This window comes from Kribbella sp. NPDC048837 (assembly GCF_055586945.1).
The window spans coordinates 1-111741 of the sequence record NZ_JBVJHF010000009.1 but is presented as its reverse complement, the minus strand read 5'-3'; the positions used below and the strand labels follow the sequence as shown (position 1 = coordinate 111741).

At 69.2% G+C, this 111741-nt stretch carries 111 protein-coding genes and 1 tRNA gene (1 of these 112 only partly in view); 37 read left to right on the top strand and 75 right to left on the bottom strand.

Going from position 1 to position 111741, the window contains the following annotated elements; all coding sequences use genetic code 11:
- From ACZ6O0_RS35200 to ACZ6O0_RS35185, 4 genes are all read left to right on the top strand, one after another.
- Positions 1-259 carry the 3' portion of a DUF6319 family protein gene (locus ACZ6O0_RS35200; protein ID WP_465769364.1) on the top strand. 185 nt of this gene lie to the left of the window's left edge, so the window shows 259 of its 444 coding nt (coding positions 186-444); the start codon falls outside the window, past its left edge; the stop codon is at positions 257-259.
- A 529-nt stretch (positions 260-788) separates the two neighbouring features.
- Positions 789-1325: a DUF6817 domain-containing protein gene (locus ACZ6O0_RS35195; protein ID WP_465769363.1), complete on the top strand. Its 537-nt coding sequence runs from the start codon at positions 789-791 to the stop codon at positions 1323-1325.
- 40 nt (positions 1326-1365) lie between these two features.
- On the top strand, positions 1366-2292 hold the full coding sequence (locus ACZ6O0_RS35190) for an alpha/beta fold hydrolase (RefSeq protein ID WP_465769362.1): 927 nt from the start codon (positions 1366-1368) through the stop codon (positions 2290-2292).
- Between the two features lie 328 nt (positions 2293-2620).
- Positions 2621-3028 (top strand): hypothetical protein, encoded by a 408-nt coding sequence (locus ACZ6O0_RS35185; RefSeq protein WP_465769361.1) that lies wholly within the window; start codon positions 2621-2623, stop codon positions 3026-3028.
- A gap of 492 nt (positions 3029-3520) precedes the next feature.
- On the opposite strand, the gene ACZ6O0_RS35180 is transcribed toward ACZ6O0_RS35185, so the two are convergent.
- The 7 genes from ACZ6O0_RS35180 to ACZ6O0_RS35150 form a co-directional block, all read right to left on the bottom strand.
- Complete coding sequence (locus ACZ6O0_RS35180) at positions 3521-4243, bottom strand: PIG-L deacetylase family protein (protein WP_465769360.1); 723 nt, start codon at positions 4241-4243, stop codon at positions 3521-3523.
- 125 nt (positions 4244-4368) lie between these two features.
- Positions 4369-5667: a D-arabinono-1,4-lactone oxidase gene (locus ACZ6O0_RS35175; protein WP_465769359.1), complete on the bottom strand. Its 1299-nt coding sequence runs from the start codon at positions 5665-5667 to the stop codon at positions 4369-4371.
- 376 nt (positions 5668-6043) lie between these two features.
- Positions 6044-7198, bottom strand: coding sequence for an amino acid deaminase/aldolase (locus tag ACZ6O0_RS35170; RefSeq protein WP_465769358.1), 1155 nt, complete (start codon positions 7196-7198; stop codon positions 6044-6046).
- A 368-nt stretch (positions 7199-7566) separates the two neighbouring features.
- The gene (locus ACZ6O0_RS35165; RefSeq protein ID WP_465769357.1) at positions 7567-8211 is read right to left on the bottom strand and encodes a hypothetical protein; all 645 of its coding nucleotides are present in this window, start codon (positions 8209-8211) and stop codon (positions 7567-7569) included.
- A 128-nt stretch (positions 8212-8339) separates the two neighbouring features.
- On the bottom strand, positions 8340-9626 hold the full coding sequence (locus ACZ6O0_RS35160) for a M15 family metallopeptidase (protein ID WP_465769356.1): 1287 nt from the start codon (positions 9624-9626) through the stop codon (positions 8340-8342).
- Between the two features lie 172 nt (positions 9627-9798).
- Positions 9799-10899 (bottom strand): succinyldiaminopimelate transaminase, encoded by a 1101-nt coding sequence (gene dapC / locus ACZ6O0_RS35155; protein ID WP_465769734.1) that lies wholly within the window; start codon positions 10897-10899, stop codon positions 9799-9801.
- A 15-nt stretch (positions 10900-10914) separates the two neighbouring features.
- Positions 10915-11385 carry a MarR family winged helix-turn-helix transcriptional regulator gene (locus ACZ6O0_RS35150; RefSeq protein ID WP_465769355.1) on the bottom strand — a complete coding sequence of 157 codons (471 nt, stop codon included), beginning with the start codon at positions 11383-11385 and terminating at the stop codon, positions 10915-10917.
- Between the two features lie 86 nt (positions 11386-11471).
- Here ACZ6O0_RS35150 and ACZ6O0_RS35145 point away from each other — a divergent pair, with 86 nt between their 5' ends.
- The gene (locus ACZ6O0_RS35145; protein WP_465769354.1) at positions 11472-11849 is read left to right on the top strand and encodes a DoxX family protein; all 378 of its coding nucleotides are present in this window, start codon (positions 11472-11474) and stop codon (positions 11847-11849) included.
- On the opposite strand, the gene ACZ6O0_RS35140 is transcribed toward ACZ6O0_RS35145, so the two are convergent.
- Entirely contained in the window at positions 11846-12235 is a 390-nt protein-coding gene (locus ACZ6O0_RS35140; protein ID WP_465769353.1) for an amidohydrolase family protein, read from the bottom strand. The genes ACZ6O0_RS35145 and ACZ6O0_RS35140 overlap by 4 nt on opposite strands.
- Before the next feature lie 59 nt (positions 12236-12294).
- Positions 12295-12522, bottom strand: a complete 228-nt coding sequence (locus ACZ6O0_RS35135) for a hypothetical protein (protein WP_465769352.1) — start codon at positions 12520-12522, stop codon at positions 12295-12297.
- Between the two features lie 29 nt (positions 12523-12551).
- On the opposite strand from ACZ6O0_RS35135, the gene ACZ6O0_RS35130 reads away from it, so the two are divergent.
- The 3 genes from ACZ6O0_RS35130 to ACZ6O0_RS35120 are packed head-to-tail and all read left to right on the top strand — an operon-like array spanning position 12552 to position 14998.
- The gene (locus ACZ6O0_RS35130; RefSeq protein WP_465769351.1) at positions 12552-12833 is read left to right on the top strand and encodes a hypothetical protein; all 282 of its coding nucleotides are present in this window, start codon (positions 12552-12554) and stop codon (positions 12831-12833) included.
- Between the two features lie 3 nt (positions 12834-12836).
- A complete protein-coding gene (locus ACZ6O0_RS35125) occupies positions 12837-13913 on the top strand; it encodes an FAD-dependent oxidoreductase (protein WP_465769350.1) in 1077 nt (358 codons plus the stop codon).
- A gap of 2 nt (positions 13914-13915) precedes the next feature.
- Positions 13916-14998: an amidohydrolase family protein gene (locus ACZ6O0_RS35120; protein ID WP_465769349.1), complete on the top strand. Its 1083-nt coding sequence runs from the start codon at positions 13916-13918 to the stop codon at positions 14996-14998.
- 147 nt (positions 14999-15145) lie between these two features.
- Here ACZ6O0_RS35120 and ACZ6O0_RS35115 read toward each other — a convergent pair whose 3' ends face one another.
- The 6 genes from ACZ6O0_RS35115 to ACZ6O0_RS35090 form a co-directional block, all read right to left on the bottom strand.
- Positions 15146-15484, bottom strand: a complete 339-nt coding sequence (locus ACZ6O0_RS35115) for a GroES family chaperonin (protein ID WP_465769348.1) — start codon at positions 15482-15484, stop codon at positions 15146-15148.
- A complete protein-coding gene (locus tag ACZ6O0_RS35110) occupies positions 15481-15744 on the bottom strand; it encodes a DUF3618 domain-containing protein (RefSeq protein ID WP_465769347.1) in 264 nt (87 codons plus the stop codon). The genes ACZ6O0_RS35115 and ACZ6O0_RS35110 overlap by 4 nt, the downstream gene beginning before the upstream one ends.
- A 77-nt stretch (positions 15745-15821) precedes the next feature.
- Positions 15822-16865, bottom strand: coding sequence for a glucose 1-dehydrogenase (locus tag ACZ6O0_RS35105; RefSeq protein ID WP_465769346.1), 1044 nt, complete (start codon positions 16863-16865; stop codon positions 15822-15824).
- A 4-nt stretch (positions 16866-16869) separates the two neighbouring features.
- Complete coding sequence (locus ACZ6O0_RS35100; protein WP_465769345.1) at positions 16870-17712, bottom strand: transglutaminase family protein; 843 nt, start codon at positions 17710-17712, stop codon at positions 16870-16872.
- Entirely contained in the window at positions 17709-18653 is a 945-nt protein-coding gene (locus tag ACZ6O0_RS35095; RefSeq protein WP_465769344.1) for an alpha-E domain-containing protein, read from the bottom strand. Before ACZ6O0_RS35095 ends, ACZ6O0_RS35100 begins: the two co-directional genes overlap by 4 nt.
- A 16-nt stretch (positions 18654-18669) precedes the next feature.
- Entirely contained in the window at positions 18670-20268 is a 1599-nt protein-coding gene (locus ACZ6O0_RS35090) for a circularly permuted type 2 ATP-grasp protein (protein WP_465769343.1), read from the bottom strand.
- Between the two features lie 104 nt (positions 20269-20372).
- Between ACZ6O0_RS35090 and bcp the strand changes: the two genes are divergently transcribed.
- The 3 genes from bcp (at position 20373) to ACZ6O0_RS35075 (ending at position 22948) form a co-directional block, all read left to right on the top strand.
- Positions 20373-20840, top strand: a complete 468-nt coding sequence (gene bcp, locus ACZ6O0_RS35085) for a thioredoxin-dependent thiol peroxidase (RefSeq protein WP_465769342.1) — start codon at positions 20373-20375, stop codon at positions 20838-20840.
- Positions 20841-21210: 370 nt separating this feature from the next.
- Positions 21211-22815, top strand: coding sequence for a substrate-binding domain-containing protein (locus ACZ6O0_RS35080; protein ID WP_465769341.1), 1605 nt, complete (start codon positions 21211-21213; stop codon positions 22813-22815).
- 52 nt (positions 22816-22867) lie between these two features.
- Positions 22868-22948 (top strand) — tRNA-Leu (locus tag ACZ6O0_RS35075).
- Positions 22949-22966: 18 nt separating this feature from the next.
- Here ACZ6O0_RS35075 and ACZ6O0_RS35070 read toward each other — a convergent pair.
- From ACZ6O0_RS35070 to ACZ6O0_RS35055, 4 genes are read right to left on the bottom strand one after another with little or no spacing between them, the layout of a single operon-like run.
- Positions 22967-23554 (bottom strand): hypothetical protein, encoded by a 588-nt coding sequence (locus ACZ6O0_RS35070; RefSeq protein WP_465769340.1) that lies wholly within the window; start codon positions 23552-23554, stop codon positions 22967-22969.
- 4 nt (positions 23555-23558) lie between these two features.
- The gene (gene rdgB / locus ACZ6O0_RS35065) at positions 23559-24164 is read right to left on the bottom strand and encodes an RdgB/HAM1 family non-canonical purine NTP pyrophosphatase (RefSeq protein ID WP_465769339.1); all 606 of its coding nucleotides are present in this window, start codon (positions 24162-24164) and stop codon (positions 23559-23561) included.
- Positions 24161-24877 carry a ribonuclease PH gene (gene rph / locus ACZ6O0_RS35060; protein WP_465769338.1) on the bottom strand — a complete coding sequence of 239 codons (717 nt, stop codon included), beginning with the start codon at positions 24875-24877 and terminating at the stop codon, positions 24161-24163. The genes rdgB and rph overlap by 4 nt, the downstream gene beginning before the upstream one ends.
- A 10-nt stretch (positions 24878-24887) precedes the next feature.
- Positions 24888-25802 (bottom strand): SGNH/GDSL hydrolase family protein, encoded by a 915-nt coding sequence (locus tag ACZ6O0_RS35055; RefSeq protein WP_465769337.1) that lies wholly within the window; start codon positions 25800-25802, stop codon positions 24888-24890.
- Positions 25803-25915: 113 nt separating this feature from the next.
- Between ACZ6O0_RS35055 and ACZ6O0_RS35050 the strand changes: the two genes are divergently transcribed.
- Both ACZ6O0_RS35050 and ACZ6O0_RS35045 read left to right on the top strand, forming a co-directional pair.
- Positions 25916-27088, top strand: coding sequence for a Gfo/Idh/MocA family protein (locus ACZ6O0_RS35050; RefSeq protein WP_465769336.1), 1173 nt, complete (start codon positions 25916-25918; stop codon positions 27086-27088).
- A gap of 162 nt (positions 27089-27250) precedes the next feature.
- Entirely contained in the window at positions 27251-28099 is an 849-nt protein-coding gene (locus ACZ6O0_RS35045) for an SAM hydroxide adenosyltransferase (protein ID WP_465769335.1), read from the top strand.
- A gap of 6 nt (positions 28100-28105) precedes the next feature.
- On the opposite strand, the gene ACZ6O0_RS35040 is transcribed toward ACZ6O0_RS35045, so the two are convergent.
- The 6 genes from ACZ6O0_RS35040 to murI form a co-directional block, all read right to left on the bottom strand.
- Complete coding sequence (locus ACZ6O0_RS35040) at positions 28106-31645, bottom strand: PQQ-dependent sugar dehydrogenase (RefSeq protein ID WP_465769334.1); 3540 nt, start codon at positions 31643-31645, stop codon at positions 28106-28108.
- Positions 31646-31748: 103 nt separating this feature from the next.
- Entirely contained in the window at positions 31749-32348 is a 600-nt protein-coding gene (locus tag ACZ6O0_RS35035) for an acyl-CoA-like ligand-binding transcription factor (protein ID WP_465769333.1), read from the bottom strand.
- Positions 32345-33862 carry a DHA2 family efflux MFS transporter permease subunit gene (locus ACZ6O0_RS35030; protein WP_465769332.1) on the bottom strand — a complete coding sequence of 506 codons (1518 nt, stop codon included), beginning with the start codon at positions 33860-33862 and terminating at the stop codon, positions 32345-32347. The genes ACZ6O0_RS35035 and ACZ6O0_RS35030 overlap by 4 nt, the downstream gene beginning before the upstream one ends.
- A gap of 84 nt (positions 33863-33946) precedes the next feature.
- Complete coding sequence (locus tag ACZ6O0_RS35025) at positions 33947-34786, bottom strand: alpha/beta fold hydrolase (protein WP_465769331.1); 840 nt, start codon at positions 34784-34786, stop codon at positions 33947-33949.
- Complete coding sequence (locus ACZ6O0_RS35020) at positions 34767-35513, bottom strand: MBL fold metallo-hydrolase (RefSeq protein WP_465769330.1); 747 nt, start codon at positions 35511-35513, stop codon at positions 34767-34769. The genes ACZ6O0_RS35025 and ACZ6O0_RS35020 overlap by 20 nt, the downstream gene beginning before the upstream one ends.
- Positions 35514-35603: 90 nt before the next feature.
- Positions 35604-36407: a glutamate racemase gene (murI, locus tag ACZ6O0_RS35015; RefSeq protein ID WP_465769329.1), complete on the bottom strand. Its 804-nt coding sequence runs from the start codon at positions 36405-36407 to the stop codon at positions 35604-35606.
- Between the two features lie 167 nt (positions 36408-36574).
- Between murI and ACZ6O0_RS35010 the strand changes: the two genes are divergently transcribed.
- The gene (locus ACZ6O0_RS35010; protein ID WP_465769328.1) at positions 36575-36922 is read left to right on the top strand and encodes a hypothetical protein; all 348 of its coding nucleotides are present in this window, start codon (positions 36575-36577) and stop codon (positions 36920-36922) included.
- A 98-nt stretch (positions 36923-37020) separates the two neighbouring features.
- On the opposite strand, the gene ACZ6O0_RS35005 is transcribed toward ACZ6O0_RS35010, so the two are convergent.
- The 7 genes from ACZ6O0_RS35005 to clpS all read right to left on the bottom strand — a co-directional run bounded on the left by ACZ6O0_RS35005 (position 37021) and on the right by clpS (position 43696).
- Positions 37021-37968 (bottom strand): PLP-dependent cysteine synthase family protein, encoded by a 948-nt coding sequence (locus ACZ6O0_RS35005; RefSeq protein WP_465769327.1) that lies wholly within the window; start codon positions 37966-37968, stop codon positions 37021-37023.
- Between the two features lie 15 nt (positions 37969-37983).
- Complete coding sequence (locus tag ACZ6O0_RS35000) at positions 37984-38262, bottom strand: MoaD/ThiS family protein (RefSeq protein WP_465769326.1); 279 nt, start codon at positions 38260-38262, stop codon at positions 37984-37986.
- A 1-nt stretch (position 38263) separates the two neighbouring features.
- Complete coding sequence (locus tag ACZ6O0_RS34995; RefSeq protein WP_465769325.1) at positions 38264-38719, bottom strand: M67 family metallopeptidase; 456 nt, start codon at positions 38717-38719, stop codon at positions 38264-38266.
- 72 nt (positions 38720-38791) lie between these two features.
- Positions 38792-39769 carry an aldo/keto reductase gene (locus tag ACZ6O0_RS34990; protein WP_465769324.1) on the bottom strand — a complete coding sequence of 326 codons (978 nt, stop codon included), beginning with the start codon at positions 39767-39769 and terminating at the stop codon, positions 38792-38794.
- Positions 39770-39779: 10 nt separating this feature from the next.
- Positions 39780-42860, bottom strand: coding sequence for an isoleucine--tRNA ligase (gene ileS / locus ACZ6O0_RS34985; protein WP_465769323.1), 3081 nt, complete (start codon positions 42858-42860; stop codon positions 39780-39782).
- A complete protein-coding gene (locus ACZ6O0_RS34980) occupies positions 42861-43412 on the bottom strand; it encodes a DUF2017 domain-containing protein (RefSeq protein ID WP_465769322.1) in 552 nt (183 codons plus the stop codon). It lies immediately after the preceding gene.
- Positions 43409-43696 (bottom strand): ATP-dependent Clp protease adapter ClpS, encoded by a 288-nt coding sequence (gene clpS, locus ACZ6O0_RS34975; RefSeq protein WP_328523368.1) that lies wholly within the window; start codon positions 43694-43696, stop codon positions 43409-43411. Before clpS ends, ACZ6O0_RS34980 begins: the two co-directional genes overlap by 4 nt.
- Positions 43697-43790: 94 nt before the next feature.
- On the opposite strand from clpS, the gene ACZ6O0_RS34970 reads away from it, so the two are divergent.
- Together ACZ6O0_RS34970 and ACZ6O0_RS34965 are read left to right on the top strand one after the other, a co-directional pair.
- On the top strand, positions 43791-45080 hold the full coding sequence (locus ACZ6O0_RS34970; protein ID WP_465769733.1) for a nicotinate phosphoribosyltransferase: 1290 nt from the start codon (positions 43791-43793) through the stop codon (positions 45078-45080).
- Complete coding sequence (locus ACZ6O0_RS34965) at positions 45077-45535, top strand: MarR family winged helix-turn-helix transcriptional regulator (RefSeq protein WP_465769321.1); 459 nt, start codon at positions 45077-45079, stop codon at positions 45533-45535. Before ACZ6O0_RS34970 ends, ACZ6O0_RS34965 begins: the two co-directional genes overlap by 4 nt.
- Positions 45536-45544: 9 nt before the next feature.
- Here ACZ6O0_RS34965 and ACZ6O0_RS34960 read toward each other — a convergent pair whose 3' ends face one another.
- The 4 genes from ACZ6O0_RS34960 to ACZ6O0_RS34945 form a co-directional block, all read right to left on the bottom strand.
- Entirely contained in the window at positions 45545-46252 is a 708-nt protein-coding gene (locus ACZ6O0_RS34960) for a hypothetical protein (RefSeq protein WP_465769320.1), read from the bottom strand.
- A gap of 112 nt (positions 46253-46364) precedes the next feature.
- Positions 46365-47678 carry a 4-aminobutyrate--2-oxoglutarate transaminase gene (gene gabT / locus ACZ6O0_RS34955; RefSeq protein WP_465769319.1) on the bottom strand — a complete coding sequence of 438 codons (1314 nt, stop codon included), beginning with the start codon at positions 47676-47678 and terminating at the stop codon, positions 46365-46367.
- On the bottom strand, positions 47675-48484 hold the full coding sequence (locus ACZ6O0_RS34950) for an ABC transporter permease (protein ID WP_465769318.1): 810 nt from the start codon (positions 48482-48484) through the stop codon (positions 47675-47677). The genes gabT and ACZ6O0_RS34950 overlap by 4 nt, the downstream gene beginning before the upstream one ends.
- Complete coding sequence (locus ACZ6O0_RS34945; protein ID WP_465769317.1) at positions 48484-49332, bottom strand: ABC transporter permease; 849 nt, start codon at positions 49330-49332, stop codon at positions 48484-48486. The genes ACZ6O0_RS34950 and ACZ6O0_RS34945 overlap by 1 nt, the downstream gene beginning before the upstream one ends.
- A 104-nt stretch (positions 49333-49436) precedes the next feature.
- On the opposite strand from ACZ6O0_RS34945, the gene ACZ6O0_RS34940 reads away from it, so the two are divergent.
- A complete protein-coding gene (locus ACZ6O0_RS34940; protein ID WP_465769316.1) occupies positions 49437-50633 on the top strand; it encodes an RNA-guided endonuclease InsQ/TnpB family protein in 1197 nt (398 codons plus the stop codon).
- 35 nt (positions 50634-50668) lie between these two features.
- On the opposite strand, the gene ACZ6O0_RS34935 is transcribed toward ACZ6O0_RS34940, so the two are convergent.
- The 3 genes from ACZ6O0_RS34935 to ACZ6O0_RS34925 all read right to left on the bottom strand — a co-directional run bounded on the left by ACZ6O0_RS34935 (position 50669) and on the right by ACZ6O0_RS34925 (position 54458).
- Entirely contained in the window at positions 50669-51880 is a 1212-nt protein-coding gene (locus ACZ6O0_RS34935) for an ABC transporter substrate-binding protein (RefSeq protein WP_465769315.1), read from the bottom strand.
- A gap of 68 nt (positions 51881-51948) precedes the next feature.
- Positions 51949-53025, bottom strand: a complete 1077-nt coding sequence (locus ACZ6O0_RS34930) for an ABC transporter ATP-binding protein (RefSeq protein WP_465769314.1) — start codon at positions 53023-53025, stop codon at positions 51949-51951.
- Positions 53022-54458: an aminobutyraldehyde dehydrogenase gene (locus ACZ6O0_RS34925; protein ID WP_465769313.1), complete on the bottom strand. Its 1437-nt coding sequence runs from the start codon at positions 54456-54458 to the stop codon at positions 53022-53024. Before ACZ6O0_RS34925 ends, ACZ6O0_RS34930 begins: the two co-directional genes overlap by 4 nt.
- Before the next feature lie 133 nt (positions 54459-54591).
- Here ACZ6O0_RS34925 and ACZ6O0_RS34920 point away from each other — a divergent pair, with 133 nt between their 5' ends.
- Positions 54592-55338 carry a FadR/GntR family transcriptional regulator gene (locus ACZ6O0_RS34920; protein WP_465769312.1) on the top strand — a complete coding sequence of 249 codons (747 nt, stop codon included), beginning with the start codon at positions 54592-54594 and terminating at the stop codon, positions 55336-55338.
- On the top strand, positions 55335-56039 hold the full coding sequence (locus ACZ6O0_RS34915) for a cache domain-containing protein (RefSeq protein WP_465769311.1): 705 nt from the start codon (positions 55335-55337) through the stop codon (positions 56037-56039). The genes ACZ6O0_RS34920 and ACZ6O0_RS34915 overlap by 4 nt, the downstream gene beginning before the upstream one ends.
- Here ACZ6O0_RS34915 and ACZ6O0_RS34910 read toward each other — a convergent pair.
- Positions 56032-57264: a D-arabinono-1,4-lactone oxidase gene (locus tag ACZ6O0_RS34910; protein WP_465769310.1), complete on the bottom strand. Its 1233-nt coding sequence runs from the start codon at positions 57262-57264 to the stop codon at positions 56032-56034. The two genes, ACZ6O0_RS34915 and ACZ6O0_RS34910, sit on opposite strands and share 8 nt — an antisense overlap.
- Positions 57265-57359: 95 nt before the next feature.
- Here ACZ6O0_RS34910 and ACZ6O0_RS34905 point away from each other — a divergent pair, with 95 nt between their 5' ends.
- Both ACZ6O0_RS34905 and ACZ6O0_RS34900 read left to right on the top strand, forming a co-directional pair.
- The gene (locus tag ACZ6O0_RS34905; protein WP_465769309.1) at positions 57360-57503 is read left to right on the top strand and encodes a hypothetical protein; all 144 of its coding nucleotides are present in this window, start codon (positions 57360-57362) and stop codon (positions 57501-57503) included.
- A 37-nt stretch (positions 57504-57540) separates the two neighbouring features.
- Entirely contained in the window at positions 57541-58539 is a 999-nt protein-coding gene (locus ACZ6O0_RS34900; RefSeq protein ID WP_465769308.1) for a YdcF family protein, read from the top strand.
- Here the strand turns inward: ACZ6O0_RS34900 and ACZ6O0_RS34895 are convergent.
- The 4 genes from ACZ6O0_RS34895 to ACZ6O0_RS34880 form a co-directional block, all read right to left on the bottom strand.
- Positions 58536-59300: a sulfite exporter TauE/SafE family protein gene (locus ACZ6O0_RS34895; RefSeq protein WP_465769307.1), complete on the bottom strand. Its 765-nt coding sequence runs from the start codon at positions 59298-59300 to the stop codon at positions 58536-58538. The two genes, ACZ6O0_RS34900 and ACZ6O0_RS34895, sit on opposite strands and share 4 nt — an antisense overlap.
- Before the next feature lie 119 nt (positions 59301-59419).
- The gene (locus ACZ6O0_RS34890) at positions 59420-59941 is read right to left on the bottom strand and encodes an MFS transporter (RefSeq protein WP_465769306.1); all 522 of its coding nucleotides are present in this window, start codon (positions 59939-59941) and stop codon (positions 59420-59422) included.
- On the bottom strand, positions 59938-60672 hold the full coding sequence (locus tag ACZ6O0_RS34885) for an MFS transporter (protein ID WP_465769305.1): 735 nt from the start codon (positions 60670-60672) through the stop codon (positions 59938-59940). The genes ACZ6O0_RS34890 and ACZ6O0_RS34885 overlap by 4 nt, the downstream gene beginning before the upstream one ends.
- Before the next feature lie 161 nt (positions 60673-60833).
- On the bottom strand, positions 60834-62375 hold the full coding sequence (locus ACZ6O0_RS34880) for a WD40 repeat domain-containing protein (protein ID WP_465769304.1): 1542 nt from the start codon (positions 62373-62375) through the stop codon (positions 60834-60836).
- A 145-nt stretch (positions 62376-62520) separates the two neighbouring features.
- On the opposite strand from ACZ6O0_RS34880, the gene ACZ6O0_RS34875 reads away from it, so the two are divergent.
- Complete coding sequence (locus ACZ6O0_RS34875) at positions 62521-63300, top strand: SDR family NAD(P)-dependent oxidoreductase (RefSeq protein WP_465769303.1); 780 nt, start codon at positions 62521-62523, stop codon at positions 63298-63300.
- An 82-nt stretch (positions 63301-63382) separates the two neighbouring features.
- Positions 63383-63961 (top strand): isochorismatase family protein, encoded by a 579-nt coding sequence (locus ACZ6O0_RS34870; RefSeq protein ID WP_465769302.1) that lies wholly within the window; start codon positions 63383-63385, stop codon positions 63959-63961.
- On the opposite strand, the gene ACZ6O0_RS34865 is transcribed toward ACZ6O0_RS34870, so the two are convergent.
- The 6 genes from ACZ6O0_RS34865 to ACZ6O0_RS34840 all read right to left on the bottom strand — a co-directional run bounded on the left by ACZ6O0_RS34865 (position 63954) and on the right by ACZ6O0_RS34840 (position 69785).
- Positions 63954-65486 carry an AbgT family transporter gene (locus tag ACZ6O0_RS34865; protein ID WP_465769301.1) on the bottom strand — a complete coding sequence of 511 codons (1533 nt, stop codon included), beginning with the start codon at positions 65484-65486 and terminating at the stop codon, positions 63954-63956. The two genes, ACZ6O0_RS34870 and ACZ6O0_RS34865, sit on opposite strands and share 8 nt — an antisense overlap.
- Positions 65483-65734, bottom strand: a complete 252-nt coding sequence (locus ACZ6O0_RS34860) for a hypothetical protein (RefSeq protein ID WP_465769300.1) — start codon at positions 65732-65734, stop codon at positions 65483-65485. The genes ACZ6O0_RS34865 and ACZ6O0_RS34860 overlap by 4 nt, the downstream gene beginning before the upstream one ends.
- Before the next feature lie 10 nt (positions 65735-65744).
- Positions 65745-66296, bottom strand: a complete 552-nt coding sequence (locus tag ACZ6O0_RS34855; protein WP_465769299.1) for a CE1 family esterase — start codon at positions 66294-66296, stop codon at positions 65745-65747.
- A gap of 89 nt (positions 66297-66385) precedes the next feature.
- The gene (locus ACZ6O0_RS34850; protein ID WP_465769298.1) at positions 66386-67114 is read right to left on the bottom strand and encodes a creatininase family protein; all 729 of its coding nucleotides are present in this window, start codon (positions 67112-67114) and stop codon (positions 66386-66388) included.
- Positions 67115-67173: 59 nt separating this feature from the next.
- On the bottom strand, positions 67174-67575 hold the full coding sequence (locus ACZ6O0_RS34845; protein ID WP_465769297.1) for a FadR/GntR family transcriptional regulator: 402 nt from the start codon (positions 67573-67575) through the stop codon (positions 67174-67176).
- A gap of 365 nt (positions 67576-67940) precedes the next feature.
- A complete protein-coding gene (locus tag ACZ6O0_RS34840; protein WP_465769296.1) occupies positions 67941-69785 on the bottom strand; it encodes a bifunctional metallophosphatase/5'-nucleotidase in 1845 nt (614 codons plus the stop codon).
- Positions 69786-69899: 114 nt separating this feature from the next.
- On the opposite strand from ACZ6O0_RS34840, the gene ACZ6O0_RS34835 reads away from it, so the two are divergent.
- Positions 69900-70703, top strand: coding sequence for a polysaccharide deacetylase family protein (locus tag ACZ6O0_RS34835; RefSeq protein ID WP_465769295.1), 804 nt, complete (start codon positions 69900-69902; stop codon positions 70701-70703).
- Positions 70704-70707: 4 nt separating this feature from the next.
- On the opposite strand, the gene ACZ6O0_RS34830 is transcribed toward ACZ6O0_RS34835, so the two are convergent.
- Positions 70708-71328 (bottom strand): hypothetical protein, encoded by a 621-nt coding sequence (locus ACZ6O0_RS34830; protein WP_465769294.1) that lies wholly within the window; start codon positions 71326-71328, stop codon positions 70708-70710.
- Positions 71329-71365: 37 nt separating this feature from the next.
- On the bottom strand, positions 71366-72559 hold the full coding sequence (locus tag ACZ6O0_RS34825) for a homogentisate 1,2-dioxygenase domain-containing protein (RefSeq protein WP_465769293.1): 1194 nt from the start codon (positions 72557-72559) through the stop codon (positions 71366-71368).
- 74 nt (positions 72560-72633) lie between these two features.
- On the opposite strand from ACZ6O0_RS34825, the gene ACZ6O0_RS34820 reads away from it, so the two are divergent.
- The 3 genes from ACZ6O0_RS34820 to ACZ6O0_RS34810 all read left to right on the top strand — a co-directional run bounded on the left by ACZ6O0_RS34820 (position 72634) and on the right by ACZ6O0_RS34810 (position 78641).
- Entirely contained in the window at positions 72634-73488 is an 855-nt protein-coding gene (locus ACZ6O0_RS34820; protein WP_465769292.1) for a hypothetical protein, read from the top strand.
- Positions 73473-74699: a fumarylacetoacetase gene (fahA, locus tag ACZ6O0_RS34815; RefSeq protein ID WP_465769291.1), complete on the top strand. Its 1227-nt coding sequence runs from the start codon at positions 73473-73475 to the stop codon at positions 74697-74699. The genes ACZ6O0_RS34820 and fahA overlap by 16 nt, the downstream gene beginning before the upstream one ends.
- Positions 74700-74888: 189 nt before the next feature.
- The gene (locus tag ACZ6O0_RS34810; RefSeq protein WP_465769290.1) at positions 74889-78641 is read left to right on the top strand and encodes an endo-alpha-N-acetylgalactosaminidase family protein; all 3753 of its coding nucleotides are present in this window, start codon (positions 74889-74891) and stop codon (positions 78639-78641) included.
- A 52-nt stretch (positions 78642-78693) separates the two neighbouring features.
- On the opposite strand, the gene ACZ6O0_RS34805 is transcribed toward ACZ6O0_RS34810, so the two are convergent.
- The 7 genes from ACZ6O0_RS34805 to hppD all read right to left on the bottom strand — a co-directional run bounded on the left by ACZ6O0_RS34805 (position 78694) and on the right by hppD (position 85262).
- Positions 78694-79107, bottom strand: a complete 414-nt coding sequence (locus ACZ6O0_RS34805) for a hypothetical protein (RefSeq protein WP_465769289.1) — start codon at positions 79105-79107, stop codon at positions 78694-78696.
- 73 nt (positions 79108-79180) lie between these two features.
- Positions 79181-80434 (bottom strand): HAMP domain-containing sensor histidine kinase, encoded by a 1254-nt coding sequence (locus ACZ6O0_RS34800; RefSeq protein WP_465769288.1) that lies wholly within the window; start codon positions 80432-80434, stop codon positions 79181-79183.
- 3 nt (positions 80435-80437) lie between these two features.
- Positions 80438-81103, bottom strand: coding sequence for a two-component system response regulator CseB (gene cseB, locus ACZ6O0_RS34795; RefSeq protein ID WP_465769287.1), 666 nt, complete (start codon positions 81101-81103; stop codon positions 80438-80440).
- Between the two features lie 49 nt (positions 81104-81152).
- The gene (locus ACZ6O0_RS34790) at positions 81153-81785 is read right to left on the bottom strand and encodes a hypothetical protein (RefSeq protein ID WP_465769286.1); all 633 of its coding nucleotides are present in this window, start codon (positions 81783-81785) and stop codon (positions 81153-81155) included.
- A 139-nt stretch (positions 81786-81924) separates the two neighbouring features.
- A complete protein-coding gene (locus tag ACZ6O0_RS34785) occupies positions 81925-83301 on the bottom strand; it encodes an FAD-binding oxidoreductase (protein WP_465769285.1) in 1377 nt (458 codons plus the stop codon).
- A 98-nt stretch (positions 83302-83399) separates the two neighbouring features.
- Positions 83400-83873 (bottom strand): hypothetical protein, encoded by a 474-nt coding sequence (locus ACZ6O0_RS34780; protein ID WP_465769284.1) that lies wholly within the window; start codon positions 83871-83873, stop codon positions 83400-83402.
- A gap of 186 nt (positions 83874-84059) precedes the next feature.
- On the bottom strand, positions 84060-85262 hold the full coding sequence (hppD, locus tag ACZ6O0_RS34775) for a 4-hydroxyphenylpyruvate dioxygenase (protein ID WP_465769283.1): 1203 nt from the start codon (positions 85260-85262) through the stop codon (positions 84060-84062).
- Positions 85263-85410: 148 nt separating this feature from the next.
- Here hppD and ACZ6O0_RS34770 point away from each other — a divergent pair, with 148 nt between their 5' ends.
- Entirely contained in the window at positions 85411-85881 is a 471-nt protein-coding gene (locus tag ACZ6O0_RS34770; protein ID WP_465769282.1) for an Lrp/AsnC family transcriptional regulator, read from the top strand.
- Here ACZ6O0_RS34770 and ACZ6O0_RS34765 read toward each other — a convergent pair.
- The gene (locus ACZ6O0_RS34765; protein WP_132150562.1) at positions 85878-86522 is read right to left on the bottom strand and encodes an IclR family transcriptional regulator; all 645 of its coding nucleotides are present in this window, start codon (positions 86520-86522) and stop codon (positions 85878-85880) included. The genes ACZ6O0_RS34770 and ACZ6O0_RS34765 overlap by 4 nt on opposite strands.
- A 55-nt stretch (positions 86523-86577) precedes the next feature.
- Here ACZ6O0_RS34765 and ACZ6O0_RS34760 point away from each other — a divergent pair, with 55 nt between their 5' ends.
- Entirely contained in the window at positions 86578-87330 is a 753-nt protein-coding gene (locus ACZ6O0_RS34760) for a hypothetical protein (RefSeq protein ID WP_465769281.1), read from the top strand.
- A gap of 7 nt (positions 87331-87337) precedes the next feature.
- On the opposite strand, the gene ACZ6O0_RS34755 is transcribed toward ACZ6O0_RS34760, so the two are convergent.
- Together ACZ6O0_RS34755 and ACZ6O0_RS34750 are read right to left on the bottom strand one after the other, a co-directional pair.
- The gene (locus ACZ6O0_RS34755) at positions 87338-88570 is read right to left on the bottom strand and encodes an MFS transporter (protein WP_465769280.1); all 1233 of its coding nucleotides are present in this window, start codon (positions 88568-88570) and stop codon (positions 87338-87340) included.
- Between the two features lie 29 nt (positions 88571-88599).
- Complete coding sequence (locus ACZ6O0_RS34750) at positions 88600-89361, bottom strand: phytanoyl-CoA dioxygenase family protein (protein WP_465769279.1); 762 nt, start codon at positions 89359-89361, stop codon at positions 88600-88602.
- 118 nt (positions 89362-89479) lie between these two features.
- Here ACZ6O0_RS34750 and ACZ6O0_RS34745 point away from each other — a divergent pair, with 118 nt between their 5' ends.
- Entirely contained in the window at positions 89480-90124 is a 645-nt protein-coding gene (locus ACZ6O0_RS34745; RefSeq protein ID WP_465769278.1) for a helix-turn-helix domain-containing protein, read from the top strand.
- Between the two features lie 14 nt (positions 90125-90138).
- Positions 90139-90684, top strand: a complete 546-nt coding sequence (locus ACZ6O0_RS34740) for an NUDIX hydrolase family protein (RefSeq protein ID WP_465769277.1) — start codon at positions 90139-90141, stop codon at positions 90682-90684.
- 1 nt (position 90685) lies between these two features.
- On the opposite strand, the gene ACZ6O0_RS34735 is transcribed toward ACZ6O0_RS34740, so the two are convergent.
- From ACZ6O0_RS34735 to ACZ6O0_RS34725, 3 genes are all read right to left on the bottom strand, one after another.
- Positions 90686-90811 (bottom strand): hypothetical protein, encoded by a 126-nt coding sequence (locus ACZ6O0_RS34735; protein ID WP_465769276.1) that lies wholly within the window; start codon positions 90809-90811, stop codon positions 90686-90688.
- 191 nt (positions 90812-91002) lie between these two features.
- Positions 91003-94341 carry a CARDB domain-containing protein gene (locus ACZ6O0_RS34730; protein ID WP_465769275.1) on the bottom strand — a complete coding sequence of 1113 codons (3339 nt, stop codon included), beginning with the start codon at positions 94339-94341 and terminating at the stop codon, positions 91003-91005.
- A gap of 156 nt (positions 94342-94497) precedes the next feature.
- Positions 94498-96300, bottom strand: a complete 1803-nt coding sequence (locus ACZ6O0_RS34725) for a DEAD/DEAH box helicase (protein WP_465769274.1) — start codon at positions 96298-96300, stop codon at positions 94498-94500.
- Positions 96301-96439: 139 nt separating this feature from the next.
- Here ACZ6O0_RS34725 and ACZ6O0_RS34720 point away from each other — a divergent pair, with 139 nt between their 5' ends.
- Positions 96440-96706, top strand: a complete 267-nt coding sequence (locus tag ACZ6O0_RS34720; RefSeq protein WP_465769273.1) for a DUF3039 domain-containing protein — start codon at positions 96440-96442, stop codon at positions 96704-96706.
- A 36-nt stretch (positions 96707-96742) separates the two neighbouring features.
- Here the strand turns inward: ACZ6O0_RS34720 and ACZ6O0_RS34715 are convergent, their stop codons facing one another.
- The 6 genes from ACZ6O0_RS34715 to ACZ6O0_RS34690 all read right to left on the bottom strand — a co-directional run bounded on the left by ACZ6O0_RS34715 (position 96743) and on the right by ACZ6O0_RS34690 (position 103373).
- Positions 96743-97300, bottom strand: coding sequence for a YqgE/AlgH family protein (locus ACZ6O0_RS34715; RefSeq protein WP_465769272.1), 558 nt, complete (start codon positions 97298-97300; stop codon positions 96743-96745).
- Positions 97301-97307: 7 nt separating this feature from the next.
- Positions 97308-97685, bottom strand: a complete 378-nt coding sequence (locus ACZ6O0_RS34710; RefSeq protein WP_465769271.1) for a VanZ family protein — start codon at positions 97683-97685, stop codon at positions 97308-97310.
- A 22-nt stretch (positions 97686-97707) separates the two neighbouring features.
- Positions 97708-99138: an NAD-dependent malic enzyme gene (locus ACZ6O0_RS34705; protein WP_465769270.1), complete on the bottom strand. Its 1431-nt coding sequence runs from the start codon at positions 99136-99138 to the stop codon at positions 97708-97710.
- A gap of 296 nt (positions 99139-99434) precedes the next feature.
- Complete coding sequence (locus ACZ6O0_RS34700; protein ID WP_465769269.1) at positions 99435-100583, bottom strand: CaiB/BaiF CoA transferase family protein; 1149 nt, start codon at positions 100581-100583, stop codon at positions 99435-99437.
- A gap of 46 nt (positions 100584-100629) precedes the next feature.
- Complete coding sequence (locus ACZ6O0_RS34695) at positions 100630-101553, bottom strand: alpha/beta fold hydrolase (RefSeq protein ID WP_465769268.1); 924 nt, start codon at positions 101551-101553, stop codon at positions 100630-100632.
- Positions 101550-103373, bottom strand: a complete 1824-nt coding sequence (locus ACZ6O0_RS34690; protein ID WP_465769267.1) for a hypothetical protein — start codon at positions 103371-103373, stop codon at positions 101550-101552. Before ACZ6O0_RS34690 ends, ACZ6O0_RS34695 begins: the two co-directional genes overlap by 4 nt.
- A gap of 74 nt (positions 103374-103447) precedes the next feature.
- On the opposite strand from ACZ6O0_RS34690, the gene ACZ6O0_RS34685 reads away from it, so the two are divergent.
- Positions 103448-104200 carry a MerR family transcriptional regulator gene (locus ACZ6O0_RS34685; protein ID WP_465769266.1) on the top strand — a complete coding sequence of 251 codons (753 nt, stop codon included), beginning with the start codon at positions 103448-103450 and terminating at the stop codon, positions 104198-104200.
- Between the two features lie 76 nt (positions 104201-104276).
- Here the strand turns inward: ACZ6O0_RS34685 and ACZ6O0_RS34680 are convergent, their stop codons facing one another.
- Positions 104277-104534, bottom strand: a complete 258-nt coding sequence (locus tag ACZ6O0_RS34680; protein WP_465769265.1) for a hypothetical protein — start codon at positions 104532-104534, stop codon at positions 104277-104279.
- 367 nt (positions 104535-104901) lie between these two features.
- Between ACZ6O0_RS34680 and ACZ6O0_RS34675 the strand changes: the two genes are divergently transcribed.
- Positions 104902-105123 (top strand): hypothetical protein, encoded by a 222-nt coding sequence (locus ACZ6O0_RS34675; protein WP_465769264.1) that lies wholly within the window; start codon positions 104902-104904, stop codon positions 105121-105123.
- A gap of 87 nt (positions 105124-105210) precedes the next feature.
- Here the strand turns inward: ACZ6O0_RS34675 and ACZ6O0_RS34670 are convergent, their stop codons facing one another.
- Genes ACZ6O0_RS34670 through ACZ6O0_RS34660 form a run of 3 tightly spaced genes read right to left on the bottom strand, consistent with a single transcriptional unit; the run spans position 105211 to position 108216 of the window.
- Entirely contained in the window at positions 105211-105393 is a 183-nt protein-coding gene (locus ACZ6O0_RS34670; protein ID WP_465769263.1) for a hypothetical protein, read from the bottom strand.
- Positions 105390-106706 carry a hypothetical protein gene (locus tag ACZ6O0_RS34665; protein ID WP_465769262.1) on the bottom strand — a complete coding sequence of 439 codons (1317 nt, stop codon included), beginning with the start codon at positions 106704-106706 and terminating at the stop codon, positions 105390-105392. Before ACZ6O0_RS34665 ends, ACZ6O0_RS34670 begins: the two co-directional genes overlap by 4 nt.
- Before the next feature lie 52 nt (positions 106707-106758).
- Positions 106759-108216: a flavin-containing monooxygenase gene (locus ACZ6O0_RS34660; RefSeq protein WP_465769261.1), complete on the bottom strand. Its 1458-nt coding sequence runs from the start codon at positions 108214-108216 to the stop codon at positions 106759-106761.
- Positions 108217-108285: 69 nt separating this feature from the next.
- Here ACZ6O0_RS34660 and ACZ6O0_RS34655 point away from each other — a divergent pair, with 69 nt between their 5' ends.
- The 3 genes from ACZ6O0_RS34655 (at position 108286) to ACZ6O0_RS34645 (ending at position 111433) form a co-directional block, all read left to right on the top strand.
- Complete coding sequence (locus tag ACZ6O0_RS34655; protein ID WP_465769260.1) at positions 108286-108972, top strand: TetR/AcrR family transcriptional regulator; 687 nt, start codon at positions 108286-108288, stop codon at positions 108970-108972.
- Positions 108950-109420: an HIT family protein gene (locus ACZ6O0_RS34650; protein ID WP_465769259.1), complete on the top strand. Its 471-nt coding sequence runs from the start codon at positions 108950-108952 to the stop codon at positions 109418-109420. The genes ACZ6O0_RS34655 and ACZ6O0_RS34650 overlap by 23 nt, the downstream gene beginning before the upstream one ends.
- Positions 109421-109546: 126 nt before the next feature.
- Entirely contained in the window at positions 109547-111433 is a 1887-nt protein-coding gene (locus ACZ6O0_RS34645) for an HNH endonuclease signature motif containing protein (RefSeq protein WP_465769258.1), read from the top strand.
- The last annotated feature ends 308 nt before the right edge of the window (positions 111434-111741 follow it).

Below are 111741 nucleotides of genomic sequence, written 5' to 3'. Positions count from 1 at the left end.
CGAGCTGACCCTCACCGTCACCGGCACCGCCGACGGCGAATGGCACGCCGAGCTCAAGCAGGGCTCCACCTACCTGGCCCGCAACCTCGCCGTCGCAGCCGCCGCCGTCTCCCGCGCCGCGAAGGAACTCCACGAGGACCTCTCCACCCCCATCGACGAGGTCATCGAAGCCGCCCGCGAACAGCAGGCCGCCAAGGTAGCCGCCCTCGAAGCCGAACTAGAAGCCGCCCGCAAGGCCCTCGCCGACCTCGCGGACTGACCCGCCGCCCCCTCAAGCCACACGCACCCCGGCCGAGCGTCTCGCCACGCCCCGGGGTGCGTGGCCCCACCCCAGCACCGGCCCACGACCTCAATCACAAGCGCCTTCCCCGCCTGCCTGACTTCCTCAACCACACTTGCCTCCCCCGCCTGCCTGACCTCCTCAACCACACCTGCCTCCCCCGCCTGCCTGACCTCCTCAACCACACCTGCCTCCCCCGCCTGCCCGGTCGCCTCGACCCCAGCTGCTGACGTTTGGTGGTTCCCACCCGTCCAGCCGGCGGATCGCGTGGGCACCACCCGCACGAGGGTGGGAAGCACCAAACGGCAGCTACCCGCACCCACCACCAAACGCAGCGGCAGCGGCACCCCCGCCCCACGGCCGCCACCCCTTACCACGCCCGAAGTACAGCTGGAAATGTGACGAACCCGCCGCGCCGGATCGCTGGGCGTGGGCATGCCCCAAGCCGTACCGTGTTTCTCTGGGCCGATCCCACCGGGCCCTGACCGCTCCGAACCGAAGGGGTCAGATGAGTACTTTCCAGGACATGGGATCGCTGCTGCTGGTGCGCGGTGCCGACGAACTCGAGCACGCGGGCGGGAGCCTGTACGTGCACCTCCACCGCGTCGCCAAGCGCCTGACCTCCCTCGGCGCCTCCGACACCCTCGCCCTGGCCGGCCTCGCGCACGCGGCGTACGGGACCGACGGCTTCCCGACCCACCTGTTCGACTGGCAGACCGAGCGCCCGGTGCTGGAGTCCGTCATCGGCACCGAGGCCGAGCTGATCGTCTACCGCTACGGCTCCTGCGAACGCGAGACCACCTGGCGCGACCTCGCCGAGCACCACACCGTCACCGACCGCTTCACCGGTACGTCGGAGGAGCTGAGCACCGCGGACCTCCGCGACTTCATCGACCTCACGATCGTCAACGAACTCGACGTCCTGGATCACGCCCCCGCCCTGGCCCCGAAGCTCCGCCCTTTCCTCCAGGAACAGATCCCCCGCTGGCAATCGCTCGCCTCCCCCGCCGTCCTCACCGAATCCCAACGCACCCTCCAGCCGTAACGCCAGAAGCCGAGCTTGAGGCGACGGTCAGACTTGGGGCGTGAAACGGTTCCTGCGCCGGGTGTTGCTGAGCATCCTCGGTCTCTGGCTGATCGTCACGGCCGCATCACTCGGGTACAACGCCTTCACCAGCGGAACCGCCGCACGACCCCCAGGCCTCAAGTTCGTCCAGACCGGTGACATCAAGACGCGCTACGACACCTGGGGTACGACGGGCACACCGATCGTGCTCGTCCATGGCGCCGTGGAATCGGTCGACACCTGGTCCCGTCTCGCACCCCTGCTCGCGACCAACCACCGGGTCTACGCCTACGACATCACCGGCTACGGCTACAGCGAACGCAAAGCGCCGTACACCGTCGAACACCTCGGCGCCCAACTCCTGGCGTTCCTCGACGCCATGCACCTCGGCGGTCCCGGCCAACCGCGCCCGATCCTCGTCGGTCACTCCCTGGGCGCCGGCATCGCCGCGGAGGCCACGCTCGAGGCACCGACCCGCATCGGCGGAATCATGTTCCTCGACGGCGACGGTCTGCCGTTGCCCGGCGGTGATTCCGGCGTACGGCGGGTTGTCGTTCCGCCGTACCGCACGACGCTGCTCCGCCTCGTCCTCGGCTCGGACTGGCTGATCCGCAAGATCTACAACAACACGTGCGCGCCCAACTGCCCCGCGCCGGACGTCGACCAGTGGACGCGCCCCTTCCGCCAACCCGGCGCGGAGAAGGCGATCTGGCAAATGACCGCCCACGGCATCCCCGCGGTCTCCCCCGAACGCCTGTCCCAACTCCGCGACCTCCCCATCCCCAAGTCGGTCGTCTTCGGCGCCCTGGACACCAACGGCGGCAACCCCACCGAAACCGCCACCCGCATCGGCGCCCCCACCCCCACCCTCATCCCCAACGCCAACCACCTAACCCCCATCTCCAACCCCACCGAAGTAGCCACCGCCATCAACGCCTTCCGCTAACCCCCAGCCGCACGGCGGCGTCGACGATCCGCTCCTCGAGGCAGTCCGAGCCACGGCAGCCTGGCCGCCGCCGCGGGTGCCGAGGCTGAACCCGCCGTCCTCGCCACGCGCGAGGCATCACGACGTACGAGAGGCCGAGCAGGCACGCCGGACCCGACGTGTGCCACACGCGCGGTGAGCGGAGGTGCAGGCACCCTCGCGCAGATCTCGAGCCGCCGTCCGCATGACCCGCGGGATCTCGTCCTGACCTCCAGGCGCCGCACCGGATGACGGCGGAGCTCGGCTGGGGTTTCTGGAAATCGGGGGTGGGGCGACGGATGATCGGGATATGGCCCGTTATGAAGTGGTTGCTCGCGCGAGGACTGACCGACGACTGTCCGAATCCGACTATCTCGAGCTCGCGATGAAGTCGTGGGCCCTGGACAAAGGCATGCGGTTCCAGCGGGTCGAGGATCTCCCCGACGGAACCGTCGCGATCGTGCTGCAGCACAAGATGGCGGCGCGCAAACACGACGAGGCCTGCGGCATGGCGAACCGAAGCCTCGCCCAACTCGGCTTCCCAGCCTCCCAGGTCCAGCAGATAGACCTCCACCGCCTCTCCCGCAAGGGCCGCACCCTGGTCCGCTCCTGGAACACCCGCCAAGACCCACCCGGCACCGCCGGCGACCGCGAACCCCGCCGCCCCAACCCCACACCCCCACACCTCAACGCAGCCCTAGACCTCCCCCAGGACTGACACCCCCTCACCCGCGGCTCGTGGGCGCGCGAGCTGACCCATCCCGCACGCGCGCGGGCTAACCCGTCCCGCCGCTTCACTCATCCGCGGTGTGGGGGTGTGAGGGCCAACCCGACCGGCAAGTGCACTTACCCGCGGTGCGCGGATGTCAGCGCCAGCCCCACCGGCAGCACCGCGCACACCCACGGGAGTGCGGGTAAGGGCCAACCTGACCGGCAGCCTCACCGACCCGCGGCATGTGGGCCGGTGCCAGCCCGACCGGCAGCGTCACTCACCCCCGCATGTGGGCCGATGCCAGCCAGCAGCGCCACTCACCTGCGGCCGTCGGCGAGCGCTAGCTGACGGGCGGTGCACTCGCCCGTGGGCTGCTAACGCGACCGGCGGGTGTGCTTGCCCGCGGGCTGTGGGTGGGTTGCGCGACTGACAGTCGGGTCGCCGCGGGGAACAGGTCCCGCTCGGTTTCCGACCAGCGGCCGTAGTCGGTGGAGTGGGTTAGGGGGTGAAGACTTCGAAGCGGGTGGCGTACTTGGTGCCCAGGAGGGTGCCGGCGGGGCGGGAGACGCCTTCGAGGAATTCTTCGGGGTCGAAGTTGGGCCAGTCGAGGCCGTCTATGTAGGCCTTGTGGGCTTTGAGGGACTTGATGCCGATGTCGAAGGTTTCGGTGGTGTCGGCGGCGTGGCGGGCCCGGGGTGAGCCGGCGGCCCAGACCTGGCGGACTCCGTTCCAGCGTTCGCCGGCCTCCGAGAAGATCCACCGGTTGGCGGCGTCGCGGACGGCGTCGAGGGTGGCGCGGCCGGTGTTGATGTGATCGGCCTGGTTGAGGAGTACGTCGCCGTCCCAGCTGTCGCGGAAGTTGTTGGTGATCACGATCTCCGGCTGATGCCGGCGGATCACCTCGGTGATGACGCGGCGGAGCGCGACGCCGTACTCGATGGTGCCGTCCGGCTGGCCGAGGAACTCGACCGACGAGACGCCGACGATCCGCGCGGACTCGATCTGCTCGGCTTCGCGCAGCGGACCGCATTCTTGTGGTGCGACACCGTCGATCCCTGCCTCGCCGGAGGTGAGCAGGCAGTACACGACCTCTTTCCCCTGCCCGGTCCATCGCGCGACCGCCGCGGCCGACCCGAACTCCAGGTCGTCCGGATGCGCGACCACCGCCAGTGCTTTGTGCCAGTCCTCGACAACCGGTTCGAGCCTCTCCGCAGCATTCATTCCCGCAGGCTAGCCTGCACCACACCACCCCGGAAGTACCTTTGCCCAAAGGGGCCATCCGCCGACGGACGTGGGGGCGGAGGGGTCAGCCGAAGACCCGATGGGGTGGTGCGAGGCCTGGAGGGTTAGCCGAAGACTTGGCGGGTGTAGGGGTTTTGGAAGGTTTGGTGGGGGTCCAGGCGGTTGCGAACTGCTAGGTAGTCGTCGAAGTGGGGGTAGCGGGTGCGGAGGTCCTGGGCGGTGAGGGTGTGGAGTTTGCCCCAGTGGGGGCGGCCGTTGTAGTCGGCAACGATGCGTTCGAAGGCGCGGAAGTACGGGTCGTGGGGTAGGCGGTGGTACTGGTGGATCGCGATGTAGGCGGTGTCTCGGCCGAAGGCGGTGGAGAGCCAGATGTCGTCGGGGGCGGCGACTCGGACCTCGATCGGGAACGGGATACGCGAGCCTGAGGTGTCAATCCAGTCGCGGAGGCGGTGGATGACGTCGACCACGTGTTCGCGCGGTACGGCGTACTCCGATTCGCGGAAGATCACGTTGCGTTCGGAACAGAAGACCTTGTACGACGAATCGACGTACTCGCGGGCAGACAGGGCGCGGGAGGCGATCCGGTTGATTCGTGGGACCAGGGTGGGGCGGCGGACCGCGATCCGGTTGGTGAGCTCGAAGACCTTGTTGGACAGGAGTTCGTCGTCGACCCAGCCGCGGACCCGGCCGACCGGGGACGCGCCGACGCCCGGCGCGACACGGTTGTTGCGTTTGGTCAGCGCGATGTCGGTGTGCGGGAACCAGTAGAACTCGAAGTGATCGTTGCCATCGGCAAGCTCGTCGAAGCCGGTCAGGACTTCGCTCAGCGGGAGTGGCATCTCCTGGGCGCGGAGGAGGAAGGCGGGGACGCACTGCAGGGTGAGCGAGCTGATCACGCCGAGCGCGCCGACGGAGATGCGGGCTGCGCCGAAGACGTCCGGGTTCTCTTCTGCTGAGCAGTGCAGGATCGAGCCGTCGGCGGTGACGAGGTCGAGCGCGACGACCTGGGTGGCGAGGCCGCCGAGGCGCGCGCCGGTGCCGTGGGTGCCGGTGGAGATCGCGCCGGAGATGGTCTGTTTGTCGATGTCGCCGAGGTTCGCCATCGCGAGGTCGAAGGCGGCGAGGCCGGCGTTGAGTTTGCGCAGGCCGGTGCCCGCGCCGACGGTCACCCGGCCGGAATCCTTGTCCGCGTGGATGATCGAGGACAGGCCATCCATCCGGATCATCACCTGCTCGGGCACGGAGCAGCCGGTGAACGAGTGGCCGGAGCCGACCGCCTTGAGCTTCTTGCCCTGCTCGGCCGCGGACTTCACCACCGCCGCGAGCTCGTCGGCCGAGGTCGGACGCAGGATCTCCACGCCGGTCGCCGACTCCGTACCGGCCCAGTTCCGCCAGGTATTCATCCCATCCTCCCGTCGCCCCGCCCGAAGACAAGATCACTCAACCACCCACCGCCCCGGAAGGCCGCGAGGTCACTCACGCAGGTGCTCATCCTGTCGCGCCGACCGATGGCAAGGTAACTCGACCAGGTGCTCAGCCCGTCCTGGCGGGAGGTGGCGAAGTCGCTCACCCAGCTACTCAGCCCGTCGCGTGTGAAGGTGGCGCGGTCGCTCAGCCCGGCGCGGCGGGAGGCGACGCGGGCGCTCAGGCTCCCGCGCCGCCCGGTGACGAGGGCAGTCGGGCAGGCGCTCAGCCTCGCCCGGTGGGAGGTGGCGCGGGCGCTCAGGCTGGTGCTCAGGCCGTTGGGGCGGGAGGTGGTGAGGTGGCTCGGCGGGGGGGTCATCCGAAGTTCTTTCCCTCGCCTCGGTAGGTCGGGAGCTCGGTCAGGTTGTCGCCGTCTATTGCGTGTAGGACATCGAATCGCTCCAGCATTTCGCCCGCCTTTGCATAGCGCATCCAGACTCTGTCTCCAAGATGCAGCCCGGCGGCGGAACTCCCAAGGACCGGAGTCTGCACTTCTCCGGCACCTTCTGTGCCCAGCAGCTTCAAGCCGGACGGCCAGGCCGGCAACGGCAAGCGTGACTTCTTGGCCGGGCCGGAGGCGACGTAGCCGCCGCCGAAGAGCGTGGCGATCCGCGGGGCAGGACGCCGTACGACGTCCAGCGCGTAGGCGACCGCGTGCTCCGGCTGGAAGACGTCGTACTTGTCGAAGAGCGTGGGGCCGTAGAAGCCGGAACCGGCGGTGACCTCGGTGACGACCGGGTCAGCGCTGCTGACCTCGAGGCTCCCGGTGCCGCCGCTGTTGACGAGCCGGATCGGCGCGAACTGCTTGACCGCGTCGACGACCGCGCCGCGGCGGTCGGCGAGTTCGGCGGCGGAGCGGCGCTTCACCCAGCGGACGGCCGGTGAGGTGTCGGGCAGGCCCGCGATCTGGGCCTCGTAGAACATCACGCCGGTCAGTTCGAAGGCGTCGTCGGAGGCGACCGTACGGGCGAGGGCGGCGACGTCGGCGGGGGTGCGTAGGGGTGAGCGGCGTACGCCGAGGTGCTGGCCGAGGACTCGGAGCGAGGCGTCTACGTCGAGGCAGACCTGGATGCGGGCGCCGCCGGTGGTGACGGACTTGATGAAGGCCAGGTGCTCGGGTGAGTCGATCATCAGGGTGATCTTCGCGGCCGCCTCGGGGTCGTTGGAGAGGGCGCGGAGGGCGGTGCGGTGGGTGGTCGGGTAGCCGAGCAGGATGTCGTCGATGCCGTTGCGGGCGAGCCAGAGGGCTTCCGGGAGGGCATAGCTCATCACCCCGTGGAATCCGGAGCGTTTGAGGGCGGCTGCGATGAGGGCGCGGCAGCGTACGGACTTGGAGGCGATCCGGATCGGGGTGCCGGCGGCGCGGCGGACCAGGTCGTCGGCGTTCCGGCGGAACGCGGCGAGGTCGATGACGGCGTACGGCGCGTCGAGGTTCGCGGTCAGGCGGGCATACCGGTCGAAGTCACCCATAACCGGAGTCTAGGACAAACAATACTGAATGGTAATACAACTTCTGGTTCAGTTTGCTTGCGGGAGAGCAGGCGCCTGCAGCGCCGGAGGTGAGGCGGGGGCGGGTCTTTAGGGCCGGGCTGGGGCGGGGTTGGCCGGCCGGGGGCGTTGAAGGCGGGCGGGGTGGGGTGGCTCAGGCTCGAGAGGCGTCGCGGACGGGGTGAGCGGGCAGGTCGGGTTGGGGCGGCCGGGCTGAGGCGGGGCTGGGGGTGAAGGCGGGGCGGCGTGGGGCGTTTCTGACTCAGGCGCGAGGAGCCGGAGACGGGGTGAGGGGCCCGGGTGGGCCGGGACGGGGCGGGCTTGGGTGAGCCGGGCTGGGCCGGGCGGGGCTAGGGGGTGTCGATGGTGGATTGGAGGGTTTGGGCGGTGGTGTGGGACCAGGCGGATTGGGATTGGGGGGTGGTTGAGGTGGTGGCTAGGAGAGCGACTGTGGTGCCTTGGACTACGGAGATGTCTATGTAGGACTCGGCTCCGGCGTAGGAGCGGATGGCGGTGGCGGCGGTTTGTTCGGACCAGAGTCCGCTCACCGAGAGGTCGCCGCCGGTGCCGCAGGACTTCATGCGGGTTTGGTAGCCGGTGAAGTAGGCGGTGGCCTTGGCGGCGTCGGTGAAGCGCAGGAGCAAGGCAGTGGCGGGGAGGGCGTCGGGGGTGCGGTAGCTGCCGGCCAGGGCGTACTGCGGGACCGGGAGCGAGCCCGTCACCGGCTGGCCGGAGCAGCCGGAGGGGAGTGCCTCGAAGGCGGCCTGGTGTGGGTCACGGCGACGGGTCCAGGTGTTGTTCCCGAGGAACCCGGCCTCCGCGCCGCCCGGGTCGACGTATGTCTTCCAGCCGGTGCCGAGCTTGTCAGGCGTCGGCAGGTTGCGGGCGCTCAGCGGTCCGGCGGTGGCGGGAGGTGGCGCGGTTGCTTCCTCTGGCAGTTCGGGCGGAACGGCGGCATCGGTGGGCTTGGCCGTGCTCAACGTGTTCGTCGGCACCGGCACAGTGCCACCGACCGTGCTGGGGATGGGCGTCGAGGTGGGAGCAGCAGCCTGGGGCCCCGAAGCTGCCCCAGTGCTGCAGCCCACCAGCAGCGCCGACACCCCCACAGCGGCTACGAGGGTTTTCACTTCGGCTCGAAGTGCTGGTAGTCGGGTTTGGCCCAGCCGGCGCCCCAGAAGTAGCCCTGGGCAATCAGTGCCTTGGTGGCGGTGCTGCTCGTGAAGAGCATGCCCGGACGCGACACGGAGCGGTCGCGGTAGGCAAGCCCGTTCGACGGGTACCAGACGCCGTTCGCGGCCAGGTACGGGTTCTCGACCGTGTTGATGTCGATCGCCCAGCCGTAGGAGTGCGGGGAGAGCGAGTACGGGTCACCGGTGACCCGGCGGCAGTTGAAGGCCGAGGTGTTGTCGGCCGCCATCGACTTGATGTCGCTGCCGCCGAACACGTCCACCCGCCGCATCTGCCGGATCGGGAACTTGGACGCGAACGTCGAGGTCCACACGGTGATCATCTTCGACACCGCGGCGTCGCGCAGGATCAGCTCACCGCGGTGCACCTTGCCGTCGAAGCCCCAGTAGTTCAGCTGCAGTAGCCGCAGGGACGACGGTGTGACCGGGCAGCCGGCCCGGTACGTGTTCGGCACCATGGCGGCCGAGACGGCGTACACCTTCGGGTTCAGAGCGGCCTTGACCACGATCGTGGCCAGGCCGGAGTACTCCATCGCGGGCTGGCTGACGTAACGGGTCAGGACGCGCACCGTCCGGGTGGACGGTATGTCGTCCGGGACCCGGAGCCGGAAGTTGCCGGCCGCATCCATCGTCGCGATACTCAGCAGCCGCCACTTGCCGCTGCCGAGGTAGTCCTGCAGTGCGAGCTCCTTGCCCGGCTCGGCCGGCGTCATCCGCCCGGTCACCGAGACTCCGGTCAGCGTCGCGTACCAGGCGGCCGGCGTGTTGATGACGATCTTGCGGTCCTGGATCGGCACGGTCCGGTACGCCGAGATCGCGAGCGCGGTCGTGTCCTTCACGCCGATCATGGTCCGGAACGCCCAAGTACCCGTGTACGCCGAGATGTAGCTGAACTTGTACACCCCACCGGCCGTGGTCCGGGTCGACCCTCGCAGCACCCACGCCCCCGGGACGCGCTGCCACAGCGTGATGTAGGAGCCGGTGATCGGCTGGCTGATCTTGCCGGTGAAGATCGTCGGCTTGTCCTCCCAGGACGCGGCCGGCTGGTCCAGCGTGATGGACCACGCCGCCGCCGGCGTGGCAGTAGGCGTGGGAGTCGGCGTCGGCGTCGGCTCCTCGACCGCAGGCGTGTCGACCGGAGCAGGCGGGGTCGCGGTCGGACCGACCGCACCGGTCGGCGACGTGGGACCGACCGCGGCGGTCGGCGAAGTCGACGGTGTCACCGTCGGATCGTCAACCGCGTGGGCAGCACCTACCGGCACCATCCCCAACAGCAGTACGCCTGCCACCCCGATGCAACGCCATCTATTGCGCATGCCTCCCCCTCCTTGGGTTCACCTACCCACATAAGAGGCAGTCACACAAGAAGACGTCACACCGGACGAGGAAGTTCTGTTAGTCCTGCAGTCTTTTCACCGCGGCGTCGATGCGCTCGTCCGTCCCGGTCAGCGCCACCCGGACGTGCCGCTCCCCCGCCGCGCCGTAAAAGGCGCCCGGCGCAACCAAGATGCCCAGGTCCGCCAGCGCCCCCACGGAGCCGTAGGCGTCGTACGCCGGATGCGAAGCCCACAGGTACAGCCCGCCGTTGGACAGCGTGATCTCCCAGCCGGCATCGGTGAGCGCTTCGCGAAGGACCGCCCGCCGGCGCAGGTACCGCGCCCGCTGCTCCTCCACATGCGTGTCGTCTGCGAATGCCACCGCCATGGCGGCCTGAATCGGCGACGGCACCATCAGCCCCGCGTGCTTCCGTACGGCGAGCAACTCGGTGACAACCGACGTGTCACCGGCCACGAACCCACCGCGGTAGCCGGCCAGGTTGGACCGCTTGGACAGCGAGTGCACCGCGAGCAGATTGTCGAAGCTGCCACCGCACACCTCCGGGTGCAGCACGGACACCGGCCGCGCGTCCCAGCCGAACTCGGCGTAGCACTCGTCGCTGACCAGCAGTACGCCGTTCGCCCGCGCCCACTCGACCGCCCGCCGCAGATCGTCCACCGACGTGATCTCACCGGACGGATTGCGCGGGGAGTTCAGATACGCCACCCGCACCGGCCCCTCAAAGGCAGTCGGGTCCGCGATCGGCACGCTGGTCGCGCGGGCCAGCGCGGCACCCGCCTCGTACGTCGGGTAGGCCAGGTCCGGGATCAGGACGGTGTCACCGGCTCCGACGCCCAGCAGCGTCGGCAGCAGCATGATCAGCTCCTTGGTGCCGATCACCGGCAGTACGCCGGTCTGCGGGTCCACTCCGGTGACGTCGAGACGCCGGGCCATCCAGTCCACAGCGGCTTGCCGGACGGACGCCGTACCGATGGTGGTCGGGTACGCCGGGGCGTCTGCCGCGTCGGCCAGGGCCTTCTTCACCAGGTCCGGCACCGGGTCCACCGGACTGCCGATGGACAGGTCGACGATGCCGTCGGGGTGCTCGGCCGCCTTCTGCTTGTACGGGGCGAGCTTGTCCCACGGGAAATCAGGCAACCGGGTGGAGGTCTCGAAGATCACTGCGCCATTGTGTCAGCACGGCTTTCCGGGATCGACCTTGTCTAGGATCTGGTCGGCGATCACCTTGAGCTGGGCGAGCTGGTCCGGCGTGAGCGTGTCGATGACGTACTCGCGGACCGTCGCGACGTGCCCGGGAGCCGCGGCGACGAGGATCTCGTAGCCGGCGTCGGTCATGGTGGCGACGGTGATCCGGCCGTCGTCCTCGGCCGGACGGCGTTCGACGAAACCGCGCTGCTCGAGGCGCTTGACCACGTGCGACAGTCGTGACAGCGAGCCGTTCGCGAAGCCGGCCAGGTCGCTCATCCGGCGCGACCGGTCGGGTGACTCGGACAGCCCGGCGAGCACCAGGTACTCGAAGTGGGTCAGCCCGGAGTCACGCTGCAGCTGGTAGTCCAGGACGCCGGGCAGCTTGAACATCAACGCGGCCAGCGACATCCAGCTCGCCAGCTCGTCCTTCTCCAACCACCGCGGTTCACCCTCCACGAGACCATGGTACCGACTTAGTTGACGCTTCAAGTCACCCGAGCTACCTTTGGGTTGACGCATCAACTGATGACCGAGAGTGAGACATGAACATCTTTCTGTGGATCGTCGCCGGAATCCTGGCCGCCTTCTTCCTCGCCGCCGGAGCGACCAAGCTGACCCAGAGCCGGCGCAAGCTGCTGGCGAACCCGAACATGCAGTGGGTCGAGGACTTCTCCGCCGGCACGATCAAGCTGATCGGTACCGCCGAGGTGCTCGGCGCGCTCGGCCTGATCCTGCCCGGCGCCCTCGGCATCGCCCCGATCCTGGTCCCGCTCGCCGCGACCGGGCTCGGCGTGATCATGATCGGCGCGATCATCACCCACGGCCGCCGCAAGGAGCCGCAGCCGATCGTGATCAACGCGGTCGTGCTCGTCCTGGCCGTCCTGGTGGCCGTCTTCCGGTTCGGCCCGAACAGCTTCTAGGCCGCCCGCCACGTCCACCGGCCGGCGAGCAACGTCGCGTGGACCAGGGTGGTGCGGAGAGCCTCGACGGTGGCGACCACCGGGTCGGCATCGAGTACGACGAGATCCGCCGCACCACCCTCGACCGGAGTCCGGCCGCCGCGCGTCGACGCGTCCAGCGCGGCGGTGACCGGGGTCTCCTGCTCGGGGTGCCACGACTGTCGCCCATCGTCCGAGCGGTGCACCGCGGCCGCGATCGACAGCCAGGGATCGAGCGGCGCGACCGGCGCATCGGACCCGAGCCGCAGGTCAGCCCCAGCAGCGAGCAGACCGCCGAAGGCGAACGCCCGATCGGTCCGCCCGGCCCAGTGCCGGTCCGCCACGTCCCGATCGTCCAGCGCATGCACCGGCGGCGCTGTTCAACCAGCCGCAGTGCAGGTCTCCACTGGCCAGTGCCACCGGTACGTCACCGGAGACCTCGTCGAGGCTCGTCCGGCCATAGCCCGTCACGGAACCCGTACCCGAGCAGTGCGACACCGGCCGGCGGCGGATCGGTGGCGAGCCGGTCCCTGACCCGGTCCGCGACCTCCCGGGCGGACGTCGTACCGGACAGGTCGAGGTGCTGGCGGGACAGCGCCCACTGCTGGAAATGCACGTGGTTATCGCGGCGGAGCAGGAGGTCAGCGGAAGTCATGGCCCATACTCTGCGGGTCGTGGGGGCCGGTGCAGGACCACGAGCAGGGGCTGAATCCGGGCGAACCGAAGGCTCGCTGGCGCGTTGACGAGTGGGCTCGCGACCGCACGGCCGAACGATTGCCGGAGCTCCAGGCGTTCACCCTGCGCGCCGAGCAGGTCTCCGCGAAGGTGAAGATGGGACAGAATCGGACCGAAGGTGACCGGGTGGGGACCATGGCCGCACTGCACGATTCGCCGCGCACGGACCACCAAGTGGTGGAAGGCTTGATGCGCGCACGCTACGACAGTGACGGCCGGGCGAAGGGGTGAGGGATGACGTACGACGTGGCGGTGGTGGGGGCCGGTGCGATGGGGTCGGCGGCGGCTCGCGCACTGGCGGCGGCCGGGCGTGAGGTCGTCGTACTGGAGCAGTACACGCTCGGGCACGACCGCGGTGGATCGCACGGCGGCACGCGCCTGTTCCGGCCGTCCGCGGACGACGCGGAGGTGATGCGGCTGACCGAGCAGGCCCGGCCGCTGTGGCGTGAGCTGGAGGAGGACTCCGGCGAGACGCTCTTCGAGGTCACCGGCGGCATCGACCACGGCGCGGACGCCGCGAAGGTGGAGACCTTCCGATCGTTGCATGCGGCAACCGGTGAGGTGCTCGCCCCGCAAGCGGCGACGGAGCGCTGGCCGGGATTCCGGTTCGAGACACCGGTGCTCTACCAGCCGAACTCGGGACGCTTGTACGCCGATCGCAGCGTGAAGGCCCTGCAGTCCGTGGCAACGCGGCTGGGTGCCGAGTTCCGGGTGCAGTCACCGGTGCGGGCCGTGCGGGTGCACGACGAGCTGGTGGAGCTCGACGTACCGGGCGGTGCGGTGCGGGCGCGGCATGTCGTGGTGACGGCGGGGGCGTGGGCGCCCCGGTTGCTGACCGGACTGGTGCCGTTGCCGGAGTTCACGGTGACGCAGGAGCAGCCGCGGTTCTTCGCACCGCTGTCCGAGGACCTGGACTGGCCGAGCTTCGTGCACTGGGGTCCGGACGCCTACGGGTTGTTCGAACCCGGGTCCGGAGTGAAGGTCGGACTGCACGCCAGCGGGACCGTGGTCGACCCCGACACCCGCGACTTCGCGGTGGAGCCGGAGCGCGACGCCAGGCTGCTGCAGTACGTCGAGGAGTGGTTCCCCGGTCTGGACACCGGGAGGTCGACGGCCATCAGTTGCCTGTACGACAACACTCCGTCGGACAACTTCGTCATCGACCGGGCCGGGCCGGTCACCGTCGCGGTCGGCTTCTGCGGTCAGGGCTTCAAGTTCGTGCCCCTGGTCGGTGCTTTCGTCCGCGACCTGGTGCTCGGCCAGAGCAGTGTCCCGTCGCGGTTCCGGCTCGCGAGTCACGCGGGAGTCTAGCGTTGTTTACTGACGACCTGGCGTTGATCGACCACCACGTGCACGGAGTCGCCCGGGGTCCCTTCGACCGCGCGGGCTTCGAGCAACTGATCACCGAGTCCGACCGCTCGATGCCGGACTGGATGTCGACGTTCGACTCCCAACTGGGCCTGGCGATCCGCCGTCACTGCGCTCCCCTGCTCGGGCTGGAACCGCATGCGTCCGCCTATGACTACCTGGCTGCGCGGGCACACCAGGACGAGAGCGTCTTCCTCCGGGCGGCGGGTGTCAGCGACTACCTCGTCGACACCGGGTACCTGGGCGACATGGACGGACTGGCGACGCTGAGCGGGGCACGGACCCACGAGATCGTCCGGCTCGAGTCCGAGCTCGAGTACGTCGCATCCCACGAGTCAACGGCGTCCGCCGTACCGGATGCGTTGGTACGGCGACTGGAGGCCCGGACTGCTGATGCGGTGGGGCTGAAAAGCATCGTGGCCTATCGGCACGGGTTCGACTTCGATCCGACCGAGCCGAGCGCCGCGGACGTCCGGTCCGCACTCGACCGGTGGTACTCCGCCGGTCCCGACCGCGTGACCGACCCGGTACTGCTGCGCTGGCTGCTCTGGCTCGGAGCTCGACGCGGTCTGCCGTTGCAACTGCACGTGGGCTTCGGCGACACGGATCTGAACCTGCGGACCGCCGACCCACTCCTGCTGACCGACTGGCTGCGCCTGGTCGAGCCACTCGGCACACAGATCGTGCTGCTGCACTGCTACCCGTTCCACCGCGAGGCCGGGTACCTCGCGCACGCCTTCCCCCACGTGAGCTTCGACCTCGGACTCACCACCATGTACGTCGGAGCGCGCGCGGCGGCCGTGATCGCCGAGGGTCTGGAGCTGGCGCCGTTCGCGAAGCTGCTCTACTCGTCGGACGCCGCCGGTCCGGCCGAGCTGCACTACCTCGGTGCCTTGCTGTGGCGCCGAGCGCTCGACACCGTGCTCGGCGGGTTCGTCGAGCAGGGAGACTGGTCCGCCGACGATGCCCGCCGGGTGGCGACGTTGTGGGGTCGCGACAACGCCCGGCGACTGTACGGGATCGGATGACGGTGGAGAGCCGGCCCGGCCATCGCCGTCCGGGAAGATCCCGTCGGTGCTGCTGTTCGTCGGTGCCTCGGGCAACGAGATGCTGCACGGCCCGGCGTTCCTGCCCGGTGACGCGGATCTGGCCCGGGTCGCCGTGCTGCCGGTGAGCTACAGGTAGAGGCCGGTCTGGCCGTCCTCGAGGCGGCCGGCCGCGACCGCGTGCAGGTCGCGCTCGCGCAGCAGGATGTAGTCGTCGCCGCGGACCTCGACCTCGGCCCGGTCCTCCGGATCGAACAGGACCCGGTCGTCCACCTCGACGGTCCGGACGTTGGCGCCGATCGCGACCACCTTCGCCCAGGCGAGCCGGCGGCCCATCTGCGCGGTGGCCGGGATCAGGATGCCGGCCGACGACTTGCGCTCACCCTCCTGCTCGACCGAGACCAGCACCCGGTCGTGCAGCATCCGGATCGGCAGCTTGTCGTCGGACAGCCGCTTGCGTGGAGTCACCGGCGACCCACCAGCCGGCGGATCAGCAGCAGGACGCCGAGGACGCCGACCACGGCGCCGCCGACCGCGACGATCTTCTGGGTGCGCAACCGGCCGCTCTCGTCGAACACCTGGGCCTTGGCCTGCTCGACCTGGCGCAGCGCGACGTTCTTCGGGTTCGCCCGGTCGACCAGCTCGTCCACGGTCGAGGCCAAGCGCGCCCGGGTGGCGGCGATGTCCGCCTCGATCTGCTCGGGGGTCCGAGCCTTCGTGTCCGACACTTGCCGACGCTCCCTTCACCTGGCGGGCCTGCCCCGGGATGGCCGGGCCTGCCCCTGTCTGCCCCCATCCTCGCAGGTCATCCCCGCAAGTCCACGACCACCTTGATGTCATCCGGCTCCCGGACCAGGGCCGACGGCCAGTCCGACAGCGGCACCGTGCGCGTGATCAGCCGCTCCAGCCAGGACCGGTCGGCCGCGAGCAGGACGTCCACAGCGTCCGCGTAGTGGCGTTTGCCCGCGTTCACCGAGCCGACCAGTGCCACGTTGCGGACCACCAGCTGCCGGATCAGTGCGTCCAGCTGGACGTCGATCGACGCCGGTCCGGGTGCGATGCCGATCAGGGACATCACTCCGGCCGGCGGGAGCAGCATCGCGCAGTCGAACACCACCTGCCCGGCCCCGGTGGCCTCGATCACCACATCGGGTATGACGTCCAGGTCGTTCAGGTCGGTGAGGTACGTCCCGCCGAGCGCCCGCACCAGCTCCGGTTTCGGCCCGTCCACGGCCCGGTCGAGGACATGGACGTCGTACCCACGCTGGTTCGCCATCAATGCGGCGAGCAGGCCGATCGGTCCGGCGCCCGTGACCAGCACATGCTTCGGACCGAACCACGAACGCGCACCGACCTGGTCCACCTGCTCCCACGCCTTGGTGAGGATGCTGGTCGGCTCCACGAGTACGCCGAACTGCCCGAGCTCACTGGGGACGGGTACGGCGAAGTACGGGTCCACGCGCCACCGCTCGGCGCCGTACCCGTCCATCTCCTTGATGCCGCGCTCGGTGTACAGCCCGTTGCGGCAGAAGTCCCACTCACCGCGCGCACAGGCCGGACAGGGCTCCGGGTCGGGTCTGCGGACCACGCCGGCGACCAGGTCTCCGGGGCTGAAGCCGCAGCCCTCCGGAGCCTCCAGCACCCGGCCCAGCGACTCATGGCCGAGGACGAGGTGGTCGGAGCCGGGTCGGCCGCTTCCGAACGCACCGGAGACCAATTCGAGATCGGTCCCGCAGATGCCGGTGTACAGGCCCTCCACCAGAACCGATCCATCTGCTTCGGGCGGTTCCGGTACGTCTCCCACCCTGGCCGAGTCGGCTTTCCCCGGCGTGACAATCATGGCCCGCATGCGCTCAGGCTAACCGGGTCATGTCGACGGTCACCTCGATGGCGGTCGCCGCACCGCCGGAGTAGATGCCCTTCAGCGGGGACACGTCGGCGTAGTCGCGGCCGGTGGCGACCCATACGTGCCGGTGGCCGATCGGGATGGCGTTGGTCGGATCGAAGCCCCACCAGTCACCGGTCCACGCCTCCACCCAGGCATGACTCTCCCCCACGACCGTCTCACCGACGGCGGCGTTGGGCTTGGTGTGCAGGTAGCCGGACACGTACCGAGCGGGTACGCCGACCGCACGCAGCATCGCCAGAGTGAGGTGTGCGTAGTCCTGGCACACGCCCTCACCGGCCTGCCACGCGTCGATGGCGGACGAGTGCACGCCGGTGGTGCCGCGTTGGTACTTGAGTGTGTCGTGCACCCACTGGGAGATGGCCAGCACGGTGTCGTGCGGCGTACGGCCGGTACGCAGGGATCTGGCGACGGCGGCCAGGTCGCGGTGCTTCGGCACGTAGCCGGTCCATTCGAGGTACTCGGCGTACTTGTCGAGAGTCTCGTGGGCGCGGATGTCGGACCAGGTCGCGTCGACGGCCGGCGGCGGCTCCTCGGTCGTCTCGACGACGGAGGCCGCGACCACCTTCAGCTCGGTGTGCGGAGTGTGCAGGTCGAAGGAGTTGACCTCGGTGCCCCAGTAGTCCGTGTACTTGTACGCGCGCGTCGCGGGAACGGTCTCCAGTCGGGCGACCATGAGGTTCTGCCGAGCATCGCTGCGTGGAGTGAGCCGTGCTTCGTTGTACGACTGCGTAACGGCGGTCGCGTACCTGTAGCCGGTCGTGTGGACGACCCGGAGACGCCACTTCATAGGTTGACCTCCGCGTTGTTCCACTCGATCCAGGGCACCGCATGGAAGTACTGGCGCGACACCGCCTCACCCACGTCGCGGACTGTGGTCTGCAGCGCCTGCAGCCGGCCGGTGAGGTCGTCGAGCAGCTCGGCCGGCCGCAGGAACTCCAGATCGCTCCGGGCCTTGCCCAACAGCCGGGATGCCTCGGCTCCCGCACCGATCCGGGCAGACGGACCATGGTCGAGCGCCTCGAGGCAGGACTCCGCCTGCATGAGGGCGTGGAACGCCGACCGCGGGAACAGTCTGTCCAGGAGAAGGAACTGCACCACGCGCGACGCATCCAGCGCGCCCCGATAGGTCCGCAAGTACGTGTCGTGTGCACCGGCAGAACGCAGTACCGTCACCCAGCCCGGCGACGTCGGCTTGTCACCGACCCGTGACATCAGCAGCCGGACGATCATGTCCACCCGCTCCACCGACCGGCCGAGGACCAGGAACCGCCATCCGTCGTCCCGGCTCATGGTGGAGTCGGCCAGCCCGGCGAACATCGCGGCCCGGTCCTCCACGAACGTGAAGAACTCGTGCGGCCCCACCCGTCGGGCGGCCCGCTGCCGCTCGGGTACGGCGTTCCACATGGCGTTGATGCACTGCCACAGCTCGCTGGACACCACCTCACGAGCGACCCGGGTGTTCTCGCGGGCGCTGCCGATCGAGGACACGATCGAGCCGGACTCCGGCGACATCGCGACCAGCTCGGTCAGTCCCCACACGTCCAGCTGCGTGCCGTCTGGCGGCGTGATGCCCAGGACGGCCAGCAGTGTGCGGCTGGCCGTGTCCGCGTCGACGGTGGCGTCCTCGAGCAGTTGGTGGACCGAGACGTCGAGGATCCGCGCGGTGTCGTCCGCGCGTTCGACGTACCGGCCGATCCAGTACAGCGACTCGGCGTTGCGTGCGAGCATCGTCAGCACCTCCCCATCACTGTTGCTGCTGCTGTTGGGCGACGTTCAGCTCCGGACCGCGCTCCGGGGTGGACGCCTCGTCGGACTTCAGCCCGGTCGCTCCCAGCCCTGGCCCGCGCAGCTCCGCGTCCTCACCGGACGCCCTGGGCGCCAGCACCCAGGTGTCCTTCGACCCACCGCCCTGCGACGAGTTCACGACCAGACTGCCCTCGGGGATCGCCACTCTGGTCAGTCCACCGGGCAGTACGAAGACAGAGTCGCCGTCGTTCACCGCGAAGGGCCGCAGATCCACATGCCTCGGCTGCAGCCGCTCACCGACCTTGGTCGGCACAGTGGACAGCTGGACGACGGGCTGTGCGATCCAGCCGCGCGGATTGGCCTTGATCCGGCGGCGCTGGGCTTGCAGCTCCTTGGCCGAGGCATCCGGTCCGAAGACGATGCCGTAGCCGCCGGAGCCCTCCACAGGCTTCGTGACGAGCTCATCCAGCCGGTCCAGCACCTCCGCCTGCTCAGTGGGCAGCCAGCAGCGGTAGGTGTCCACGTTCGGCAGAAGTGGCGTTTCACCCAGGTAGTACTTCAGGATCTCCGGCAGATACGTATAGATCAGCTTGTCGTCGCCCACACCGTTCCCGATCGCGTTGGCGATCACCACGTTGCCGGCCCGCGCCGCGTTCACCAGGCCCGCGACACCGAGCACGGAGTCCGGTACGAAGTGCACCGGGTCCAGGAACTCGTCGTCGATCCGCCGGTAGATCACATCCACCCGCTGCTCGCCCTCGGTGGTGCGCAGGTAGATCGAGTTGTTGCGGGCGAGCAGGTCCCGCCCTTCCACCAGCTCCACACCCATCTGACGCGCCAGCAGCGAGTGCTCGAAGTACGCCGAGTTGTAGACGCCTGGCGTGAGTACGACGACGTTGGGATCGGTAGCACCCGGCGGAGCCGCCGCTCTGAGTGCTCTGAGCAGGTGTACGGCGTAGTCGCCGACCGCACGCACCCGGTGCTTGGCGAACAGGTCCGGGAACACCCGCGCCATCGTCCGGCGGTTCTCCATCACATAGGACACCCCGGACGGACTGCGCAGGTTGTCCTCCAGCACCCGGAAGTCGCCCTGCTCGTCGCGGACCACGTCGATGCCGGCCACATGGATGCGAACGCCGTTCGGCGGTGCGATCCCGGCCGCCTGCCGGTGGAAGTGCTCGCACGAGGTGATCAGCCGGCGCGGCAGTACGCCGTCCGCCACGATCTGCTGCTCGCCGTAGATGTCGGCGAGGAACGCCTCCAGCGCCCGGACCCGCTGCACGATGCCACGCTCGAGCCGGGACCACTCCGACGCCGTGATCACCCGCGGCACCAGATCCAGCGGGAACGGCCGCTCCTCCCCGGACAGGCTGAACGTGATGCCCTGGTCCACCAGCGCCCGGTCGAGCGCGTCGGCCCGGGTAGTGAGGTCCGCGGGCTGCAGCGGCAGGAGTGAGTCGTGCAGCCGCTTGTACGCCGTACGGACGCCGTCGACCGGGTCGAACATCTCGTCGTACGCGCCGGCGTGCGGGCGGCGCGGGTCCAGATACCCGTCGAACAGCTGGGGACCACCGGGGCGGGCGGATGCGCGGCTCATCTGCGCATCTTCACCCACGATCGACCGTCCCGCACCCCGAACGCCCGGCAGTTATTCCGCACGTAACATTGCCGGCAGTTGACTAGATCCCCGTGGAGGGCCTGATGTCCGAACGTCTGTCCGCCGGCGACACCGCACCCGAATTCACCCTGCCCGATGCCGACGGCAACGAAGTGGCGCTGACGGACCTGCGCGGGAAGAACGTGATCGTGTACTTCTACCCGGCCGCGATGACCCCGGGCTGCACCAAGCAGGCCTGCGACTTCCGCGACTCGCTGGACTCGCTGCAGGCCGCGGGGTACGCCGTCCTCGGCATCTCGCCGGACAAGCCGGCCAAGCTGGCCAAGTTCCGCGAGCGCGACGGCGTGACGTTCCCGCTGCTCAGCGACCCGGACAAGGAGGTCCTGACGGCGTACGGCGCCTTCGGCGAGAAGACCATGTACGGGAAGAAGGTCACCGGGGTGATCCGGTCCACCTTCGTCGTCGACCCCGACGGGAAGATCGCGGTGGCCCAGTACAACGTCAAGGCCACCGGCCACGTGGCCAAGCTCCGCCGCGACCTCGGCCTGTGAGCCGGGTGGTGAAAGACAACCTTGTCAGGACGTTCTCCGGAGGGAAACCTTCGACCGTTTCATGGTGATGGTCCATGGAACGGTCGTTTGAGGGACGTCTTTGATGTGATTTGGATCACACCCCGATCTCACCGGACCGGAGCCGAAGCACTACCGTCGGTGAGTTTTCCAGCGTTCCTGTGAAAGAGCGGTACTCCCCGGGCCACCGGCGTCCATCGAAGGGTGTGTCAAGAACGGTGGCGACCTTCGCCGTGACGTGGCGAAACCGGGTAATCTGCGCGCGCAGTCAGCCTCTGGGAGGGAGGGACCTGCCGCGATGGGAAAACATTCCTCTGCGGTCACGCGAAGTAACAACAACAACCGTCGTTCGGTGTACATCACCGCGATCGGGCTACTGGTGCTGTCTCTGGGCGCCGTGTTTGTGGTTCGCTCCTTCGGATCCGAGTCGGGAGCCGACGGCTTCCTCGGCGGCGCCAAGTCGTGCGACGACCCGACGCAGATCCAGTTGACCACGACGCCCGAGATGCAGTCCTCGCTGGAGGCGGCGGCCAAGTCGCTGTCGAGCAAGGGCGGCAAGGACGGCACTCCGTGTCTGCAGTTCACCATCACCGCGGCACCCTCGTCGAAGGTCGCCCAGGACGTCGCCAGCGGCGCCGACAGCCGGCCCGACCTCTGGGTCCCGGACTCGTCGCTGTGGGTCGCCCAGGCCGATGACGGCGACAGCGTCCCGACCATCGCCGTACCGTCCATCGCCACCTCACCGCTGGTGCTGGTCGGCCGGAACTCGAACTTCGCCGACACCTCGTCCTGGCTGCGCAGCCTCGGCCAGGTCAAGGCACCGGCCCTGCTGGACCCGCTGAGCACCTCCCCCGGTGCGCTGGCCCTGCTGGCGATCCAGTCGGAGCGGCAGAAGACGTCCGCCTCCGACAGTGCGGTCAGCCAGCTGATCGTGCCGCTGGCCCAGAGCCTCGGCTCGATGGCCAAGCCGTACACCGACGTCAACGTGGTCTTCGGTCGCGCCGCCCAGGCCGACAGCCAGACCGTCGTCCCGGCGTCGGAGCAGAGCTTCGTCCAGTACCAGGAGCAGCACCCGGAGGCGCAGCTCAAGGCGATCGTGCCGGCCACCGGCACGCTCTTCCTGGACTACCCGATCGTGGTCACCGCGAAGTCGGACACCGAGCAGGCCACCTCGGCCGCGAACGCGCTGGCCGGCGAGATGCTGTCCGACGCGTTCGGGCAGGCCCGCGACGACGCCGGCTTCCGGGACTCGTCGCAGAGCCCGCTCAGCGGCGGGCGCGGCGTCGGCGACGTGAGCCAGCTGACCAAGCCGACCAGCGAGGCGATCGACAAGACGCTGCTGAACTGGACCCGGCTGTCGCTGTCCACGCATTCGCTCGCGGTCATCGACATCTCCGGCTCGATGGCGGAGAAGGTCGGCGGCAAGACCCGGATGCAGCTGACCATCGAGGCGGCCGGCGGCGGTCTCTCGCTGTTCCCGAACAGCGCGTCGCTCGGCCTGTGGACGTTCTCGACCAAGATCGGCCCGGACGACGCCGACTACAAGGAACTGGTCCCGATCGGTCCGCTGTCGACCCGGCAGCGGGAGAAGATCCTCGGCCAGCTGAAGATCCAGCACCCGGTCCCGAACGGCGGCACCGGCCTGTACGACACCGCGATCGCGGCGGTCCGCGCGGTCCGGCAGCAGTACAGCTCCAGCGCGGTCAACTCGATCCTGCTGTTCACCGACGGCAAGAACGACGACCCGGGCAGCCCGACCCTGCAGCAGACCGTGAAGACCCTCCAGGGCCTGACCGACCCGGCCCGCCCGGTCCGGATCATCGCCCTCGGCATGGGACCGGACGCCAACCCGGACGAGCTCCGCACCCTGGCCAAGGCCACCGGCGGCCAGTCCTACGTCGCCCGCAACCCCGGCGACCTGCGCCAGGTCTTCATCGACGCCCTGCAAAGCCGCTGACCCCAGCTGCCTCCCCTTAGGATGTCTATCCGAAGGGGAGGCAGCTCCCCCAGCCAGAGTGGTGGAACGGCAGACACGCCGGCTTTAGGTGCCGGTGCCCCCGGGCGTGCGGGTTCAAATCCCGCCTCTGGCACCCAACCCGCCCGAACCGTCAGTCGAGGGTGTTCAGGTAGGCCTTGCCTCGGGGGCTTAGTTCGTAGCCGACTTCGAGGCTGTGGGTCAGGCCTAGGTTCTTGAGTTTGCGGACGTCCAGTTTGAAGGGGGCGGTTTCGCGGCCGACCGAGGCGGCCAGGTCGGCGGCGCGGGTGGCCGGCTGGGACTGGATCAGGCGGAGGGTGTCCGTGGTCCAGGGGCCGTGGTGGCTGAGGTCGTCGAAGCGGGCCAGGCGGGTGGTGAGGTCCGCGAGGTCGTCGGGGGTGAGGCTCGACTGGGCGGCGAGTTGCTCGCGCGGGTCGGGGCCTTCGACGAGATGGAAGCGGATCAGGAAGGTCGGCTGGGTCTCGTCGCCGCGGAGCCGGCGGCGGACGTCCTTGGCGTTGCGGCGGTCCGCGGCGGCGACCTCGGCGTCGGTGTCGGCGATCAGCTCCGGGTTGACCTGGCGGACGCTGTCGATCTCGATCCGGCCCGCGTTGGTGCGGTAGATCCGGCCCTCGACCACCCGTGCCTCGGCCCACCGCCGGTACGCCACGGTGATCTTTCCGTTCGCGACCCCGTCGCGATCCGATCCGGCGAACAACATGGCCTTACCCTCCCAGCGCCTTCGCGACGATCGGGGCGAGCGCACGCAACGCCTTGCCCCGGTGGCTGATCGCGTCCTTCTCCTCGACCGACAGCTCCGCCGTGGTCCGGTCGTACCCGTCGGCCTGGAACAGGACGTCGTACCCGAACCCGCCCGTCCCGCGCAGCTCACGGATGACCGAGCCGCGCATCTCGCCGAGGACCAGCTCGTCCGGTCCGTCGGGCCGGACGAACGCGACCGCGGCGATGAACGACGCGCCGCGCCGCTCGTCCGGTATGTCCTCGAGCTGCCCGAGCAGCAGCACGTTGTTCGCGTGGTTGTCCTTCAACGGCCCGGACCAGCGCGCCGACAGTACGCCGGGCATCCCGTTCAACGCGTCGACGCAGATCCCACTGTCGTCCGCGATCGACGGCAGCCCGGTCGCCGCCAGCGCCGCGTGCGCCTTCAGCAGCGCGTTGCCCTCGAACGTCGGCTCGGTCTCGGCCGGTTCGTCGTACGGCGCGACGTCGCCCAGCCCGAGCACCTCGATCCCCGGCACGATCGGGGTCAGGATCCGGCGCAGTTCCTCGAGCTTCTTCTTGTTGTTCGAGGCGAGCAGGACCTTGGTCACGACAGCGCCTCCTGCTGGAACTTCGCCAGCTCCGCGCACCCCGCCGCACCGAGCTCCAGCAGGCTGTCCAGCTCGGCGCGGTCGAACGGCGCACCCTCGGCCGTGCCCTGCACCTCGATGAACTTGCCGTCGCCGGTGATGACCAGGTTCATGTCCGTCTCGGCCCGCACGTCCTCCTCGTAGCAGAGGTCGAGCATCGGCGCGCCGTCGATGATGCCGACCGACACCGCGGACACCGAACCGGTCAGCGGCTCGCTCTTCAGCAGCTTGCGGTCGCGCAGGAACGACACCGCGTCCGCGAGCGCGACGTACGCGCCGGTGATCGCCGCGGTCCGCGTGCCGCCGTCGGCCTGCAGTACGTCGCAGTCGAGCAGGATCGTGTTCTCACCAAGGGCCTTGTAGTCGATGACGGCCCGCAGCGAGCGACCGATCAGCCGGGAGATCTCGTGCGTGCGTCCGCCGATCCTGCCCTTCACCGACTCGCGGTCCGAGCGGGTGTTGGTTGCCCGCGGCAGCATCGCGTACTCGGCGCTGACCCAGCCGAGGCCGGAGCCCTTCCGCCACCGCGGTACGCCCTCGGTCACGCTGGCCGCGCACAGCACCCGGGTCCGCCCGAACTCCACCAGCACCGACCCTTCGGCGTGGTCGAGCCACTTCCGGGTCAGGGTGACGGGGCGCAGCTGATCCGGAGTACGTCCATCGATACGTGCCATGGACCAGACCCTATGCCTCCAGGCGCTGGACCTCCGAACTGGTGGACGGCGGAAGCGCCAGCGGGCCGGGCGACGGACGGAACTGGGTGACGGCCATGCGGGCCGCCCACGGGACCAGGTCGCTGGCGCGCCGGCCGAGCCAGGGGACGCCTTCCCGCACCAGCCAGACCGCATCCGCCCATTTGCTCGGCGGACGGTACGCGCAGTCGAGCTCCGGCCGTACGTCGATCTGCAGCCCGCGCCGGGCGAGTTCGTCGGCGAACGCCCGGGCCAGCGTGCGGTGACCGCGTTCACCCGGGTGCAGCCGGTCGATGCTCCAGAAGTCCCGGCGGTACACCTCGGGGTAGTCGGCCATGTCCAGCCGGATCCCGCCGTACCTGGTGTGCAGGTCGTCGTACGCGAGGTTGACCTGCTCGATCCGTTGCCACAGCGGCCGGCGCAGCCACACCGGCAGGCCGAACACCTGGCCGTGGTCGTGGAAGCGGACGGTGAGCAGAAGCGCGCCGCGGGCGGTCAGTTGCTCGGCGCACTGGTGCAGGCTGTCCCGGATCCGGCCCGCGTCGAAGGTGGATCGCAGGGTGTCGTTGACCCCGACGATGAGGGAGGCGATGTCGATCGGGCCGGTGGACACCGCGTCCGGCAGTTGGTCGGCCGCCACGGCGGAGACGGTCGCGCCACTGGTCGCGTAGTTGGAGAACGTCACACGGTGGGAGCTGGCCAGGGAGTCGGCGAGCAGCGAGGCCCAGCCCCGCCACCCTTCGCCCGGGCGCGCGCCGGCACCGGAGAGGTCGGTCGTGCTGCTGCCGTTCATCGGGTCCCCGACCCCTACGGTGGTCGAGTCCCCTAGTGCCACGTAGTGGAGGCTCACATTCCGCCATGGTGACGGCACGGAGCGAGGTCCCGGTGAGACCGAGGTTGCCGCCATGTCAACACCAACCGAGCATTGGGGACCAGGCCACTGGGCAAGATCACCATTGAGTGACGGAAATGCTCGGAGTTAGGGTGTTGCAAACAACTATGTGCAGGAGTTGCTAGCTGATGAGTGATCTTCGGTTTGGTCTGGTGGGACTCGGCTCCCGAAGCCGGATCGCGCAGTACGCCCACAAGCCCGGCGAGGGATCCGCTGTCGTCGCGGTGGCCGACCCGGCCCCCGGCCAGCGGGACCTGGCCCTCGAGCGGTACCCGGAGGCAACGGCGTACGCCGACCACACCGAGCTGCTCGACCAGAAGCTCGACGGAGTCTTCCTGACCACGCCGGACGACCTGCACGAGGGGCCGGCGATCGACTTCCTCGAGGCCGGTGTCTCGGTGTTCGTGGAGAAGCCGCTGGCGATCACCACCGAGGGCTGTGACCGGGTCCTGCGGGCGGCGTACGACTCCGGCGCCCGGCTGTACGTCGGCCACAACATGCGGCACATGCCCGTGGTCCTGACGATGCGGCAGCTGATCCAGGACGGCGCGATCGGTGACGTGAAGGCGATCTGGTGCCGGCACTTCGTCGGCCACGGCGGCGACTTCTACTTCAAGGACTGGCACGCCGACCGCAGCCGTACCACCGGACTGCTGCTGCAGAAGGGTGCCCACGACATCGACGTGATGCACTGGCTGGCCGGCGGCTACACGACCCGCGTGAACGCCATGGGCGCCCTCACCCTGTACGGCGGGATCGAGGACCGGCTCGACCGGTCGGACCAGCGGTTCGGCGACTTCGTCAGCGACAGCAACTGGCCGCCGCTGGAGCAGAAGGGCCTGTCGCCGGTGATGGACGTCGAGGACCTGTCGATGGCGAATCTCCTGCTGGACAACGGGGTCTTCCTCACCTACGAGCAGTGCCACTACACGCCGGACTACTGGCGCAACTACACGGTCATCGGTACGCACGGCCGCCTGGAGAACTTCGGTGACACCGCCGGCGGCGTGGTGAAGGTCTGGAACAGCCGCCGGTCCGGGTACCGCGAGGACGCCGACCAGGTCGTCGAGATCTCCGGCGAGACCGACCACCACGGCGGCGCCGACCCGCACCTGGTGGCCGAGTTCATCCGGTTCGTCCGCGACGGCGGGGCGACCCTCACCTCCCCGGTCGCGGCCCGCGCCGCGGTCGCCGCCGGGTACGCCGCGACCATGTCGCTCCGCTCGAACGGCACCCCGATGGACATCCCGGCCCTCGATCCGGAGCTGGTCACCTATTTCGACAACGGCCAGTCGCGATGAAAGTGCTACCCTCTTCGTCGTGACCTGGTACGCCGCTATGCGAATGCTGAGCCCTCGATGCGGAGGACTCTAGCGGCGTAGGCGCATGTGCTTGCAGCGAGAGGCCCCCGATGTCGGGGGCCTCTCTCTTTTTGTCCTCAGCTGCAACCACCAGGAGCTCGCATGTACCCGATCACCTATGTCACCGACTGTTCGGACGGTAACGCCCGGGCCAGACTCAGCACCCGGATCGGCGCCCTGTTCGGGCAGTCGCCGACCATCGTCGCGGCCGACGGGCCGGATCCGGAGTCGTTCGCCGCACTCACCCTGCTGGACTGTCTACAATCCACGACCAGTCTGGGCGAGGCCGGCCACCCGACCATCACGCTGCTCAACATCGCACCCCGCGACGGCGTCTGGCCGAACGGCGTACCGTTCTGCTTCTTCACCTACGGCCGGCACCTGGTCGCCGGCACCTTCAACGCCCGCGCGCTCTCCCTGGTACGGCGTGAGCTCGCTGTCGACCGTGTGCACGTCACCGACATCCGCGAGGTCGTCGAGGCCGCTGGCGCGTGGGCCGACTTCAGTACGGCGGAGATCGACAAGATCGTCGACACCCAGTTCCGCAGCCTGTGGTACCTGCCGTTGCTGGCCAAATGGGTCGCCGACGGGCACGCGGTCCCGTCGACGGCGACCGACGTACCCGAGGTTCTCGACGACGAGCCGACGGTGAGCGTGGTCGACAACTTCGGCAACTGCAAACTCGACCGCCGGCCGGAGGACGTCGGCTTCCTCCTCGGCGACTCGCTGACGGTTGCCCGCCGCAACTCCGACGGCACCACGGAGGACGTCGATGTCACCTGTTATCCCCACCTGACCGCCGTACCGAGTGGTGCCGCGGGTCTCATCGTCGGCAGCTCCGGCACAGGTTTCGTCGAGCTGGTTGTGCGCGGTGGTTCGGCTGCCGACAGGTTCGGGCTCCGGGCCGGCGACAGCCTGCTGCGGCGTACCGCGGTGGAGTACGCCGCTTGACCGGCGCTAGCTGATGCCGGTGTCCCTGTCGACCTGAATCTCGGTGGCGGTCAGGGCGCGGTTGTAGATCCGGATGTCGTCGATCAGCCCGCGCCAGCGCTCGCCGCCGCAGCTGCTGCAGGCGGACTGGCCGAACACCAGGGCCTGGGTGTTGGGCACCGGCGAGACGGTCTGCGCCGCGGTCAGGATCGCCGTGCCGTTGAGGTAGAGCGTGTACGTATTCGCGGTGTCGTTGAAGACGGCGGCGAGATGCGACCACTGGTTGAGCGGCACGGTCGGTGTCGTGCTGACGAACTCACGGCATCCACCGTTGCTGAATCCGCTGGCGATCCGGTTGCCGGTCGTCTGCAGCCAGTACCCGCAGCCGCCGGTCACCTCCTTGATCAGGACGGTCTCGTAGTTGCTCAGCGCGGTCGGGTTGACCCAGGCCTCGAGGGTGTAGCTGGAGCTGAAGTTGAGCGTGGCAGAGTTCGGCACGGTCACATTGCCTGCCGAGCCGTTGAAGGACAGGGCTCCGCCGTACTTGCCGGCCGCGGTCCTGGTCACGCCCGCACCGGACATCGTCCCGTTGTTCCCACTGCCGGACGCGTCGACGGCCGACGCACCGGACACCTCGTTGAAGCCCCACGCACCTACCAGCCCCGTCGGCAGTTGCGTCGCGGTGTACGTCGCCACGTAGCTCTGCGGGGTGTCGGACACCGTGATGGTGTGTTGCTGACCGCCCCCGTCGGACCACGACGAGAACGTGTACGACGTGTTGCCCGCGATCTGGTTCCGGGCCTCGACGACGTGGTTGTAGCCGATGAGTGTGTCGGCGACGAACGGTGTGGTCCGCGCGATGCCGTCGAGGTACAGCGTCCGGCCGGTCGGTACGGTGTCGAAGCTCAGGTTCACCTTGTCCGGCCAGATCGTCACCGACTGCGTCGAGGTCAGGCCGGTCGAGTCGCGGACCGTCAACGTGATGCGGTACCGGGTGTTGCCGGTGAAGTCGTGTCCCGTCACCGGGATGGTGAACGTGCCACCCGTCACCCCGGTGATCGGCGTACCGGGATGCACGTGGCCGTCGTGCAGGAAGTCGATGTTCCAGGTGAAGGCACTCGCGGGCAGCGCGCCGTCGTCGGGATCGTTGCCCGCACCGCTGTAGGTGATCACGTCCCCGGCCCGGAAGTGGACGCCGTCGGTCGGCGCGAGGATGGTGGCCGTCGGGACACTGCCGGCGCTGATCGCGATGGGCGTCGAGAGGGAAGTGTTGACGCCGTCGGACACGGTCAGCCGGGCCTGGTAGGCGCCGGCGGTCGGATAGGTGTGCGTCGGGTTCGGCTCGGTGGACGTCGTACCGTCCCCGAACGACCACGAGTACGTGAGCGGCTGCCCCTCGGGGTCGGACGACCCGGCGCTCGAGAACGACACGTCCAGCGGGGTCGGGCCGGAGGTCGGGGTGGCCGAGGCGTTGACCACGGGTGCCTGGTTGTTCTCCACGTACTTGATCCGGCGGATCTTGCTCACGCCGAACGTGCCGCTCTCGTCGGAGTAGCCCAGATCCACGTAGTACAAGGAGCCGTCCGGTCCCTCGGCCAGGTAGACGATGTCGCCGTACGGTCCGTCCACCGTGCCGTCGGCGGGCTCGAAGTTGAACGTGCCGGTGACGGCTCCGCCGGCGTCGAGGGTGAGACCGCGGATCCAGTTCTGGGTGTAGTCGGCGTAGAAGTACGCCCCGCGGTACGCCGCCGGGAAGGCGGTGCCGTGGTAGACGAAGCCGCTGGTGACCGCGGCGTCACGACCGCCGTGCGGGTACCACAGCAGCGGGCTGGTGCACGGCGCCGCGCAGGGACCCTCGGTGGCCGGCCAGCCGTAGTCCGCACCGCGCACGCCGAGATCGATCTCCTCCTTCGAGGTGGCCGGATCGTTGCCGCCGACATCGCCGATGAACAGACGCCCGGTCGGCGGGTCGTAGTAAGCCCGGTACGGGTTGCGCAGGCCGCGGGCCCAGATCGTGTCGACGTTCGGCCCGGCACCGTCGTAGAACGGGTTGTCCGCCGGCGCGGTCCCGTCGGTGTTGACCCGGTGGACCTTGCCCCTCGGGCTGGTCAGCAACGGCGCGGCGGACGGGACGAAGTGCTCGCCGGTGGTGAACAGGAGCTTGCCGTCGTTGCCGAAGTTCAGCGCGCCGCCGTGGTGCTCGGCGTTCGCGTCCTGCGGGTCCTCGTACAGCACGAACTCGCTGCCGGGCACCGTGCCGTCCAGGGCCGCGTTCGCGGTGAACCGGGAGACCCGGTCGTGGTTCGGCGTACCGAGTGTGTAGAAGACGTAGTAGTAGTGGTTCGTCGCGAACGCGGGATCGAGGACGAGGTCGTAGATGCCCTGCTGGACACCGGCCTGGCCGATGTTCGTGATCTGCAGGAACAGCCCCGGGCTCGCCGTGAGGTAGGGCGGCGGCAGCAGCTTGATCCGGCCCTGCAGTTCCGCGACCAGCATGCGGCCGTCGGGCAGGAACTCGAACGTCGTCGGCAGGTCGAACCCGGTCGCGAGGATCTCGTTCTGGAAGTAGTTCGTGTTGGAGACGTTGACGTTGACGATCGCCGACGTCGTCGTGTTCCCGGTCGCGTCACGCGCCCGCGCGGCGAGCGTGTGCGCGCCGTTGCCGGTCGTGCGGCTGTCCCAGGTCAGCGCGTACGGCGCGGCCGTGTCCTCCGGCCCGGTCGCCGTACCGTCGACGAAGAACTGCACACCGGCGACGCGGTCGTTGTCGGCGGCATCCGCGGACACGGTGACGATGTCGCTGACCGTGGCGTTGTTGACGGGCGCCGTGACGGCGACTGTCGGTGGCGTGGTGTCAGCGGGTGTGGAGTCGCCCTTGAACGCCACCATGTGCATCACCCAGCCGGCGCCGCTCTGGGTGGCGGTTGCGCTGTACGGTCCCGCCGTACCGACGACCTTGTCCTCGGTCCGGTTGCCGAAGTTGGCGCGCCGGCTGGTGAACCCGGCACCGGCCGCGGTCACGGTGCCGGTGGACGCACCCGCGCCGAAGATCAGGTCCGACGGGTTGGTGGTGGTCGCCGTACCGCTGCTCATGGCAGCGGCCGTGCCGACCGCGGCGGCCGACACGTCCAGCGGAGCGGACTTGTCCAGGCCCGAGTACTCGTGGATGTACAGGTCCGCCCACGCGGTGATCGAGCTCGAGAACGTGGCCCGCACCGTGTTCGCGCCGGCGCCGATGTTCTTGGCGTAGAAGACCTGGGAGCTCCAGGTGTTGTTGTTCCACCGCGTGACCGGTGCCACCGCGGCGTAGGTGTTCGCCTTGGTGTCGGTGAGTGTGACCGACGCGTTCGTGTTCCAGATCAGGTAGACGACGATCAGGTTCCCGGCCGAGTTCGCGGACGAGAACGCCAGGCTGTTGAGCGTGCCCGAGGTGATTTCCTTGGCCCGGCTCTGAACATGCGCCGGCGTCGCGGCGACCGCGGGACCCGGCATCACCAGCAGGCTGCCGACGGCCAGCGCCAGCGCAAGCAGTCCTCCGAGTGCCTTTCCGGCACGACGACGTACCATTGCCCCCCACCCCCACACACCCCAAGAACCACACGCCCCCACGTGCCCCAACCTCAGTTGTGAGTGTGAGCCGATCACGTGACGGCGGCAAGGGGCCACCTTCCTAGGTCGTCAGAGGGATGCCTTGTTGCAGGAGGGTGAAGGCGTTGTCGATGGTGGCGAGGTAGTCCTGCATGGGAAGGTCGGCGGCTTCCTGGTAGGTCGCCATGACGACGCCGATGACGGCGCCGGCCCAGGCTCGGACGGCGAAGTCGGTGGGGGTCCGGCCGGTGCGTTCGGCGGCGAGGGTGGCGAGCAGGTCGATGCCGGCGTACAGCTGGTCGAGCATGCGGACGCGGAGCTCGGGGGCGTTCATGACGAGTCGCTGGCGTTCGGACTCCAGTTCCCACTCGTCCTCGGTGAGCGTCGTCATGCTCTGCCGGATCGCCGCCCGGAGGGCCTCGGTCGGGCCGAGCTCGGGCGGCTGGGAGCGGAACAGCTCGATCATCAGCGGGTCGAGCCGGTCGAGGACGATGGTGTCCTCCTTGGTCGCGAAGTACCGGAAGAAGGTCGCCGGCGACACCTCGGCCGCGGCCGCGATCTCCTGCACGGTCGTCTCGGCGTACCCCTGGTCCCGGAACAGCCGCAGCGCGTGCTCCTGGATGGCCGCCCGGGTCTTCGCCTTCTTGCGCTCGCGCAGCCCGGGCGGCTTGTCCGTCTTCATGAGCCGATTGTGGCAACTTCCGCCGGCTCAGGGGCGGCAACCCCGGTACGGCGTGGCAGGAAGGCCAGCGCGAGCACGATCCCGACGAGGGCGAGCCCGCTGCATACCCACAGCGTGATGTCCATGCCGTGCACGAAGGCTTCGCGGGCAGATCGGGTGAGAGCCGGCGAGCCGATCGCGACCGCGGCCGACGCGCTCTCGCGGGCCGCGTCGGCCACGGCCGGCGGCAGACCGCCGACGTCCAGGTGGTTCCGGTACGCCGCGTTCAGCACCGTCCCGAGAATCGCGACACCGAGCGTGCCGCCGACCTGCCGGCACGCCTGGATCAGAGCGGACCCGGATCCGCTCTGTTCGATCGGCAGGGCCGCGAGCGCCAGCCCGTTCATCGGCGGCAGCGTGAACCCGATGCTGACCCCGACCAGGCTGACCCAGACCGCCGTGAACCCATAGCCGTTGCCGACTCCGGTGAAGGCTCCGATCGCCAGCCCGAGCAGCATCAGCAGGAAGCCGACGACCACCGAGACCCGCGCTCCCGCCACGGTGACCAGTCGCTCGGCGGCCTTCGCTCCGATCAGCAGTCCGCCGATGATCGGCAGCAACCGCAGCCCGGTTTGCAACGCGTCCGCGCCCTGCACGGCCTGGAACAGCTGCGGCAGCACGAACAGCAAGCCCACCAACGCGAACGACGCCATCGTCGCGAGCACGGTCCCCCACGTGAAGCCCGCCGATCGGAACAGCCCCAGGTCGACCAAGGGGTCCGACGTACGCCGTGCCCACCCGACGAACGCCGCCAGCAGAACCACGCCGGCCGCGATCCCACCGATCGCCCACACCGAGCCCCAGCCGCGCTCGCCTGCCTCGATGAACCCGTAGGTCAGCGACACGAGCCCAGCACCGGTCAGCAGGATCCCCAGGACGTCGATCCGCCGCGAACGGTGGCCTGGAGTCAGCGGAATGAGAAGCGCCACCGCGAGCAGGCCGATCGCGACCAGCGGCAGGTTGATCAGGAAGATCGAGCCCCAGCGGTAGTGGTCGAGCAGCCACCCGCCGAGCACCGGGCCGAGCGGGATGCCGATCGAGTTCGCCATCAGCCAGATCGTCATCGCACGCTGGCGCTCCTCCGGCGCGAACAGGAGGTTGAGCAACGACATCGACAGCGGAATCAGGAACGCCGAGCCGATGCCGAGCGCTGCCCGCGCCGCGATCAGTTCGCCCGGCGAGTCGGCGAACGCGCAGGCCGCGGAGGCAAGCCCGAACACCACGAGCGCACCCAGCATCAACCGCTTCGGCCCGTACCGGTCGCCGAGCAGCCCGGCGGGAAGCAGCAGTGAGGCAAGCACGAGCGTGTACGCGTTCGCGAACCACTGCAGCTGACTCGTCGACGCATCCAGCTCGGTCGCCAGCGTCGGCAGCGCGACGTTCAGCACGGTCAGATCCAGCCCGATCACGATCAGGCTGAGCGACATCGCCCCCAGCGCCCACCACCGGCGCGGGTCGAGCGTGACTGCGGTCATGACGGAACACCTTTCTGAGATCAGCTCTAATTTGAGAGTAGATCTCAGAATCCGAATCTGTCCAGTCCCTCAAGCCCGGACCGGTCAGCACCTGCCGGAGACCGCGTGCCGAAGCACGGTGCGTAGCTCCTCCGGTCTCTCACGCCAGGGTGAATGGCCGGCGCCCGGGATCAGATGGAAGGTGTGATGCGGCGTGTGCGCAGCCAACATCTGGACGAACGAGACCGGGCGGGGATCGCCGTCGCCGTGGATGAAGGTGACGGGCATCGGGAGGGTCGCGGCGAGGCCGGCGAGGTAGCTGGCCGGCCAGGACTTGGTCTCGTCGTTCAGCGCGCGGTTCGCCGCGAAGTTGATCGGCAGGTCGACGGACGCTTCCTCATGCGCCCACGTGAGCGCCATCGACTGATCCGCATGACTGGTGAACCAGCTGAGCACCCGGAACTCGATCTCCTCGTCCGGAGTCCGCGTGTTCCCGGTGAGCGCGTCCAGCCGATCCCGCTGCGCCGGCGTCATCCGGCGCTCGAGCTCCGCGTAGTACGGCGTACGCCAGTCGCCGATCCCGACGCCGCCGAGGTAGACCACTCCGGCCGTGTGATCCGGATAGGTCGCCGCGTAGATCACCGCGAGCGTGGCACCGGCGGAGTGACCGACGACGATGACGCGCTCATGGCCCCAGTACTCGCGGAGTTCGTCGATGTCCTGCGCGAGTCGAGCCATCGTTTGTTCGTCCGACGGACCCGAGCGACCGCAACCACGCTGGTCGAAGCGGTGCACGACGGTCAGGTCGTCCAGCATCTCCGCGAGTACGGCGTAGTCGTCCCAGAGACCAGGTCCGCCGTGCAGGACGACCACGGGCGGGGCGGCGGTCGGCGTACCGGTGGTTGCGGTCCACAACCGCACGCCGTCAGATGTCGAAAACGGCATGCGGGGTGGCGATCTCGACCGGACCGGGATAGGTCCGGCGGGCGTTCTCGGCCTGGGTCGCGCGGTCGTACCACGGTGGGACGTGGGTGATGACGAGGCGTTTGACGCCGGCCTTCTTGGCCTGTTCACCGGCATCGGCGGGAGTCAGGTGAAGGTCGGTCGGGTTGTGCGGATCGTTGTCCGGCAAGGCCGCCTCGGACAGCAGGACGTCGGCGCCGCGAGCGAGCTCGATCAGTGCCTCGTTCGGACCGGTGTCGCCGGTGTAGACGAGGGACTTGTTGCCGTGCTCAACCCGGATCGCGTACGCCGGGACCGGGTGCACCATCGGCGCGGTCCGGACGGTGAAGGGGCCGATGGTCTGAACTTCCTGCCAGGCATGGAACTCCAGCTCCTCCTCCATCCCGGGATTTGTCGGCAGGTCGTAGGCCAGCGCCATCCGGCCGGCCGTTCCCGGCGGGCCGAAGACCGGGATCCGCGGGATCGGCGCACCCGGCGCGTACTTGGCCGCGACGTACAGCCCGCACAGATCCATGCAGTGGTCAGGATGCAAGTGGGACAGGCCGATCGCGCCGATCTCCGGGACGGCGAGATGCCGCTGGAGCGCGCCGAGCGCGCCACTGCCGAGGTCGAGGATCAGGTGGAAACCCTCGGCGGTGACCAGATAGCTCGAGGCGGCCGAGTCCGGCCCGGGGACGGACCCGGAGCAACCGATCACGGTGAGCTTCATAGCGTGAACACTACCGGCGGGTTGCCCCGCTCGCAGGAAGGCCGGTGCCGTCGACAACCTTCGGTGCGAGCTGGATCACATCCCTGATGGCTAACGGATCCAGGCGAACTGGTCGACCGACGACAGCACCGGTCCGAGGAAGCGCGAGCCGATGGCGGCGAACTCGTCCGGGCTCCCCGTCGTGACGAACCGGTGCCGCGGCTCGGACAGGTCGTCCGGACGCAGCAGCCCGGTCTTGGTGAGTACGCCGTACACGTCCTTGGCGCACTCTTCCGCGCTGCTGACCAGGGTGACGTTGTCACCCATCACGTACGAGATCACGCCGGTCAGCAGCGGGTAGTGCGTGCAGCCGAGGATGAGCGTGTCCACGCCGGCGTCGACCAGCGGGTCGAGGTACTCGTGCGCGGCCTCGAGCAGCTCCGGACCGGACGTCACGCCCCGCTCGACGAAGTCGACGAACTCCGGGCAGGCCCGGGTGAACAGCTCGACCTGCGGCGCGGCGGCGAACCCGTCCTCGTACGCCAGCGACTGCGCGGTCGCGCGGGTGCAGATCACGCCGACGCGCTGGTTCCGGGTCGCGGCGACGGCGCGGCGGGCGGCCGGGAGGATCACCTCGACCACGGGCACGTCGTACCGCTCGCGGGCATCGCGGAGCATCGCGGCGCTGGCCGAGTTGCAGGCGATGACGAGCATCTTCACGCCGGCCTCGACCAGGTGGTCCAGGCACTCCAGCGCGTACTCGCGGACCTCGGCGATCGGCTTCGGCCCGTACGGCTGGCGGGCGGTGTCGCCCAAGTACAGGATCGGCTCGTGCGGCAACTGGTCGAGCACCGCCCGGGCGACCGTGAGTCCGCCGAAGCCCGAATCGAAGATCCCCACCGGTGCGTCAGCCACAGCTGAAGCTTATACAGGTCCGGTCGCGGGCAGGCCCGAAGTCAGCCTTACCTAACCCGGCGAAACGACACGCCGGAGTTGTCCACATCTTTACGTTATGGAATTGCCTTTTCGCGTGATGCGCGCCACTCTGGAGCGATGTTTGCTCGACCGCCCCTCGTGATGCCATGAGTCTGGCGCACCACATCGCGGTGGTGCTCAGCACCACCGCCGCACCGCATCCGCAGCCCAACGACGCGACAGCGGCGAATCAGGCTGCGGACACCCACAGCACCTTCGGAGACATCGCGGCGACCCTCGGGCCGACCGGGATGCTGCTGGTGCTGGCCATGGCGGCGTTCGCCTTGTACGTCGTCTCGCTGTCCCTGCACCCGAACGCCAAATGCAACCGTTGCAAAGGCGCCGGCCGGCACCACGGCAGCCTGTTCAGTTACGCCCAGCGCCCGTGCAACAGCTGCAAGGGCCGCGGCGTCCATCCCCGACTGGGACGCAAGGTCCTCTTCAAGCAACCGTAGGCGGACATGACGTAAACCTCTTCAGGTGCCGACAGCAACAATCGGCACCGTCCCGAGCCCCGGCCCCCCGCCCGCCGGTGCCCGGACCAACCAACTGCTCAGGCCCAGAGCTGGCCCTCGAGGCGATCCTCGGCCTCGTCGATCGTGCCCTCGTACGCTCCGGTGGACAGGTACTTCCAGCCGCCGTCGGCGACCACGAACGCGATGTCCGCGGTCTCGCCCTCGCGGACACACTTGGCCGCCTGGCCGAGCGCGGCGTGCAGGATCGCGCCGGTCGAGATGCCGGCGAAGATGCCTTCGTTGTCGAGGAGTTCGCGGACCCGCCGGACGGCGTCGCGCGGACCGACCGAGAACCGCGCGTCGATCAGCGTCTCGTCGTACAGCTCCGGGACGAAGCCCTCGTCGAGGTTGCGCAGTCCGTAGACGAGCTCGCCGTACCGCGGTTCCGCGGCGACGATGCGCACCTCGGGCTTGTGCTCACGGAAGAACCGGCCGGCGCCCATCAGCGTGCCGGTGGTGCCGAGGCCGGCCACGAAGTGCGTGACCGACGGGAGGTCGGCGAGGATCTCGCGGGCGGTGCCGTCGTAGTGCGCGGCCGCGTTCGACGGGTTGCCGTACTGGTAGAGCATCACCCAGTCGGGGTGCTCCGCCGCGACCTGCTTGGCCACCCGGACGGCCTCGTTCGAGCCGCCGGCGGCCGGGGAGGAGATGATCTCGACTCCCCACATCCGCAGGATCTGGCGCCGCTCCTCGGAGGTGTTCTCCGGCATCACGCAGACCATCCGGTAGCCGCGCAGCTTGGCCGCCATCGCCAGCGAGATCCCGGTGTTGCCCGAGGTCGGCTCGAGGATCGTGTTCCCCGGCCGCAGCCGGCCGTCCTTCTCGGCGTCGAGCAGCATCCGCAGCGCGGCCCGGTCCTTGATCGAGCCGGTCGGGTTGTGGTCCTCAAGCTTCGCCCAGAGCCGGACGTCGGCTGAGGGCGACAGCTTCGGCAGGCCCACCAGCGGGGTGCCGCCGACGGAGTCGAGCAGGCTGTCGAAACGCATGATTCGGCGTCCGCCTCAGCCGCCGGCGACCGCGGGCAGCACGACGACCACGTCGCCGTCCTTGACCTCGGTCTTCAGGCCGCCGGTGAACCGGACGTCCTCGTCGTTCACGTACACGTTCACGAACCGGCGCAGTTCCTCCGGCTCGCCCTCCACGATGCGCTCCTTGAGGCCCGGGTGGTTGCCGTTCACGTCGTCGATGAACTCGGCCAGGGTCGCGCCGTCGCCGTTCACCGCCTTCTCGCCGCCGGTGTACGTGCGCAGGATCGTCGGCACGCGCAGCTCGATCGCCATATCAGTGCTCTCCTTCTCTTTCCTCATAAGAACCAACTACGCGTACGTCTTCTTCCACGACCTCGCCGTCGATGATCCGGTACGAGCGGAACTCGACAGGCCCGTCGTACGCCGGGGAGTCCGCACCGTCGCGGGTCGACACCAGCACGTAGTGGGCGCCCGGCTCCTGGGCGAGGTTGATGTCCGTGCGTGACGGGTACGCCTCGGTGGCGGTGTGCGAGTGGTAGATCACCACCGGTTCCTCGTCCCGCTCGTCCATCTCCTTGTAGAGGCGGAGCAGGTCGCCGGAGTCGAACTCGTAGAACGTCGGCGACATCGCCGCGTTGAGCATCGGCACGAACCGCACCGCCCGATCCGACCCGGCCGGCCCCGCGACCACGCCGCACGCCTCGTCCGGATGATCCTTGCGGGCATGCTCCACGATCGCGTCATACGTCGCGCTCTCGATGATCAACACGACAACCACGGTACGGCGACCGCCGGACCGACCCCGCCAACCCGGGAGTCGGTCCAGTATGCGGACAGAGCGCTACCAGCGGTCGTGGATCTGGGGGCGGATCAGGGCGTCGTAGGTCTCCTGGACGGCGGCCAGTTGGTCGGGGGTGAGCGGGGGCAGGGTGGCGGCGGAGATGTTGCCGGCGACCTGGGCGGGGTTGCGGGCGCCGGGGATGACGACGGTCACACCGGGCTGGTCGATGATCCAGCGGAGGGCGAACTGGGCCATCGTGGTGCCGGCGGGGAGCCAGGGCATCAGGCGGCGGACGGCCTCCAGGCCGGTGCCGAAGTCGACGCCGGAGAAGGTCTCGCCGACGTCGAAGGCCTCGCCGTGGCGGTTGTAGGTGCGGTGGTCGTCCGCGGAGAAGACGGTGTTCTCGTCGTACTTGCCGGAGAGCAGACCGCTGGCCAGCGGGACGCGGGCGATGATGCCCACGCCGGCCGCCCGGGCAGCCGGGAGCACCTCGTCGAGGGGCTTCAGGCGGAACGCGTTCAGGATGATCTGCACGGACGCCACGTTCGGCCGGGCGATCGCGGTGAGCGCCTCGGCGCAGGTCTCCACACTCACGCCGTACGACGCGATCCGGCCCTCGGCCACCATCGCGTCGAGCGCGTCGAAGACCGCGTCGGTCGAGTAGACCGGCGTCGGCGGGCAGTGCAGCTGGACGAGATCGATCGTGTCGACGCCGAGGTTGGCGCGGGACCGGTCGTTCCAGGCGCGGAAGTTCTCCGGCGAGTAGTTCTCCGGGACCTGCTCGACCCGGCGGCCCATCTTGGTCGCGACGGTGAGGCCGTCGTACTCCTTCAGGACCTGTCCGACCAGCCGCTCGCTGCGGCCGTCGCCGTACACGTCGGCGGTGTCGATGAACGTGACACCGCCCTCGACGGCCGTGCGGAGCACCGCCAGCGCGTCACTCTCGTCCACCGACCCCCAGTCGGCGCCCAACTGCCAGGCACCGAGCCCGACCACACCCACGTCCCGACCGGTCCGACCAAGCTTCCGCGTCTCCATGCGGCCCACCCTAGGCAGTGACGTTGATCCGCAGTTCAGGACCCTCCGCAACATCGAGCTCGACCGCGAGCGTCTCCGCCATGATCAGCTCGCGATGCGCCTCGACCGCGGCGACGACAGCGGGCTCCGCGGTCAGCGACAGCCGGACCCGATCGGTCACGTCCAGGCCGGCGTCCCGCCGCGCCTGCTGCACCGAGCGGATCACGTCGCGCGCGGTCCCCTCCGCCTCCAGCTCGGGCGTGATCGTCGTGTCCAGTACGACGAAGCCGCCGCCGGACAGCAGCCCACTCGCGGAACCGCCTTCTACAAGGGTGGTTTCGAGCGTGTACTCCGGCGAGAGCAACTCGATGCCCCCGGCAACAACAACGCCCGATGGTGACACCGACCAGTCGCCGCTCTTGGACGCCTTGATCACCGCCTGGACGTCCCGCCCCAGCCGGGGCCCCGCCGTACGGGCGTTCACGGTCAGCCGCTGGGACACCGGCGCGTCCACCGCGTCCGCCGAGGTCAGCACGACCTCCCGGACGTTGACCTCGGCCGCGATGATCGACACCAGCGGCTCCAGGTCGGCCGCCGCCGCGGCGGCCACGGTCAGCACCCGCAGCGGCTGGCGGGCGCGGATGCCGGCCGCCTTCCGGATCGATGACGCGACCGAGCACACCTCCCGGGCCCGTTCCATCCGCGCGACCAGCTCCGGGTCGTCGGGCAGATTGTCAACAATCGGCCAATCGGACACATGGACCGAGCGCTCACCGGTCAGCCCGCGCCAGACCTGCTCCGTGACCAGCGGGAGCAGCGGGGCCGCGGTCCGGCAGACCACCTCCAGCGCGGTGTAGAGCGTGTCGATCGCCGCGGGGTCGCCGGCCCAGAACCGCTCCCGGGAGCGGCGGATGTACCAGTTCGTCAGCACCTCGACATAGCCGGACACGGCGTCACAGGCCGACGCGACGTCGTACCGATCGAGTTTCTCCTGCACGTCGCCGACGAAGATCCGCAGTCGCGCGAGCAGGTACCGATCCAGCTGGTGCTGCGACTCCGTCGACCAAGAGCCCGACGCACCGCCGGCGTTCGCGTACAAGGCGAAGAAGTACCACGCGTTCCAGAGCGGGATCAGCACCTGCCGGACACCGTCGCGGATGGCGTCCTCGGTGACGACCAGGTTCCCGCCGCGCAGGATCGGGCTCGACATCAGGAACCAGCGCATCGCGTCCGCGCCGTCGCGGTCGAACACCTCGGACACGTCCGCGTAGTTCCGCAGCGACTTGCTCATCTTCTGCCCGTCGTTGCCGAGCACGATCCCGTGACTCAGGCAGGACGAGAACGCCGGCCGGTCGAACAGCGCCGTCGACAGCACGTGCAACGTGTAGAACCAGCCGCGCGTCTGGCCGATGTACTCGACGATGAAGTCGCCGGGGAAGTGGTGCTCGAACCAGTCGGTGTTCTCGAACGGGTAGTGCACCTGCGCGAAACTCATCGACCCCGAGTCGAACCACACGTCCAGGACATCGGGCACCCGCCGCATCGTCGACCGCCCGGTCGGGTCGTCGGGATTCGGCCGGGTCAACTCGTCGACGTACGGGCGGTGCAGGTCCGGGACCGGTACGCCGAAGTCGCGCTCGAGCTCCTCGATCGACCCGTAGACATCGATCCGCGGGTACGCCGGGTCGTCCGACCGCCAGACCGGGAGCGGGCTGCCCCAGAACCGGTTCCGGCTGATCGACCAGTCCCGCGCGTTCGACAGCCACTTGCCGAACTGGCCGTGCTTGACGTGCTCGGGCACCCAGGTGATCTGCTCGTTCAGCTCGACCATCCGGTCCCGGATCCGGGTCACCTCGACGAACCAGCTCGACACCGCCTTGTAGATCAGCGGATTGCGGCACCGCCAGCAGTGCGGATAGCTGTGCACGATGCTGTCCTCGCGCACCAGGGTCCCGGCGGCTCGCAGGTCCCGGATGATCGGCCGGTTCGCCTCGAACACATGCAGACCCTGGTACGGCGGAACGACCGAGGTGAACCGCGCTCCGTCGTCGACGGTCAGCAGCGTGGGGATCCCGACGGCATCACAGGCGATCTGGTCCTCCTCGCCGTACGCCGGAGCCATGTGAACCACGCCCGTACCCTCGTCGGTCGTCACGTGCTCGGCGGCGATCACCTGGAACGCCGCACCGGTCCCCCACACCTCGGCGTCGGCGAAGAACGGGAACAGCGGGGTGTAGCAGCGGCCGATCAGCTCGGAGCCTTTGAGCCGGCGCAGGATGTCGGTGTAGCCGTACGCCTGCAACCGCGCCTCGGCGAGGATCGTCGGACCGGCAGGATCGTCGACAATCACATAGTCGACCTCCGGGCCGACCGCCATCGCGAGGTTGCTCGGCAGGGTCCAGGGCGTGGTCGTCCAGGCCAGCAGTCGTTCACCGGTCTCCAGCTCGACCGCCACGGTCACCGACGGGTCCTGCCGCGGCTGGTAGACGTCGTCGTCCATCCGCAGTTCGTGGTTGGACAGCGGGGTCTCGTCGTTCCAGCAGTACGGGAGCACCCGGAGGCCCTCGTACACCAGGCCCTTGTCGTAGAGCGTCTTGAACGCCCAGATCACCGACTCCATGTAGTCGCGGTTGAGCGTTTTGTAGTCATGGTCGAAGTCGACCCACCGCGCCTGCCGGGTGACGTAACTGCGCCACTCGTCGGTGTACTTGAGCACCGAGGCCCGGCAGGCCGCGTTGAACTTCTCGATCCCCAGCGCGAGGATCTCGGCCTTGGTCTTCAGCCCGAGCACCCGCTGGGCCTCCAGCTCGGCCGGCAGCCCGTGCGTGTCCCATCCGAACCGCCGCTCGACCCGCCGCCCGCGCATGGTCTGGTACCGCGGGACGACGTCCTTCACGTACCCGGTCAGCAGGTGCCCGTAGTGCGGCAACCCGTTCGCGAACGGCGGTCCGTCGTAGAAGACGAACTCGTTGGCCCCGTCCTCCCCCGCCGCCCGCGCCTCCACCGACGCCCGGAACGTCCCATCGACGTCCCAGTACCCCAGCACCTCCCGCTCAATACCCGGGAAGTCAGGGCTAGCAGTCAGTCGCGCACCAGTCTTCGGATAGCTCACTCAGCGCATGTTATGCAGCAGAGCTGATTGGAGGTATCCCAGCCAGTCGTACAGGTCGTACGTCAGGCGGCGGGGGTCGTCGTCCGGGAGCTTCTCCCAGGTGGCGTAGTCGTCTTCTTCTTTGATGTCCAGGCGGGTGCCGATCGCCAGGCGGAGGTCGTTCAGGGCGCGGAGCCAGGACAGTTGCTCGTCCGGCTCGAGGGCGATCTCGTCAGCACCGGACTCCTCCAGAGCGGACAGCACGCGCTTGGCGTCGCTGACCTTGCCCTCCCGCAGGCCGCGCTCGGTGAAGCGGCGGAACTCCGCCGAGGCCATGTCGTCGGACTTGTACGCGTCCGGCAGCAGCCGCTGCAGTACGACGTCCTCCGGCGGCGACGTGGGTCCGTCGTTGTCGAGCAGGGCGGCAAGCGGGTCCGACGACTCGGTGGCGCGCGGCGGCATCCCGTCGTACAGGAGCTCGACCAGGTTGCGGAGCAGGTTCGCCAGGATGTCCGCCTCGTGCTCGGCGAAACTGACGACGACGGTCTTACGGTGCCTGCGGAACCGCGTCACGACTTCTCGCAGGTGGCCCACAGGCCGTAGGTGTGCATTGCCTCGACGTCGCGTTCCATCGCCTCGCGGTTGCCGTTCGAGACCGCCGACTTGCCCTCCTGGTGCACCTGCAGCATGAGCTTCTCCGCCTTCTTCTTGGAGTAGCCGAAGTAGGTCTGGAACACGAACGTGACGTAGTCCATCAGGTTGACCGGGTCGTTCCAGACGATCGTCACCCACGGAGGGCTCAGCTCGATCGCCTCGTCGACCTCGGGGCTCTCGAGTTCGCTTGGTGCGGTGCTCACCGGTCCATTCTCTCCATCATCGGTTCCGTGTTCGCAATAGGCTGCCCCTGTGACGCACTCGACCGCGCTCCTGACCGACCACTACGAGCTCACCATGCTGCAGGCCAGCCTGGCCGACGGCACAGCGCAGCGCCGCTCGGTCTTCGAGCTGTTCGCCCGCCGGCTGCCCGACGGCCGCCGGTACGGCGTGGTCGCCGGCGTGAACCGGCTGCTCGACGCGCTCGAGCGGTTCCGTTTCGACGAGCGGGCAATCGCCTTCCTGGCCGATCACGGCGTCGTCGACCAGGCTACCCGCGACTGGCTGGCGGACTACCGGTTCACCGGCGACATCTCCGGCTACGCCGACGGGGAGATCTTCTTCCCCGGCTCGCCGGTGCTGGTGGTGGAGTCGAGTTTCGCCGAGGCCGTGCTCCTGGAAACCGTCTTCCTGTCCATCCTGAACCACGACTCCGCGGTCGCCTCGGCAGCCTCCAGGATGACCTGGTGGGCCGGTGGGCGGCCCTGTATCGAGATGGGCTCGCGCCGGACCCACGAGGAGGCCGCGGTCGCCTCGGCGCTGGCGGCGTACATCGCGGGGTTCGCGACCACCTCCAACCTGGAGGCGGCCAGGCGGCACGGGATCCCCAGCGGGGGTACGGCGGCGCACTCGTTCACCCTGCTGCACGACAACGAGCGGGAGGCGTTCACCTCCCAGGTCGATGCCCTCGGCAAGGGGACGACCCTGCTGGTGGACACGTACGACGTGGCCGAGGCGGTCCGGACCGCGATCGAGATCACCGGTCCCGAGCTCGGCGCGGTCCGGCTCGACTCCGGCGACCTGCCGTCGCTGGCCGGGCAGGTCCGTGAGCAGCTGGACGCGCTCGGCGCCACGAAGACCCGGATCATCGTGACCAGCGACCTGGACGAGTACCAGATCGCCGCGCTCGCCCCGGCTCCGGTCGACGGGTACGGCGTCGGCACGTCGCTCGTGACCGGGAGCGGGCACCCGACCTGCGGCTTCGTGTACAAGCTGGTCGCCCGGGAGGACGCGAGCGGCGCCCTGGTCCCGGTGGCGAAGAAGAGCCCGGACAAGATCTCCATCGGCGGCCGCAAGTGGGCGCTGCGGCGCCGGTCGGCCACCGGTGTCGCCGAGGTCGAGCTGATCGGGGTCGGCGAGCAGCCGGTCGACGACGGCGACGACCGGGTCCTGCTCAAGCCGCTGGTCGAGGCGGGCAAGATCATCGGGCGTACGACGCCCGCCGAGTCGCAGGCGCATCACCTGAAGGTCCGCGACGAGCTCCCCCGCTACGCCAGCCAGCTGAGCCGCGGCGAGCCCGCCATCCCGACCGAGTACACCGGCGACTACGACGCCCGCAACCCGTTCCTGCCCCGGAGCCACACGTGAGCACCGACCAGACAGAATGGCCGCCCGAGGCGCCCGCCAGCGAAGCTGATGTCCTGGTCGCGCTGCGGTTCGCGGACCGGGCAGCTCGCAAGGCGGTGACCGACGAGCTGGCCGGGACCGGGCTGCACACCGGCCAGGAACTGGTGCTGGCCAAGCTCCTCCACCTCGGATCGCTGCCGGTAGCGCAACTGGCGAGGGTGCTCGACGTCGAGGTCCCGACCGCGACCAAGACCACCCAGCGGATGGAGGCCGCAGGCCTCGTCCGCCGGGTCAGGAGCAGTACGGACGCGCGCCAGGTGGGCATCGAACTCACCGACAGGGGGACCGAACTCGCGCACACGGTCCAGCAGGTCTACGACCGCGCCGGCCGCCGCGCGCTCGCCGCCCTCTCCCCCGAAGACCGCCGCATCCTGCGCAATCTCCTCTGGACCATCACCACCACCCTCGAGCCCTGAGGTGCACACCTAGATCGGAATGCCCGGGGTGCGCGGTGCCCTGAGGCTCCGGCGTTGCGCGACCGTCAGCCAGGCAGCGCCGGCGCAGAAGACGGCCGCGAACAGCCAGAAGTTGTCGGCCAAGCTCGGCGCCAGGAAATCGGCGAGGAGAAAGAGCGCGACCGCGGAGAAGAGCCCTACGATGGGCAGCTGTACGCCCAGAGCGAGGGTGGCTTCGATGGCCGGTGTAACGCGGCGGCGTTGCAGCCGCCAAGCGCAGGCGACGATCACGAGCAGGCCGCTGGAGGCCAGGATCAGCGCCAGGATCTCAGGCCCGCCCCCGCCCGCCGGCGCCCATCTGGTCTCCTGGGAGGCGCCCTTGGCCGTGATCTCGGTCATCCGGCCGCGCCAGATGGTCCCGGTCACCCGGTCGCCCTCGTCGAGTTGCTCCAGGACAGGGCCACTCCCGTTGAACCCCGTGTACCACCTGGCGCCGGACGCGCGGGTCAGGACCGCGCTGCGTTCGCCCTGCTGGTAGTCCTTGACGACGTGGACGTCGGACACGGTGAACTCCTCCGTCCACCGGCATTCAGCCGGTGTGGACGGAGCGGCCGAGCAGCGCGGAGCAGCCTCGTAGGCGTGGAGCTCGCGGAAGTTGTCCGGCGCCACCACGGTGGCGAGGTCGGTAGCACCACCTACCACGGCAACGCCGCCCAGGAGCGCTAAGAGTGTCGTCACGGTTCTATCGAGGATCCCCACGTCTTATCGACGGGGTCGACAGGGCATAGGTCAGGCCACGCCGGTGTGATGTGCGCGACACCCGGTGATCCACCACCCTCGAGTGCCTTCCCTAGCGCGCGTCGAACACCTTCGCGAGCAGGCTCATTGCCTCTCGGAGCAGGTCCGGCGGCATGACGAGCGGGGGCAGGAACCGCAGTACGTTGCCGTAGGTCCCCGCGGTCAGCACCACCATCCCCTCGGCGTGACACGCCTTCGCGATCTCCCCGGTCGCGACCGGATCCGGCTCCCCCGACGAGTTCACGAGCTCGATGGCGATCATCGCGCCGCGGCCGCGGACATCGCCGATCACCGGGTGCCGCGCGGCCAGGTCACGCAGCGCGGGCAGCATGATGTCGCCGATCTCCCGGGCCCGGGCCGGCAGGTCCTCGGTCTCGATGGTCGCGATCGCCGCCAGCGCGGCCGCGCACGCCACCGGGTTCCCGCCGTACGTCCCGCCGAGGCCGCTCACGTGCGGCGCGTCCATGATCTCGGCCCGCCCGGTGACGGCCGCCAGCGGGAGCCCGCCCGCGATCCCCTTCGCGAGCGTGATCAGGTCAGGTACGACGCCCTCGCGAGTACACGCGAACAGGTCGCCGGTCCGCCCGAACCCGGTCTGGATCTCGTCCGCGACGAACACCACCCCGTTGGCCCGGCACCACTCGGCAACAGCGGGCAGGAACCCGTCAGCCGGTACGACGAAGCCGCCCTCCCCGTGGATCGGTTCGATCACCACGCACGCCACGTTCGACGCACCGACGTACTTCTCGATCGCCGCCACCGACCGCGCCGCCGCCTCCGGCCCGCTCAGCCCGTCCCGGTACGGGTACGACGTCGGCACCCGGTACACCTCCGGCGCGAACGGCCCGAACCCGTCCTTGTACGGCATGTTCTTCGCCGTCATCGCCATCGTCAGGTTGGTCCGCCCGTGGTACCCGTGGTCGAACACCACCACCGCGTCCCGCTTGGTGTGCGCACGCGCGATCTTCACCGCGTTCTCCACCGCCTCGGCACCGGAGTTCAGCAGCACCGACCGCTTGTCGTGGTCGCCGGGCGTGATCCGGTTCAGCGCCTCGCACACCTCGAGGTAACCGTCGTACGGCGTGACCATGAAGCAGGTGTGGGTGAACCGGGCCACCTGCTCCTGGACCGCGCTCACCACCCGCGGGGCCGCGTTGCCGACGTTCACCACCGCGATCCCGGACCCGAGATCGATCAAGTGGTTGCCATCGGCATCCACCACGATCCCGCCGCCGGCCTCGGTGACGAACACCGGCAGGGTGATCCCGACCCCGCGCGCGACCGAGCGCCGTACCCGCCCCAGCAGTTCGACGGACCGCGGCCCGGGAATCTCCGTGACCAGCTTCCGTTCCTGCTCCACCGTCATCGTCCAGCTCCTAAGGATTCCGCGTCGCCCGAGAGTTTCTGAGCCAGCCAGACCGGGATCACCGAGAACACGATCAGCGCGGCCGCGACCACGTTGACGATCGGCGCCTGGTTCGGCCGGAACAGGTTGTTGAAGATCCAGATCGGCAGCGTCTGCTGGTTCGCCCCGGCGGTGAACGTGGTCACGATGATCTCGTCGAACGACAGCGCGAACGCGAGCAGTGCGCCGGCCAGCAACGCCGACCGGATCATCGGGAAGGTCACCAGCCGGAACGTCGTGAACCCGGACGCACCCAGATCCGCCGACGCCTGCTCCAGCTGTACCCCGGTCCGCCGCAACCGGGCGATCACGTTGTTGAACACGGTCACGATGCAGAACGTCGCGTGCGCGATCACGATCGTGACGAAGCCCAGCTCCCACCCGAACAGCGTCCGGAACGCGTTGTTCAGCGCGATCCCGGTGACGATGCCCGGCAGTGCGATCGGCAGGATCACCAGCAGCGACACCGTGTCCCGCCCGTAGAAGGCGAACCGCTGCAGCGCGAACGCGATCATCGTGCCGAGCACCAGCGCGATCACGGTCGCGGCCAGTCCCACCCGCACGCTCACCCAGAGCGCGTCCAGCGCACCCTGGCTCTCGGCCGCCCGGCGCCACCACTCCAGGGTGAAGTCCCGCGGCGGCCAGGCGAACGTCTTGTTCACATTGAACGAGTTCACCAGAACCAGCAGCAGCGGTACATAGATGAAGCCGAGAATCAGCGCGGTCAGCACCCGCAGCACGATCCGGGTCGATCGGGACAGCGTCATCACAGGCTCTCCATCGCTCCGGTCCGCCGGACCGCCGCCAGGTACCCGAGCATCACGACGACCGGGATCGTGGCGACCGCGGCCGCGAACGGCAGGTTGTTGGCGGCGCCCACGTTGTCATACACCACGTTGCCCAGCAACTGGTTGGTGCCACCGACGATCCGGACCGCGATGTAGTCACCCAGCGTCAGGCTGAAGGTGAAGATCGAGCCGGCCACCATCGCCGGCACGATCATCGGCATGATCACCCGCCGCATCGTCTGGGCGGTCCGCCCGCCGAGGTCGGCCGAGGCCTCGAGCAGCGAGTTCGGCAGCCGTTCGAGACCGGCGTAGATCGGCAGGATCATGTACGGCAGCCACAGGTACGCCAGCGTCACGATGGTCGCCGTCAGCCCGTACCCGGGTGACTTCAGCCCGACCGCCTCGAACGCCGAGGACACCAGCCCGCCCTCGGAGAACATCCCGCGCCACGCGTACGCCTTGACCAGGTAACTGGCCCACAACGGCATCAGCACCGCCACCAGCAGGAACCGGCGCAACCCCGGCCCGGCCACCTTCGCCATGTAGAGCGCGATCGGGAACGCGACCACCGCGTCGATCACGGTCACCAGCAGGGCGACCGCGATCGTCCGCAGTGCGATCGTGCGATACACCTCGACGGTGAACAGCGTCCGGAAGCTGTCCAGCGTCCACACCCGCTCGATCTGCCCGGTGAACCCGTTCTGCGTCCAGAGGGCGGTGACGAACAACGCCGCCAGCGCCCCCAGGTACGCAACCCCGAGCCACAACATCGGCGGCCCGAGCAACAGCCCCAACCGAGCCTTCGGGTGACGGTGCAGCGTGCTCATGGGCGTCGTCGCGGGGAAGCCTTGTCGGTCAGGGTGGGGAGGATCCGCGACCGCCTCCCCTCGGGGATCGGGGACTGTCGGTCCCGGCTGATTGGGTAGACGACATGTCCCGGTTCCGGCTGTACCCGACTCCCGCGCAGCACGCCGCGTTGCTGGATCAGTGCAGACATGCCCGGTACATGTGGAACCTGGCGCTTGAGCAGTGGTCGATGTGGACCCGCGACAAAGGAGCGACACCCGGGTACATCGAGCAAGCGCACCAATTGACGGAGGCACGAGCCACGTTCGACTGGCTGCGGGCCGGGTCGCAGACCGTCCAGCAGCAGGCACTGCGAGACTTCGACCAGGCCGTCAAGAACTTCTACCGCGGGACCCATCGGCGCCCGACCTGGCGCAGAGCCGGGCGGCGCGAAGGCTTCCGCATTGTCGGACCCCAGGCGTCTCGGGTGATGAAGCTGAATCGGAAATGGTCCGCGGTCAACATCCCCAAAGTCGGTTGGGTTCGATTCCGGCTGTCCCGCGCCATTGCCGACGCGAGGTCCTACCGTGCCACCTGCGACCAGGTCGGCCGCTGGCACATCGCGTTCGCTGTCATCCCGCCGTCGATCCCCGCCCCGGGTAAAGGTGAGGTGGTCGGCGTGGACCGCGGAGTGATCGTCTCGGCGGCGCTGTCCACCGGTGAACTCCTGACCTGTCCCGGTCTGTCGGAATGCGAGCAGCAACGGCTCGAGCAGTTGCAGCGCCGTCTTGCCCGGTGCCGACGTGGCTCCAACCGGCGCGCGCGGGTCAAGGCTGCAATCGCGAAGCTGCATACCCGCGCCGGAGACCGTCGCACGGACTGGGTGGAGAAGACCAGCACCGACCTCGCCCGGCGCTTCGACCTCATCCGCGTCGAAGACCTGCGCATCACCCAGATGACCAAGCGCCCCAGACCCAAACCCGACCCCCGACGAGCAGGTGCCTACCTGCCGAACCGGCGCCGCGCCAAAGCCGGACTCAATCGCGGCATCCTGGCCAACGGCTGGGGCGCGCTGGTACGTCGTCTGGACCACAAGGCGCTGGGTCGGGTCGAGCGGGTCAACCCTGCGTACACGTCGCAGACCTGTAGCGTCTGCGGGCATCGCGCACCGGAAAACCGCGAGAGCCAAGCGGTCTTCCGGTGCGTAGCCTGCGGACATCAGGCGCACGCCGACGTGAACGCAGCTGTCAACATCGCGGCCGGGCGGGCCGTCAGCGCACGCCGAGAGACGCCCGTACGGGTCTCGTTGAAGCGTGAACCTCAACTCGCTACCTCCGCGTAGTAGTTGGAATCTCCGTCCTGACGGCGGGGAGGACGTCAACCCTTGATCTGCGTCCAGGCTTGGGTCCACTTGCTGTAGTCGGTGCACTTGACGTCGGTGCGGCCGTCCAGGCACTGCTCGATGGGAGTGGTCCAGTACCAGATCTTCTCGGCGTACGCCGCGTCGCCCGCGTGGAACGTCGCGCAGTGGTTCTTGTCGGCCGTCTTCGCGCAGGCCTTGCCGTTGGCCGGCGACTCACCGAAGTACTCGGCCACGGCCGCGTTCGCCTCCGGGCTGATGATGTGGTTCATCCACAGGTACGCGCAGTTCTTGTTCTTCGACGTCGCGCTGACCATCCAGGTGTCGGACCAGCCGGTCACGCCCTCGGTCGGCACGGTCACCTGGACCGGTACCTTCTCGCCGGTCGCGACGTTCGCGATCACCTGCCAGGTGGTGCCGATCACCGAGTTGCCACTGGTGAACGCCTGCACCTCCTTCAGGTAGTCCGACCAGTACTCCGACACGAGCGTCTTCTGCGTCTTCAGCAGGTCGACCGTGGCCTGGAACTGCTTGTCGTCCAGGGCGTACGGGTTCTTGATGCCCAGGTCCGGCTTGGTCGCCATCAGGTACATCGCGGCGTCGGCGATGTAGATCGGCGAGTCGTACGCGGTCACGGCACCCTTGTACGGCGAGTTCGCGTCGAAGACCGCGCTCCACGAGGTCGGGGCCGGCTTCACCTTGTCGGTCCGCCACATCAGCAGATTCGCGCCGTACCCGTGCGGGACGCCGTACATCTGGCCGTTCACCGAGTTCCACGGGCGATTCTTCAGGAACGGGTAGATGTCGGCGTAGTTCGGGATCAGGTCGGTGTTCACCGGCTCGACGTTCCCGGCCGCGATCAGCCGCAGCGACGCGTCGCCGGAGGCCGACACCACGTCGTACTGCCCGGTCTTCATCAGCGTGACGGCCTCGTCGGAGGTGCCGAACGTCTTCACCGTCACCTGGCAGCCGGTCTGCTGCTCGAACGGCGTCACCCAGTCGACCTTCGGGTCGTTCGAGCCGTCCTCGGCGTACCCGGGCCAGGCCAGCACGCTGAGCTTGCCCTCCCCCGTCCCGAGCGTCTCGAGCTTCTTCAGGTCCGGTGGCGTGAACCCACTGGTCCCGGCCGCTCCGTCGCCGGAGTCCCCGGAATCGCCGCCGGACGTGCCACACGCGGTCGCGAGCAGCGCGAGCACTGCCACACTCGCCGCCACACTGAGTTTCTTCACGGAAACCTCCTCGGTTCGGGGCGGGAGTTGAAAGGAAGGAAGGAAAGCAGGGGTTCAGGCGGACGTTTCTATGGCTGACCGCCGATCGCGACGGTGTGTTCGCGGAGCCAGGTGAGCCGGACCCTGGCACCCCGGAGTTCGAGCTTGTCCTGCACCGAGCCGTGCAGGTTCTGCTGCAGGACGATGAGCGATCCACCGGCGTCCAGGTCGACCACGGACTGGGTGGCCGAGCCGAGGTACACCACCTCACGGACCACCCCGGTCGCCGTACACATCCCGGCCTCGGCGGGCTCGTCGCGCGGGTGCAGCTGGATCTTCTCCGGGCGCACGGTGTAGAGCCCGGCGGTGCCGAGGATCGCCGTCGCGACCTCACCCTCGATCAGGTTCGACGTGCCGACGAACCCGGCGACGAACGTGCTCGCCGGGTGCTCGTACAGCTCGGCCGGTGCGGCCAGCTGCTCGATCCGGCCGCCGTTGAACACGGCGATCCGGTCGCTCATCGTCAGCGCCTCTTCCTGGTCGTGGGTGACGAACACGAAGGTGATCCCGACATCGCGCTGCATCGCCTTCAGCTCGATCTGCATCTCGCGCCGGAGCTTCAGGTCGAGGGCGCCGAGCGGTTCGTCGAGCAACAGCACCTTGGGCCGGTTCACCAGTGCCCGGGCCAGCGCGACTCGTTGCCGCTGGCCACCGGACAGCTGGCTCGGCCGACGGTCGCCGTACCCCTCCAACCGGACTGTCCCGAGTGCTTCGACAGCCCTGGCACGGCGACTCCGCCGGTCGACCCCCTTGACCCGCAGCCCGTACTCGACGTTCTGCAGCACACTCATGTGCGGGAACAGCGCATAGTCCTGGAAGACGGTGTTCACGTCCCGCGCGTACGGCGCCTGGTCGGTGACGTCGACGCCGCCGAGCAGGATCCGGCCGGCCGTCGGCACCTCGAAGCCGGCGATCATCCGCAGCACCGTGGTCTTGCCGGAGCCCGACGGGCCGAGCATCGAGAAGAACTCGCCCTCGGCCAGGTCGAGATCGATCCCGTCGACCGCGGTCACGTCGCCGAAGGTCTTCCGCAACCCACGCAGGCTGACGGCCGTGGCGCCGGTCGCCACGGCCTCCACCTTCTCGTCGGTCGCCAACGCCCTCATCCGATCGCCGACATCACGTGCTTGACCCGCGTGTAGTCCTCGACGCCGTACAGCGACAGGTCCTTGCCGTGACCGGAGTGCTTGAAGCCACCGTGTGGCATCTCGGCCACGAGCGGGATGTGTGTGTTGATCCAGACGCAGCCGAAGTCGAGGGCCTTGGACATCCGCAGCGCGCGCGAGTGGTCGGCGGTGAACACGCTCGACGCCAGGCCGTAGCGCACGCCGTTGGCCATCCGCAGCGCCTCGTCCTCGTCGGTGAACGACTGCACGGTGATGACCGGGCCGAACACCTCGTCCTGGATCATCTCGTCGTCCTGCCGCAGGCCGGTGACGACGGTGGCGTCCAGGAAGTAGCCGTCGGCAAGGGTTCCGCCGGAGCGCTCGCCGCCGAGGACGATCGACCCGTGCTCGGGCATCCGGGCCAGGAACCCGCGGACGCGATCGAGCTGCAGGCTGCTGTTCAACGGCCCGAACAACGCGTCGGTGTCGTCGGCGAGCCCGGGCCGGGCGTTCGCGCGGGCCCAGTCGACCAGCGTCTGCACGAACTCGTCGTGGATGCTCGCGTCGACGAGCACCCGGCAGGCCGCCGTACAGTCCTGGCCGGCGTTGAAGTAGCCACCGATGCCGATGGCTTCGGCAGCCGCCGCGAGGTCCGCGTCGGCGAACACGACCGCCGGCGCCTTGCCACCCAGTTCGAGGTGCGTGCGCTTCAGGTCGAGAGCCGCCGTACTCGCGACCTCGGAGCCGGCCCGGGTCGAGCCGGTGATGCTGACCAGGCCGGGCGCGGGGTGCGCGACCACGGCCTGCCCGGTCGCGCGGTCACCACAGACGACGTTGAAGACACCGGCCGGCAGCACCTCGGACGCGATCTCCGCGAGCATCGCCGTGGACACCGGCGTGGTCTCGGCCGGCTTCAGGACGACGGTGTTGCCGGCGGCAAGGGCCGGGCCGAACTTCCAGACCGCCATCATCATCGGGTAGTTCCACGGCGTCACCTGACCGACGACGCCGATCGGCTCGCGGCGGATCCAGGACGTGTGGCCGGCCATGTACTCCCCGGCCGACTTCCCTTCGAGCAACCGCGCCGCACCGGCGAAGAAGCGCAGCTGGTCGACCATGACCGCGAGTTCCTCGGTCCGGGTCAGCTCCAGCGGCTTGCCGGTGTTCTGCGACTCCGCGGTGACGAGATCGTCCGCGCGGGCCTCGACCAGGTCCGCGAAGCGGAGCAGCGCGCGCTGCCGTTCGGCCGGGGTCGCGCCACCCCAACCGGGTGCGGCGGCGGTCGCGGCCTCGTACGCCGCATCCACGTCCTCGTCGCCGGACAGTGGCGCCGTCCCGAAGACCTTGCCGGTGGCCGGATCGATCAACTCGCTGGTGGCGCCGCTGAGCGCGTCGCTCGGTGTGCCGTTGATCAGGTTCCGGACTGTTCGCATCGCTCACTCCCGACGTGGAGGGACGGTCACCGTGTGGCCGTAAACATATGAAAACAGATGTTAAAGTTCAAGGCATCGGCGAGAATGTCCGGGATCTGTGCCGGAGTTGTGTCGTGAGGGTGGGTGAGACGGGATGGCGCTGCGGTTCTACGGCAGTGGCGCGGCGGCGGTGTTCGCACCGCTGGAGACGCTGAGCCGATCGGAACTGGTGGCGCGCCGGCTGACCGACGCGATCGCGCTCGGCCTGATCCCGGACTCCGAGCAACTCCCCGGCGAAGCCGACCTGGCCGGCATCTTCGGCGTCTCCACCACCACCATCCGCGAGGCGCTGTCGTCGCTGCGGCTGCGCGGCCTGATCCACACCCGGCGCGGTCGCGGCGGTGGCAGCTTCGTCCGCGCGCACGAGGAGATGTCGACCGCGATCGTCCGCGACCGGCTGGAGGAGCTGAGCCTGGCGCAACTGCGCGATCTCGGCGACCACTACAGCGCCATCGCCGGCACGGCGGCCCGGCTGGCGGCCGAGCGGGCCACCCCGGACGACGTCCAGCGGCTGACCGCGGTCTGCGACAGCCTCGAGCTCGCCAAGGGTCTCGGCGGTCGCCGCCGGGCCGACGCCCAGTTCCACATCGAGGTGGCCGCGACCGCGCAGTCCACCCGGCTCTACCGCGCCGAGGTGAGCCTGCAGGCCGAGGTGGGCACGCTGCTGTGGCTCGCGTTCGGCGACGACGAGAGCCACCGCGGGACCGTGCAGAGCTGCCGGGACGTGGTTGCGGCGATCGAACGCACCGACGGCGACGCGGCCCGTGCGGCCGCCGAAGAACGCGTCGCAGACTCGACGGCACGGCTGATCGACCTCAGACTGACTTTGGAGGTCCCATGAGTACGGACGAAGTCGCCACCCTCACGCTCGACGCCGGCCTGGAGGCCGTTCTCGACCTGGTCGAGTCGGTGGTCGGGGAAGCGTTCGGTCTGGCGGAAGAGGTCGCGAGCCGGGTCACCGAGGTGTTCGCCGGTCAGGCCGATGTCCGCCGCGGTGACCTGACCGGCGTCGCCACCGTCGTCCACCCCGCGCTGACCGATCCGGACGGCCGGATCCAGGGAGCGGGGTTCGTCGCCGCCGTCGAGGCGCTGGCCGACTCCCGCTGGTGGCTCGAGTGGTTCATGCTCAGCAACGGCTCGGCCGAGCGGCTCCTGGTCGACACCGATCCGCGCGGGGAGAACTTCTACGACTACGAGTCCCTGCCCTGGTACGACGTACCCCGCACGACCGGGCGACGGCACATCACCGGGCCGTACGTCGACTACCTCTGCACCGACGACTACACGTTGACGTTCACCGTGCCGGTCCTGGCCGGGGAACGGTTCGTCGGCGTGGCCGGTGCGGACGTCCGGGTGTTCACCTTCGAGAAGGCGGTGCTGCCGTGCCTGCGGGCCACCCGCCGTACCGTTGCCATCGTCAACGATCAGGGCCGGGTCGTGCTCAGCAACAGCGCCCGCCACGTGAGCGGGACGCTGCTGCGGTCGCCGTCCCCGTCGTACCGGATCGACGACCTGCCGCTGTCGCTGGTGGACCTCAGCTAGGTAGGTAGGTGTCCAGGTAGGGGTTGCGGAACTTGCCGGTCGGGTCGTACTTCGCGGCCAGCGCGATGAAGTCGGGCACCTTCGGGTAGCGCTCCCGGAGTGTCGCGGCGTCTGCGGCGAACACCTTCCCCCAGTGCGGCCGAACGTCGAGCGGGGCGAGGGCCGCCTCAAGCGCGGCGACGACCGGCCGGACCGCCGCCTCGTCCTGGATCCAGGTGAAGTGCAGGGCGACGGTGTCGCGGCCCTGGCTCGGGCTCAGCCAGAGGTCGTCGGCGGCGATCGTCCGCACCTCGGAGACCTGGATGACCGGCGCGAACTGGTTGCCCAGGGCCCGTAGTACGTCGAATGCCTCGGGCGCCCGCTCGCGGGCGACGAAGTACTCCGACTGCAGCTCGTCGCCGTTGCTCGGGGTGAACTCGAGCCGGAAGTGCGGCAGCCGCTCGTTCCACGGGCCGGGCAGGCCGCCCTGCTGGGTGGCGTAGTCCGCCGGCATCGTCTTGATCGGGTGCCGCGGGCCGTCGGCAACCTTCGCCCCGAGCCAGGTGGGTTCGATCGGCTCGTGACCCCGCTGCTTGCGCCACACCATCACGTCCGGGTCGACCCAGTCGGTGAAGGCGCTGACGCTGTACGCACTGCCCATCACCGCGGTCAAGTCCGTCCCGAGCCGCTCCACCGGCAGGCCGTCGTACACGACCTGGCTGACCTGGTACGACGGCTGGACGTCGAGCGTCAGGCTCACGGTCACGCCGAGCGCGCCGAGCGAGATCACCGAGCCGGCGAAGTCCGCGTCGTCCCGGGTGAGCGTGACGAGCTCACCGCGCGCATCCACGAACGTGATCGCGTTGACCGCGTCCGCGAGCGGGCCGTTGGTGTCGCCGGACCCGTGCGTTCCGGTCGAGCACGCTCCGGCCACCGAGATGTGCGGCAACGATCCGAGGTTGTGCAACGCGAGTCCTTGAGCCTGCAGAGCCGCGGTGACCTCGCCGTACCGCAGACCGGCCGAGACGGTCACCCCGCGCTCGCCGACCTCGATCACCTGCGGCAGATCGGCCACGCTGACCAGCACACCGGCGCTGTCCGCGATCCGGTTGAACGAGTGCCCGGTGCCCAGCACGCGGACTTTCTCGCTGCCGGCCACGAGCTCCTGCACTTCCGCGACCGAGCGCGGCCTTTCGAGTGCGCTGGAGAAGCTGACGTTCCCCGCCCAGTTCGTGACATTTGTCATGGAGTGCACCTTCCTCGCGCGCCGGTCCCGGCACGACTCTCGCACATCCTCGATGGTGGGAGATCGACGGTCTTACCCATTGGAGAGGAACTGAGTTGCGCCCCACACTGTCCCGCCGCCGGGTCGTCATCTACAGCACCTCCTACGGCCGCGACAAGCTCAGCAACCTGTACGTCGTCCGCCGCGGGCAGCCGGACCTGGACAAGGCATCGATCTCGTCACTGACCAGCCTGGTGTGAGCCGATCGGGCGCCATCAGATGGTTTGATGGCGCCCGATGCTCATCTCGTTCGGAATCGCCGGGTTCTGGCTCCTCGTCTTCGCCGTCAGCTTCGGACGGGACCGGCGGCTGTTCAAGAACGCCGTCTTCCTGGTGCTGACGCTGATGTTCGCCGGCCTCGGGGTGATCTTCGCGCTCGAGGCCGTCAACCGGACCGCGGCCAAGCTGCTGGTGGTGGCGATCCTGGTGGCCATCCCGTTGGCGATCGCCGTCCTGGCCGTGTTCCTGGTGGTCAACGGCGTCACGATGCTGCGCCGCGAGGGGCGGCGGCCGGCCAACCTGCTGTCGCTGCTCGCCGGGCTCGGGATCATCGGGTTCGTCGTCTTCGGCGTGGCGGTGCAGAAGATCGGCTGGGAGCCGCTCGCGGCGGTGCGGTCGGTGCTGATCGGCGTACTGACCTACATCTCGTTCCTGTTCGTCTGCTTCCTCGCCTACGCGTTCGTCTACAGCCGGGTCCGCTCGTCCCGCAAGGTCGACTTCGTCGTCGTGCTCGGCTCCGGCCTGCGCGGCTCGCGGGTCCCGCCGCTGCTCGCCAGCCGGCTGGATCGCGGGAAGCAGGTGTACGACCGGGCGATCAGGAAGGGCCGGTCACCGCTGATCATCACGTCCGGCGGCCAGGGCCCGGACGAGGACATCCCCGAGTCGCACGCGATGGCGTCGTACCTGATCGAGCGCGGTGTGCCCGCGGATCGGGTGCTGCGCGAGGACAAGTCGACGAGCACGTGGGAGAACCTGACCTTCAGCCGGGAGCTGATGGTCGCGCGGCAGCCGAAGTACCGCTGCCTGATCGTGACGAACAACTTCCACGCCTTCCGGGCCGCGCTCACCGCGCGGAAGGCCAAGGTCAACGGCCAGGTGGTCGGCTCCCCGACGGCGGCGTACTACTGGCCGACGGCAACGATCCGCGAGTTCGTCGCGATCCTGTTCAGCCACAAGTATCTGAACGGCGGCATCTGCCTGCTGATCGCGGCCGGCGCCATCCTGCAGCACGTCTAGCGCAGCATGAGGACGGCGGCGGTCACGCCGGCCACCACGATCAGGACGCGCAGCAACGTCGGCGGCAGCCGCCGGCCGATGTGCGCACCGGCGTAGCCGCCGACGACCGACCCGACGGCGAGCAGACCGGCCGCGGTCAGGTCGAGATCCGCGATGAAGACGAAGATCACGCTCGCGACCAGGTTCGCGGCCAGCAGGGCCAGCGTCTTGAGCGCGTTGACGACTTTGAGCTCCAGGTCGAGGCCGAGCCCGAGCACCGCCATCATCATCACGCCGGCGCCCGCGCCGAAGTAGCCGCCGTACACCCCGGTGAGCGCCGCGAAGAAGGTCGTCGCCGGGGTCATCGTCGCCCGCGTTCCGTGCGGGTGCGCGTGCCGGGAGCGCAGCCGGCGTGAGATCCACGGCTGGACGCCGACGATCAGGCAGGTGAAGAGGATCAGCCAGGGCGCCGCGGCCGCGAACACCCCGGGCGGCAGGGCCAGCAGCAGCGCCGCACCACCGATCGCGCCGATCGCACAGGTCAGCACGACCGCGATCGTGGTCGGCCGCGACACCTCGCGGAGCTCACGGCGGTAGCCGAATGAGCCGCTCAGCGCACCCGGCAGCAGCCCGATCGTGTTCGACGCGTTGGCGACCACCGGCGGGATGCCGAGCGCGATCAGCGCCGGAAAGCTGACCAGGGACGCGACGCCGACGGTCGAGGTGAGTACTCCCGCGGCCAACCCGGCGGCGACGACGGCCAAGTGCTCCGGCCCCGTCACGCGTCCCTCACCAGTGGTTTCATCTACCGGTGATTATCTCACCGGCCGGTGACGCAGTCCGTGGCCCCCTTCCCCCAGCCGTGGTTGGAGGGCCCGGGACCTTGGTATCGGCCCCGGATTCAGCGTGGCAGGCTTCGGCCGATCCGGGCCAGCGGGGACAGGCTCAGGCACAGCGGGGACAGGAACAGTCCCGCGGTGGCGATCACGAGTGCCGTGCGGATACCGAACAGGCCGGCCGCGGCACCGCCGAGCAGCGCGCCGAACGGCGTCAGCCCGAGGCCGAGGAAGTTGATGGTGGCAACGACTCGACCCTGGATCGGGAGCGGTGTGATCGCCTGCCGGATCGAGGTCACCACGATATCGACGCATTGACTGAACAGGCCGTACAGAACGTTGACGACGATCAACGCGGCAACGGTGGCCGAGCCCGATCCGTCGAGCAGAGAGGCGGAGAGCATGACGAGGTCGGAGACGAGGGCGGCGAGCACCAGCACGCGGCCGTAGCCGAAGCGTCCGGGGAGCCAGCTGGACAGCAGCGAGCCGATCAGCACGCCCGGCCCGAAGGCCGCCAGCACCAGACCGACGGCGGCACCCGGCAGGTCCAATGCGCGGGTCAGGAAGAGCAGGTAGATGGTGGTCAACGCGGTGAAGAAGAACTGGTAGATACAGGTCGCCGTCGCGATCGCCCGCAGAGCCCGTCGCGAACCACGACCCGCAACCCGTCGGCCAACTGCCGGCGCAACCCGGTCGGCGAGCCCGATGATGCGGTCGCGTCCGAGGCAGGCTGTCCGAGGCGCCGGATGCGGCCGACGGACACCGCGGACACCAGGTAGCACGCAGCGCTCGCGAGGACCGCGGTCGGGGCGGTCAGCAGCGAGACGAGCGCGCCGCCGAGCGCCGGGCCGCAGATCTGCGCGGCCGAGCGGGTGGTCTCCAGCATGCTGTTGCCTTGGGCAAGCTGATCGCGATCGACCAGCCGCGGCAGGCAGGCCATGGAGGCGACGTCGAAGCAGACCGTGAAGACGCCGGCCACGAACCCCACGGCGTACAGGAACGGCAGGCCGAGCATCCAGCCGAGCGGGATCGTCGCCAGCACGAGCGCCCGCCCGAGGTCGGCGTACACCATCATGGTCCGCGACCGCCACCGATCGACGAGCACACCGACGAACAGCGAGAAGATCAGGATCGGGAGTTGCTGCACGGCCCGGAGTACGCCGAGTTGCGCGGCGCTGGCACCGAGTGCGGTCACCGCCACCAGTGGCAACGTCACCTGGCTGGCAAAGGATGCCAGTTGGGATGCGCTCTGGCCGAGCCAGAGCCGGAGAAAGTCACGATCGGCCCACAGACCGGGCACGCGAGAAGACAGCGGCACGAAGAGGTCCTTCGAGTCAGCCCGGGCGCGCCGAACGCACCAGGGCAGGGGGAACCGTGCCGCTTACACCGAAAGCAGCACGCGATGACGATTCAGGTCAGCGCGTGCTCGATCTACCGGGCATGTCCCAACTCCTCGAAAGTCGACTCGCAGCGTACCCGTCAGCGGACCTTGACCGCAGCGGCTTTTCCCTTGCGGAGGTTGCGGCCGTCGGTGACCTCGACGTGGTAGGCGAGGGTCTGGCGGCTGGTCAGGCCGGTGTCACTGAAGCTGATGGTGGTCGGCGTCGTCCAGGGGTAGGAATAGCGCGACCAGGTCCCGACCCGGGTTTCGCCCCGGTAGAGCGCGTAGGTCAGCGCGGTGTTGTCCGTGTCGACCACCGTGGTGAAGCTGACCGTCACCTTGTTGACGCGACTGCTTGCCACCTTCGGCGCGGCCGGCACGGCCGGTGCCGCACCACCCGGCGCATTGGTGAATCGGGTGAGGCCCTGCTGCGGTACGCCGTTCACCGCGGTGAAATCGCCGCCCGCCCACAGGTCGTTGCCGCCGGACGCGAACGCCAGCGGACCGACCAGGGTCTCGCCACCCGCGTCGGTGTTCGGGAACCAGGGACCCAACTTGCCGGTGGCCGTGCTCAGCACCAGCAGGTGGTGCATGCCGGTGTTGTCGCCGAAGCCGCCGTCGTTGCTGCAGTCGTGGGCGTGCGAACCCTTGTAGAGCCAGTTGCCGAGCGCCTTGATCGCCTCGGTCGCGCCCAGGCAGTTGTTCTGCCACAGCAGCTTGCCGGTGGTCGCGTCGGCCGCCAGTACACCGTCGTAGCAGCCGATGCCGGAGCCGGCGTTGGCCACGAAGACCTTGTTGCCCTGCACCTCGATGTCCTTGACCCGGCTGTCGCAGTCGGGCGTCTCCTCCGGGATCGCCGCCGCGGCGGGCATCGAGAAGGCGGCGCCGGTGGTGGTGTTCACCATCGCCAGCGCGTGGTGCGCCGTACCCTTCAGCGTCGTGAACCCACCGCCGAGGAAGACGCGGGTCCCGTCCTCGGACAGCTCGATCGCGTGCACGTCGTCGTCCGCGTCCGGGTTCCACGGCAGGACGGCGCCGGTGCTCAGGGTCACCGCGGCGAGCCGGTTCCGAGTGACCTTGCCGACCCGGCCGAACGAACCGCCCAGGTAGACGGTGTTGCCGGAGATCCGCAGCGCCGCCACCCGGTAGTTGACCGCCGGCGCCCACCCGTCCACCAGGTTGCCGGTGGCAACACTGAGCAGTGCGACGTGCTGGCGGGCCTTGCCGTTCACCGCGGTGAAGTCGCCGCCGATCGCGACCCACTTGCCGTCCGGCGAGGTGGCGATGCTCCAGACCGGCCCGTTCACCGTCGGCGCGAACCGCGTCGGCACACCGGTGGTGCGGTTGAAGGCGGCGAGGTACTTCCGGGCCGCGTCCCCCTCACCCAGCGCCTTGCCCGGCGGCCGGACCCGGGTGAACAGCCCGCCGGCGAACACCGTGTTCCCGGTCACCGCGAGCGCGTTCACACTGGCGTTGGTCTGCCAGGTCGTCTGGTCGACCGCGGACAACGACGACGCGAACCCCGTCGGAGTCCGGCTCGCCTGGCCACCTGTCGCCGCGACCACCGGCCGGCCGGACGGAACCAGGGCCGCGGCCACCACGGCCGCAGCGGTGACGACGGCCAGAACTGCCTTCTTCATGGAGAGCCCCCGAGGTGATGACTGCGTGCCACCACACGATAACTGTCCGCTCAACGCACGCCGGCAGCGGATCGCCCTTGCGGGTCTTTAATTAGTCGGCTAAGTTTTCTTCTTAGCCGACTAACTATGACACGAGGAGCGGTTCATGGAACTGGGGCTGCGGAATGCGGCGGTGCTGGTGACCGGCGGGTCGTCCGGCATCGGGCGGGCCACCGCGGTCGCGTACGGCCGTGAGGGGGCCCGGGTCGCGATCACCTACAACTCCCGCAAGGACGCGGCCGAGACGGTCGCGGCGGAGATCGAGGCGGCCGGCGGTACGGCGTACGTCGTGCCGATGGATCTGAACGAGCCGGAGACGATCGCGGCCGCGGTCACGTCGACGGTCGACCGGTGGGGCGGACTCGACGCAGTGGTCGGGAACGCGGTCAACTGGGGCAACCTCGGGTTCGGCGACCGGCCCGAGAACATCGAGGACGCGAAGCCGGAGTGGTGGATCCCTGTCCTGCGGGCCAACCTCGAGGGGAACTTCCACCTCGTGCAGCAGGTCGCGCCGGCGCTGCGGCGCTCGGAGCACGGACGCCTCGTCCTGCTGTCGACGGATGTGGCCGTCCGCCCGCTGCCCGGATCCTGGCCGTACGGCGCGGCGAAGGCCGGTCTGCACGGGTTCGTCACCGCACTGCAGCACGACCTCGGCCGGGACGGCGTCCTGGTCAACATCGTGATGCCGGGAATCACCCTGGAGAACGGCGAGCACCGGGTCATCCCGAAGCCGGCGCTCGACCGGATCGCGGCCGGGTTCAGCGCCCGCAAGCTGCCGGACACCACCGATGTGGCCGACGCGATCCTCTTCCTCACCTCGCCCCGGACCACCGCGATCCAGGGCGAGATCCTGCGGGTGACCGGCGGCCAGTTGCTGGCCGGGTGACCCACCGGAGGTGCGCAATCGCGGTCTGACAGCGGCAACGCTTGTACCGTGGGCCTAGGACACCTGGCGAAGGAGCGTCGCGATGGCCCGGGCACTGATCGTGGTGGATGTGCAGAACGACTTCTGCGAGGGCGGAAGCCTGGCCGTCCGGGGTGGAGCCGATGTCGCCTTCCGGATCGGCGAGCTGCTGCACAAGTGGCACGAGGCCGAGCCGGCCGACCGGCAGTACGAGTACGTCGTGGCCACCCGGGACCATCACATCGACCCGGGTGACCACTTCTCGATCGAACCCGACTACGAGCACTCCTGGCCGCGGCACTGCGTCGCCGGCACCGACGGTGTCAGCTTCCACCCGAACCTGGACCCGCAGCCGTTCGACGCGATCTTCGACAAGGGCGAGTACGCGGCCGCCTACTCGGGCTTCGAGGGCAAGTCCCACGAGGGTGGCCGCGACCTGGCCGACTGGCTGCGGGACAAGGGCGTCACCGACGTCGACGTGTGCGGGATCGCCACCGACTACTGCGTCCGCGCGACCGCCCTCGACGCCCGCCAGGAAGGCTTCGACACGACGGTCCTCACCGCGCTGACCGCGGGAGTCGCCCGGGGCAGCACCGAGCAGGCCCTGGTCGACCTCCGCGCGGCCGGCGTCAAGCTCACCTGACCGGCGCTCCTGGTCCGAGCGGGATCCCGAGCGCCCACCAGGCGAGGAACAGCAGCGTCCACGCGACCGTCATCGCGATCGCCAGCGGCACCGTGTACGACGCCAGCGTGCCGACGCCGGCGTCCTTGCGATAACGCTGCAGGAACCCGAGGGCCATCACGAAGTACGGACTCATCGGCGTGATCGCGGTCGACCCCGAGTCGGCGATCCGGAACAACGCCTGCGTGGTCTCGGCCGGCACGCTGAGCAGCAGCATCATCGGCACCAGGATCGGCGCGGTCAGCGACCACATCGCCGAGCCGCTGGTCACCAGCACGTTGATCAGCGTCAGCAGCACCAGGATGCCGAGGAAGATCACCACCTTCGGCGCGCCGAGATCGCCGAGCACCCGGGCCGACTCCGCCGACAGCAGATCACCGAGGTTGCTCCAGTCGAAGTACGCGAGGAACTGCGCGATCGCGAAGAACAGCACCAGCACCGGCGCCATCTGTTTGATGCCCTCGGCCATCAGCTTCGGTACGTCGGCGGCCCGCTCGATCGCCTTCACGGTGACGCCGTACGTGATGCCGACCAGGCCGAACAGGACCGCGACCACCATCGCGATCCCGTCCAGGAACGGGGACTCGACGATACTGCCGTTCTCACCGCGCAGCGGCGAGTTGTGCGGCACCAGGACGGCGACGATGGCGGCGGCCGCGAGCAGGAAGACGATCCCCGCCCGGCGCAGACCGTTGCGCTCGGCAACGGATACCGTCAACTGGTCCGGATCGTCGCCGGGCGCGTCCGGGTCGGCGTCGAGGTCGGTCCGCCGGCTCAGCACCAGCCGCGTCACCAGGGTGATCACCAGCGCCAGCAGGACCGAGGACGCGATGTTGAAGAACCAGTTCGACAACGGCGAGATGTAGGCATCCGGATCCACGGTCCGCGCGGCCGCGGTGGTGATGCCGGCGAAGATCGCGTCGTTCGGGGTCGGGATCGGGCTGGCGTCGTACCCGGAGGCGATCGCGGTGTACGCGACCACGATGCCGAGGATCGGCGACCGTCCGACCGCGCGGAACGCGAGCCCGCCGAGCGGCACCAGGATGATGTACGCCCCCGCCGACGCGACATGCGCCATCGTGCCGGCGAACGCGACCGCGAACACCACCATCGACTGCGGCACCCGGGACACGCTGACCCGCATCAGCGCCTGCAGGAACCCGGTCCGCTCGGCCAGCGCGACCCCCATGATCACGACCACGATCGTCGCCATCGGCGGGAACTCGGCGAAGTTCGAGATCGCCGTCGACACCGCCATTCGCAGCCCGTCACCGGACAGCAGGTTCTGCACCGCGACCGTCTTGCCGTCCTTCGGCGAGACCACCGAGACGCCGAACCCGGCCAGGACCGCGCTGACCACGGCGAGGATCGCGGACAGGATCCAGAACAGCCAGAACGGATGCGGTAGCGCGTTGCCGGCCCGCTCGATCACCGCCATCGCCCGGACCAGGCGCGGCAGCGCCCTCGTGTCGGTCGCCGTACTCATGACAGTTTGTGGGCTCGGAAGAAGGCGCCGATCAGCTCGTGCGCCTCGAACGTCTGGGTGACGTAGCCCGGCCCGGACGACGCATCCGACCCCGGCCAGCTGTGCCCGCCGTCCGTGACCGCGACGTGCACGACATCGGCCTTGCAGCCCTTGTAGGTGAACTTGAGTACGTCGTCGCCCAGCTGCGTCGCCTTCGGCGCCGGATCGCAGTGGTCGCGGACCGACCAGTCGCGGACCCAGGTCTGCACACTCGGCAGGTCACGCTGACCGTCGCCGCCGTACGGGATGGTGGTGTCGCCGGTGCCGTGGATGTCGAGGACCGGGACCGGGCGGCTCGGCGCCGGCGCCGTTGGACTTGCCGGTCGCGTAGACCGCGTCGGTGTCGACGCAGAGCATGCTCTCGAGGTGGTCCAGCAGGTCGGCGGTGAACTTGACGTCGTCGACCCCCTTCGCCGAGTACGGCGCGCCCTGCCAGGCCTGCTTGTCCTCGTCCCCGATCACACCGTTGGGGTAGGCAACGATCGCGTCGAGCTTCGACAGATCGGAGAACGCCTCGGTCTGGGCGCCGGTCTTGCCGCGACCGTGGAAGGTGAGGATCAGCGGGTAGGGCTTGGCGGAGTTGTACTTGTCCGGCACGTGCAGGCGGTAGGTCCGGGTGAGGCCGCCGACTGCTTGCCGACCACAACCAGTACTCCGGGACGCCGTCGCGGCAGTTGCCTGAGGCAACGTAGTGGCGGCGGTCACCAGGCCGGCCGCGACCAGCAGCGCCGCGACCACGCGGGCGGGCGATTTCGGGCGTGCGAGATTCATCGGGGTGCCTCCTGGGGCAAACTGCCTGCGGGCGGGCAGGCTCACGCCTGGACCTCCCTGAGCGGGGTCCAGTGAGTCGGTGCGCTGGGTCAGGCCGACAGCAGTTCGTCGGCGAAGGCGGCTATCCGGTCGGCGGCGGTCTCGACCAGGAGACGGCCGTCCTCGGCGGTGGCGGGGCGGGGGTCACCCAGCACGCCACGCTTGTGGTACGCGTCGAACCCGACGGACAGGCGCGGGCCGCGCGCCTGCCGGGACAGCCGGGCCGGTGTGGTCAGTTCGTCGAGCGTGGTCGCTCCCGGCTCCAGGCGATCGGCCTGGACGAGCTCGGGAGCCAGGTACAGCATCTGCGCGGTCTCCGCCTCACCGGCGTGACCGTGCACCGCACTGACATCGGTGATCAGGTCCGACACGACGGACGTGACCGGAGTCCACGCGAAGGTGAGGTCGCTGCGGACGTACTCCTGCGCGAGCACGGACAGGGCGGCGTTGTTCCCTCCGTGCCCGGTGATGACCAGGAACTGCCGCCAGCCGTGCTCGTGCAGGCTGCCGATCACGTCCCGGACGACGCTCATGAACGTTGCCGGAGCCAACGACACGGTCCCGGCGAAGGCGAGGTGGTGCGGGGAGACGCCGTACGGGACGACCGGCGCGACGACGGCCCGGCCGGCCAGCCGCTCCGCGACCCGCTCGGCCACCCCGACCGCGCGCACGGTGTCGGTGGACATCGCCATCCCGCCGCCGTGCTGCTCCTGCGCCCCCACGGGCACGATCACCAGCGGCGCGGTCCGCACGGCCTCGAGCGCCTCGTCCGTTGTCATCTCCGCCAGTTTCCGGAGACTTCTGGCCACCTGGTGACGGCTTCTTTCCGGAGAGATCGTCATGACCAGTCCGGGGCGGATTCGGCCGCGCGGCGGATGTTGTCGAGGTGTTCGCGGGTGAGGCGCTCGGCCCGCTCCGGGTCCTGCGTTCTCACCGCCTCCACGATCGCTTGGTGCTCCTCGTGGTCACGCTCGCGATTGTCGTAGAGCGCCCGGATCTGCTGCTGCTCACGGACGCGCACCTTCAGCAAGGACGCCAGTACCTCTTGGAGCAGGGGATTGCCGGAGGCGGCGGCGAGCTCGACGTGGAAGTTCAGTGCGAACGTCGGCCCGCCCGGCGGGATCAGCGCGTTCGTCACGGCCGCCTCGAGCCGCTCCAGGTTCTCCGCCTGGCGGGCGGCCGCGGACTGCGCGGCGATGGCCGGCTCGATGACCAGACGAGCACTGATCAACTGCAGCACCGACTCCTTGGTGATCGGGGGGCCGATGCGGGTTCGCAAGTACGACGTTGTTGATCGTCGGGCCAACGTACGTCCCCGAGCCGTGCCGGAACTCCACCGCCCCCGTCGCCTGTGCTTGGCGCCAGACAGCTCACCAAGCGCGCGCTGCACCGCGTGGGCCTCTGGTCCCGTCACCACGGTCCGGCTCACCAACCGCACGCAGCCCCGACCGCGATGCAGTCGAAGGCGGCAGCCGCACACCGCCGGCGGCAGCCTGGCACGGGTGCCGCCGGCGGTGAGCCGGGGGGTGGGTGGGCGCGCGCGTAGCGGGTGCGACGCAGGAGCGAGCGCGGGAGCACGCGTGGGCAGACCACCCCCGGCGGGGTTCAGCTCGTCACGACGATGGGCGTGCCGTTGGAGGTGAGGGACCAGTCGGTGGTGTGGAAGGTGGTGGGGTCTACGGTGCCGGTGGCGGTGACGTAGTCGATCATCAGTTGGCGGATCTCGACCTGGCGGTTGTAGACGACGGGCGCGGTCTTGACGTGCGGGAAGTTGCCGCCGCCGGACTGGCGGTAGTTGTTCACCGCGACCACGAACTCCTGGTCGGCCGCCACCGGGGCGCCGTCGTACGCGAGGTTGGTGATCCGCGCCCCGGGCGCCTTGGCGATGTCGATCGTGTAGGTGAGCGGCTTGGTGAGGCCGCCCATGACGTCGTAGTTGTAGTCCGGGGTCCCGAGCGGCGCGGTCGGGGTCGGGGCGTTGGTGACCTGGTCGGACGGGAACGGCCCGGTGCCGGTCACCTGCTTGTAGTACTGCGCGGAGAACTCGAGGTAGTCCTTGATCTGCGCGCCCGTCATCGTCACGCCGAGCAGCGTGTTGTCGAAGATGTACAGCCCGGCGACGTCGCGGATCGACACGTCCCCGGCCGGGATCGCGGCGGCGCGGTTGAACGGTGCCGCGATCGCGAGCACCGGCAGTGTGGCTTGCGGCGTACCGACCAGGGCCTTCGACACCGCATCGGCCTGGATGAAGTTGACGAAGTCGAGTGCGGCGGTGTCCTCCCACGGCGCGGTCGCCGCGGACATCGCCTCGGTGCAAGTGCCGATCTTCGAGTTGACGTACTCGACGACCTTGTCGTGGTCCTTCTGCAGCACCGCGACGACCTTCGGGTCGGCGTCGACCGTGTTCGCGTTCAGCACCTGACCGTGCCGGCCGACGACCGTCCAGCGGCCGCGGACCTTCTGCAGGTCCAGGTCGATCAGCGACAGCCGCATGCCCCACTTCAGCGGCTCGCTCAGCACGACCTGCTCACCGCTGGCCGTGTTCGTCACCAGCCGCTCGGGGATCTCCAGGTGCGCGTGCCCGACGAGTACGGCGTCGATGCCGGGGACCGTCTCGGCCATCAGGGCCGACGCGTTCTCGGGCACCGGCAGGGCGTCGCCGTACGACGAGGACAGGTCCATGCCCGAGTGGGCGGACACGATCACCACGTCGGCGCCGGCCCGTCGGACCCGCGGGACCCAGATCTTGGCGAGCTCGACGATCCCGCCGAACTTGATCTTGTTCTCGACGTTCGCCTTGTCCCAGATCGCGATGCCCGGGTTGGTCAGGCCGAGGATGCCGACGGTGATCGGCTTCTCGCCCGGGACGTGCACCCGCTTCAGCACGTACGGCGGGAACACCGGCAGGCCCGTGGTCCAGTCCTGGGCGTTGGCCCCGAGCAGCGGGAACCGCAGCTGCCGCTGGAACTTGCGCAGGATGTCGAGGCCGTAGTTGAACTCGTGGTTGCCCAGCGCGGCGGCGTCGTACCCGATCTGATTCATCGCGGCGGCCATCGGGTGGGTGTGCCCACCGGTGATCGGCTCGATCTTGGCGAAGTAGTAGGCCAGCGGGGTGCCCTGGATGGTGTCGCCGGCGTCGAGCAGCAGCGGGCGCGGGGCGCGCCGGTCGGCGGCGATCCGGTCCCGGACCGCGGTGACCAGGGTGGAGATCTTGGCCAGGCCGATGTCGTTGTGCGCGGTGTCGTCGTACTCGGCGTTCTTGAAGTAGTCCCAGTTGAAGACGTTGCCGTGCAGGTCGGTGGTACCCATCACGGTCAGGCGGACCGTCTTGTCACCGTGCCCCTGACCGGCGTACGCCGGGACCGCCTCGAAACCGGCCGCGGCCAGCGCCGCGGCGCCGCCGATCACTGTCCGTCGCGTCATCGTCGTCCGCTCACCGCTGTTCGTCATGCGTCCGCCTCACCGGTCGTCGTGGCCGGGGTCTCCGGCGCAGGGGCCCACGATACGGGCGACACGTCCCACCCGGTGCCCGGATGGCCCGGGTGGCGCGAGAAGATGCTCGTCATGACCAAGCCGCCCGGCAAGCTCCTGCCGTTGGTCGCCGCCCTCCTCTGCGGTGCCGTTCTCGCCCAAGCCGCCCAGCCCTCCGACCGTTCCGTGACCAGTGCCGCGCCCGCGGTCGAGATGTCCTCGGAGCACGGACCGCTCAGTACGCCGGTCACCCGCAAACAAGGCACCTCGTCCGCGGCGCGGAAGCCGCGGCGCCCGACACAGCCGCAGCACCCCGCGGTGCACGCCACGACCGCGCCGGACGACTGGAATCTCACCGGGCACGGCAAGGTGCTCTACCTGACCTTCGACGACGGCCCGCAGCCCGAGTGGACGCCGAAGATCCTGCAGGTGCTGCGCAAGCACAACGCGCACGCCACGTTCTTCGTGCTCGGCATCCAGGTGGCGCAGTTCCCGGAACTGCTCACCCTCGAACGGGCCGCCGGTCATCGCGTCGGCAACCACACGTGGGACCACAAGACGCTGACGCATCTCCCGGACGCGAAGATGCGGCAGGAGATCGCCTCCGGGGTGAAATCGAAGTGCCTCCGCCCGCCGACCGGGGCCACGAACGCCAAGGTCGAGGCGACCGCGGCGGCCCTGCACCAGCGGCAGGTGCTGTGGGACGTCGACACCGAGGACTGGACCAAGCCGGGTGCCGCCAAGATCGAGCACGCGATCCTGGCCGGCGCCAGGCCGGGCGCGATCATCCTGATGCACGACGGCGGCGGCAACCGCTCCGAGACCGTCGCGGCCCTCGACCGGGCCCTCACCACACTCACCAAGCAGGGTTACACCTACCAGTCGCTGCCCTGCTGATCTGTCAGCGGCGGACGCCGGCGGTGCCGTGGGAGAAGTGCCTGAGCGCCTCGTCGATGATGTGGACCGGCTGATCCAGGGCCTTGACCAGGAACAGGCCGGTCGGGCGGAGGAACGGGTTCGGCTTCACGACGGCTCGGACGGCCGGCTGGTCCAGGCCGCGGACCCCGGCCGTGGTGGCGCCGATGCCGGGGGCGAGGTCGAGCTCGAGGGCGTACTGCCCGAGGAGCTTCTCCTGCCGGAAGCCGCGAACCGTCTGCCACGGCAGAACCACCGGGTACGCCGCTCCCTCGCAGGCCAGCTCGAGTCCCTTGGAGGTCATCCGCATCGCGACCGGTTGCAGCTCGTTGGCGGCGTACCAACGCTGCCGCTCGGCCTGCAACCGGAACGCCAGCAGCGTGCTCAGCACCAGCGGGATCATTGCCACGACCAACAACAGCGCGAACGGCCACAGCCCCGAGCCCCGGAAGGCGATCAGCGCGTAGAGCGCGGCAACGATGCCGACGGCACCGATCGCCAGCGTCACCCAGGCGCCGCGCCGCTCCACCGTCCGGACGACCTCACGCCGCCGCAGCAGCGCCTCCCGGTCGATCCCGACCACAAAGGCTTCCCCGTCCTCACTCACCGCCCAAGAATCCCACAGGATCCAGGGCAGCGTGGCGTCAGGAGTTTCGGCGGCCCGCCCAGGTCCAGGCGTAGACGCCGTCGTCGACCGCGCGACCGCCCTCGCCCAGTTCCAGTGGACGGAACGTGTCGACCATCACCGCGAGCTCCTCGAACCGCTCGGCGCCCAGCGAGGCCTCGATCGCCGACGGCTGCGGACCGTGCGCGTACCCGCCGGGGTGCAGCGAGATCGAGCCGAGGCCGATCCCCGACCCCTTCCGCGCCTCGTAGTCCCCGCCGCAGTAGAACATCACCTCGTCGGAGTCGACGTTCGAGTGGTAGTACGGCACCGGCACCGACAGCGGGTGGTAGTCGACCTTGCGTGGCACGAAGTTGCAGACGACGAAGTTGTTCCCCTCGAACACCTGGTGCACGGGTGGCGGCTGGTGGATCCGCCCGGTGATCGGCTCGTAGTCGCTCACGTTGAACGTGTACGGGTACAGGCAGCCGTCCCACCCGACCACGTCGAACGGATGCGTCGCGTACGTCATCCGGCTGCCGACGATCCCGCCGGGCCCCTGCCCGCGGTGCTTCACCAGTACCTCGACGTCGGTGTCCTCGACCACGAGCGGCTCGGTCGTCGGGTGCAGGTCCCGCTCGCAGTACGGCGAGTGCTCGAGGAACTGTCCGTAGCGGGACAGGTACCGCTTCGGCGGCGCGATGTGCGAGTTGGCCTCGATGCAGTAGGCGTGCACGCCGTTCGGACCCGGCAGCCAGCGGTGCGTGGTCGCGCGCGGGATGATCACGTAGTCGCCCTCGACCGCGTTCAGCACGCCGAACACCGTCTCCACGGTCGCCGAACCCTTCTCGACGTACACGCACTCGTCACCGATCGCGTTGCGGTAGTACGGCGACGGCTGCTCGGCGACGACGTACGAGATCCGGACGTCGCCGTTGCCGAGCACGAGCCGCCGGTCATCCACCGCGTTGCTCTTCGACGTGTCGGTGAACAGGTCGTGCAGTTTCAGGTGCCGCGGGGTGAGCGGGTGGTTCGCGACGGTGGCGAGATCCGGCAGGTCCCACACCTGTGAGTCGACGATGGCGGACGGTACGCCGGTGTGGTACAGCAGCGACGAGTCCGATGAGAACCCCTCCTCCCCCATCAGCTCCTCGTAGTACAGCCCGCCGTCCGGTTTCCGGAACTGCGTGTGCCGCTTCGGTGGAACCTCGCCGACCTGCCGGTAGAACGCCATCTCTCCCGCTCCTGCGTGTTCGATATTCGAACGCATGCGTCCGCTTACCGAAAGCATCCGTTAGGCTCTGATCCATGTCAACCGTCCCTGCCCTGTTCCGGCACCTGGTCGACGACGCCGCGATGTTCCCGCCCGGCGATCTGCCCCTGGCCGAAGCCGTCGCCGCCCACCGCGTGCACCGGCAGTCGCCGTACGCCGACCTGGTCGGCCCGTTCGTGTGTACCGACGAGGACCTGATGAAGGTCGCCGCGGAGGCCGCCCGGACCGGCGGCGGACCGCTCGAGGTCGCGGTCGTGATCACCGGTGGCGCCGGCGGGATCGAGCCCGCCGTCCGGTACGGCGATCGCTCCGGCGATGTCGAGGTCAAGGCGATCGAGGTCCGGCTGCGCGCGGAGGACGATCTGTCGCGCAACGCGCTCCGCGTGGTCCGCGTGTGTGACGACTGCCTCGACGAAGAGACGGCGTACGTCGAGATCGGTCTGGACGGAGCGTGGGAGCGAGCACTCGATGTCGTCGCCGACGCCGGGTATGCCGCCAAGCTGCGGACCGGTGGGCTCGACGCCTCGCTGTTCCCGTCGGAGTTCCAGGTCGCCGCGTTCATCACGGCCTGCCTGGACCGCGAGGTCGCGTTCAAGTGCACTGCCGGGCTGCACAACGCGATCCGGCATACCGCGTCCGGCACCGGGTTCGAGCATCACGGCTTCCTGAACGTGCTGCTCGCCACCCGCGCGTCCCTCGACGGCGCCTCGCAGGACGAGGTGGCAGCCGTGGTGGGGTCACGGGATGGCGAAGCGCTCGCCGAGCAGGCCCGGACGTTGTCCGAGGAGCAGGCCGGAGGCACCCGGCGGTGGTTCACCTCGTTCGGCTCGTGCAGCATCGACGAACCCCGCCACGACCTGACCACGCTGAAGCTGTGGGAGACCCTGTGACCTGGATCGACATCCCCGCGAACTCGCCGTTCGGGCCGGACAACCTGCCGCTCGGCGTGTTCCGGCACGGCGACGAGGACCCCCGGGTGGGTGCCGCGATCGGCGACCAGATCATCGACCTCGCACCGGTCGCGTCCGCGCAGATGCTGGACGGGTCCCAGTTGTTCGCCGAGCCGACGCTGAACGCGTTCCTCGCGCTCGGCCGGCCGGCCTGGCGGGCGACCCGCAACTGGCTGCTCGAGCTCATCCGCAACCCGAACGACCGCGACACCGTCGAGCCGCATCTGATCCCGCAGTCGGCGGTCACGATGCAACTGCCGTTCGAGGTCGCCGACTACGTCGACTTCTACGCGTCCGAGCAGCACGCCACCAACCTCGGCCGGCTGTTCCGCCCGGACTCCGAGCCCCTGCTGCCGAACTGGAAGCACCTCCCGGTCGGCTACCACGGCCGCGCCGGCACGATCGTTGCCAGTGGCACCGACATCGTGCGTCCGTCGGGTCAGCGCAAGGCGCCGGATGCCTCCGCGCCGACGTACGGCCCGTCGCAGCGCCTCGACATCGAGGTCGAGCTCGGTTACGTCGTCGGTACGCCGTCCGCGCTCGGATCCCCTGTGTCCGTTGAGGATTTCCGCGACTACGTGTACGGCGTGGTGATCGTGAACGACTGGTCCGCGCGGGACCTGCAGGCGTGGGAGTACGTGCCGCTCGGCCCGTTCCTGGGTAAGTCCTTCGCCACGTCCATCTCGCCGTGGGTGGTGTCGCTGGACGCACTGGAGGCGGCGGCGGTCCCGCTGCCCGTGCAGGACCCGCCGGTCCTCCCCTACCTCGCGAGCGACAACCTGGTGAACTACGACATCACCTTCGAGGTCTACCTGAACGGGCACTTGGTGAGCACGCCGCCCTACAAGGACATCTACTGGTCGCCCGCCCAGATGCTCGCCCACATGACGGTCAACGGCGCCTCCGTCCGCACCGGCGACCTGTACGCCTCCGGCACGGTCAGCGGCCCGGACAAGAACCAACGCGGCTCCTTCATCGAACTCACCTGGGCCGGCCGCGAGCCCCTGGTCGTCGACGGCAAGACCCACACCTTCCTCGAAGACGGCGACACCGTCACCATCACCGCCTGGGCCACCACCTCCACCACCACCCGCCTCGGCCTGGGCCAGGTGAGCGGCCGGATCACCCCAGCCCCCACCCCGTCGGCCTGATCTCCCTCGCCTTCCACCCCCGCCGAAGGCGAGGCCCACACCACCCCGCCGAGCCGAAGGCGAGGCCAACCCTCACCCCGAGCCGCAGGCGAGGCCCCCTCACTCCGCCGAGCCGAAGGCGAGGCTGTTCTTGTTCATTACTGTTCGTTTCTCTTGACGTGTTAGCGGTTACGTGCGAACTTTCTCCGCATGAAACGTTCAGTGGGGTGTGGAGTACTGGCTGTAACGCTCGCCGCCGGTGTCCTGAGCGTGCCGACCGGCGCGCACGCGACCGGCGACCTGACGCTGCGGTCGCGTGAGTTGACGGTCACCGTCGGAGCCGACTTCCCGCGGGTGATCAAGTACCTGGACAACGCCTCCGGCCAGGCCCTCGGCGGCCAGCCGGACGCGATCTCGACGGTCACCATCGACGGAGTGGCCCGCACGGCGCACCTCTCCGCGCCACCCACGGTCACCGACGGGCGAGCGTCGTACCAGCTCGCCTTCGACGCCCTCCCCGGCGTGGAGCTGGACGCGAGCCTGAGCGTGACCGGCCGGGTGACGAGCTTCGCCATCGACGCGGTCCGCGACACCGAGACCAGCCGCGTGCACACCATCGACATCCCCGACCACGACCTGGTCTCGGTCGCGAGTACGGACGCCGGCGCGACCACCGCGTTCACCACGCTGGACCCGGATTCCACCCGGACCGCGGACAAGATCACGCCGGTCACGGCGACGACCGCGGCCGAGCCGTCCGCGACGGGAGCGGCGTACGCGTTCGTGAACACCAGCGGCCTGGCCGCCGGCATCGAGTCGAACTCGGTGTACGACAAGCCGTCCGGTCAGACCGCCGACGACGGCGCCCGGTTCTGGCACCGGGCCCGCAGGGCCGCCGACGGCAGTGCCCGCGTCGGCGTCTGGAGCGGTCAGTGGACCTATCGCGCCGACACCGCGCCGTACACCGAACCGTTGCCGTGGGCAAAGGTCGTGGTGACGCCGGACGCGAACCAGGACAAGACCGTCGACTGGCAGGACGGCGCGATCGCGTTCCGCTCGATCATGACCGAGCCGCAGGGCGGCGACCAGGTCAAGGACCGCGTCGTCACGCACATCCCGTTCAACTTCGCCAGCCAGGCCACGCACCCGTTCCTGCGAACGCTCGACGACGTCAAGCGGATCTCGCTCGCCACCGACGGTCTCGGCCAGATGGCGATCCTGAAAGGGTACGGCTCCGAGGGACACGACTCGGCGCACCCGGACTACGGCGGCAACTACAACCTCCGCGCCGGCGGCCTGACCGATCTCAACACCCTGCTGAGGAAGGGCAAGGCCTGGAACGCCGCCTTCGGGGTGCACGTCAACGCGACCGAGTCCTACCCGGAGGCGAACGCGTTCAGCGAGGACCTCGTCGACAAGAACGCCAAGGGCTGGAACTGGCTGAACCAGAGCTACTACATCAAGCAGCGTCCTGATCTTGCCTCGGGCAACATCGTCGACCGGTTCCAGCAGCTCCGCGACGAGACCGACAAGAACCTGCAGGAGCTCTACATCGACGTGTACTACCAGTCGGGCTGGCTCGCCGACGGTCTCACCCGGCAACTCGCCGGCCAGGGCTGGCAGATCGCGACCGAGTGGGCCGACCGGCACGAGCGGACCTCGCTGTGGTCGCACTGGGCCAACGACCTCGACTACGGCGGTCCGACGAACAAGGGCCTGAACTCCCAGATGATCCGGTTCGTCCGCAACCACGAGAAGGATGTCTGGAACAACGACCCGATCCTCGGCCAGTCCGCGATCGTCGAGTTCGAGGGCTGGACCGGCGAGACCGACTGGAACGCGTTCTACACCAACATCTGGCAGCGGAACCTGCCGGCCAAGTTCCTCCAGCAGCAGAAGATCACCGACTGGAACACCGACGAGATCACCTTCACCGGCGGCGTCCGCGGCGCGGTCGAGAACGGCCGACGGACTGTGTACGTCGGTGCCGCGAAGGTCCTCGACGGCGACAAGTACCTGCTGCCGTGGGACGGCAACAAGAAGCTCTACCACTACAACCCGGCCGGCGGCCGCACCACCTGGAAGGTTCCCGCTTCCTTTGCGGGCGTTAGGAGCTTCTCCGTCGACAAGCTGACCGACAACGGACGAGTGAAGGTGGCCACCGCGCCCGTGCGCAACGGCAGCATCACTCTGGACGCAACCCCCGGTCAGCCCTATGTCCTCTACCCGATCGCCGCACCGGCGCCGCGAGTCGCCGACTTCGGCGAAGGCAGCCACCTGCAGGACCCGGGCTTCAACGCCGGCAACCTGACCGCGTGGAAGGCAACCGGCGGCGCGACGATCGACACCCTGGCGAACGGCCAGCTCGTCGCATCCCTCGGCGCGAAGGCGTCGTCGCTCCGCCAGAGCATCACCGGTCTCACCCGCGGCCGCACCTACAGCGCCTCGGCGTGGGTGGAGGTCGAGCCGGGCAAGTCTCATCCGACCACTCTCGCGGTGGACGGCGTGAGCAATCGGGTGACGAGGTCGACGGCGCAGAACATGGTTGCCTCCGACGACAAGCACGACGCGTACTACCAACGGACGCGAGTGGTCTTCGAGGCCAAGGGCAGCACCGCCGAGCTGTCGATCGCGGCCGCCGCTGGTACGGCGAAGGTGCGGATCGACGACGTCCGTGTCGTCGAGACCAAGCGTCCCGCGGCCGGCCTCGTCGACGACTTCGAGAATGTCGACCAGGGCTGGGGCCCGTTCGTGAAGGGCGATGCCGGCGGGGTCACCGACCCACGGACGGTGCTCGCTCGCAAGCACGCGCCGTACACGCAGGCGGGCTGGAACGGCAAGCTCGTCGACGACGTCCTCGACGGCGAGTGGTCGCTCAAGTCCCATGAGGAGAACGAGGGTGTCGTCTACCGGACCACGCCGTCGACGGTGAACTTCCAGCCGGGGCACAAGTACAAGGTCAACTTCGACTACGAGAGCGGCCGCGCCGGGCAGTACGCGTGGGTCCAGGGCGTCGACCGGCCGGAGTCCGTGGACATCAAGTCGACTCCGATCGGCGAGCAGCGGACGAAGTCGACGTTCAGCCAGGAGTTCGTGGCCGGGTGCGGCGGCGACTACTGGGTCGGTCTGCGCAAACTGTCCGGCGGTGGCGACCAGGCCGACTTCATCATGGACGACTTCGCCGTCACCGACCTGGGTACGACGTCCGAACCGGCGGACTGTACGTCGGTAGCGGTGTCCGGGCTGACCGGCCTGGTCTCCGGTGAGGCGAACACGGTCGTCACCACGTTCACCAACAACGATGTCGTTGCCGCAAACAACGTCACGCTCGGGCTCACGGCCCCGGATGGCTGGACCGTCGCGGCGGCGACCCCGGCCACTCACACGACCGTTGCCCCGGGCGCCAGTGTGACGACCAAGTGGGACGTGACTCCGCCGACCGGGACGCCGGAAGGCAAGTATGTGCTGACGGCAACGGGTGGTCAGGCAACGATCACCGCGGAGGCGACTGTGCTGCCGCCGGGGATCGTCCCGCAGTCCCGGATCACGGTGGCGGACGTCAGCAGTGAGGACGTCGGCACGGGCGGTGCCGCGACGGAGGCCCTGGACGGAAACCCCAGCACTATCTGGCATTCCGCGTGGTCGGAGGTGCCGACGCCGGCGACCTTCCCGCACCACATCACGCTCGACCTCGGCTCGACGTACCAGGTGGACGGCTTCAGCTACCTGCCACGGCAGAGCGGGACGAACGGGATGTTCAAGGGCTACGAGCTCTACGTCAGCACCGACGGCCAGGCCTGGGGTACGCCGGTCGCGACCGGCGAGTTCCCGAACTCGACCGCGACCCAGCGGTTGAACTTCACCGCGAAACCGGGCCGCTTCGTGAAGTTCGTCGGTACCAGTTCACTCAACGGCGCGGTCTTCGGATCGGCCGCGGAACTCAACGTGTACGGGACTCACTAGAAGACAAGCGGCGCCACTTCTCGCCCCCTGGGGAAGTGGCGCCGCTCGGGTCTCACTTGGTGATGGTGACGTTCACCGAAGCGCTGGCGGTTTTGGCGGCGACGACGCGGAACTTGTTCACGCCGACCCGGCCGCTCTGCACCCACACCGAGTAGGTCGCCTTGCCGGTCACCTTGGTGGTGGCCGGGAAGTTCACCCACTTGCCGTTCTCGAAGCGCTGCACCTGGACGACGGTGTTCTTCGCGATCCCACTCGTCCTGCCGGTGAACGAGACCTTGGCCCACGCCTTCGCGGTCGCCTTGTCCGACTTGATCGTGATCGACTTCGCCGCCACCGGCGCGCTGACCGTGGTCGCCTTGGTGCCGGCCGCGTTGGCCTGCAGGGCTCCGGCGATGCCGAGCCCACCGGCGGCCAGAGCGACACCCGCGACGACACCGGCCGAACGACGTACGAACTGAGAACGCATGATCTGTGGTTTCCCCTCGTTGTGCCGGGCTCTCGGTGAGCCCGTCGCAAGAGGAGACGCGGTCGCTCCGCGATTAGTTGTGTTGCAACTCCGTCTCAGGCTCGGCCGGCAGCACCAGCCTCGCCAACGCGCCGCCGCCCGGAGCTTCGCCGAAGCTGAGCTCGGCCCCGAGCACTTTCGCGTGGCCTGCCGCGATGGTCAGGCCGAGTCCGTGACCCACACCGCGCTCAGCCATCCCGGACCGGAACCGACGCGGGCCCTCGGCAATCAACTCCTCGGGATAACCGTTGCCGTGGTCAACCACCTCGACGGTCCGGCCGGTGACCGTGACCTCGACCGGCGGCCGCCCGTGGCGCAGCCCGTTGACGATCAGGTTGGCCAGGATCCGCTCGATCCGGCGCGAGTCGGTGGACACCGTGACCTCCGGACCGGCTTGGCGTACGACGACGCTGTCCGGCGCGAGCGCCTGCTGCATCCGCAACCGGCCGACCGCGGACCCGACGAACGCGCCCAGGCCGACCAGCTCGAGGTCCGCCTGCTCCACGCCGGAGTCGAACCGCGCGATCTCGAGCAGATCCTCGACGAGCCGGCGCAGCACCTTCGCCCGGTCCCGGACCAGCTCGCTCGGCCGGCCGGGCGGCAGCAACTCGGCCGCGGTGGTCAACCCGGTCACCGGAGTGCGCAGGTCGTGTGCCACGTCGGCGGTGAAGCGCCGCTCGGCCTCCAGCTGACCACGCAGCGAGCTGGCCATCGTGTCCAGCGCCGTCGCCAGCGACGCCACCTCGTCCTTGCCTTTGCCAACCGTCTCGGCCGCCGACGCATCCAGGTCCCCGGCCGCGATCCGGCGCGCCGTACCCGCGACCGCGACGATCCGCTTGGACAGGCCGCCGGCCAGGATCACGCTGACCAGCGCGACCAGGGCGACCGTGCCGATGCCGCCGAGGACGAGCGCCTGCTGCAGCGCCTTCATCGAGTCGTCGCTGGTCTCGTAGTCCTGCTCGATCGAGAGGATCTTGCCGTCCTTGACCCCGACCGCCGCCCACATCTTCGCGTGCGGCGACCCCGTCTTGAACGTCGCCCGCTTGCCCTCCAGCACCGCCTCGCGCAACTGCGGGGGCAGCTGCGGATCGTCCAGCTTCGCCCCGAACACCGGGACGTCGTTGCTGTCGTAACTCTGCGCCGCGAGCTGGATCCGCTCGTCCGCGAAGCTCCGCGTCCGGTCCAGCCGGGCCGACTGGGCCTGGGTGTAGACCGCGACGCAGAGCACGAGGATCGCGAGCGACGAGACGAGCAGGAAGATCAGGCCGAGCTTGCCGCGGAGGCCCATCCCCTAGGCCCTGAGCTTGTATCCGAACCCGCGGACCGTTTCGATCCGGTCCGCGCCGATCTTGGTCCGCAACCGCTGCAGGTGCACGTCGACGAGCCGGCCGTCGCCGCCCCACTCGTAGTCCCAGACCCGTTGCAGCAGCGTCGAGCGGCTCAGCACCACACCCGGGTTGTTGGCGAACTCGATCAGCAGCTTGAGCTCGGTCGGCGTAAGCTGCACGGTCGAGCCACCCCGGCGGACCTCCAGGGCCTCCCGGTCCAGCTCGAGGTCGCCGAACGACTCCACGCCGGAACCGGCCGCCGGCGCCGGACGCTCCGGATCGGAGACCGCGCGCCGCATCACCGCCCGCAGCCGGGCCACCAGGACCTGTGTGTCGAACGGTTTGGTCACGTAGTCGTCCGCGCCCGCTTCCAGCCCCAGGACCACGTCGAGCGCGTCACCCCGCGCGGACACCATCACGATCGGAACCGTGCTGGTCTCCCGGACCCGGCGGCACACCGAGATCCCGTCCAGCCCGGGCAGCATGATGTCGAGCATCACGACGTCGGGGTGGATCTTCTCGAATCGTTCGATCGCTTCCAGGCCGTCCTCGGCCGTGGTCACGTCGTACCCGTGGCGTTCGAGGGTCAACTGGGTCGCCTCACGGATCACCGCGTCGTCCTCGACCATGAGAATGCGCGCTGCCGGTTCTTCCGGTACCACCGAACTTCAGTCTCCCTTATTGGTCCGTCGAGCTCACCTTGGTCATCTGCCGACCGCTCCAACGGTAGACCTCGACCCGTCCGCCCGAAGGGCAACAGACCGGGTCGTCGATCGCGAAGATCTTCGACTCGACCACGAGGTCTCCTTGCGGGCTGACGTTCACGGTCGGCTGATCGACCTTCAGGTTCCAGATCGGCCGCGGCACGCCCGTGGGCGTGACGGCGATCAGGAAGAAGCCGAAGACGAACTTCTCCAGGGTGTGGATCAGGACGATCTGCTGAGGTGAACCGCTGTGCATAACATCAACGGTCTTACCCCTGCTGAGGCAACGCGAAATCACCGTACATTTCTCCAGCACCGTCCGCGCGTAGCCCGGAGTGCGCCGATCGGCGAGCAGTTTGAGCCTGACCTGCGCCAGATCGACGGCCACCGCCGGCGTCGGCTTCGGCCGGAAGCCGTTGGTGCCCAGGACGGCCGACGGCGTCGGGCTGCTCGGCGGCGCCTCGGCCCCCTCGACCCGCAGGCCGCCGCCGTTGGCACAACCGGAGATGATGCCCAGGGCCACGAAAGTCGCGACGGCGGCGATGACGGTACGGCGGACCGGCCCGGGCACCGCGCACCGGGGACGCCCCGGATGCCGCGTGCGCATAGGGCGCCTCCTACCCAGCCTCATCGATTCCCCCGGGAGATTCAGACAACTACCTTCCATAGTGCTGGCCGGACGTCACATTCGGCGGCCGTGGACGTCGAACGGCCCCGGCAGTTCCGTTGCGGTTGAGTCACAGCGCCTACCCGGCGACGATCTTCCCCGGGTTGAGCAGGTTCTTCGGGTCCAGGGCCGTCTTGATCGCCCGGTGCACGTCGATCGCGACCGGTCCGATCTCCTCGACCAGCCAGGTCCGCTTCAGCATGCCCACGCCGTGCTCACCGGTGATCGTGCCGCCGAGCTCGAGCCCGATCTCCATCACCCGGTCGAACGCCTGCTGCGCCCGCTCGGCCTGGGCCGGGTCGGTCTGGTCGAAGACCACCGTCGGGTGCATGTTGCCGTCGCCGGCGTGCCCGAGCACCCCGATCGTGATGTCCAGCTCGGCCGACAGCTCCTCGATCCGGCCGATGAACTCGGCCAGCCGCGAGCGCGGTACGGCGACGTCGTCGATCATCGTCGTACCGAGTTGTTCCAGTGCGGTCAGCGCCGCCCGGCGGCCCTCCAGCAGCAGCTCGCCCTCGGCGTCGTCCTCGGCCTCGATGCACTCCAGCGCGCCGTGGTCGCGGCACAGCTTGGCCACCGCGGCGACATCGGCCGCGCCGGCCTCGCCGCCCGCGTCCGACTGGGCGATCAGCATCGCGGCCGCCTCGTCGGGCAGGTCCATCCGCTTGTACTTGTTCACCGCGCGGATCGTGGTCCGGTCCATGATCTCGAGCAGGCTGAGCGAGACGCCGCTGCGGATGATCTCGATGATCGCCTCGCCGGCCCCGACGCCGGAGCCGAACAGCGCGGCCATCGTCTTCGGCCGGGCCGCCTGCGGCCGCAGCGCCAGGGTCGCCTCGGTGATGATGCCGAGCGTCCCCTCGCTGCCCACGATCAGCTTGGCCAGGTCGTACCCGGCGACACCCTTGACGGTCTTCCGGCCGGTCCGCAGCACCCGGCCGTCGGCGAGCACGACCTCCAGGCCGAGCACGTAGTCCGTGGTCACGCCGTACTTCACGCAGCACAGGCCACCGGAGTTGGTGGACAGGTTGCCGCCGATCGAGCAGAACTCCCAGCTGGACGGGTCCGGCGGGTAGAACAGCCCGTGCTCGGCGACCGCGCGGGACAGGACGGCGTTGTAGACGCCGGGCTGGGTGACGACGTACCGGTCGACCGGCTCGATGGCCAGGATCCGGTCCATCTTCTCCAGCGAGATCACGATGCACCCGTCCAGCGCGTTGGCCGCCCCGGACAGACCGGACCGCGCGCCCTGCGGGACGATCGGTACGCCGGCCTCGCTCGCGATCCGCACCGCGGCCTGCACGTGCGCGGTCTCCCGGGCCAGGACGACGGCGAGCGGCATCCCGGCCGGGCAGAACATCGCCCGGTCGTACCGGAAACTCTCCATCCGGTCCGGATCCGTCACCAGCGCCTCGGGAGGCAACGCCTGCCGCAACTGCTCGACAACCTCACTCATACTGCGAGCCTAGTAGCTGCCTCGGACGTGACGCGCGAGTAACGATGTCCACTTCCGGAAGAATCACCCCCCGCGTCACCCCGGCGGGTGAGCGGGCCTCAGCGGGTGCGCTTGGTGGCGTTCTCCGAGATCTCCTCGTAGCCGCCGCCGTAGTTGTGGAACTCACGGCCGATGGCGGCGAACGTGACGGCGCCGTCGGTCGACCTCACCTTGGGCGTCCGGCAGGTGCGCTGGCCCTGGATCACCGAGCCGTTGCCGCCGCTGCTGTCACAGCTGAGCACCCGGCCGCTGTTGGAGCCGCCGTACTGCACCAGGAAGGCGTTGGCCTTCGCGTTGGCCACCACCGGCGACGCCATGGTGATCTCGGCCCAGTACTGCGAGCAGCTGTCCCGGACCAGCCGGACGGTGCCCCAGCTGGGCGGCCGGTGGTCGCGCAGCATCGGCGCCGACGCGATCGACCTCGCGCCCGAACAGGTGGCGGCTCCGGCCGCCTGGGCCGGCGTCGCGGCGAGGGCGAACGCGCCCACCCCGGCCAGGCCCGCGGTGCTGAGCAGAATGCCCAGAGTCTTCATGACGAAACCCTTCCTGAGCGTGCGCCCCGACGCCCGCTCAGGAAGGCACACTACGCGAACAGCCCCTGCCTCGACAGTCATTCCGGTAATCGGACGGCGACACGCCGTATCCAGTTGCTTCCGGCAAGGATCAGAGGTTGCCCCGGCCAAGGATCACGGTCGCCGCGGCCAGGGATCAGCCGGGGCTCAGAGGTTGCCGCGGCGCTCCTGCTCGCGCTCGATGGCCTCGAACAGGGCCTTGAAGTTGCCCTTGCCGAAGCCGAGCGAGCCGTGCCGCTCGATCAGCTCGTAGAACACCGTCGGCCGATCACCGATCGGCGCGGTGAAGATCTGCAGCAGATAGCCGTCCTCGTCGCGGTCGACCAGGATGCCGCGGGACTGCAGCTCCTCGATCGGCACCCGCACCTGGCCGATCCGGGCCCGCAGCTCCGGGTCCTGGTAGTACGAGTCCGGCGTGTCGAGGAACTCCACGCCGTTCGCCCGCATGATGTCGACGGTACGCAGGATGTCGTTGGTCGCCAGCGCGATGTGCTGCGCCCCGGCGCCGTCGTAGAACTCCAGGAACTCGTCGATCTGCGACTTCCTCTTCGCGATGGCCGGCTCGTTCAGCGGGAACTTGACCCGGTGGTTGCCGTTGGCGACGACCTTGCTCATCAGCGCGGAGTAGTCGGTGGCGATGTCGTCACCGATGAACTCCGCCATGTTCACGAAGCCCATGACCTTGTTGTAGAAGCCGACCCACTCGTCCATCTTGCCGAGCTCGACGTTGCCGACGACGTGGTCGACGGCCTGGAACAGCCGCTTCGGGTGGCCCTCCGGCCGCGTCACCCGGGTGGTCGCGGCGACGAACCCGGGCAGGTACGGGCCGTCGTACTTGCTCCGGTCGATCAGCGTGTGCCGGGTGTCGCCGTACGCCGCGATCGCGGCCCGGCGGATCGTGCCGTGCTCGTCGGTGACGTCGTTCGGCTCCTCGAGGACGACCGCGCCCTGCCTGCGGGCGTGCTCCACGCACTTGTCCACGTCCGGGACCTCGAGCGCGAGGTCGGCGACGCCGTCACCGTGCTTGCGGTGGTGCTCGAGCAGCGGGCTCTTCGGGCTCACGCCGCCGGTGATGACGAAGCGGGCCGAGCCGGCCTTCAGCACGAACGCCTTGCTGTCCTTGCTGCCCGTCTCGGGGCCGGAGTACGCGACCAGGTCCATCCCGAAGGCGAGCTGGTAGTACTTCGCGGTCTGGGTGGCGTTGCCGACCACGAAGACCACGGCGTCCATCGCGGTGACCGGGAAGGGGTCGGTGCTCTCGTCGTACGGCACCAGGCCGACGAGCTGCTTCAGCTGGTCGAGGTCGAGATCGGCGTCGAGCTCTGCGGGGGTGAGGTCGGTGCTGGTCATCGTGATCCTCCCGGGTCGGGTTCGTGCACCGAGCCTTGTCGGGAGGACACAGGTTGCGCAACAGTTCCTTGTTTCACTGGGCAGGTTGTTCAGTATGCTGGGGACACTGCTAGGCCATTTGGTCAGTCTGACCACTACCGGAGGACACATGTCCGTGGACGCGCTGGACGCCCGGATCCTGCGGCTGTTCGCGGCCGAGCCGCGGGTCGGTGTCCTGGAGGCGTCGCGGCGGCTGGGGGTCGCGCGCGGCACGGTGCAGGCGCGGCTGGACCGGTTGCAGCGGGACGGGGTGGTGCGCGGGTGGGGGCCGGACATCGACACGACCGCGATCGGCTATCCGGTGACGGCGTTCGCCACTCTGCAGATCGAGCAGGGGTCCGGGCACACGACGGTCGCCGAGGCGCTGGCCCGGATCCCGGAGGTGCTGGAGGTGCACACGATCACCGGCGCCGAGGACCTGTGGTGCCGGATCGTCGCCCGTTCGAATGCGGACCTGCAACGCGTGATCGACCAGGTCGTCATCGTCCGAGGCATCCAGAGAGCCTCCACCGTGATCGCCCTGGCCGAACAGATCCCCCACCGAGTCCTTCCTCTGGTGGAAGCAGCTACCAAGAACTAGGCGAGACGCTTGGCGACCTCGACGGCGGCGCGGGCTACTCGGGGGCCGACGAAGTCGCGGTCGAGTTTGCCGAGGACGACGACGCCGATGGAGGCTTCGACGCCCGGTACGCCGAGAACCGGGGACGACACGCCCTGCGCGCCGGCCTGCAGTTCCCCCGACGTGACCACGAACGGCCGGCCGGCCGGATCGGGTTTGCGGCGCCCGGCCAGGATCGCCTTCCCCGCGGCCCCCTGGTCGAGGGCGTGTCGCGAGCCCATCCGGTAGGAGACGTGGAAATCGGTCCAGCTCGGCTCGATCACCGCGATCGCGAGCGCCTCGTCACCGTCGGCCACGGTCAGATGCGCGGTCGCGCCGGTGTCCTCGGCGAGTGATCGCAGCACAGGCAGCGCGGCGTCACGGAGCGTGGGCTGCACGCGGCGGCTGTAATGCAGCACGGCCAGACCGAGCCGGGCCCGGCCCTCACTGTCGCGGCGCACCAGCCGGTGCAGCTCGAGCGTGTTCACCAGGCGGTAGACCACGGTCCGGCTGACCCCGAGGGCGGCGGCGAGTTCGGTGATCGAGAGACCGTCCGGGGCGTCCGCGAGCAGCTCGAGGACGGTCAGTCCTCGGTCGAGCGTCTGCGAGGTCTCGGCGGGCACCTCCGAAGCGTATCCGTTTTTCGGGCGCGGCCCGATGGCCCCGTATCTTGCTGCCGTGCGAAATTACTGGGCGCTCCTCCCCGCCATCGCCGTGATCGTGGTGCTGATCCTGGTCTACGCCATCCCGACCTTGATCAATCCGCAGTGGACGAGCTCGATCATGGCGCTGTTCCGCCAGCACCCGGTGGACCCGCAGGCGACGTCGGAAGAGGCCCGGCGGGAGGCCGGCGTCCTCGGCCCGCAGCAGGTCAAGTCGCGGCGGATGCTGGCGGTCGCCCTGGTGGCCGGAGCGCTCGCACTGGTCGGTTTCAACGTCTCGCTGAACCGGGAGGCGAACGGCTGCTACACCGCCGCCAAGGCCTTCGGCGCGGTCGACGACGCGAAGGACACCAAGGACCCGTGCATCAACATGATCTACGGGAGCTTCTTCGGCGACGGCTCGGGCAAGGCGTTCGAGGAGGTCCAGCAGCCGGTGTCGTCGTACCAGCTGGTCAAGAAGAAGAAGCCGAAGTACCTGAAGTGGATCCAGAACTCCCCGGGCTACGACGACGTGGATCTCCTGATCGGCACCGGCCTGAGCTGCAACCTCGACCTGAAGGTCGAGGAGGCCGACGACAAGATCACCGTCCTGGTCGACAGCAACGCGCCCTGCCCGCCGGAGGGCAACGTCTCGCTCACCGCGATCAAGCTGAAGAAGCCGCTCGGCGACCGCAAGCTCGTCACCGTCGACGACAAGCCGATGCAGGAGATCAACCCGGACATGGACTCCTGGCCGACCGTGCTGAAGAAGCTGGCGACCGGGGGCTGACGCAGCCTCAGCTGAGCGCGCGGGTCCGCGAGTCGTACTCGCGGAACGGCCGGTTGCGGGCCAGCAGGATCAGCAGACCCACGATGCAGACGGTCGCACCGCCGAGCAGCGCGATGGTCGGAGTGGTGAGCGAGGCCGCCGTACCCGCGACGAAGTCACCCAGGCGCGGCCCGCCGGCCACGACCACGATGAACACGCCCTGCAGCCGCCCACGCATCGCGTCCGGCGCGGCGGACTGCAGCACAGTGTTCCGGTACGCCGAACTCACCATGTCGGCCGCCCCCGACAACGCGAGCAGCGCGACCCCCAGCCAGATCGTCCGCGACAGCCCGAACAGACCGACCGCCGCGGCGTAGACCGTGATGGCGACGACGATCGCCACGCCCTGACGGCGCACCCGGCTCACCCAGCCGGAGAACACCACGCCGAGCAGCGCACCGAGCGCCGGGGCCGCCTGCAGCACGCCGACGGTCTTGACGCCGCCGGCGAAGAACGCGCCCGCCACCGCCGGGAACAGCGCCCGCGGCTGGGCGAACACCATCGCGAGGATGTCCGCGAGGAACGTCGCCAGCAGCGCCGGCGCCGCCCGCAGGAACGTGAACCCCTCGAGCACCGACCGCAGACCGGCCCGGCGGACCAGGCCGGTCGGCGGCACCGGCGGCAGCCGGAACAGCGCGTACAGGGCGGCGGTGAACGTGATCACGTCGATCAGGTACGCCGCCGCGAACCCGTGCCAGGCGATCACCGCCGCGCCCAGCAGCGGCCCGACCGTGAACCCCAGGTTGAACGAGGCCTGGCTGAGCGTGTTCGCGGCCGGCAGCAGCTCGGGCCGGATCAGCCGCGGGATGATCGCGGACCGGGCCGGGCCGTTCACCGCGAAACACGCCGACTGGCAGGCCACGACGGCGTACAGGATCCACACCTGGCCCCACTCCAGCTGCGACTGCAGCACCAGGATCATCGAGAGCAGCCACAACCCGGCCGACGAGACGAGCGCGAGGGTCCGCCGGTCGATCGCGTCGGCCATCGCGCCGCCGTACAGCCCGAACACGATCAGCGGCACCAGCGAGCACAACCCGACCAGACCGACCGCGAACGTCGAGTGCGACAGCGCGTACACCTGGATCGACACGGTCACCGCGGTCATCTGTTGCCCCAGCTGCGACACCGTCGACCCGACCCACAGCCGACGGAAATCCGGTGACTCCTTGAGCGGGCGGATGTCAGTCAGCAAAGGCACGATGACAACTTATGTCATGACGTGAAGTATCAGACCCTCGGGAAGTGTTCGTCATCGAACGGTTCGCCGGCGGCCAGGCCGAGCCCGTCGGTGACCACGTGGCCGCCGCCGGTGTAGGTGGCGGCGGCGTCGATATAGATGTTCACGTGGGCGACCCGCGGGTCGTCGGTCAGGTTGGGCGTCGCGGAGTGGGCCAGGTAGGCGTTGTGGAAGGTGCAGTCGCCGGCCCGCAGCGGGATCGTCAGCCGCTCCTCCCAGCGCAGGTCGGGCGCGGCCCGGAACATGTCGTCGCGATCGGCCAGGTCCTGAGACCGCAGATCCTGGTGGTGCTGCGAGCCCGGGATGAAGGTCATGCACCCGCGCTCCACCGGTACGTCGACCAGCGCGACCCAGGCCGACAGTGAGGCCCGCGACCCGGCGTGCGGCCAGTACGGCGCGTCCTGGTGGAACTCGGTTGCCGCGCCGTTGTGCGGCGGTTTGATCAGCAGCTGGTCGTGCCAGATCCGCACCGGCACCCCGGCCAGCGCGGTGGCGGCCGCGGCGAGCCGTGGGTCGAGGGTGAGCTCCCGGAGTACGGCGTTGTCCCGCCAGACGTTGACGTGCTGCTTGAAGATCGGCGACCCCTTCGAGTAGTCGTCCGCCGACTCGCTCGCCGCGATGGCGGCATCCCGGAACCTGGCCGCCTCCTCGGTGCCGATGATGTTCTGGATCCGCACCACCCCGTCGCGGCGGTAGGCGGAAATGATCTCTTCATCGAGTACGACGGGTGCCGTAGGGTCGGTCGTGGTCATCGGTGTGCTCCTCGAAATCCGTTGGCGGGAAGGTGCTTCCAGCCTGAGGCGTGACGGCTGCGGAGGACAGGCAGTGGTTGACCAAGACTTGACGGATCCTGACCTGTGCGAGGTGCGCATGCACAATGTCCTGAGCAGCGAGGTGTTCCCCGACCAGCGCCTCCCGGTCGCCGGCGAGCGGATCGAGCTCGTCGCCGACGTCGCGCCGCACAGTCACGCGTTCTTCGAGATCGCGGTCGTGGTTGCCGGGCGCGGCACTCATGTCTCGGCCGCCGGTGAGGTGCCGCTCCAGCCCGACTCGGTCGTCGTGCTGCGGCCGGGCGAGTGGCACGGGTACACCGACTGCGATGGTCTGGTGGTCCGGAACGCCTACCTCGGCGCCGACGTCTTCGGATTGCTGTCCGGTGCGCTCGTCCCCGGGGGCGGGTCATCCGCCCCGGCCCATCCGGCCGTCCAGCACGCAATGCGCTTGCTAGAGGCAAGTATCGAGGAGCCGTGGACGCTCGACCGGCTGGCCAGGCTGGTCAACCTCGCGCCGGGCTACCTGGTCCGCCTGTTCGGCCGGACCGCGGGCATCTCTCCGATGGCCTACCTCGACCGGCTCCGCGCCGAGCGGGCCGCCGGCCTCCTGATCGAGACCGAGCTGCCGATCGCGACCATCGGCGCCACGGTCGGCTGGCACGACCCGAGCCACGCCAGCCGCCGCTTCCGCGCCACCTTCGGCCTCAGTCCCTCCCAGTACCGGGCCACTTTCAGGGTGTAAGCAAAGATATGGGCATGACGTCCGTGCGCACGCCTGACCCGAACCCCGGCTGGCTCTCCGAGTTCGCGCTCGCCGAGACCCGCTCGCGGGTGCCGATCCTGTACGTCGAGGCCGTCCCGGCCCGTGTCGACACCCTGGGCCAGATCGAGCACATCGGTGTGCTCCTGCGCACCTCGGCCGCGACCGGCGAGATCACCCGGACCCTGGTGTCCGGCCGTGTCCTGCACGGCGAGTCGATCCGTGAGGCCCTCCAGCGCAACATCGAGAAGGACCTCGGCCCGGCCGCGTTCCCCCGGCTGCCGGCCACCCTGGTGCCGGCCACGGTCGCCGAGTACCTCCCGTTCCCCGGCGTCACCCCGCTGCACGACCCGCGCCAGCACGCGGTCGCCCTCGTGTACGTCGTACCGGTCACGGGTGAGTGCAACCCGCGGCAGGACGCGCTCGAGCTCACCTGGCTGACGCCGGCCGAGGCCCTCCAGCCGAGCCTGCTGGCCGACCTCGAAGGTGGCCGCGGGCAACTGCTCAAGCAGGCCCTGGCCTGGTCCGGCGCCACCGTCTGACTCACCAGGCCAGGCGGCCGTCCTCGGCGTACACCTCGCCGGTGGCGCAGTTCCCGGGGTCGGCCGCGTTCACCAGGATGCCGGTGCCGCGCAGTTCGTTGGCCGGCATCACGGTGACCATGTTCACCGCGGCCTTCGACCCGGGAATTCGCGCGGGAGGCGGCGGCCGACCTGCGGGCGGCGACCAGCACCTACCCTGACGACCCTGCCATCCGCCTCCTCGAGGTGATCGGCACCCGGCAGCTGACCCGGGGTTGACGACCGGCGGGGCACCGACCGGGTGTACCGCCCGTAGGAGGTACACCCGGACGGGTGGGACTACTGCCCGGAGAAGGTGAAGGTCGAGCCGGGTTCCTTGACGATGTCGCCGTCGCGCGAGTTCGTGACGGTGACGTTGGTGAGGGTGGCGTTGCCGCGGGCGCCGCCCATCGCGAGGATGCCGGAGCCGTTGTTCGACTTGTCGATCCGGAGGTTGGTCAGGGCGACGTTCGGCATCTCACCGCCGCCGGTCTTGAACTGGATGCCGTCGTACGTCGAGTCGTGGATCTCCGTGTCGCGGATGGTGACACCGGGGATCGGCAGGTTCGACGGGAACAGCGTGATCGCGCCGAACTCCTGGTCCTCGTTCCAGAACACCCCGCCACACCGGTGGAGCGCGTTGTTGGCGATCAGCGTCTGACCCGAGAACGGCAGCGGGTCGTGGTCGGTCGCCAGCATGATGCCGGGGTAGTTCATCGTGTCGTAGATCAGGTTGTTCTCGATCTTGTTGCCGTAGCCGCCGTAGATCGCGATGCCGTTGGCCCGCCACGGCAGCTGGACGGTGTTGTTGGTGAACGCGTTGTCGTGGCCGATGTCGACCGACTGGTCCTTGACGTACTTGTTCGCCCAGACCGCCAGCGCGTCGTCGCCGGTGGTGCGGAAGGACGAGTTGAACACCTTCGAGTTGCGGGTGCCGTTGGAGAAGTTGATCCCGTCCGCATAGGTGTCGCGGATCCGCATCCCGCTGAACTCCAGGCCGTCGCCCGGTCCCCACAGTTCGGGGATGTTGTCGTAGTCGCGGCCGACCCAGACCCCGACGTTCGAGTGCTCGATCCAGACGTTGCTGATCTTCGTCCCGGTCCCGAACCGGCCGTTCAGCGCGACACCGCCCTCGGCGTTCCCGTCACCGCCGCGGATCCGTCCGGACCCGAAGATGGCGAGGTCCGAGAGCTGCACGAACTTGTCGATGTCGAAGCCGAAGTTGCCCTCGTGCGGATGGTTGATGCCGCCGGCGTTCTGCGGCTCGATGGTCGAGTAGAGCTGTGAGTACCACATGCCCGCGCCGCGGATCGTGGTGTTGCTGATCCCGACCTGGTTGTACTGCCCCCGGTTCAGCGGGTCGTCGGTGAGGATCTTCTTCTCCTGGCGCCATTGGCCGGCCGGGATCCAGACACAGCTGATCACGCCGTTCTGGTCGTCGGTGACGGCCCGCTGGATCGCGTCGGCGTCGTCGATCCCGTCGTTCGGCACCGCGCCGTACTGGGTGATCGAGGTGCAGCCGGCCGGTTGGGTCAGCTGCGGCGCCACCTGCTCCAGGTCGATCATGTCGATGATGTAGAACGCCGCGGTGTCGCCGGAGTCGCGCTGCAACTTGAACTTGGTGCCGGCCGGGTACGACGTACCGAGCAGCGCGTGTGATTCGTCGAACAGCCGGCGGGCATCGCCGCCCGGGGTGTTGGTGAGCGACTCGGGTCCGTCGCTGGTGCCGTAGAGCCAGCTGTTGTGGGACGACAGGGTGAGCTTCTGCTTGAACGTGCCGTCGACGTACAGGCTGATCGTTGCCTCGAGCCCCTGTCCGTTGGCCGAGTCGGGGATCGAGTTGCGGACCACGATCGAGTTGGTCGGCACGGTCGAGGTGAACTCGACGTACTGGCCGGTCGAGTTCAGCCGGACCGACTGGCGGCCGGACGACTCGGTGGCGAAGTTGGTGTGACCGAAGGTGCGCAGCGCGTCGGAAGTGAGCAGCGCGCCGGTGTAGCCGGCGGCCTCCGCCTCGTACGACGTGTACGGGACGGCGGCCCCGCGGCCGACCACGATCGCCTTGGTCAGCGTGTTGTTGGTTTCGTTGGTCTCGGCAACGGTGTTGGTCGCGTCAGCGGTTGCGGCAAGGGTGGCGCCGCCGTTGGTGGCGGTCCAGGTACCGGCGATCGCGACGTTCGCGGTGGCGCCGGCGGAGATCGATCCGGTGCTGCCGTTGAGGGTGGTGGTGCCGATGGTCAGCCGGGTCGTGCTCGCAGCGGCGGCCGTCGTACCACGGTTGTTGACGGCAACGGTGAAGGAGACCTGGCTGCCCGGGGCCGGGTTGGCCGGGTTCGGGGTGATGCCGGTGACCAGGAGGTCCGGGCCGGGGGCTTGGGCGACCTGGAGCTGGCTGGTTGCCTGGAGCGTGTTGTTGGTCTCGCTCTGCTCGGTGACGGTGTTGCCGGCGTCGGCGACCGCGGCGACGGTGTAGTTGCCTTGGGCACGGGTTCCGGCGCCGGCGGTGACGGTGGTCGAGGCGCCGGCGGCGAGCGTACCGACCGCGGCCGTGCCGGCGACCGAACCGCCGAGCAGGAAGTTCAGGCTGCTGGCCGGGGCGGCCGCGGAGCCGTTGTTCCTGACGGTGGCCTGCAGGGTGATCGGCGTGGTCTCGGTCGGGGCGGCCGGGGTCCAGTCGACGGAGGTGACCACGAGGTCCGGGTTGGGCGCCGCCGTACCGAAGACCTGGAACTCGGCGACCTGGCCGCCGGGGGCGCCGGTGTTGGTGAAGAACTGGAGCCGGACGTCGGCGTACCGGCCGGTGACCGGGATCGTGATCGCGTTCCCGCCGCTGTTCGGGTTGAACTGGTAGTCGGTCCGCGGCTTGATCGAGGTGAAGCCGGACGCCGACTGTTCACGGCCGAGGACCTCGATGCTCTGGGTGCGCGGGCCCCAGACCGGGTCGGGGTTGAGCTTGACCACGAGCGAGCTCAGGTCGGCGTTCGCGCCGAGCTTGACGGTCAAGGCCGACGGGAAGCCGTTGGACTCCCAGTAGCTGCCGAGGTTGCCGTCGTTCGCGTTCGTGGCGACGAAGTTGAAGGCCGAGCTCGACGCCTCGACGGGCTTGCCGCCGGCGAGATCGGTCCCGGTCGGCGGTTCGACGGGCCCGCCACCAGGTCCGGCCAGGTCGAACTCCGAGAGTTGGGCGGCCGGCCAGCCGGTGTTCGCGGTGAAGGTCAGCCGGACGTAGCGGGCCGAGGTGTTGGCGAAGTCGATGGTGACCGTGTTGGTCCCGCTGAAGGAGTACGCCGTACTGCCGACGATCGTGCTGTACGACGAACCGTTCGTACTGCCCTGGACCGTGAGGGTCTGGCTCCGCGGGCCCCAGGAGGCCGGGAGCTTGAGCGTCACCTGGTTGACGTCGGTGGCGGCACCGAGGTCGGCCTGGATCCACTGCGGGAAGGCGTTGTTGGCGCTCTCCCAGTAGGTGTTCTGGTTGCCGTCGCCGGCGTTGCCGCTCGGGTACTGCCCGAGCGAACTGCTCGCCGACAGGGTCTTGGAGAGGTTGGCGGTGACGGCCGCGGTCGCGTGTCCGGGCAGCAGCCCGGCGACTATGAGCACGACCGCGAGCAGCAGTCGTCGGACGTTCTTCGGATGCATGAAGTGATCTCCGTCGGATGGGCGGGGGCGGACGCCGCACCGACAAGAGGGTGCCTACTGAAATTTCATGATCTTGCCAACTTCTTGCGGGGCGGTAGACAAAGGTTGCAGCGCCGCGCTCTGTTCGTCAACAGTTCGCGGGTGTTGCGGGATTTGTCAGGCGCGGCGCTGGGTGGCCCAGTCCCGGATCAGTTCGATCCGCTCCTTCAGCTGGAGGGAGGAGGCGTGGGCGGCGGCGGGGCCGCCGAGTTTGCGGCGGAGGTCGTTGTGGATGACGCCGTGCGGCTGGCCGGTGCGGTGGTGCCAGGCGGCGACCAGGCCGTTCAGCTCCCGGCGCAGCAGCGAGACCTGCTCGTGGGTGGCCAACTCCGTCGGCGTGGGGTCCTCGCGCTCGTCGGCGGACGACCGCTTCGACCGCTTCTGGGCCGCCAGCGACTTCGCCTGCCGCTCGCGCAGCAACTCCCGCACCTGATCGGGCTCCAGCAACCCGGGCAGCCCGAGGAAGTCGAGCTCCTCGTCCGAGGCCTGGTCGCCGCCGGTCCCGTAGTCGCCGCCGTCGAACACCACCCGGTCGAAACTCGCGTCCGACCCGAGGGCCTCGAAGTTCCCCTCCAGTTCGTCGCTGGCGCCCTCGGTCTGGTTCGCCTTCGCAAGCAGGTCGTCCTCGAGCGCGAAGATGTCACCGTCGTCGTTGGTGTTCTTCCGCCCGAGCACGTGGTCCCGCTCGACCTCCATCTCGGCGGCGAAGCTCAGCAACCGTGTCACCGACGGCACGAACACCGACGCGGTCTCACCCCGCTTCCGGGCCCGGACGAACCGCCCGACCGCCTGCGCGAAGAACAGCGGCGTCGACGTCGGTGTGGCGTAGACCCCGACCGCGAGCCGCGGCACGTCCACGCCCTCACTGACCATCCGGACCGCGACCATCCACCGCGAGTCGCCCTCGGAGAACTTCGCGATCTTCTTGCTCGCCGCCTTCTCGTCGGACAGCACGACGGTCGGCGCCTCGCCGGTGAGCTCGCGGAGGGTCTTCGCGTACGCGCGGGCCGTGTTCTGGTCGCCGGAGATGACCAGGGCGCCCGCGTCCGGCATGTGCCGCCGGACCTCGGTCAGCCGCTTGTCCGCGGCCGCCAGCACCGCCGGCATCCACTCGCCGGCCGGGTCGAGCGCCGTCCGCAGCGCCTGCGCGGTGAGGTCCTTGGTCAACGGCTCACCCAGCCGCGCCGCGACCTCGTCACCGGCCTTGGTCCTCCACCGCATCTCCCCGGAGTACGACATGAAGATCACCGGGCGTACGACGTGATCCTGCAGCGCGTGACCGTACCCGTAGGTGTAGTCCGCCTTGCTCCGCGCGTGACCGTCCGCGCCGTGCTCGTACGTCACGAACGGGATCGGGTTGTCGTCACTGCGGAACGGCGTGCCGGTCAGGCAGAGCCGGCGGGCCGCTGGCTCGAACGCCTCGCGGACGCCGTCACCCCAGCTGAGCGCGTCGCCGCCGTGGTGCACCTCGTCCAGGATCACCAGCGTCTTGAACCGCTCGGTCCGGACCCGGAAGGCCAGCGGGTTCACCGCGACCCCGGCGTACGTCACCGCGACGCCCTGGAAGTCCTTGTTGGTCTTGCCGCGCCGGCCGGCGAACGCCGGGTCGATCGCGATCCCGGCCCGGTCGGCCGCGTCGGCCCACTGGGTCTTGAGGTGCTCGGTCGGCGTCACCACCGTCACCCGCTCGATCAGCCGCCGGTGCAGCAGCTCGGCGGCCACGGTGAGCGCGAAGGTGGTCTTACCGGCACCCGGTGTCGCCACGGCCAGGAAGTCCCGCGGCTGGTTCTCGAGATAGAGCTTGAGCGCCTCCGCCTGCCAGGCCCGCAACTTGCTCGCGGTACCCCACGCGGCGCGATCCGGATACGCCGGCGGAAGCACGGCTGGTCCAGCTGGCACGCTCGAATCCACGGACGGCATACTCCCCCGCTAGTCGACTGTCGGCCGTGCAGGAACGTTACCTGACTCCTGTGACAACTGCCGACCGGCATGTCGGGGTACGGGCAGACTGTGGATAAAGTTCCCTGGTCGGCTGGAGTTGCGTCCTACACTCTGGGGTATGAGTACTCAGCTGACCCCGGGCGCCGAGACGGTTGTCGACGAGCGGACCAAGCCGTCGCTGGAAGAGCCCGGCGATCACGAGCGGTTCTCGCACTACGTGCCGAAGGACAAGCTGACCGAGGCGATGGTGATGGGGACGCCGGTGGTCGCGCTCTGCGGCAAGGTGTGGGTGCCCAGCCGCGACCCGCAGCGGTTCCCGGTCTGCCCGGAGTGCAAGGAGATCTGGGAGTCGCTCAACCCGGGGGACGACGAGGGCGGCGAGTAGGCTCCGCCGGAGCAGGGCCGCGCGCGGCGCGCGGCCTCAGTTCTGGGTGGGATCGTCCGGGTACGTCGCCAGGTAGGCCATCTGGTCGTTCTGGCGGCGCAGCACCCGGCGCCACAGCGTGTCCGGGTGCAGGCTGAACACGTCGTCGGGTTCGGACTCGACGACGTACCAGGCGCCCTCGGTGATCTCGCCCTCGAGCTGCCCGCTGGACCACCCGGCGTACCCGGCGAAGATCCGCATCCGCTGGATCGCGCCCTCGAGCAGCGCCGGCGGCACGTCCAGGTCGATCAGCCCGATCCGACCGAAGCACTCCCGCCAGCCCGGCGGGTCGGCGGATTCGATCACCTCCGCGACGGCCAGCGCGCTGTCGGTGCCGACCGGGCCTCCCATGAAGAGCACGCCGGGCTCGTTCACCGTGGTCGACCAGTCCGGCAGCACCCGGTCCACGGCCAGGTCGGCCGCGCGGTTCACCACCACCCCCAGCGCGCCGTCGTCGTCGTGATCCAGCAGCAGGATCACCGACCGGCGGAAGGGCGGCTCGTCGAGCAACGGGGTCGCCACGAGCAGCGAACCGGTCAGGGTCGAGGCCGTCATACACCCATCATGTCGTACGACGGAACACCCGGTAGCCGACCCAAGCACCGAAGGCGACCCCGGCGAGGTCCGCGAGCGAGTCGAACGGATTGCCGTCGCGCTGGGGCAGCAGGTAGTGCTGGATGATCTCGCTGACGATCGCGTTCGCGACCAGTGCCCCCAGCAACCAGCGCGCCGGGATCCCGACCTTCAGCCCGAGGAACGCGACCGCCGCGAACAGGAAGAAGTGCGCGACCTTGTCGATCTGCGGGATCCCGACGTGCGGACCCGCCTCCCGCGGCGCGTAGACGCCGTACAACTGCAGGGCGACGGCGGCGACGAACGCGAGCCGCCAGGTCCAGACCTGCACGCGCGACTCGGTCGCCCCCGCCACCGTCGAACTCATGCGACCACCGTAGTAGAGCCGGTCAAAGCGACGGCGAGTCGTCCGGGAACAGCTCCGCCGCGGGTGCCCTGCCGCCGGCCGCGTCGCGGACGGCGTGCGCAACCATCGTGTGCACTTCCGGGTGGAAGACGCTCGGCACGATGTAGGTCGCGTTCAGCTCGTCGTCGGTGACCACGCCGGCCAGTGCCTTCGCGGCGGCCAGCTCCATCTCGATCGACACTTTCGAGGACTGCGCGTCGAGCAGACCGCGGAAGACGCCCGGGAAGACCAGCACGTTGTTGATCTGGTTCGGGAAGTCGCTGCGGCCGGTCGCCACCACGGCCGCGTGCTCGCCCGCCTCGGCCGGGTCGACCTCGGGCACCGGGTTGGCCAGCGCGAACACGATCGAGCCGTCGTTCATGGTCGCGATGTCGGCGCCGGTCAGGATGTTCGGCGCCGAGACCCCGATGAACACGTCCGCCCCGGCCAGCGCACCCTTCAGGTCGCCGCTGTACTTGGCCGCGTTGGTGTTCTCCGCGATCCAGCGCAGCTCCGGCGACAGACCGTCGCGCTCGAGGTGGATGACGCCGTCGACGTCGGCGACGGTCGCGTCCTTGAGCCCGGCCGCGAGCAGCAGCTTCAGGATCGCCGTCCCGGCCGCGCCGGCGCCGGACATCACGACCCGCACGGCGCTGATGTCCTTGCCGACCACGCGCAGCGCGTTGTAGAGCGCGCCGAGGACGACGACCGCCGTACCGTGCTGGTCGTCGTGGAAGACCGGGATGTCGAGCTCCTCGCGCAGCCGGGCCTCGATCTCGAAGCAGCGCGGCGCGGAGATGTCCTCCAGGTTGATCCCGGCGAAGCCCGGCGCGATCGCCTTGACGATCTTGACGATGTCGTCCGGGTCCTGGGTGTCCAGGCACAGCGGCCACGCGTCGATCCCGGCGAACCGCTTGAACAGCGCCGCCTTGCCCTCCATCACCGGCAGCGCGGCCTTCGGGCCGATGTTGCCCAGGCCGAGGACGGCCGAGCCGTCGGTGACGACCGCGACGCTGTTGCGCTTGATGGTCAGCCGGCGCGCGTCGTCGGGGTTGGCCGCAATCGCCAGGCAGACCCGCGCGACCCCCGGCGTGTAGATCATCGACAGGTCGTCACGGTTGCGGATCGGGTGCTTGGCCTCCATCGAGATCTTGCCGCCGAGGTGCATCAGGAAGGTCCGGTCCGAGACCCGGCCGATCTCGACGCCGGGAACGGCGCGCATCGCCTCGACCAGGCGGCCGGCGTGCTCGGTGTCGGCCGCGGCGCACGTCACGTCGATCCGCAGCCGCTCGTGGCCGGACGCGGTCACGTCGAGCGCGGTGACCAGACCGCCGGCCTGCTCGACCGCGGTCGTCAGCTTGCTCACCGTCGAGCCACCCGCGGGCACCTCGAGGCGAACGGTGATGGAGTACGAAACACTCGGCAAGGCAGTCACGCGGGTGATCCTCTCATGTCACTGGTAAGCCCCGGGGGTTCCGTACGTAAAGTGCATGACAGACCCGTGGGTAATCGGGCGCGCTGACCCGTGGGGTTCTCCTCGGCGTAGATCCCGGCGGCGTTGGTGGGGTCGATGAGGCGGGTGGGGAGGGTCCGGGTCTTTCGATCGTGCCGCAGTCGATCAGGAGTTTCCTGGCGGCCGCGATGGCTTCCTTGTCGTAGGCCTTCTCCACCACCGCGGTCAGCGGCTTACCCTCGTTCGGGCTGATGATCAGGAGCTCGTCGTGCGGGCTTCTACTCCGAGTCCAGCCAGGCTCTGACCGACTCGTTGTGCTCGCCCAGCCGCGGCGGGGCCAGGTTGGTCTCGCGGGCTCCGGCGTACGGCTGGTCGTCGAAGCGGAGCGGCGGACCAGGGAGCTGGATCGTGCCGAGCGTCGGGTGGTCGACGTCGATCAGGAGGCCCTGGGACAGCGTCTGGTCCCACTCGTAGACCTGCTGGAAGTCACGGACCTTGCCGGCCGGAATACCCTTGTCCGCAAGGCGTTTCAGCCACACGTCCGCCGGCTCGGCGGCGAACGCGGACTCGATCGCGACAGTCAGCTCGTCGCGGTGCGCCACCCGCTGCGAGTTGACCGCGAACCGCTCGTCCTCCGGATCGAGCCCGACGATCGGCGCGAACGTCCGCCACTGCCCCTCGCTGCCGACCGCGACCTGGATGCTGTCGTCCGCGGTCCCGTACATCCCGTACGGCGCGATCTGCGCATGGTGGTTGCCGACCCGCTCGGGCAACTGGTGGGCGACCGTCCACTTCGTGCCGTGGAAGGCATGCACCCCGACGACGGACGCGAGCAGGCTCGTCCGTACGACGCGACCCTTGCCGGTGATCGATCGCTCGTGCAGCGCGGCCACCGCACCATAAGCGCCGTACATCCCGGCCAGCAGGTCCGCTATCGGCGCGCCGACCTTGGTCGGTTCGACCGCGCCGGTGATGCTCATCAGACCGCCTTCACCCTGCGCGATCTGGTCGTACCCGGCTCGTCCGCCATCCGGCCCGTCGTGCCCGAACCCCGTGATCGACAGGATCACCAGACCGGGGTTGAGCTCGTGCAACCTGGCCGTGGAGAACCCGAGCCGGTCGAGCACGCCGGGCCGGAAGTTCTCGATCAGGACGTCGGCCTTGCGGATCAGCTTGGTCAGGAAGTCCTTGCCCTCGTCCGACTTCAGGTCCGCGGTGACGGATTCCTTGTTCCGGTTCGCGGAGAGGAAGTACGTCGACTCGCCCTCGACGAACGGCGGTCCCCAACCGCGGCTGTCGTCCCCCCGCTCGGGCGCCTCCACCTTGATCACCCGCGCGCCGAGGTCGCCGAGCATCATCGCCGCATGCGGCCCGGCCAGCGCGCGGGTCAGATCGACGACGACGACATCGGAGAGAAGGTTCTGCACGTCGCCACCCTAGGCGAGGACGCGCGCCGCGGCCGTGACGCGATTCTCAGCCGGTGACCTTGCGGGCGAGCGAGGCGAGTCGGTGGGTGACGTCGCGCGGGCGTTCCTGCATGAGCATGTGGCCGGCGCCGGGATACATCCACAGGCGAGCAGTCGGTAGCTCGGCGGCCATCCGGTTGGCGTGCCGCGGCGGGAGCAGCCGGTCGCGGGTGCCGTGCATGATCTCGACCGGGATCTGGTCGAGCACCTTCAGCGTGTGCGCGCAGTCGTGCCGCAGGATCGCCTCGAAGAATCCGCTGTACGACGGCCCCGGGACGACCGCGAGGTCGGACAGGAAGAGATCCACCTCGGCCGGATCGGGCTTCCGCCCGAACACCACCTGCCGCAGTGCGGGACGCCGCAGCCGGGTCGCCAGCTCGAGTCGCGACGCGCCGCGGCCGGCCTGGCGGTCCACGCGCGCCGCGATGAGGTTCGCTACCCGGGGCGCGACCCGGACTGTCGCCGGCTCGAAACGCTTCGGGAGCCCGAAGGCGCCGGATCCGCACTCGCCGCAGGAGGTGCTGACCAGCGCGGCCGCCTGGATGCGGGAGCCGAAGAGCTCGGGATGCTCGGCGGCGAGTGTCATCAGGGTCATGCCGCCCATCGAGTGACCGGCGTACACGACCGGCCCGTCACCGACCACCGAGTCGAGCACCGTCACGAGATCGTCGGCGAGCTGCTCGATCCGCATCGACCCGGCCGGCGCCACGTCGGACCGCCCGTGCCCGCGGTGGTCGTAGCTGACGATCCGTACGCCGTCCCCGAGGATCCGGGGCAGGTCCTCGACCTGGTTGTGCCAGGCCCGGGTCGAACACGTCCACCCGTGCACGAGCAGCACCGTCACCGGCGCGTCGACAGGTCCGGTGGTCTCGACGTTCAGCCGTACGCCGTCCGACGTGGTCACTCCGGACCGTTCCAACTGGATCGTCACGCAATCTCCCGTTCCCGCTCACCGGCGGCCAGGTGGGCCGCGCGCATCCGCCCGCCACGGGCGCCGCGCCCGACCAGCCAGGCGATCCCGGCGATCTCGAGCAACCCGACCACGCCGAGCAAGGCGTAGCCGCCGTTCCACATCCATCCTGGCACGTCGGTCCGCTCCTCGCGCCGCAGCACCTGCTGCTCGTCGACGAACTCGACCGTCTGCCCGTTCGACACCTGGACCGCGGGCTTCTCGATCGCCGTGTCCTCCGGCGCGTACACCCACAGCGCCACCAGATCCCGCTGCCCCTGGTGCAGCCGGATCATCGACTTCCACTTCCCGTACATCGGCAGCGCGTCCGCGGAGCGGTAGGTGCCCTCGGCAACCTTCACCATCGGGTGCAGGATCATCCCGCCGCCCTGCCACGCCATCGCCTCGAACCAGCGCGCGCCCTCGGCCGCGTCCCCCGGCTCCAGCTTGACCGTCACGTGCGCCGTCGGCTCGGCCCCCGTGGCCACCCGCTCCAACGACACCGTCCCGGACACGCCCGGATCGGCCGACCGCGGCACACAGAAGAACAGCACCGCGAGTACGACGACCAGCCCGGCAGCCCCGAGTTGATGGGTACGCCGGACCGCGATCGGCCGAGCGTTCCGGATCCCGATCGCACGTTCCTCTCCGGCGACTTCGGCGTACCGGGTGGCGAGCCAGGCCCCGACCAGACCGGCGCCGGCTCCGACGACCACGCCGTACCCGAGGACCGACGGGAGCATCGACGACGGCCAGGCGATCGGCATCCAGACGTGGCTCCAGGCGTACTCCGCGACCACGCCGACGGTGCCGATCAGCGCGCCGGCGACCAGGCCGAGGCGGAAGCGGTTCTTGTTGCCGAGGGCAAACGCCACGAGCTCGATCAGGGTCGCCTCGACGATGAGCAGCGGGAAGTGGCCGAGGATCTCGCCGAGCGGCCGGTCGACGGCCCAGGCGATGCCGCCGCGGATCAGCAGGTAGACCACCAGCGCGGCGTACGTCGTCCCCGGACCACGGCGCGCCCGCAGGACGGTGAAGGCCAGCGCGGCGCCGAACACGATCAGGATCGGCTGCAGGATCAGTGGGAACTGCGGTACGCCGTAGTTGAACTCGGTGCTGAACAGGTCCCACGCGATCAGCAACGCACCGACCGAGACGATCTCCTGGAACCGGCGCCGCATGTTGATGCCGATCAGTTGCTCGACCTCGGCCAGTGCCAGCAGCCGGGCGAAGATCGAGAACACCACGCCGCCGATCATCAGCAGATGGGTCGGTCCCCACAGCGTGACGTCCTCACCGAAGAGCCGGTGCCACAGGTCGTCGAGAGGAAAGCCGACCAGCGCGAAGGTCCCGCAGACCGTGACCAGCGCGGCACTGCACGGGATCCGCCAGCCCTTGGTCAGCTTGATCGTGCGAGCCGGCAGCGGCTTGCTCGCGAGGGCGATCGGCAGGACGCCGGAGATGATCACGCCGAGGATGCCGAAGAAGATCGGGTAGTGCGCCGGCGTACCGAACGGGCCGGTGTCGCGGCCGCGGTCGATGTGCACCGCGATGTCCCACCACACCCCGAACGCGCAGGCGAGCAGCGAGACGGCATGCAGGTACGGCGACAACGCGGCCCATCGGGGGACTCCGTCCAGTCTCCCGATGGTGTCCGCAAGTCGTCCTACCAGCGTGACGCGTCCGGTCCGTTCGCGCCACAGGAGCACGGCGAGTGCGACGTACATCAGCGAGACGAGCCCGGTGACGATCGCGATCTGGTCGAACGACGCCGTCCCGGTGGTCGCGAGGGGGATCGCCATCGACGGTCTCCTTAGATTCTTCATCGCTGATGTTACATCGACTATGTAACGTTGAGTCTGGAAGACTGTCAAGGGTGGACCAGAAGCCGGACGAGGAGCTCACCGTCGACCAGCTCGCCGCCAAGGTGGGCATGACGGTGCGGAACGTACGCGCGTACGCCGGGCGCGGCCTGATCCCGCCGCCCCGGCTCGTCGGCCGGACCGGGTACTACGGCGCCGACCATGTGGGGCGACTCACGCTGGTCCGCGAGCTGCTCGGCAAGGGCTACACGCTGGCCGCGGTCGAGCGGATGATGAGCGAGCTGCCTGACGGCGCGCTGGCGCTGGGCGTGTTCGAGACGCTGGTGAATCCGTGGACGCCGTCGGAGCCGGAGGTGCTCGACGAGTTCCAGCTGGCCGAGCGGGCCGGCGTCCGGCACGATCCGGCAGTGATCACTCAGCTGGTCGAGCTCGGGATCGCCGAGCGCCAGGAGGACGGCCGGCTCCGGATCCCGAACCCGGACCTGCTCCGCACCGGGCTCGAGGTGATCAAGCTCGGGGTCCCGATGCAGGCGATCTTCGAGATGCTGCCCAAGCTGTTCGCCCAGGCCGACGCGGTCGCCAAGATCTACGTCGAGCTGTTCCGCAGCACGGTCTGGCGCGACTTCACCGACGCCGGCATGCCCGCGGACGGGTGGCCGGACATCCAGCGCACCCTCGAAGGCATCATCCCGCTGGCCGGGCAGGCCCTGGTCGCCGCGTTCCGCGAGTCCATGGGCCGCGAGATCGAGATCGCCGCCTACGAAGAGCTCGGCCTCGCCCCGAAGACCCTCCCCTCGACCGGCTAAACCCGCTCGCTACGCCAGGCCTCCGCTGGACGCGCTCCGCCAGCTGGCCTTCGGGCCGACCGGTCGGCGCGGCCGCTCAGCGGGCGGAGGTCCGGCGGCGGAGCGCGAACAAGCCGGCGACGAGGACCGCGGCGGCCGCGGCGACGATCCAGGTTGGTCGGGTGCGGTTGCCGGGGCCGAGTGGGTCGGGCATCGGACCCTCGGCCGGGCCAGGGGTCGGGGCCGGGTCGACGACGGGTTCGGCGACGGCCGCCGTACCGGGTGCCAGACAGGCCGGCATCACGGCCACCAGAAAGGCGATGAGCACACCGCCGAGCACCATGAACGTCGTCACGCTCACTTCGTGCCCCGACCCGCGGCTCTCGAAACCGGAGTGTCCGACCCCGGCCAGGCCCCTAGTGATCCCCTACCGAACGGCCAGGGCTGCGTGGGTAGGTAGATAGGTAATCATCCGCATGTGCGGGACCGCCCTTACTTGGGACTGTTCTCTTACCAGGAATTCGAGGGCGGACAGTCCTACCGCCCGCAGCAGGCAGGAGCACGACGATGCGCCAGATCCAGATCCGCCGCCGGCCGCGCACCACGACCACGCGCCGTCAGACGAAGACGCTCGACCTCCGCACCCCGTCCGGCCGCCCGCTGCCGTTCTGAACCCTCGTCCACCCTGCCCCCGTCCAGGGCTGTCCCAGAAACCCACGACCATGAATCTCAGGCTCCACGTCCACCACATCCGCACCGGCGGCTGGTGCGCCGACATCGACGACGACCTCGACCGCCAGCCCGACGACCCGTACTGGTGCGTAGACCAGTGGCCCACCCTTCAGGACGCCCTCACCGCCGGCTGCGCCCAACTGGCCAAGCTGGCCACCGCAGCCCACCTGACCCGAGTCAGCGGCTACACCGACGCAGTCCTAGCCGCCTGACCCTCCCCAAGCCTCGTACCTAAGAACGGGTAGTGGCAGCTCCCTCGGCGAATCGGCAGGCGCAGCCGACCGAGGTGTGCGGCACCACTACCCGTTCTTCGGTGCATCGGCTGCTGGGAGGTCACCGAGGTCGGCGTTCCAGTCTTCGGGGTCGTCGTCGGGGAGGCTCGCCTCGTTGCGGCGGGCGATGCGAATGAAGGCGATGATCAGCAGGATCGGGCCGAGGACCATCGCGGTCTCGGGGATGCCGCCCATGTGCAACGCGATCATGACGCCGTCACCAGTGCGATCCCGCCGGCCGCGAACGCGACCATCGCCGCCAGCATCGGGTACTGCGCCCGCCGCAACTGCCGGCGCCGGAACAGCTCGGCAGCGCGATCATGCGCGGACACGACCCCAAGCACGTGTCCGAGCACGATCGCGCCGATCTGGACCCCCGCGATCAACCCGGTCCCGAGGAACGCGTAGTCGATCCGAGTCCCGCTGGTCCCGAGCAGGTCCCACCCACGCCCGAACGGATCCGTCGCGAGCAGCACCCCCTCCTGCCCCTGGAACATCGCGAACGAGAAGTAGTGCGCCACCGCGTACCCGATCGCGATCGGCACCAGCGAATGCACGAACGCCCCCGGCAACCCGGCCGCCCCGACCGCACCCGGCCGGACCCGCGCGGATCCCGTCGTCCGCGCCGCGAGTACGAACAGCACCGAGACGATCGCCACCGCCGCGGCGAGCCCCAAGGTGTGTACGACGATGTGCTGCGTCCGACCGAGCTCACCGGTCAGCCGGGTCCAGGCCGACCACCGGGAGATCCCGTCGAAAGCCGTTGACCCGAGCAACAAACACAGCAGCCCGACGATCCCCGGCTGGCGCGGCATCGTGACCAGTCCGGCCAGCGGGTTGCGCAGTTCCAGCCGCCCGTCACCGCCGCGACCGAACGGGCTCAGTCGCGCCAGCACCTCGGCGTACACCTCGAAGCTGTCACCGATCCCGAACCAGGCGGGTCCATAAACGATGCCCGCAGCAACGTTCACCAGAGCGTAGATCGAGACGAAGATCGCGACCACGAGCGGCTCGGACCCGTCCGGGTACGCGAGCTCGAGCCAGAGGAATCCCGCCAGTCCGGCCACCGCAGGCCAGTACGCGTTCCCCGTCGGCAACGTCCGGTACGACGACCTCCGGACGAGTCCCGCGATCGTGCGCAGCGGGTTGGCCACTCGCCAGATCGGGCCACACAGCAGTGAGAGCGGGATGATGCCGACCCAGATCCACACGTACAGCCAGGTCGGCGCCGGGTTCAGCGCCGGCGAAGTGCTGCCGAACCACGCGGCCCCGAGCAGCAACGCGAGGGCCACCACACCGGCGAGCTTCAGCACCCAACGAGTCGTGCGATTGTCGACAATCCTCGTGATGACAACCAGCGAGCGCCCGGCGGTGACCTCGAAGCGTGGCCGCGACCAGAACGCGGCGAGCGCGAAGAACGAGACCGCGACCGCCGCGCCGGCGGAGTAGATCGCCAGCCACAGCGGCACCGGCAGATCGCCACGACCACCGATCCCGTGCAGCGGCAGCAGCAGCTCCAGCACGGTGCCTCCGATCGGCCGGTTATCTGACCGATAGAATGTAACACGCTCGATGTCACATAGCGAGAGTGCGATACTCCGCGGCGTCGAAGCGCCTGGTCAGCCGGCGGAACGTGAACGTGAATGACGGCCAGAGCGTGGTGTTGCGCCCCTGTGCGTCCAGGTACCAGCTGGTGCAGCCACCGCGGGTCCAGACCGTGTTGCGCATCGACGACCGGACACCGTCCACGAACGCGCGCTGCACCTCCGGCCGCACCTCGACCTGTCGCAGCCCCTCCGCGTCCATCGTCTTCAGCGCGGACATGATGTACGCGATCTGGGACTCGATCATGAACACCATCGAGCTGTGGCCGAGGCCGGTGTTCGGGCCGATCAGCAGGAAGAAGTTCGGGAAGCCGGAGACCGCCGTACCGAGGTGGGCTTCCATGCCGTCGGACCACGCCTCGCGCAGCGAGACGCCGTCGCGGCCGTGCACCATGTCCATCACCGGCAGGTCGGTGACCCGGAAGCCGGTCCCGTAGATGATCGTGTCGACCTCGTGCTTCACGCCGTCCGCGGTGACGATGCCGGTCGGGGTGACCTCGGCGATCCCGTCGGTGACGACCTCGACATTCGGTTGGGCGATCGCCGGGTAGTAGTCGTCGGAGATCAGGACGCGCTTGCAGCCGAGGGTGAAGTCGGGCGTGAGCTTGGCCCGCAGCAGCGGATCGCGAACCTGGTGCGCGAGGTGCTTCTCGGCGACCTTCTGCACCTGCCTCATGATCGCCGGCAGCTTGGTGAACCCGAGCACCATCGACTCGCGACCCCAGTAGACGCCGGCCCGGATCGCCTTCTGCACCAAGGGGAACCGCCGGAAGATCGCCTTCTCCACCGACGTGATCCTGCGATCCGGCCGCGGCATCACCCACGGCGGCGTCCGCTGGAACAGGCGCAGTTCCTCGACCTCGGGCTGGATCGCCGGCACGAACTGGATCGCCGACGCACCGGTCCCGATCACCGCGACCTTGCGGCCGCTCAGCTCCAGATCGTGGTCCCACTGCGCCGAGTGGAAGACCTCGCCCTCGAACGACTCGATCCCGGGAAGCTTCGGGTACGACGGTTCCGCGAGCGGCCCCATCCCCGACAGCAGCACGTCCGCGGTGAACTCGCCCTGACTGGTCCGGATCCGCCAGCGACCGTCCTCCCAGCGTGCGGACTCGACCGCGCGCCCGAAGCGGATGTGCGGGCGGACGCCGAAGCGGTCGGTGACTTTGCGCAGGTAGTCCTCGATCTCGGGCTGCGGTGAGAACGTCGACGACCAGTCCGGGTTGGGCGCGAAGGAGAACGAGTACAGGTGCGACGGGACGTCACACCGGCAGCCCGGGTACGTGTTGTCCCGCCAGGTGCCGCCGACGTCGTCCGCACGCTCCAGTACGGCGAAGTCGTCGTACCCGGCCTGCTTCAGCCGGACCGCCATCCCGATCCCGGCGAACCCGGTCCCGACCACGACGACGCGGTGATGCCTGGTCTCCATCAGCCCTCCAGCGCGCTGGACCAACAACTTACTGCCAGTAAGTTACTCGGAGTCAGTTAGGCTGTCCAGGTGACGTCGACCACGGAGAGCGCCGTACCGCCGGCGAGTGCTGGACCGCCGAAGCGCCGGCGAAACCGGGCCGCGCGGGAGCGGGAGATCCTCGAGGCGGCCGAGCGGATCTTCGGGGAGCGCGGCTACCAGGGCACCTCGATGGACGACGTCGCCGCCGAGGTCGGGGTGTCGAAGCCGCTGATCTACCAGTACTACGGCTCCAAGGACGGCCTGTTCCTCGCCTGCCTCGCCCGCCTGCGCACCCAGCTCCTGGAGACCGTGGCCGACGCGGTGATGGCCGCGACCGAAGCCGAGGACGCGCTGTACGCCGGTTTCGTCGCCTGGTTCCAGTTCCTCGACGACCACCCGCAGGCGTGGTCGGTGCTGATCGACGAGGGCATGCTGAGCACCGGCCCGGCCGCCGGCCCCGCCGCCGCGGCCACCGACGAGGTCCGCGCCGCCTTCATCGACCTCATCTCCACGATGGTCCGGATGAACCTCCCACCCGGCCACACCGCGGACGACGACGAGATCGAGATCGTCGCCCAAAGCATCTCCGGCGCCACCGAGCGCCTAGCCATCTGGCGCAGCCGCACCCCCGACCCGCCTTCACCCCAAAAGGTCGCCCAAACCCTCAAAACCCTCCTCTGGCAAGGCCTCCACACCCTCCGGACCGAGTCCGATGTTCAACCACGAGCCACCTGACTACGACTGCCCCTTCTGCCGCCTGGCGACCGGGGGCGAAGACCACCTGACCAGCCAGGACGACATCGTCCTCCGAACGGACCGGGCCCTGGCCTTCGTCGCCTCCCGCTGGTGGCCCAACAACCGCGGCCACGTGCTCGTCGTACCGACCGCACACCACGAGAACCTCTACGATCTCCCGGCGCCCGACGGCCACGCCGTCCACGATGCCGTCCGCGAGATCGCCATCGCCATCCGCCACACGTACGGCTGCGAAGGCGTCTCCACCCGCCAACACAACGAGCCCGCCGGCTACCAGGACGCCTGGCACTACCACGTCCACGTCTTCCCCCGCTACCCCGGCGACAACCTCTACAACACCCGCCACCTCCCCACCCCAGCAACACCCGAAGAACGCCGCCCCTACGCACGCCGCCTCCGCGCACACCTGTTGCCCACAGCAACCTAAGCAACCTGTCCACAGCTGTGGACAACAAATTCCCTTGAAAATAAGGCCTTCTGCGTTTGAGAACTGTCGGTGGCCGCGCCTAGAGTTGACGACATGGAACTCCTGGGCGAGCGACCGGTGTGGTCGATGAGTAGCAGCGAAAAGCTGACCACTCTCGACCACCTCGACGCCGAACTAGCCCGCCTCGAGACCTACCGCCTCCACCTCATCGCCGCCCTGGACCACGACGGCTACGCCGCCGACCTAGGCGCCCACGACACCGCCCAACTCCTCACCTTCCGCTACCGCCAAGACCCACCCCAAGCCCGCCGCGACCTCCGCCTGGCCCGCGCCCTCGCGAAGTACCCCGCGGTCTCCGCCGCCCTCCCAGCCCCGGACCAACCCACCGCCGCGCACGACGACACCGACATCCCCGTCGACGGTCCGGCAGAGCCGAACAGCACTGCGGCAGACGCGGAGACACCAGCGGAGGATCAGGTGTTCCTGCGCCCCGCCCAAGCCGAAGCCATCGTGTTCGCCCTCGAGAAGGTCCCGGCCACCGTCCCCGTCGAGAACATCGCCGTCGCCGAACAAGAACTCGTCGGCCTAGCCCGCCACCTCTCCCCGACAGAACTCCGCAAAGCCGGCCAACGCGCCCGCGACCTCCTCGACACCGACGGCCCCGAACCCACCGAACACCACGCCTACACCCGAGAGTCCCTGACCCTGATGAGCGCCGAGAACGGCGTGAAGTTCCGCGGCTACCTAGCCAACGAGAACGCCGAACTCCTCCGGACCCTCATCCACGCAGGAGCTCGTCCCCACAAGACCGTAGACGGTGAACTGGATCCCCGCTCCCGCGACAAACGCCAAGCCGACGCCCTCACCACCACCCTCACCATCGCCGCCGCAGCCACCGACACCGGCGTCAAGCTCCGCACCACCCACACTCCGGCCGCAGCCGCCTACCACAACAGTCGCCCCACGACCGACAGCGACACCAGCAGCACCGGCACCTGCAGCAACAACGGCACCGGCACCGGCACCGGCACAACAGCTCAAGCCACAAGCCCGACCGTCGCCAGTGAACCCACAACCTTCCCAGCGGACCGAACGGCCGGAGCACGCGGTTGGCTGCCCGGCTTCGGCGCCAAGGCCAACATCACCGTCACCATCGACTTCAAGGACCTTAAAGCTGCAGCCGCCGATGCCATCGGTGACACCGTCTACGGCGACGGCCTCTCCGCCGCCACCATCCGCCGCATGGCCTGCGACGCGAAAGTGATCCCGCTCGTCTTGGGCTCGAACTCCGAGCCCCTCGACGTCGGCCGCGCGGAACGCCTCGTCACTGCGGGAATGCGTCGCGCCCTGAATGCCCGTGACAAAGGCTGCGTCATCTGCGGAGCCCCACCCGTCCAATGCGACGCCCACCACCTCACCTCCTGGATCGACGGCGGCCCCACCGCCGTACACAACCTCGCCCTCCTCTGCCGCCGCCACCACCTCGACCTCCACGCCGGCCACTGGCACATCACCATCACCAACGGCAAAGTCCACGTAGCGCGCCCTACCTGGGCCGACCCACCACCCCGCGCCATCCAGCCACAAGCCAAGCCGCCCACCCCACCCACACCGCACACGGGACCGGTCCTGTCCAGCCCCTCCTGTCTGCCCTCATCAAAACCCTTGCCCGACGCAACGCCACCGCGAGCCGAGGCGGCGCCCCCGGCTGCCCCAACTCGTCACCCCCCACCACCACCCCACGAGCAACCGTCGCCACCTCACACGCGCGCGACTCGTCGACCCTCACCAAAACCACCCCCCCCCCGCCCAGGCCTGCTCCACCGACACCTCCTGGCCGAACACCCCACAGCCATCACACCGTCCCACCTCCGCCAGCAGCAACCCTCGCCATCTGGGGCGAACCTCCCACCCCCACACCCGAGCACGCCGGCCCGAACAGCACCCACCGCCCCGACGATCACCCTCAGGACCCCAACGACCACCTCCCCGACCCATGGCACGACCCCGTAACCACCTCCGGCCCCACGCCCTAACCACCCACGCGGGCTCCAGGTCCGAAGCACTCCGCAGGACAAGCCAGCCACCGGCCACGTCCCGCGCCAGCCGCCAGCCGCCAGCCGCCGATCAAGCAGCCGCTTGCCGGGCGACTCATTTGCCGCAACCCAGCCGCCCGACGATCTCCATCTGGTGCCACCCGCGTCCGCCCACATCACCCGGCGCCACGGTCAAGTCCCGTGAGGTGGTGTACGACGTTTGGTCCTTCGTCGTTGTCGGGTTAGGCGCTGATCGCGCCTGCGGTTTGGGAGTTCTCCTCGGTG

Excerpts from the sequence above, each read along its gene's own strand:
- ACZ6O0_RS35125 (WP_465769350.1), top strand. The coding sequence starts at position 12,837 with ATGACGTACGACGTGGCGGTGGTGGGGGCCGGTGCGATGGGGTCGGCG.
- ACZ6O0_RS34720 (WP_465769273.1), top strand. The coding sequence starts at position 96,440 with ATGAGTACTCAGCTGACCCCGGGCGCCGAGACGGTTGTCGACGAGCGG.
- ACZ6O0_RS34790 (WP_465769286.1), bottom strand. The coding sequence starts at position 81,785 with ATGCGCACGCGGCATCCGGGGCGTCCCCGGTGCGCGGTGCCCGGGCCG.
- ACZ6O0_RS35070 (WP_465769340.1), bottom strand. The coding sequence starts at position 23,554 with ATGTTGTTCGCCGGATCGGATCGCGACGGGGTCGCGAACGGAAAGATC.
- ACZ6O0_RS34805 (WP_465769289.1), bottom strand. The coding sequence starts at position 79,107 with ATGCGTTCTCAGTTCGTACGTCGTTCGGCCGGTGTCGTCGCGGGTGTC.
- ACZ6O0_RS35090 (WP_465769343.1), bottom strand. The coding sequence starts at position 20,268 with ATGAGCCGCGCATCCGCCCGCCCCGGTGGTCCCCAGCTGTTCGACGGG.
- ACZ6O0_RS34660 (WP_465769261.1), bottom strand. The coding sequence starts at position 108,216 with ATGGAGACCAGGCATCACCGCGTCGTCGTGGTCGGGACCGGGTTCGCC.
- ACZ6O0_RS34810 (WP_465769290.1), top strand. The coding sequence starts at position 74,889 with ATGAAACGTTCAGTGGGGTGTGGAGTACTGGCTGTAACGCTCGCCGCC.
- ACZ6O0_RS34950 (WP_465769318.1), bottom strand. The coding sequence starts at position 48,484 with ATGACGCTGTCCCGATCGACCCGGATCGTGCTGCGGGTGCTGACCGCG.
- ACZ6O0_RS34840 (WP_465769296.1), bottom strand. The coding sequence starts at position 69,785 with ATGACGAACAGCGGTGAGCGGACGACGATGACGCGACGGACAGTGATC.
- ACZ6O0_RS34930 (WP_465769314.1), bottom strand. The coding sequence starts at position 53,025 with ATGAGGGCGTTGGCGACCGACGAGAAGGTGGAGGCCGTGGCGACCGGC.
- ACZ6O0_RS35095 (WP_465769344.1), bottom strand. The coding sequence starts at position 18,653 with ATGCTCGCACGCAACGCCGAGTCGCTGTACTGGATCGGCCGGTACGTC.
- ACZ6O0_RS34740 (WP_465769277.1), top strand. The coding sequence starts at position 90,139 with ATGACGTCCGTGCGCACGCCTGACCCGAACCCCGGCTGGCTCTCCGAG.
- ACZ6O0_RS35100 (WP_465769345.1), bottom strand. The coding sequence starts at position 17,712 with ATGAAGTGGCGTCTCCGGGTCGTCCACACGACCGGCTACAGGTACGCG.
- ACZ6O0_RS34820 (WP_465769292.1), top strand. The coding sequence starts at position 72,634 with ATGTCAACCGTCCCTGCCCTGTTCCGGCACCTGGTCGACGACGCCGCG.
- ACZ6O0_RS34730 (WP_465769275.1), bottom strand. The coding sequence starts at position 94,341 with ATGCATCCGAAGAACGTCCGACGACTGCTGCTCGCGGTCGTGCTCATA.
- ACZ6O0_RS35185 (WP_465769361.1), top strand. The coding sequence starts at position 2,621 with ATGGCCCGTTATGAAGTGGTTGCTCGCGCGAGGACTGACCGACGACTG.
- ACZ6O0_RS34825 (WP_465769293.1), bottom strand. The coding sequence starts at position 72,559 with ATGGCGTTCTACCGGCAGGTCGGCGAGGTTCCACCGAAGCGGCACACG.
- ACZ6O0_RS35145 (WP_465769354.1), top strand. The coding sequence starts at position 11,472 with ATGAACATCTTTCTGTGGATCGTCGCCGGAATCCTGGCCGCCTTCTTC.
- ACZ6O0_RS34875 (WP_465769303.1), top strand. The coding sequence starts at position 62,521 with ATGGAACTGGGGCTGCGGAATGCGGCGGTGCTGGTGACCGGCGGGTCG.
- bcp (WP_465769342.1), top strand. The coding sequence starts at position 20,373 with ATGTCCGAACGTCTGTCCGCCGGCGACACCGCACCCGAATTCACCCTG.
- ACZ6O0_RS34715 (WP_465769272.1), bottom strand. The coding sequence starts at position 97,300 with ATGACGGCCTCGACCCTGACCGGTTCGCTGCTCGTGGCGACCCCGTTG.
- ACZ6O0_RS35045 (WP_465769335.1), top strand. The coding sequence starts at position 27,251 with ATGTACCCGATCACCTATGTCACCGACTGTTCGGACGGTAACGCCCGG.
- ACZ6O0_RS34940 (WP_465769316.1), top strand. The coding sequence starts at position 49,437 with ATGTCCCGGTTCCGGCTGTACCCGACTCCCGCGCAGCACGCCGCGTTG.
- ACZ6O0_RS34725 (WP_465769274.1), bottom strand. The coding sequence starts at position 96,300 with ATGCCGTCCGTGGATTCGAGCGTGCCAGCTGGACCAGCCGTGCTTCCG.
- ACZ6O0_RS34650 (WP_465769259.1), top strand. The coding sequence starts at position 108,950 with ATGTTCAACCACGAGCCACCTGACTACGACTGCCCCTTCTGCCGCCTG.
- ACZ6O0_RS34690 (WP_465769267.1), bottom strand. The coding sequence starts at position 103,373 with ATGGCGATCCCCCTCGCGACCACCGGGACGGCGTCGTTCGACCAGATC.
- ACZ6O0_RS34670 (WP_465769263.1), bottom strand. The coding sequence starts at position 105,393 with ATGATCGCGTTGCACATGGGCGGCATCCCCGAGACCGCGATGGTCCTC.
- ACZ6O0_RS34785 (WP_465769285.1), bottom strand. The coding sequence starts at position 83,301 with ATGAGTGAGGTTGTCGAGCAGTTGCGGCAGGCGTTGCCTCCCGAGGCG.
- ACZ6O0_RS34900 (WP_465769308.1), top strand. The coding sequence starts at position 57,541 with ATGCTCATCTCGTTCGGAATCGCCGGGTTCTGGCTCCTCGTCTTCGCC.
- ACZ6O0_RS34855 (WP_465769299.1), bottom strand. The coding sequence starts at position 66,296 with ATGAATCTCGCACGCCCGAAATCGCCCGCCCGCGTGGTCGCGGCGCTG.
- ACZ6O0_RS35035 (WP_465769333.1), bottom strand. The coding sequence starts at position 32,348 with ATGAAGACGGACAAGCCGCCCGGGCTGCGCGAGCGCAAGAAGGCGAAG.
- ACZ6O0_RS34925 (WP_465769313.1), bottom strand. The coding sequence starts at position 54,458 with ATGCGAACAGTCCGGAACCTGATCAACGGCACACCGAGCGACGCGCTC.
- ACZ6O0_RS34850 (WP_465769298.1), bottom strand. The coding sequence starts at position 67,114 with ATGACAACGGACGAGGCGCTCGAGGCCGTGCGGACCGCGCCGCTGGTG.
- ACZ6O0_RS34865 (WP_465769301.1), bottom strand. The coding sequence starts at position 65,486 with ATGAGTACGGCGACCGACACGAGGGCGCTGCCGCGCCTGGTCCGGGCG.
- ACZ6O0_RS34745 (WP_465769278.1), top strand. The coding sequence starts at position 89,480 with ATGCACAATGTCCTGAGCAGCGAGGTGTTCCCCGACCAGCGCCTCCCG.
- ACZ6O0_RS35025 (WP_465769331.1), bottom strand. The coding sequence starts at position 34,786 with ATGCCGTTTTCGACATCTGACGGCGTGCGGTTGTGGACCGCAACCACC.
- cseB (WP_465769287.1), bottom strand. The coding sequence starts at position 81,103 with ATGGTCGAGGACGACGCGGTGATCCGTGAGGCGACCCAGTTGACCCTC.
- ACZ6O0_RS34770 (WP_465769282.1), top strand. The coding sequence starts at position 85,411 with ATGTCCGTGGACGCGCTGGACGCCCGGATCCTGCGGCTGTTCGCGGCC.
- ACZ6O0_RS34970 (WP_465769733.1), top strand. The coding sequence starts at position 43,791 with ATGCTGCAGGCCAGCCTGGCCGACGGCACAGCGCAGCGCCGCTCGGTC.
- ACZ6O0_RS35135 (WP_465769352.1), bottom strand. The coding sequence starts at position 12,522 with ATGACTTCCGCTGACCTCCTGCTCCGCCGCGATAACCACGTGCATTTC.
- ACZ6O0_RS34645 (WP_465769258.1), top strand. The coding sequence starts at position 109,547 with ATGAGTAGCAGCGAAAAGCTGACCACTCTCGACCACCTCGACGCCGAA.
- ACZ6O0_RS34870 (WP_465769302.1), top strand. The coding sequence starts at position 63,383 with ATGGCCCGGGCACTGATCGTGGTGGATGTGCAGAACGACTTCTGCGAG.
- hppD (WP_465769283.1), bottom strand. The coding sequence starts at position 85,262 with ATGACCAGCACCGACCTCACCCCCGCAGAGCTCGACGCCGATCTCGAC.
- ACZ6O0_RS34750 (WP_465769279.1), bottom strand. The coding sequence starts at position 89,361 with ATGACCACGACCGACCCTACGGCACCCGTCGTACTCGATGAAGAGATC.
- ACZ6O0_RS35050 (WP_465769336.1), top strand. The coding sequence starts at position 25,916 with ATGAGTGATCTTCGGTTTGGTCTGGTGGGACTCGGCTCCCGAAGCCGG.
- ACZ6O0_RS35170 (WP_465769358.1), bottom strand. The coding sequence starts at position 7,198 with ATGGGTGACTTCGACCGGTATGCCCGCCTGACCGCGAACCTCGACGCG.
- ACZ6O0_RS34920 (WP_465769312.1), top strand. The coding sequence starts at position 54,592 with ATGGCGCTGCGGTTCTACGGCAGTGGCGCGGCGGCGGTGTTCGCACCG.
- ACZ6O0_RS34710 (WP_465769271.1), bottom strand. The coding sequence starts at position 97,685 with ATGAGTTCGACGGTGGCGGGGGCGACCGAGTCGCGCGTGCAGGTCTGG.
- ACZ6O0_RS35195 (WP_465769363.1), top strand. The coding sequence starts at position 789 with ATGAGTACTTTCCAGGACATGGGATCGCTGCTGCTGGTGCGCGGTGCC.
- ACZ6O0_RS34915 (WP_465769311.1), top strand. The coding sequence starts at position 55,335 with ATGAGTACGGACGAAGTCGCCACCCTCACGCTCGACGCCGGCCTGGAG.
- ACZ6O0_RS34835 (WP_465769295.1), top strand. The coding sequence starts at position 69,900 with ATGACCAAGCCGCCCGGCAAGCTCCTGCCGTTGGTCGCCGCCCTCCTC.
- ACZ6O0_RS35000 (WP_465769326.1), bottom strand. The coding sequence starts at position 38,262 with ATGGCGATCGAGCTGCGCGTGCCGACGATCCTGCGCACGTACACCGGC.
- rph (WP_465769338.1), bottom strand. The coding sequence starts at position 24,877 with ATGGCACGTATCGATGGACGTACTCCGGATCAGCTGCGCCCCGTCACC.
- ACZ6O0_RS35180 (WP_465769360.1), bottom strand. The coding sequence starts at position 4,243 with ATGAATGCTGCGGAGAGGCTCGAACCGGTTGTCGAGGACTGGCACAAA.
- ACZ6O0_RS35005 (WP_465769327.1), bottom strand. The coding sequence starts at position 37,968 with ATGCGTTTCGACAGCCTGCTCGACTCCGTCGGCGGCACCCCGCTGGTG.
- ACZ6O0_RS35055 (WP_465769337.1), bottom strand. The coding sequence starts at position 25,802 with ATGGCGGCAACCTCGGTCTCACCGGGACCTCGCTCCGTGCCGTCACCA.
- ACZ6O0_RS34800 (WP_465769288.1), bottom strand. The coding sequence starts at position 80,434 with ATGGGCCTCCGCGGCAAGCTCGGCCTGATCTTCCTGCTCGTCTCGTCG.
- ACZ6O0_RS34780 (WP_465769284.1), bottom strand. The coding sequence starts at position 83,873 with ATGAAGACTCTGGGCATTCTGCTCAGCACCGCGGGCCTGGCCGGGGTG.
- ACZ6O0_RS35020 (WP_465769330.1), bottom strand. The coding sequence starts at position 35,513 with ATGAAGCTCACCGTGATCGGTTGCTCCGGGTCCGTCCCCGGGCCGGAC.
- ACZ6O0_RS34945 (WP_465769317.1), bottom strand. The coding sequence starts at position 49,332 with ATGAGCACGCTGCACCGTCACCCGAAGGCTCGGTTGGGGCTGTTGCTC.
- ACZ6O0_RS34990 (WP_465769324.1), bottom strand. The coding sequence starts at position 39,769 with ATGGAGACGCGGAAGCTTGGTCGGACCGGTCGGGACGTGGGTGTGGTC.
- gabT (WP_465769319.1), bottom strand. The coding sequence starts at position 47,678 with ATGACGGTGGAGCAGGAACGGAAGCTGGTCACGGAGATTCCCGGGCCG.
- ACZ6O0_RS35175 (WP_465769359.1), bottom strand. The coding sequence starts at position 5,667 with ATGAATACCTGGCGGAACTGGGCCGGTACGGAGTCGGCGACCGGCGTG.
- ACZ6O0_RS34910 (WP_465769310.1), bottom strand. The coding sequence starts at position 57,264 with ATGACAAATGTCACGAACTGGGCGGGGAACGTCAGCTTCTCCAGCGCA.
- ACZ6O0_RS34675 (WP_465769264.1), top strand. The coding sequence starts at position 104,902 with ATGAATCTCAGGCTCCACGTCCACCACATCCGCACCGGCGGCTGGTGC.
- ACZ6O0_RS34880 (WP_465769304.1), bottom strand. The coding sequence starts at position 62,375 with ATGAAGAAGGCAGTTCTGGCCGTCGTCACCGCTGCGGCCGTGGTGGCC.
- ACZ6O0_RS35010 (WP_465769328.1), top strand. The coding sequence starts at position 36,575 with ATGAGTCTGGCGCACCACATCGCGGTGGTGCTCAGCACCACCGCCGCA.
- ACZ6O0_RS35040 (WP_465769334.1), bottom strand. The coding sequence starts at position 31,645 with ATGGTACGTCGTCGTGCCGGAAAGGCACTCGGAGGACTGCTTGCGCTG.
- ACZ6O0_RS35105 (WP_465769346.1), bottom strand. The coding sequence starts at position 16,865 with ATGCGGGCCATGATTGTCACGCCGGGGAAAGCCGACTCGGCCAGGGTG.
- ACZ6O0_RS35030 (WP_465769332.1), bottom strand. The coding sequence starts at position 33,862 with ATGACCGCAGTCACGCTCGACCCGCGCCGGTGGTGGGCGCTGGGGGCG.